111 protein-coding genes, 1 pseudogene and 1 riboswitch (1 of these 113 running past the window's edge) are annotated in these 109,132 nt (G+C 74.8%); of the genes and pseudogenes, 51 read left to right on the top strand and 61 right to left on the bottom strand.

The annotated features are described in order from the left end of the window. On the top strand, window positions 1-112 hold the end of the coding sequence (locus ACIP4O_RS16375; RefSeq protein ID WP_401575115.1) for an NAD-dependent epimerase/dehydratase family protein. The gene continues 713 nt to the left of window position 1, outside the view; only the last 112 of its 825 coding nucleotides appear in the window; the start codon falls outside the window, past its left edge; its stop codon occupies window positions 110-112. Window positions 113-177: 65 nt separating this feature from the next. On the opposite strand, the gene ACIP4O_RS16370 is transcribed toward ACIP4O_RS16375, so the two are convergent. The 8 genes from ACIP4O_RS16370 to ACIP4O_RS16335 all read right to left on the bottom strand — a co-directional run bounded on the left by ACIP4O_RS16370 (window position 178) and on the right by ACIP4O_RS16335 (window position 6,623). Continuing rightward, the gene (locus tag ACIP4O_RS16370) at window positions 178-627 is read right to left on the bottom strand and encodes a response regulator (protein ID WP_164283376.1); all 450 of its coding nucleotides are present in this window, start codon (window positions 625-627) and stop codon (window positions 178-180) included. Beyond that, window positions 624-2,309: a CHASE3 domain-containing protein gene (locus ACIP4O_RS16365; RefSeq protein ID WP_401575114.1), complete on the bottom strand. Its 1,686-nt coding sequence runs from the start codon at window positions 2,307-2,309 to the stop codon at window positions 624-626. Before ACIP4O_RS16365 ends, ACIP4O_RS16370 begins: the two co-directional genes overlap by 4 nt. Further along, a complete protein-coding gene (locus tag ACIP4O_RS16360; RefSeq protein WP_401575113.1) occupies window positions 2,306-3,616 on the bottom strand; it encodes a PP2C family protein-serine/threonine phosphatase in 1,311 nt (436 codons plus the stop codon). Before ACIP4O_RS16360 ends, ACIP4O_RS16365 begins: the two co-directional genes overlap by 4 nt. A 42-nt stretch (window positions 3,617-3,658) precedes the next feature. Next, window positions 3,659-4,084 (bottom strand): ATP-binding protein, encoded by a 426-nt coding sequence (locus tag ACIP4O_RS16355; protein WP_401575112.1) that lies wholly within the window; start codon window positions 4,082-4,084, stop codon window positions 3,659-3,661. A 307-nt stretch (window positions 4,085-4,391) separates the two neighbouring features. After that, complete coding sequence (locus ACIP4O_RS16350; protein ID WP_401575111.1) at window positions 4,392-4,811, bottom strand: hypothetical protein; 420 nt, start codon at window positions 4,809-4,811, stop codon at window positions 4,392-4,394. A gap of 86 nt (window positions 4,812-4,897) precedes the next feature. Then, window positions 4,898-5,188: a DUF5133 domain-containing protein gene (locus ACIP4O_RS16345; RefSeq protein WP_361333890.1), complete on the bottom strand. Its 291-nt coding sequence runs from the start codon at window positions 5,186-5,188 to the stop codon at window positions 4,898-4,900. Window positions 5,189-5,365: 177 nt separating this feature from the next. Continuing rightward, on the bottom strand, window positions 5,366-6,085 hold the full coding sequence (locus tag ACIP4O_RS16340) for a siderophore-interacting protein (RefSeq protein ID WP_401575110.1): 720 nt from the start codon (window positions 6,083-6,085) through the stop codon (window positions 5,366-5,368). Between the two features lie 181 nt (window positions 6,086-6,266). After that, window positions 6,267-6,623 carry a PRC-barrel domain-containing protein gene (locus ACIP4O_RS16335; RefSeq protein WP_164290248.1) on the bottom strand — a complete coding sequence of 119 codons (357 nt, stop codon included), beginning with the start codon at window positions 6,621-6,623 and terminating at the stop codon, window positions 6,267-6,269. A 188-nt stretch (window positions 6,624-6,811) separates the two neighbouring features. Here ACIP4O_RS16335 and ACIP4O_RS16330 point away from each other — a divergent pair, with 188 nt between their 5' ends. Both ACIP4O_RS16330 and ACIP4O_RS16325 read left to right on the top strand, forming a co-directional pair. Further along, window positions 6,812-8,881 (top strand): ATP-binding protein, encoded by a 2,070-nt coding sequence (locus tag ACIP4O_RS16330; RefSeq protein ID WP_401575109.1) that lies wholly within the window; start codon window positions 6,812-6,814, stop codon window positions 8,879-8,881. 202 nt (window positions 8,882-9,083) lie between these two features. Next, the gene (locus ACIP4O_RS16325) at window positions 9,084-9,608 is read left to right on the top strand and encodes a GNAT family N-acetyltransferase (protein WP_401575107.1); all 525 of its coding nucleotides are present in this window, start codon (window positions 9,084-9,086) and stop codon (window positions 9,606-9,608) included. Here ACIP4O_RS16325 and ACIP4O_RS16320 read toward each other — a convergent pair. The 3 genes from ACIP4O_RS16320 to ACIP4O_RS16310 are packed head-to-tail and all read right to left on the bottom strand — an operon-like array spanning window position 9,593 to window position 11,879. Continuing rightward, window positions 9,593-10,120, bottom strand: a complete 528-nt coding sequence (locus ACIP4O_RS16320) for a GNAT family N-acetyltransferase (protein ID WP_401575106.1) — start codon at window positions 10,118-10,120, stop codon at window positions 9,593-9,595. The two genes, ACIP4O_RS16325 and ACIP4O_RS16320, sit on opposite strands and share 16 nt — an antisense overlap. Before the next feature lie 17 nt (window positions 10,121-10,137). Then, complete coding sequence (gene lysA, locus ACIP4O_RS16315) at window positions 10,138-11,457, bottom strand: diaminopimelate decarboxylase (RefSeq protein ID WP_401575105.1); 1,320 nt, start codon at window positions 11,455-11,457, stop codon at window positions 10,138-10,140. Continuing rightward, window positions 11,454-11,879, bottom strand: a complete 426-nt coding sequence (locus ACIP4O_RS16310; RefSeq protein WP_401575104.1) for an SAV_915 family protein — start codon at window positions 11,877-11,879, stop codon at window positions 11,454-11,456. The genes lysA and ACIP4O_RS16310 overlap by 4 nt, the downstream gene beginning before the upstream one ends. A gap of 270 nt (window positions 11,880-12,149) precedes the next feature. Here ACIP4O_RS16310 and ACIP4O_RS16305 point away from each other — a divergent pair, with 270 nt between their 5' ends. Continuing rightward, complete coding sequence (locus ACIP4O_RS16305; protein WP_401575103.1) at window positions 12,150-12,605, top strand: two-component system response regulator; 456 nt, start codon at window positions 12,150-12,152, stop codon at window positions 12,603-12,605. A 92-nt stretch (window positions 12,606-12,697) separates the two neighbouring features. On the opposite strand, the gene ACIP4O_RS16300 is transcribed toward ACIP4O_RS16305, so the two are convergent. Beyond that, window positions 12,698-13,189 (bottom strand): glutathione peroxidase, encoded by a 492-nt coding sequence (locus tag ACIP4O_RS16300; protein ID WP_401575102.1) that lies wholly within the window; start codon window positions 13,187-13,189, stop codon window positions 12,698-12,700. Window positions 13,190-13,448: 259 nt separating this feature from the next. Here ACIP4O_RS16300 and ACIP4O_RS16295 point away from each other — a divergent pair, with 259 nt between their 5' ends. Further along, a complete protein-coding gene (locus ACIP4O_RS16295) occupies window positions 13,449-15,008 on the top strand; it encodes an SDR family oxidoreductase (protein ID WP_401575100.1) in 1,560 nt (519 codons plus the stop codon). A gap of 40 nt (window positions 15,009-15,048) precedes the next feature. On the opposite strand, the gene ACIP4O_RS16290 is transcribed toward ACIP4O_RS16295, so the two are convergent. Further along, window positions 15,049-15,687 carry a DUF1707 domain-containing protein gene (locus ACIP4O_RS16290; RefSeq protein ID WP_401575098.1) on the bottom strand — a complete coding sequence of 213 codons (639 nt, stop codon included), beginning with the start codon at window positions 15,685-15,687 and terminating at the stop codon, window positions 15,049-15,051. 136 nt (window positions 15,688-15,823) lie between these two features. Between ACIP4O_RS16290 and ACIP4O_RS16285 the strand changes: the two genes are divergently transcribed. Further along, window positions 15,824-16,933, top strand: a complete 1,110-nt coding sequence (locus tag ACIP4O_RS16285; RefSeq protein WP_401575097.1) for a hypothetical protein — start codon at window positions 15,824-15,826, stop codon at window positions 16,931-16,933. A gap of 90 nt (window positions 16,934-17,023) precedes the next feature. Here the strand turns inward: ACIP4O_RS16285 and ACIP4O_RS16280 are convergent, their stop codons facing one another. After that, window positions 17,024-17,197, bottom strand: coding sequence for a hypothetical protein (locus ACIP4O_RS16280; RefSeq protein ID WP_361333924.1), 174 nt, complete (start codon window positions 17,195-17,197; stop codon window positions 17,024-17,026). Window positions 17,198-17,357: 160 nt separating this feature from the next. On the opposite strand from ACIP4O_RS16280, the gene ACIP4O_RS16275 reads away from it, so the two are divergent. Further along, window positions 17,358-18,194, top strand: coding sequence for a DUF1206 domain-containing protein (locus ACIP4O_RS16275; RefSeq protein WP_401575096.1), 837 nt, complete (start codon window positions 17,358-17,360; stop codon window positions 18,192-18,194). A gap of 72 nt (window positions 18,195-18,266) precedes the next feature. On the opposite strand, the gene ACIP4O_RS16270 is transcribed toward ACIP4O_RS16275, so the two are convergent. From ACIP4O_RS16270 to ACIP4O_RS16245, 6 genes are all read right to left on the bottom strand, one after another. Then, entirely contained in the window at window positions 18,267-18,821 is a 555-nt protein-coding gene (locus ACIP4O_RS16270) for a DUF3291 domain-containing protein (RefSeq protein WP_401575095.1), read from the bottom strand. A 326-nt stretch (window positions 18,822-19,147) separates the two neighbouring features. Further along, a complete protein-coding gene (locus ACIP4O_RS16265) occupies window positions 19,148-20,008 on the bottom strand; it encodes a SigB/SigF/SigG family RNA polymerase sigma factor (RefSeq protein ID WP_401575094.1) in 861 nt (286 codons plus the stop codon). Between the two features lie 376 nt (window positions 20,009-20,384). After that, entirely contained in the window at window positions 20,385-21,659 is a 1,275-nt protein-coding gene (locus ACIP4O_RS16260) for an MFS transporter (RefSeq protein ID WP_401575093.1), read from the bottom strand. A 188-nt stretch (window positions 21,660-21,847) separates the two neighbouring features. Beyond that, on the bottom strand, window positions 21,848-22,348 hold the full coding sequence (locus ACIP4O_RS16255; RefSeq protein WP_401575092.1) for a MarR family winged helix-turn-helix transcriptional regulator: 501 nt from the start codon (window positions 22,346-22,348) through the stop codon (window positions 21,848-21,850). Window positions 22,349-22,463: 115 nt separating this feature from the next. Further along, entirely contained in the window at window positions 22,464-24,368 is a 1,905-nt protein-coding gene (locus ACIP4O_RS16250) for a potassium channel family protein (RefSeq protein WP_401575489.1), read from the bottom strand. A 237-nt stretch (window positions 24,369-24,605) separates the two neighbouring features. Further along, window positions 24,606-25,589, bottom strand: coding sequence for an MDR family oxidoreductase (locus ACIP4O_RS16245; protein WP_401575091.1), 984 nt, complete (start codon window positions 25,587-25,589; stop codon window positions 24,606-24,608). Between the two features lie 359 nt (window positions 25,590-25,948). Between ACIP4O_RS16245 and ACIP4O_RS16240 the strand changes: the two genes are divergently transcribed. From ACIP4O_RS16240 to ACIP4O_RS16205, 8 genes are all read left to right on the top strand, one after another. Further along, on the top strand, window positions 25,949-26,269 hold the full coding sequence (locus ACIP4O_RS16240) for a DUF3040 domain-containing protein (protein WP_401575090.1): 321 nt from the start codon (window positions 25,949-25,951) through the stop codon (window positions 26,267-26,269). An 850-nt stretch (window positions 26,270-27,119) separates the two neighbouring features. Beyond that, window positions 27,120-27,605, top strand: coding sequence for a cation:proton antiporter regulatory subunit (locus tag ACIP4O_RS16235; RefSeq protein ID WP_008749305.1), 486 nt, complete (start codon window positions 27,120-27,122; stop codon window positions 27,603-27,605). Window positions 27,606-27,611: 6 nt separating this feature from the next. Beyond that, the gene (locus ACIP4O_RS16230) at window positions 27,612-28,853 is read left to right on the top strand and encodes a cation:proton antiporter (RefSeq protein WP_401575089.1); all 1,242 of its coding nucleotides are present in this window, start codon (window positions 27,612-27,614) and stop codon (window positions 28,851-28,853) included. 13 nt (window positions 28,854-28,866) lie between these two features. Then, a complete protein-coding gene (locus tag ACIP4O_RS16225) occupies window positions 28,867-29,946 on the top strand; it encodes a PucR family transcriptional regulator (RefSeq protein WP_401575088.1) in 1,080 nt (359 codons plus the stop codon). 214 nt (window positions 29,947-30,160) lie between these two features. Further along, on the top strand, window positions 30,161-31,174 hold the full coding sequence (locus ACIP4O_RS16220) for a sporulation protein (RefSeq protein ID WP_401575086.1): 1,014 nt from the start codon (window positions 30,161-30,163) through the stop codon (window positions 31,172-31,174). A gap of 141 nt (window positions 31,175-31,315) precedes the next feature. Next, window positions 31,316-31,540, top strand: coding sequence for a twin-arginine translocase TatA/TatE family subunit (locus ACIP4O_RS16215; RefSeq protein ID WP_401575084.1), 225 nt, complete (start codon window positions 31,316-31,318; stop codon window positions 31,538-31,540). Window positions 31,541-31,616: 76 nt separating this feature from the next. Next, the gene (locus tag ACIP4O_RS16210) at window positions 31,617-31,964 is read left to right on the top strand and encodes a metalloregulator ArsR/SmtB family transcription factor (protein WP_361333952.1); all 348 of its coding nucleotides are present in this window, start codon (window positions 31,617-31,619) and stop codon (window positions 31,962-31,964) included. Continuing rightward, entirely contained in the window at window positions 31,957-34,479 is a 2,523-nt protein-coding gene (locus tag ACIP4O_RS16205; protein WP_401575082.1) for an HAD-IC family P-type ATPase, read from the top strand. Before ACIP4O_RS16210 ends, ACIP4O_RS16205 begins: the two co-directional genes overlap by 8 nt. A gap of 76 nt (window positions 34,480-34,555) precedes the next feature. Here the strand turns inward: ACIP4O_RS16205 and ACIP4O_RS16200 are convergent, their stop codons facing one another. After that, window positions 34,556-36,085, bottom strand: coding sequence for an LCP family protein (locus ACIP4O_RS16200; protein WP_401575081.1), 1,530 nt, complete (start codon window positions 36,083-36,085; stop codon window positions 34,556-34,558). A gap of 149 nt (window positions 36,086-36,234) precedes the next feature. On the opposite strand from ACIP4O_RS16200, the gene tatA reads away from it, so the two are divergent. After that, on the top strand, window positions 36,235-36,441 hold the full coding sequence (gene tatA / locus ACIP4O_RS16195; protein ID WP_401575080.1) for a Sec-independent protein translocase subunit TatA: 207 nt from the start codon (window positions 36,235-36,237) through the stop codon (window positions 36,439-36,441). 11 nt (window positions 36,442-36,452) lie between these two features. On the opposite strand, the gene ACIP4O_RS16190 is transcribed toward tatA, so the two are convergent. Both ACIP4O_RS16190 and ACIP4O_RS16185 read right to left on the bottom strand, forming a co-directional pair. Beyond that, entirely contained in the window at window positions 36,453-37,082 is a 630-nt protein-coding gene (locus ACIP4O_RS16190; RefSeq protein ID WP_361333963.1) for an MBL fold metallo-hydrolase, read from the bottom strand. Continuing rightward, the gene (locus ACIP4O_RS16185; RefSeq protein WP_361333966.1) at window positions 37,082-38,167 is read right to left on the bottom strand and encodes an S-(hydroxymethyl)mycothiol dehydrogenase; all 1,086 of its coding nucleotides are present in this window, start codon (window positions 38,165-38,167) and stop codon (window positions 37,082-37,084) included. The genes ACIP4O_RS16190 and ACIP4O_RS16185 overlap by 1 nt, the downstream gene beginning before the upstream one ends. 177 nt (window positions 38,168-38,344) lie before the next feature. Here ACIP4O_RS16185 and ACIP4O_RS16180 point away from each other — a divergent pair, with 177 nt between their 5' ends. The 3 genes from ACIP4O_RS16180 to ACIP4O_RS16170 all read left to right on the top strand — a co-directional run bounded on the left by ACIP4O_RS16180 (window position 38,345) and on the right by ACIP4O_RS16170 (window position 41,765). Continuing rightward, entirely contained in the window at window positions 38,345-39,406 is a 1,062-nt protein-coding gene (locus tag ACIP4O_RS16180) for a hypothetical protein (RefSeq protein WP_401575079.1), read from the top strand. Between the two features lie 69 nt (window positions 39,407-39,475). After that, on the top strand, window positions 39,476-41,494 hold the full coding sequence (locus ACIP4O_RS16175) for a hypothetical protein (RefSeq protein ID WP_401575078.1): 2,019 nt from the start codon (window positions 39,476-39,478) through the stop codon (window positions 41,492-41,494). A 79-nt stretch (window positions 41,495-41,573) separates the two neighbouring features. Continuing rightward, on the top strand, window positions 41,574-41,765 hold the full coding sequence (locus tag ACIP4O_RS16170; protein ID WP_361333975.1) for a hypothetical protein: 192 nt from the start codon (window positions 41,574-41,576) through the stop codon (window positions 41,763-41,765). Window positions 41,766-41,840: 75 nt separating this feature from the next. On the opposite strand, the gene ACIP4O_RS16165 is transcribed toward ACIP4O_RS16170, so the two are convergent. Then, complete coding sequence (locus ACIP4O_RS16165) at window positions 41,841-42,719, bottom strand: NAD(P)-dependent oxidoreductase (protein ID WP_401575077.1); 879 nt, start codon at window positions 42,717-42,719, stop codon at window positions 41,841-41,843. Window positions 42,720-42,995: 276 nt separating this feature from the next. Between ACIP4O_RS16165 and ACIP4O_RS16160 the strand changes: the two genes are divergently transcribed. The 3 genes from ACIP4O_RS16160 to ACIP4O_RS16150 all read left to right on the top strand — a co-directional run bounded on the left by ACIP4O_RS16160 (window position 42,996) and on the right by ACIP4O_RS16150 (window position 45,493). Further along, on the top strand, window positions 42,996-43,217 hold the full coding sequence (locus ACIP4O_RS16160; RefSeq protein WP_361333981.1) for a hypothetical protein: 222 nt from the start codon (window positions 42,996-42,998) through the stop codon (window positions 43,215-43,217). Then, window positions 43,190-43,792, top strand: a complete 603-nt coding sequence (locus tag ACIP4O_RS16155) for a DNA-3-methyladenine glycosylase I (RefSeq protein ID WP_401575076.1) — start codon at window positions 43,190-43,192, stop codon at window positions 43,790-43,792. The genes ACIP4O_RS16160 and ACIP4O_RS16155 overlap by 28 nt, the downstream gene beginning before the upstream one ends. Before the next feature lie 132 nt (window positions 43,793-43,924). Further along, window positions 43,925-45,493 (top strand): MFS transporter, encoded by a 1,569-nt coding sequence (locus ACIP4O_RS16150; RefSeq protein ID WP_361333984.1) that lies wholly within the window; start codon window positions 43,925-43,927, stop codon window positions 45,491-45,493. A gap of 80 nt (window positions 45,494-45,573) precedes the next feature. Here ACIP4O_RS16150 and ACIP4O_RS16145 read toward each other — a convergent pair whose 3' ends face one another. From ACIP4O_RS16145 to ACIP4O_RS16095, 11 genes are all read right to left on the bottom strand, one after another. Then, window positions 45,574-45,876, bottom strand: coding sequence for a YciI family protein (locus ACIP4O_RS16145; RefSeq protein WP_361333986.1), 303 nt, complete (start codon window positions 45,874-45,876; stop codon window positions 45,574-45,576). 181 nt (window positions 45,877-46,057) lie between these two features. Continuing rightward, entirely contained in the window at window positions 46,058-46,882 is an 825-nt protein-coding gene (locus ACIP4O_RS16140; RefSeq protein ID WP_401575075.1) for a class I SAM-dependent methyltransferase, read from the bottom strand. Further along, on the bottom strand, window positions 46,879-47,595 hold the full coding sequence (locus tag ACIP4O_RS16135; RefSeq protein WP_361333991.1) for a DUF2064 domain-containing protein: 717 nt from the start codon (window positions 47,593-47,595) through the stop codon (window positions 46,879-46,881). The genes ACIP4O_RS16140 and ACIP4O_RS16135 overlap by 4 nt, the downstream gene beginning before the upstream one ends. Next, entirely contained in the window at window positions 47,592-48,308 is a 717-nt protein-coding gene (locus ACIP4O_RS16130; protein WP_401575073.1) for a glycosyltransferase family 2 protein, read from the bottom strand. Before ACIP4O_RS16130 ends, ACIP4O_RS16135 begins: the two co-directional genes overlap by 4 nt. 114 nt (window positions 48,309-48,422) lie before the next feature. Further along, window positions 48,423-49,508 carry an NAD-dependent epimerase/dehydratase family protein gene (locus tag ACIP4O_RS16125; RefSeq protein WP_401575072.1) on the bottom strand — a complete coding sequence of 362 codons (1,086 nt, stop codon included), beginning with the start codon at window positions 49,506-49,508 and terminating at the stop codon, window positions 48,423-48,425. Between the two features lie 107 nt (window positions 49,509-49,615). Beyond that, window positions 49,616-50,518 (bottom strand): ABC transporter substrate-binding protein, encoded by a 903-nt coding sequence (locus ACIP4O_RS16120; protein WP_401575071.1) that lies wholly within the window; start codon window positions 50,516-50,518, stop codon window positions 49,616-49,618. A gap of 142 nt (window positions 50,519-50,660) precedes the next feature. Beyond that, a complete protein-coding gene (adhP, locus tag ACIP4O_RS16115; RefSeq protein ID WP_401575487.1) occupies window positions 50,661-51,674 on the bottom strand; it encodes an alcohol dehydrogenase AdhP in 1,014 nt (337 codons plus the stop codon). Window positions 51,675-51,928: 254 nt separating this feature from the next. Then, the gene (locus ACIP4O_RS16110) at window positions 51,929-52,189 is read right to left on the bottom strand and encodes a type B 50S ribosomal protein L31 (RefSeq protein ID WP_361334003.1); all 261 of its coding nucleotides are present in this window, start codon (window positions 52,187-52,189) and stop codon (window positions 51,929-51,931) included. An 84-nt stretch (window positions 52,190-52,273) separates the two neighbouring features. Next, entirely contained in the window at window positions 52,274-52,783 is a 510-nt protein-coding gene (locus tag ACIP4O_RS16105; RefSeq protein ID WP_401575070.1) for a DUF5709 domain-containing protein, read from the bottom strand. A gap of 512 nt (window positions 52,784-53,295) precedes the next feature. After that, window positions 53,296-53,853 (bottom strand): hypothetical protein, encoded by a 558-nt coding sequence (locus tag ACIP4O_RS16100; protein WP_401575069.1) that lies wholly within the window; start codon window positions 53,851-53,853, stop codon window positions 53,296-53,298. 156 nt (window positions 53,854-54,009) lie between these two features. Then, entirely contained in the window at window positions 54,010-55,239 is a 1,230-nt protein-coding gene (locus tag ACIP4O_RS16095) for an acyl-CoA dehydrogenase family protein (RefSeq protein WP_401575068.1), read from the bottom strand. 198 nt (window positions 55,240-55,437) lie between these two features. Here ACIP4O_RS16095 and ACIP4O_RS16090 point away from each other — a divergent pair, with 198 nt between their 5' ends. Continuing rightward, window positions 55,438-56,115, top strand: a complete 678-nt coding sequence (locus tag ACIP4O_RS16090) for a TetR family transcriptional regulator (RefSeq protein WP_361334030.1) — start codon at window positions 55,438-55,440, stop codon at window positions 56,113-56,115. Window positions 56,116-56,244: 129 nt separating this feature from the next. On the opposite strand, the gene def is transcribed toward ACIP4O_RS16090, so the two are convergent. Further along, window positions 56,245-56,796, bottom strand: a complete 552-nt coding sequence (def, locus tag ACIP4O_RS16085; RefSeq protein WP_361334033.1) for a peptide deformylase — start codon at window positions 56,794-56,796, stop codon at window positions 56,245-56,247. A gap of 212 nt (window positions 56,797-57,008) precedes the next feature. On the opposite strand from def, the gene ACIP4O_RS16080 reads away from it, so the two are divergent. From ACIP4O_RS16080 to ACIP4O_RS16060, 5 genes are all read left to right on the top strand, one after another. Beyond that, window positions 57,009-58,247 (top strand): MurT ligase domain-containing protein, encoded by a 1,239-nt coding sequence (locus ACIP4O_RS16080; protein ID WP_361334036.1) that lies wholly within the window; start codon window positions 57,009-57,011, stop codon window positions 58,245-58,247. Window positions 58,248-58,273: 26 nt separating this feature from the next. Next, the gene (locus ACIP4O_RS16075) at window positions 58,274-59,002 is read left to right on the top strand and encodes a type 1 glutamine amidotransferase (RefSeq protein WP_401575067.1); all 729 of its coding nucleotides are present in this window, start codon (window positions 58,274-58,276) and stop codon (window positions 59,000-59,002) included. Window positions 59,003-59,216: 214 nt separating this feature from the next. Then, window positions 59,217-60,239 carry a 6-phosphofructokinase gene (locus ACIP4O_RS16070; RefSeq protein WP_401575066.1) on the top strand — a complete coding sequence of 341 codons (1,023 nt, stop codon included), beginning with the start codon at window positions 59,217-59,219 and terminating at the stop codon, window positions 60,237-60,239. A 117-nt stretch (window positions 60,240-60,356) separates the two neighbouring features. After that, a complete protein-coding gene (locus tag ACIP4O_RS16065; RefSeq protein WP_401575064.1) occupies window positions 60,357-61,304 on the top strand; it encodes a cytochrome c oxidase assembly protein in 948 nt (315 codons plus the stop codon). A 168-nt stretch (window positions 61,305-61,472) separates the two neighbouring features. Next, complete coding sequence (locus ACIP4O_RS16060; protein WP_007829792.1) at window positions 61,473-61,628, top strand: hypothetical protein; 156 nt, start codon at window positions 61,473-61,475, stop codon at window positions 61,626-61,628. A 133-nt stretch (window positions 61,629-61,761) separates the two neighbouring features. On the opposite strand, the gene ACIP4O_RS16055 is transcribed toward ACIP4O_RS16060, so the two are convergent. Further along, window positions 61,762-62,274, bottom strand: a complete 513-nt coding sequence (locus tag ACIP4O_RS16055) for an SSI family serine proteinase inhibitor (protein WP_401575063.1) — start codon at window positions 62,272-62,274, stop codon at window positions 61,762-61,764. A 288-nt stretch (window positions 62,275-62,562) separates the two neighbouring features. On the opposite strand from ACIP4O_RS16055, the gene ACIP4O_RS16050 reads away from it, so the two are divergent. Beyond that, entirely contained in the window at window positions 62,563-63,006 is a 444-nt protein-coding gene (locus tag ACIP4O_RS16050) for a hypothetical protein (RefSeq protein WP_401575062.1), read from the top strand. A 159-nt stretch (window positions 63,007-63,165) separates the two neighbouring features. On the opposite strand, the gene ACIP4O_RS16045 is transcribed toward ACIP4O_RS16050, so the two are convergent. Together ACIP4O_RS16045 and ACIP4O_RS16040 are read right to left on the bottom strand one after the other, a co-directional pair. Then, entirely contained in the window at window positions 63,166-63,531 is a 366-nt protein-coding gene (locus ACIP4O_RS16045; RefSeq protein ID WP_361334052.1) for a hypothetical protein, read from the bottom strand. A gap of 38 nt (window positions 63,532-63,569) precedes the next feature. Continuing rightward, a complete protein-coding gene (locus ACIP4O_RS16040) occupies window positions 63,570-65,477 on the bottom strand; it encodes a hypothetical protein (protein WP_401575061.1) in 1,908 nt (635 codons plus the stop codon). Between the two features lie 231 nt (window positions 65,478-65,708). Between ACIP4O_RS16040 and ACIP4O_RS16035 the strand changes: the two genes are divergently transcribed. After that, complete coding sequence (locus tag ACIP4O_RS16035; protein WP_164291176.1) at window positions 65,709-65,966, top strand: DUF4190 domain-containing protein; 258 nt, start codon at window positions 65,709-65,711, stop codon at window positions 65,964-65,966. Between the two features lie 15 nt (window positions 65,967-65,981). On the opposite strand, the gene ACIP4O_RS16030 is transcribed toward ACIP4O_RS16035, so the two are convergent. From ACIP4O_RS16030 to ACIP4O_RS16000, 7 genes are all read right to left on the bottom strand, one after another. Next, window positions 65,982-66,758 (bottom strand): urease accessory protein UreD, encoded by a 777-nt coding sequence (locus tag ACIP4O_RS16030; RefSeq protein ID WP_401575060.1) that lies wholly within the window; start codon window positions 66,756-66,758, stop codon window positions 65,982-65,984. Then, window positions 66,755-67,438 carry an urease accessory protein UreG gene (ureG, locus tag ACIP4O_RS16025; RefSeq protein ID WP_401575059.1) on the bottom strand — a complete coding sequence of 228 codons (684 nt, stop codon included), beginning with the start codon at window positions 67,436-67,438 and terminating at the stop codon, window positions 66,755-66,757. The genes ACIP4O_RS16030 and ureG overlap by 4 nt, the downstream gene beginning before the upstream one ends. An 18-nt stretch (window positions 67,439-67,456) precedes the next feature. After that, the gene (locus tag ACIP4O_RS16020; RefSeq protein ID WP_401575057.1) at window positions 67,457-68,134 is read right to left on the bottom strand and encodes an urease accessory protein UreF; all 678 of its coding nucleotides are present in this window, start codon (window positions 68,132-68,134) and stop codon (window positions 67,457-67,459) included. A 116-nt stretch (window positions 68,135-68,250) separates the two neighbouring features. Continuing rightward, the gene (locus ACIP4O_RS16015; RefSeq protein ID WP_361334066.1) at window positions 68,251-69,999 is read right to left on the bottom strand and encodes an urease subunit alpha; all 1,749 of its coding nucleotides are present in this window, start codon (window positions 69,997-69,999) and stop codon (window positions 68,251-68,253) included. Continuing rightward, window positions 69,986-70,345 (bottom strand): urease subunit beta, encoded by a 360-nt coding sequence (locus ACIP4O_RS16010; protein ID WP_401575056.1) that lies wholly within the window; start codon window positions 70,343-70,345, stop codon window positions 69,986-69,988. Before ACIP4O_RS16010 ends, ACIP4O_RS16015 begins: the two co-directional genes overlap by 14 nt. Window positions 70,346-70,445: 100 nt before the next feature. After that, window positions 70,446-70,748, bottom strand: a complete 303-nt coding sequence (locus ACIP4O_RS16005; protein WP_361334072.1) for an urease subunit gamma — start codon at window positions 70,746-70,748, stop codon at window positions 70,446-70,448. A 563-nt stretch (window positions 70,749-71,311) separates the two neighbouring features. Next, window positions 71,312-71,608, bottom strand: a complete 297-nt coding sequence (locus ACIP4O_RS16000; protein ID WP_401575055.1) for a type II toxin-antitoxin system Phd/YefM family antitoxin — start codon at window positions 71,606-71,608, stop codon at window positions 71,312-71,314. A gap of 151 nt (window positions 71,609-71,759) precedes the next feature. Here ACIP4O_RS16000 and ACIP4O_RS15995 point away from each other — a divergent pair, with 151 nt between their 5' ends. From ACIP4O_RS15995 to ACIP4O_RS15985, 3 genes are all read left to right on the top strand, one after another. After that, window positions 71,760-72,398: a ClpP family protease gene (locus tag ACIP4O_RS15995; RefSeq protein WP_401575054.1), complete on the top strand. Its 639-nt coding sequence runs from the start codon at window positions 71,760-71,762 to the stop codon at window positions 72,396-72,398. 4 nt (window positions 72,399-72,402) lie between these two features. Further along, window positions 72,403-72,753, top strand: a complete 351-nt coding sequence (locus tag ACIP4O_RS15990) for a hypothetical protein (protein WP_401575053.1) — start codon at window positions 72,403-72,405, stop codon at window positions 72,751-72,753. A gap of 509 nt (window positions 72,754-73,262) precedes the next feature. Continuing rightward, window positions 73,263-73,463, top strand: a riboswitch (cyclic di-AMP (ydaO/yuaA leader). Between the two features lie 3 nt (window positions 73,464-73,466). Further along, window positions 73,467-73,943: a C40 family peptidase gene (locus ACIP4O_RS15985; protein WP_361334079.1), complete on the top strand. Its 477-nt coding sequence runs from the start codon at window positions 73,467-73,469 to the stop codon at window positions 73,941-73,943. Window positions 73,944-74,017: 74 nt separating this feature from the next. Here ACIP4O_RS15985 and ACIP4O_RS15980 read toward each other — a convergent pair whose 3' ends face one another. Then, complete coding sequence (locus ACIP4O_RS15980; RefSeq protein ID WP_401575052.1) at window positions 74,018-74,464, bottom strand: ATP-binding protein; 447 nt, start codon at window positions 74,462-74,464, stop codon at window positions 74,018-74,020. A gap of 330 nt (window positions 74,465-74,794) precedes the next feature. On the opposite strand from ACIP4O_RS15980, the gene ACIP4O_RS15975 reads away from it, so the two are divergent. Further along, window positions 74,795-75,223, top strand: a complete 429-nt coding sequence (locus ACIP4O_RS15975) for a GNAT family N-acetyltransferase (RefSeq protein ID WP_361334086.1) — start codon at window positions 74,795-74,797, stop codon at window positions 75,221-75,223. A 158-nt stretch (window positions 75,224-75,381) separates the two neighbouring features. Here the strand turns inward: ACIP4O_RS15975 and ACIP4O_RS15970 are convergent, their stop codons facing one another. Continuing rightward, on the bottom strand, window positions 75,382-75,639 hold the full coding sequence (locus tag ACIP4O_RS15970) for a hypothetical protein (protein WP_401575051.1): 258 nt from the start codon (window positions 75,637-75,639) through the stop codon (window positions 75,382-75,384). Window positions 75,640-75,997: 358 nt separating this feature from the next. Here ACIP4O_RS15970 and ACIP4O_RS15965 point away from each other — a divergent pair, with 358 nt between their 5' ends. From ACIP4O_RS15965 to mug, 5 genes are all read left to right on the top strand, one after another. Beyond that, window positions 75,998-77,332, top strand: a complete 1,335-nt coding sequence (locus ACIP4O_RS15965; protein ID WP_401575050.1) for a hemolysin family protein — start codon at window positions 75,998-76,000, stop codon at window positions 77,330-77,332. After that, entirely contained in the window at window positions 77,329-78,357 is a 1,029-nt protein-coding gene (locus ACIP4O_RS15960) for a hemolysin family protein (RefSeq protein WP_401575048.1), read from the top strand. The genes ACIP4O_RS15965 and ACIP4O_RS15960 overlap by 4 nt, the downstream gene beginning before the upstream one ends. Window positions 78,358-78,475: 118 nt before the next feature. Further along, on the top strand, window positions 78,476-79,312 hold the full coding sequence (locus ACIP4O_RS15955; protein WP_401575047.1) for an SGNH/GDSL hydrolase family protein: 837 nt from the start codon (window positions 78,476-78,478) through the stop codon (window positions 79,310-79,312). A gap of 109 nt (window positions 79,313-79,421) precedes the next feature. After that, window positions 79,422-80,855: an adenylosuccinate lyase gene (gene purB, locus ACIP4O_RS15950; RefSeq protein WP_401575046.1), complete on the top strand. Its 1,434-nt coding sequence runs from the start codon at window positions 79,422-79,424 to the stop codon at window positions 80,853-80,855. A gap of 52 nt (window positions 80,856-80,907) precedes the next feature. Further along, on the top strand, window positions 80,908-81,453 hold the full coding sequence (gene mug / locus ACIP4O_RS15945; RefSeq protein ID WP_401575045.1) for a G/U mismatch-specific DNA glycosylase: 546 nt from the start codon (window positions 80,908-80,910) through the stop codon (window positions 81,451-81,453). A gap of 38 nt (window positions 81,454-81,491) precedes the next feature. On the opposite strand, the gene ACIP4O_RS15940 is transcribed toward mug, so the two are convergent. The 3 genes from ACIP4O_RS15940 to ACIP4O_RS15930 all read right to left on the bottom strand — a co-directional run bounded on the left by ACIP4O_RS15940 (window position 81,492) and on the right by ACIP4O_RS15930 (window position 83,738). After that, window positions 81,492-81,929: a hypothetical protein gene (locus ACIP4O_RS15940; RefSeq protein ID WP_401575044.1), complete on the bottom strand. Its 438-nt coding sequence runs from the start codon at window positions 81,927-81,929 to the stop codon at window positions 81,492-81,494. A 57-nt stretch (window positions 81,930-81,986) separates the two neighbouring features. Continuing rightward, window positions 81,987-82,742: an ABC transporter permease gene (locus ACIP4O_RS15935; protein WP_401575043.1), complete on the bottom strand. Its 756-nt coding sequence runs from the start codon at window positions 82,740-82,742 to the stop codon at window positions 81,987-81,989. Between the two features lie 66 nt (window positions 82,743-82,808). Beyond that, complete coding sequence (locus ACIP4O_RS15930) at window positions 82,809-83,738, bottom strand: ATP-binding cassette domain-containing protein (RefSeq protein WP_401575042.1); 930 nt, start codon at window positions 83,736-83,738, stop codon at window positions 82,809-82,811. Between the two features lie 106 nt (window positions 83,739-83,844). Here ACIP4O_RS15930 and ACIP4O_RS15925 point away from each other — a divergent pair, with 106 nt between their 5' ends. From ACIP4O_RS15925 to ACIP4O_RS15915, 3 genes are all read left to right on the top strand, one after another. Further along, complete coding sequence (locus tag ACIP4O_RS15925; RefSeq protein WP_401575041.1) at window positions 83,845-85,074, top strand: sensor histidine kinase; 1,230 nt, start codon at window positions 83,845-83,847, stop codon at window positions 85,072-85,074. Further along, window positions 85,071-85,745: a response regulator gene (locus ACIP4O_RS15920; RefSeq protein ID WP_401575040.1), complete on the top strand. Its 675-nt coding sequence runs from the start codon at window positions 85,071-85,073 to the stop codon at window positions 85,743-85,745. Before ACIP4O_RS15925 ends, ACIP4O_RS15920 begins: the two co-directional genes overlap by 4 nt. A gap of 244 nt (window positions 85,746-85,989) precedes the next feature. After that, entirely contained in the window at window positions 85,990-87,144 is a 1,155-nt protein-coding gene (locus ACIP4O_RS15915; RefSeq protein ID WP_401575039.1) for an ROK family transcriptional regulator, read from the top strand. 172 nt (window positions 87,145-87,316) lie between these two features. Here the strand turns inward: ACIP4O_RS15915 and ACIP4O_RS15910 are convergent, their stop codons facing one another. After that, complete coding sequence (locus ACIP4O_RS15910; RefSeq protein WP_401575038.1) at window positions 87,317-88,069, bottom strand: GntR family transcriptional regulator; 753 nt, start codon at window positions 88,067-88,069, stop codon at window positions 87,317-87,319. A 325-nt stretch (window positions 88,070-88,394) separates the two neighbouring features. On the opposite strand from ACIP4O_RS15910, the gene ACIP4O_RS15905 reads away from it, so the two are divergent. Both ACIP4O_RS15905 and ACIP4O_RS15900 read left to right on the top strand, forming a co-directional pair. Next, entirely contained in the window at window positions 88,395-88,955 is a 561-nt protein-coding gene (locus tag ACIP4O_RS15905; protein WP_401575037.1) for an AAA family ATPase, read from the top strand. Between the two features lie 207 nt (window positions 88,956-89,162). Further along, entirely contained in the window at window positions 89,163-91,124 is a 1,962-nt protein-coding gene (locus ACIP4O_RS15900; RefSeq protein ID WP_401575036.1) for a sigma-70 family RNA polymerase sigma factor, read from the top strand. Between the two features lie 15 nt (window positions 91,125-91,139). Here ACIP4O_RS15900 and ACIP4O_RS15895 read toward each other — a convergent pair whose 3' ends face one another. Then, on the bottom strand, window positions 91,140-91,865 hold the full coding sequence (locus tag ACIP4O_RS15895; RefSeq protein ID WP_401575035.1) for a MerR family transcriptional regulator: 726 nt from the start codon (window positions 91,863-91,865) through the stop codon (window positions 91,140-91,142). Window positions 91,866-91,906: 41 nt separating this feature from the next. On the opposite strand from ACIP4O_RS15895, the gene ACIP4O_RS15890 reads away from it, so the two are divergent. The 3 genes from ACIP4O_RS15890 (at window position 91,907) to ACIP4O_RS15880 (ending at window position 94,157) form a co-directional block, all read left to right on the top strand. Next, window positions 91,907-92,356 (top strand): DUF6194 family protein, encoded by a 450-nt coding sequence (locus tag ACIP4O_RS15890; RefSeq protein WP_401575034.1) that lies wholly within the window; start codon window positions 91,907-91,909, stop codon window positions 92,354-92,356. Window positions 92,357-92,455: 99 nt separating this feature from the next. Further along, window positions 92,456-93,109 (top strand): TetR/AcrR family transcriptional regulator, encoded by a 654-nt coding sequence (locus ACIP4O_RS15885; protein ID WP_401575033.1) that lies wholly within the window; start codon window positions 92,456-92,458, stop codon window positions 93,107-93,109. Window positions 93,110-93,149: 40 nt separating this feature from the next. Continuing rightward, window positions 93,150-94,157: a zinc-binding dehydrogenase gene (locus ACIP4O_RS15880; protein ID WP_401575032.1), complete on the top strand. Its 1,008-nt coding sequence runs from the start codon at window positions 93,150-93,152 to the stop codon at window positions 94,155-94,157. Window positions 94,158-94,435: 278 nt separating this feature from the next. Here the strand turns inward: ACIP4O_RS15880 and ACIP4O_RS15875 are convergent, their stop codons facing one another. From ACIP4O_RS15875 to ACIP4O_RS15865, 3 genes are all read right to left on the bottom strand, one after another. Continuing rightward, complete coding sequence (locus tag ACIP4O_RS15875; RefSeq protein WP_401575031.1) at window positions 94,436-94,945, bottom strand: GNAT family N-acetyltransferase; 510 nt, start codon at window positions 94,943-94,945, stop codon at window positions 94,436-94,438. A 93-nt stretch (window positions 94,946-95,038) separates the two neighbouring features. Next, window positions 95,039-95,470, bottom strand: a complete 432-nt coding sequence (locus ACIP4O_RS15870; RefSeq protein ID WP_361334335.1) for a response regulator — start codon at window positions 95,468-95,470, stop codon at window positions 95,039-95,041. Then, window positions 95,454-95,843, bottom strand: a complete 390-nt coding sequence (locus tag ACIP4O_RS15865) for a hypothetical protein (protein WP_401575030.1) — start codon at window positions 95,841-95,843, stop codon at window positions 95,454-95,456. Before ACIP4O_RS15865 ends, ACIP4O_RS15870 begins: the two co-directional genes overlap by 17 nt. 115 nt (window positions 95,844-95,958) lie before the next feature. Between ACIP4O_RS15865 and ACIP4O_RS15860 the strand changes: the two genes are divergently transcribed. Together ACIP4O_RS15860 and ACIP4O_RS15855 are read left to right on the top strand one after the other, a co-directional pair. Further along, entirely contained in the window at window positions 95,959-97,608 is a 1,650-nt protein-coding gene (locus tag ACIP4O_RS15860) for an ATP-binding protein (protein WP_401575029.1), read from the top strand. Between the two features lie 210 nt (window positions 97,609-97,818). After that, window positions 97,819-98,439 carry a LuxR C-terminal-related transcriptional regulator gene (locus ACIP4O_RS15855; protein WP_401575028.1) on the top strand — a complete coding sequence of 207 codons (621 nt, stop codon included), beginning with the start codon at window positions 97,819-97,821 and terminating at the stop codon, window positions 98,437-98,439. 276 nt (window positions 98,440-98,715) lie between these two features. On the opposite strand, the pseudogene ACIP4O_RS15850 reads toward ACIP4O_RS15855, so the two are convergent. From ACIP4O_RS15850 to ACIP4O_RS15830, 5 genes and pseudogenes are all read right to left on the bottom strand, one after another. Next, window positions 98,716-99,261 (bottom strand): annotated as a pseudogene (locus tag ACIP4O_RS15850) (ATP-binding cassette domain-containing protein); the annotation flags it as partial. A gap of 896 nt (window positions 99,262-100,157) precedes the next feature. Then, a complete protein-coding gene (locus ACIP4O_RS15845; RefSeq protein WP_401575027.1) occupies window positions 100,158-101,930 on the bottom strand; it encodes an ATP-binding cassette domain-containing protein in 1,773 nt (590 codons plus the stop codon). A gap of 138 nt (window positions 101,931-102,068) precedes the next feature. Beyond that, window positions 102,069-102,200 (bottom strand): SapB/AmfS family lanthipeptide, encoded by a 132-nt coding sequence (locus tag ACIP4O_RS15840; protein WP_010272359.1) that lies wholly within the window; start codon window positions 102,198-102,200, stop codon window positions 102,069-102,071. 69 nt (window positions 102,201-102,269) lie between these two features. Next, window positions 102,270-104,906 (bottom strand): class III lanthionine synthetase LanKC, encoded by a 2,637-nt coding sequence (gene lanKC, locus ACIP4O_RS15835; RefSeq protein ID WP_401575026.1) that lies wholly within the window; start codon window positions 104,904-104,906, stop codon window positions 102,270-102,272. Between the two features lie 203 nt (window positions 104,907-105,109). Further along, window positions 105,110-105,556, bottom strand: a complete 447-nt coding sequence (locus tag ACIP4O_RS15830) for an SRPBCC family protein (RefSeq protein WP_401575025.1) — start codon at window positions 105,554-105,556, stop codon at window positions 105,110-105,112. Between the two features lie 127 nt (window positions 105,557-105,683). Between ACIP4O_RS15830 and ACIP4O_RS15825 the strand changes: the two genes are divergently transcribed. Beyond that, window positions 105,684-107,129, top strand: coding sequence for a GNAT family N-acetyltransferase (locus tag ACIP4O_RS15825; RefSeq protein ID WP_401575024.1), 1,446 nt, complete (start codon window positions 105,684-105,686; stop codon window positions 107,127-107,129). Window positions 107,130-107,294: 165 nt separating this feature from the next. Then, window positions 107,295-108,977 carry a DUF885 domain-containing protein gene (locus ACIP4O_RS15820; RefSeq protein ID WP_401575023.1) on the top strand — a complete coding sequence of 561 codons (1,683 nt, stop codon included), beginning with the start codon at window positions 107,295-107,297 and terminating at the stop codon, window positions 108,975-108,977. Window positions 108,978-109,132 lie beyond the last annotated feature (155 nt).

Below are 109,132 nucleotides of genomic sequence, written 5' to 3'. Positions count from 1 at the left end.
CGAGGCGTACGCGGACCTCCTGCGCGAGGCCCCCGAGCCCCCGCCCGAGGAGGCGGCCCACGTCGGCGGCGGCTTCTGCACGAACCCGCTGGGGGCACCGAATCCGCTGTGATGGCACCCGGCGGGGCGGCGGGCGGCCCCGGGTTCAGTCCCGCCGCACCTCCGCCTGTCCCCCGTTCAGGACGTCGCCGCGCGCGGCAGCCTGACCACCGTCACGAAGAAGTCGTCGATCTGCCGGACCGCGGCGATGAACTGGTCGAGGTCCACCGGCTTGGTGACGTAGGCGTTGGCGTGCAGGCGGTAGCTGCGCAGGATGTCCTCCTCGGCGGAGGACGTCGTGAGCACCACGACCGGGATGTGGGCCAGGTTGTCGTCGCCCTTGATGCGCTCCAGGACCTGCCGGCCGTCGTACTTGGGCAGGTTGAGGTCGAGGAGGATCAGGTCGGGGCGGGGGGCGTCGGCGTGCTCGCCCTGGCGGTAGAGGAAGTCGAGTGCCTCCTGCCCGTCGCGCACGACGTGCAGGGTGTTGCGGATCTTGTTGTCCTCGAACGCCTCGCGGGTCATCAGTTCGTCGCCCGGGTCGTCCTCGACGAGCAGGACCTCGATGGGCTGGGCTGGCGTGTTCACTGAGCGGCTCCAAGCGGGGCGGAGGACGAGGCTTGCGGGGACCGGGTTTCCGGCGACCGGGATTCCTGGGACTGGCCGGGGATCTCGGCGGCGGTCGCGTCCGCCGCGGGCGAATCGGGCAGGGCCGGCAGGGTGAAGCGTACTCGGGCGCCCTCGGTGACGGAGTGGTCGAGCCCGATCTGCCCGCCGTGGTGCTCGACGATCTTGCGGCAGAGCGCGAGCCCGATGCCGGTCCCGCCGTACTCCTCGCGGCTGTGCAGCCGCTGGAAGATGACGAAGACCTTCTCGCCGAACTCCTCCGGCACCCCGATGCCGTTGTCGGTCACCGAGAAGTGCCACATGCCGCCCTCGCGGGTGCTCGTGACGCGCACGTGCGGGGTGCGTTCGGGGTGGCGGAACTTGACGGCGTTGCCGAGCAGGTTCTGCCAGAGCATGGTGAGCGTCGTGCGGTCGCCGAGCACGCGGGGCAGCTCGCCCTCGGTCTCCACGACGGCCCCCGCCTCCTCGATGGGCACCTCCAGGTCGCTCAGCGCCCGCTCCAGCGTCTCGGCGAGCGGCATCTCGACGAGGTCGCCGCCCATGCGTCCCACCCGCGAGAAGGCGAGGAGGTCGTTGATGAGGACCTGCATGCGCTTGGCGCCGTCGACGGCGAAGTCGATGTACTGCTTGCCGCGCCCGTCGAGCTGCTCCCCGTACCGCTTCTCCAGGAGCTGGCAGAAGGAGGCGACCTTGCGCAGCGGCTCCTGGAGGTCGTGCGAGGCGACGTAGGCGAACTGCTCCAGCTCGGCGTTGGAGCGCTGGAGCTCGCCGGTCTGGGCGTCGAGTTCGGCGGTGCGCTCGGCGAGCAGCGCCTCGCGGGAGCGGGACTCGGACAGCTCCGCGACGATTCTGCGGCGCATGTCCTCGACGGCGAGGCCGAGGGCCCGTACGTCGGAGGGGCCGTCGATGGCGATGGGCCGCTCGAAGTCGCCCGCGCGCACGAGCTGGGCATCGCGTTCGAGGCTCGTGAGCGGGCGCCCGACGATGCGGCGCAGGAGGACTGCGAGGAAGCCGCCGCCCACGACGAGGACGAGGAGGATGCCGAGGAACGTGCCGTCGCGCAGCCGCTTCGCCGCGTCGAGTTCGTCGTTCGCCTTGTCGCGCACCGCGTCGAGGTGCGCGATCTGCACGCTGAAGAGCTCGCGGATGTGGTCGAACTCGGTCTTGCTGGAGTCCAGCGTGCCCGAGGGCACCGCGGCGCCGTCCCGGACGCGGTCGATGACCGGTGCGGCCGTGCCCGCGCGCCAGCGGGCGGCCGCCGCGCGCAGGTTCTTCAGGTCCTCGGTGGGCTTCGGGTACTCGGCGAGCAGGTCGGCGGCGGCGTCGCCGTAGCGCTTCTCGTCCTTCTGGCCCTGGGTGTAGGGGGCGAGGAAGGTCTTGTCGCCCGTGAGGGCGTAGCCGCGGACCGCCGTTTCCTGGTCGAGCAGCGCCTTCTGGAGGCGGAAGGAGGCCGAGCGCGCCGGCTGTATGCGGTCGACGAGGTCGGAGGTGCGGTCGTTGGTACGGGATATCTGCGCCGACACGAGGACGGCGGCGAGCACGAGGAGGACGCCGAGGATGCCGAGGACGAGGTTCATCCAGCCCTGGACCGAGAGGCGCCCGGTGCGGCCCGCGCGTGGGGGTGCGCTGTGGCCCTGTGTCATGACTTCTTCTCCCAGGCGAGGTGCAGGACGGCGAGGTCGTCGGAGAGTCCGCCCGCCGGTGCGGCGAGTGCGGAGACCTTCTCGACGACGGTGCGGACGAATTCGGGACCCGCCAGGTCGTTGTGGCGGCGGGCGAGGTCGAGGAGCCCGGACTCGCCGAGACGTGTTCCCGGTCCGGTGCGGCCTTCGAAGAGGCCGTCCGTGAACGAGACGACGGCGGTGTCCGGCTCGACGGCGAGCACCGCTTCGGGCCAGGCCGAGGTGGGCATGTCGGGGCCGAGCAGCCCGAGGGCCATACCGCCCTCCGGCTCGTACCACTCGATGCCGCCCGGCGTGCGGATGAGGCTGCCGTGGTGCCCGGCGCGCACGGTGTGCAGGGTGCGGCGGTCGGGGTCGAAGCGCAGGCTCACGTAGGTGGCGAAGACGTGCTCGCCCGCGCGCTCGGCGCACAGGATCTCGTTGAGCAACCGGGCCTGGTCGGAGCCGACGCAGCCGGTGAGCACCGCCGCGCGCCAGGCGACGCGCAGGCACACACCGAGCGCGGCCTCGGCCGCGCCGTGGCCGGAGACGTCGCCGACGACGGCGTGCACGGTGCCGTCGGCGGTCTGCACGACGTCGTAGAAGTCACCGCCCAGCAGCGCGTGGTCACGGCCGGGCTCGTAGCGCGAGACGACGGAGAAGTCGGCGGGCACGGTGCGCAGCAGCGGGGTGGGCAGGAGGCCGAGTTCGAGGCGGGCGTTCTCCTCGGCGCGCAGCCTGCTCACCTGGAGCGCGGCCGAGGCGCGCTCGACGACCTTGCGCTGGACGGCGTAGCGGACCGCGCGGCCGAGGGTCTCGGGGTCCACGCGGTTCTTGACGAGGTAGTCCTGCGCGCCGAGCGCGACCGCGTCGAGGCCGATGTCGCTCTCGGCGAGACCGGTGAGCACGATGATCGCCGCGTCCGGGGCGGCCGTCAGGACACGGCGGACGGCGTCGAGGCCGTGCACGTCGGGCAGGTGCAGGTCGAGCAGGACGCACAGCGGTCCCGCGGTGCGGGCGAGGACCGTCTGCGCCTCCGCGAGGGTCTTGCACCACGTGAGACCGAGATTGAGGGCGCTGTCGGCGAGGTACTCCTCGACGAGCAGCGCGTCACCGGCGTCGTCCTCGACCAGCACCAGGGTGACGTCGAGCTCCCACCCGGGATCAGCGTGCCCGGCACGCGGTCGCGGCAGCGAGGATTCGAGCCCCGTGGGCCGTTCGGCCACTTCACACCCCCACCTAAGAGCAGGCGTCCATGTGGCGGACCTCTGCGAGACAAGCAGAATCATACTGCTCGGTTCAGAAGGTGGAGGCGGCGTGGGGCGGAGGCCTCAGCGGGCCAGGACCGCCGTGACCGTCTTGCCGCCGTCCGGCTCGGACCGCACGGTCACGGACTCGGCGATCTCGCGGACCATCGGCCAGCCGAAGCCGCCCGTGGTGCCGTCCAGGCGCGGGGTCCGGGGGGTGGGGCGCTCGGCGCTCGGGTCGCGCACCTCGACGGTGAGCGTGCCCGGTGTCGCGCGCAGCCACAGCCCGCTGACCGCGCCCGCGTGCCGCAGCGCGTTGCTGACCAGCTCGGAGACGAGCAGCAGGAGGTGTTGCGCGGTACGGGCCGCGAGGGCGGGGTTCAGTCCGTCGAGGAAGACCCGTACGGCCTCGCGCGCCTCGGCGGCGTGCGTGGGCCGGCAGTGGTGCCCGGCGTGGGCGGTGGGGCCGGGCGGCGCGAGCGCCTGTCCGGTCTGGTTCAGGTGGTGCATGGTCTCACCCCGTCACTGGGAGCCCTTGGGGAACTCCCCATCGGTACGTGAAGTGGTGTACCCCGAGCGCGGGAGCTGAAAAGGGGGTGGTGAAAGGGGAGGTGCGGAAAGGGAGAGCGCGGGGCGCGGACGGCTTGGGGCGGCAGCGCGTAGGGCCGGGGGCAGCCCGGGTGAGGGCTGCCCCCGGCCCTACGTGCTGCCGTGGGTGGTGCGGGCCGAAGGCCCGGTCGTACGGGCCGGAGCGCGCGCGGGACGCGCGGGTCGCCCCGGACCCGTACGGGCGCGGTCGGCACCCGTACGGGCGGGGTCAGGACTCCGTCGTCGCGGGCTCCGGCCGCTCGGGGGCGGGCACCGGGGCCGCGGCCTGCGGCTGTGCCGGGGCCTGCTCCTGGGCCCCGGCGTTCGGCCGCGCGTCGGCGAGGGTGCGTGGGCGGGGGGCCGCGGGCGGGGCGGCCGGGCCGTTCGGGGACTGGTCCGGTGCGGCGGCACCCGGCCGCGTTGGCGGGGGGCTCGGGTGGGCGGACGTCGCCCCGGCGGGCGGCGCGGACGGTGCGCCGGGCGCCGGGGCGGCGACGGGCCGCGGTCGCGGCTCGGGGGCCGGGACGCTCGGCCTGCCGAGGGTCTGCTCCGCCTTCCTGCGAAGCGCGTCGGCGGTCTGCCGGGTGTCGTTCAGAACGTCACCCTGCTCCTCGACGAGCTGCTGGTAGATCGGGGTGGGGGAAGACACAATGAAGGACTCTCTGCCATCTCAGGGGCTGTGCATCGGCCCGCCACCGGCTGCGACGGGCTCACGCGGTGAGGATCGCAGACGTGTCACCCGGCGGGGACGAGGGGGGTCGGGCCGGAGCCGCTGATCCGGCGGGGCGCCGACTCCTTGGCACGGAGTGCCATGGATGCCGTGCGCTCCTCGACGGCGGCCCGGGCCAGCCGCTCGCGGGCGACGCCGAGTGCCGCGTCGATCGCGCGGGTGCCGGTGGAGACGCAGAGCGTGTACGTGACGTCGTCGAGGTCGCGGAGGGTCTCCGCGCCGGGGTCCTGAATGGCGCTCAGGGCTTCGTAACGGGCCAACAGCTTGCGCAGCACGACAGGGTGAGCAATCAGCACAATGATCCCTTCCACTTTTTCGCGTCGACATCGCCTCCCCCGGAAACGGGCTCAGCCGACATTGGCCGCAGGCGGTCTTCTGACCGCTTACCCGGCACTGGGTGCCCCAAGCGTCCGAAGTAAAAGGTTTTCAGTCATTGCGGGCGATGAATTCGGCCAGGAGGCGGCGTGGCGGGTTCAGGGGCGCCAGTAGCCCTGCGCGTGGACCTGGCGGCGCGGGGCGGGGAGGACGGCGCGGAGGTGAGTGGCGAGGGCGCGCGTCGTCGAGGTGTCGCAGGCGATCCAGGCCCAGGCGTCCGAGGGTGCGCCGAGGTGTGCGGGCAGGGTGGCCCGTACTTCCTCCACGAGGCGTTCGCCCGCGCGTTCGCGCGGGACGGGGAGCAGGGTGTGCGGCCCGGGACGGACGCGCACCGGCAGGTCCGCGTCCCCGAGGCCGCGGGTCTCGAACCACACCGTGGCCGACGTGTCGGGGTAGGCGTCGAGGAGCGAGTTGAGCGCGGGGAGCGCGGCCGTGTCGCCGATCAGGAGGAGCTGGGCGGGCTCGCGCGGCGGGGTGAGCGGGGTGCCGTGCACCGTGGCCTCGATGGTGTCCCCAGGACGCGCGGCGCGCGCCCAGTCGGCGGCCGTACCGGGGTGCAGGGCGAAGTCGAGCGAGAAGGTGCCGCTCGCCGGGTCGGGGTCGACGAGGGTGTAGGCGCGCTGATGGGGGCGGCCGTTGCGGCGGAACCAGAGCCGGACCCAGGTGGTGGGGAGCGTGCCGCTCGCGTCGAGCAGGCCGCCGTCGGTGACGCGCAGGCGCAGGTAGTCCGGGGCGAGGTGCTCGCTCGCGGTCACCGTGAGGGTGAAGTCCCTGGCGCGCAGCAGCCGCAGCACCGCGCCCTCCCAGCCGTGTCCCACGCCGCACCCCTCCGCCCCCGGGACCCCGGCCCCGGTCCGTACGCGCGCCCGGCCGCGGAAGTCACCGCCGGGCAGATAACTTAGGCAAGGCTAACCTCATCGCGCGCGAGGGGACAGTCCGGCGCCGGTACGGGTCGGACGGCCACCGCCCACCTCCCGTACCGGCGCCCGCCCCGGCGTCTCAGCGCCGCCCGAGCCGCCGCGCTCCCGAGGGCCCGAGCTGGTAACTGAGGTCGTAGTAAGCGAAGAGCTTCGGCTCCTCCTCCGCGACGAGTTCGCCGTCGGTGTCGATCGACGGCGCGTCCTTGACCCGCTTCTTGTCGTAACGCACCTTGAGCGCCCCGGGCTTGACCGTCGCACCGTCGAGCGGCACGAAGTTCAGCCTCCGCTTGGTGGGCAGCCCGGTCACGACGGTCGCGAAGGCGGGCAGATCGGTGGTGGTGTCGACGTAAACGGCCTCCAGGCTGCCGATCTTGTGCCCCTCGGCGTCCACCACGTCATGGCCGCGCCAGTCCCGGATGTCCTCGGCTTCGAACAATGCCCTGCCTCCTCGTACGGTCCGTCAGGCCCCCTCACCGGCCGCTTGCCCCCGCCCGGCCCGGCCACACGCGAGGCTACCGGCCGGTCGGGGCGCCGAGCCGCAACAACGCGGACGGACGCCGCGTCAGCGGGTGCGCCCCCGCGCCGGGTTGGAGCGCGGTACCGCCGATGCGCCAGACTGGACGCATGCCTGGGCAGACTCCGTACGCGCGCAGCACCTTCGTGGGCCGGGAGCGCGAGCGTTCCTCGCTGCTCGACGCGCTGCGCACGCGCCGCCTCGTGAGCCTCACCGGGCCCGGCGGCATCGGCAAGACGCGGCTCGCGCGGGAGGTGAGCGCCGAGGCCGCCGGCAAGTTCGCGCACGGGACGCACTGGGCGGACCTCGGTCCGGTGCGCGACGCGGAGCAGCTCCTCACGGAGGTGGCACGCGCGGTGGGGCTCGCCGACCAGTCCCCGCGCCCGCGGGCCGAGGCGCTCTGCGCCTACCTGGCCCGGCAGCGCTGCCTGCTCGTACTCGACTCCGGCGAGCAGGTGTGGGAGGCGGTGCGGGACCTGGCCGGGGACCTCCTGACGGCCTGTCCGGGGCTGACGGTGCTGCTCGGCTCGCGGCGTCCGCTCGAACTCGTGGAGGAGTACGTGTACCCGCTCGGGCCGCTGCCCGAGGACGGGCCCGAGGCGTTCGCCCTCTTCGCCGAGGGCGTGGCGGCGGTGCGGCCCGGCGGGCTCGGGCCCGGGGAGCGGGCGGTGGCCGCGCGGATCTGCGCGCGACTGGAAGGCATCCCGCTGGCCCTGGAGCTGGCCGCGGCACGGGCGGCGCGGCTGCCGCTCGACGAGCTGGCCGCGCGCCTGGAGTCACGGCTCGACACCCTCGTGGCCGAGCGGCACGACAGTCCCCCCGACGACGCCCTTTCCGCCGAGCGGCCCGGCGGCGCCCCCGACCGGCACCGCACCCTGCGGACCACGATCGGCTGGAGCCACGAGCTGTGCCTCCCGGCGGACCGGCTGCTCTGGGCGCGTCTCACGGTCTTCCGCGGACCCTTCGACCTCCAGGCCGCGCGCGAGGTGTGCGCCGGGGGGCCGCTCACGCGGGCGGACGTCACGGCGGGGCTCGACCGGCTCCTCGCCTGCTCGGTGCTGCGCGGGCACGGGCGCGGCTGGTCGATGCTCGACACGCTCGCCGAGTACGGCGGTCAGTGGCTGGAGCGGCTCGGCACGGACGAGCACGAGGCGCTGGCGGCGCGGCACGCCGCCTATTTCGCGCGCCTCGTGCGCCTCGCGGACGAGGAGTGGCTCGGGCCCCGGCAGATCACGTGGTTCCGCTGGGCGCGCGAGGCGTACGGCGAAGTGAGCGCGGCGCTCACGTACTTGACGGAGCACCGCCCCGACGAGGCGCTGGACGTCGCGGGGCGGCTCGTCTTCTTCTGGGCCTGCTGCGGGCGGCTGCACGAGATGCGCTCCCTTCTGGTGTCGGCGCTGAAGAACCCGTCCGCCACCGGGCCGCACCGCACGCGCGCGCTGTGGGCGCTCGGGGTCGCGTACGCCCTGCACGGCGAGTACACGGCGGCCGAGGAGGTGAGCGCGCGGGGCGCCGAGACGGCCGAACGGGAGCGGGACCGGGAGGGGATGCTGGGCGCGGCGTACGCGAGCGGCCTCACGGCGCTGCTCACGGGCGAGCCAGCGCGGGCGCTCGCGCTCGCCGAGGCCGGGCTCGACGCGGCGCCCGGGCCCGACGCGGGCTCCCCGGGCAGGCTGCGCTGTCTGCTCGTACGGGTCTTCGCGTACACGGCGCTCGGGGAGCGGGAGCGGGCGCGCGCGGAGGCGGAGCGGCTGCGGGCGCGCTGCCTGGCGCTCGGGGAGCGCTGGGCGCTGTCGTACTTCGACTACCAGCTCGCGCTCGTCCACCTCGGCGAGGGCAGGGCCCAGCCGGCGCTCCGGTACGCGCGGGCCGCGCTGGAGAGCAAGCGGGCGATCGAGGACTCCTTCGGCACGGCGCTCTGCCTCGATCTGCTCGCCGCGACGCTGAGCGCGGCGGGGCAGGCGCAGCGGGCGGCCCGGATGTCGGGGATCGCCGAGAGCTTCTGGGCGACGACGGGACACCCGCAGCGCGGCACCCCCGAGCTGGCCCCCGTGCGCGAGCGGTACGAGGCGCTCGCGCGGCGGACGCTCGGTGACGAGCGCTGGAAACTCGCGTACCGCGCCGGACGGCGGACGGACGCGCGGGAGGCGCTGTACTCGTGGCTGGACGGCCCGGGCTGAACGCACGGGAAGAGGAACGGGAAGGGGCGGTGGCCCGGTACGGGACGCATTCCCGTACCGGGCCACCGCCCTCGGACTCTGCACCGGCTCATCGCTCACCCCCGCGGGTACGGGTTCTTGGTGCTTCGTGGGACTCGCGTGCCCCCGCGCGTCCGGGGAAAACAGGTGTCGCCCGAATGGCCGGGAAATGGAGAATGCGCCCATGCGCTCCACGCCGCCCGGACACTCCCCCGCTCCCCCGTCCTTCGCCCTCGTCCCGCTCGCCGTCCGGCACGCCCCCGCGATGGCCGCCGTGCTCGCCGACCCGGCCCTGTACCGGTTCACGGGCGGGGAGCCGCCGCGGGCCGCCGAGTTGGAGCGCCGCTACGCGCGGCAGCTCGCCGGTCCCGGCGAGGCCGGGGTCACATGGGTCAACTTCCTTGTGCGGGTGGAGGAGTGCGGCGATTTCGCCGGCTACGTGCAGGCGACGGTGACGCGCGGCGCGGAGGCGGAGGTGGCGTGGGTCGTGGGCACGGCGTGGCAGGGGCGCGGGCTCGCGAAGGCGGCGGCGCGGGCTCTCGCCGTACGGCTCGCGGACGCGGGGGTGCGGCGGCTGGTGGCGTACGTCCACCCGGAGCACGCCGCGTCGGAGGCCGTCGCGCGGGCCCTCGGCCTGCGTCCGGACGGTCCCTGGCAGGACGGCGAACGGCGGTGGGCGGGCCCCGCCCCTGGTCAGTCCCGCACGTAGCGCAGCTCCCTGAGCACCGGCCCGCCCCACGGGCCGTAGTCGTCGGGCCGCGCGGTGCCCTCGGCGCGGTAGCCGAAGCGCTCGTAGAAGCGGCGGGCGCGGTGGTTTCCTTCGAGCACCCACAGCGCGACGGGCCCGGCGAGGCGCGCGTGCGCCTCCTCGACGAGGAGGCGTCCCACGCCCGTGCCGACACGCTCGGGGGCGGCGTAGAGCGTGAACAGCTCGCCCGCCGGGCCCCCTCCCGGCCGCGGCAGCCCGTAGGAGGCCCAGCCGAGCAGTGCGCCGTCGGTGCCGAGCGCGAGCAGGTCGGTGACCTGCCCCCGGCTCTCGCGGAACCGTCCCGCGCGGGCGCGGGCGTCGGCGGCCGGGTCCATCGCGTCGAGGTACGCGGCCGGTACGAGCCCCGCGTAGGCGGTGGCCCACGCGCGGGCGCGCAGGCGCATGACGCGCGGGAGATCGGCCTCGGTCATCTCGGTCACGTCCACGTGCATCGGCTCCCCCGCGCGCTTCACCGCCCCGCACGCTACCGCTAGCCGCCCATGTCCCGCAGCCACAGGTCGTCCGGTTCCTCGCGGCGGATCAGGAGGCGGGAGGCGCCCTCGCGGACGGCGATGAGCGGGGGGCGGCCGTGGAGGTTGTAGGCGGAGGCCATCGAGAGCTGGTAGGCGCCGGCGATGGGGGTGGCGACGAGGTCGCCCGGCCGGATGTCGGCGGGGAGCGGCACCTCGGGGGCGAGGACGTCGCCCGCCTCGCAGTGGCGCCCGACGAGGTCGACGGGCCGCGGGGCGGCAGTGGAGACGCGGCCGACGAGGCGGGGGACGCACGGGGCGCCGTACAGGGCCGGGCGCGGGTTGTCACCCATGCCGCCGTCGACGGCGACGAAGACGCGGTGCCCGGTCCGCTTGACCGCGAGGACGCGGTAGACGGCGACGCCCGCGCGCGCGACGAGCGCGCGGCCGGGTTCGAGGAGTAGCCGGGGCTCCGGCAGCCCGGCGGCCCGGCAGGATTCGGCCAGTTCGGCGCGGAGCCGCCGGGCGAGGTCCGTGAGGTCGAGGCCCCGCTCGCCTGGGCGCTGGGCGACCGCGTGGCCCCCGCCGAGGTCGATCTCGGGGAGCACGACCCCGTAGGTCTCGGCGATCCGCGCGCGCAGCCCGAGCAGCCGCCGCTGCGCCGCGAGGTACGGCTTCACCTCGGCGATCTGCGAGCCGAGGTGGCAGTGCAGCCCGGTGAGTTCGAGGCGCTCGGTGGCGAGGACGCGGGCGACGGCGTGCTGCGCGCTGCCGTCGGTGAGCGAGAGGCCGAACTTCTGGTCCTCGTCGCCGGTACGGACCTTGTCGTGGTGTCCCGCGCTGATGCCGGGGACGACGCGCACGAGGACGCGCTGGCGCTCGCCGGGGGGCACGAGCGCGGCGAGGCGGGTGATCTCGCCCGCGTTGTCGAGCACGATCCCGCCGACGCCGAGACGCAGCGCCGAGGCGAGGTCGCGGGGGCTCTTGGCGTTGCCGTGCAGGAGGACCCGGTCGGCGGGGAAGCCCGCGGCGACGGCGAGTTCGAGTTCTCCGGCCGAGCACGCGTCGAGGCCGAGGCCCTCCTCGGCGAGCCAGCGCACGAGGGCGCGGCACAGGAACGCCTTCGCGGCGTAGTGGACCCCGGCGTCGGGGAAGGCGGCGCGGTAGGCGCGGGCCTGGGCGCGTACCTGCTCCTCGTCGAGTACGTAGAGCGGCGTGCCGTACCGCTCGGCGGCGACGGTGAGCGGTACGCCGCCCACGCGGACGTCGCCGTGGGCCGCGAGGCGCGCGGAGGCGGGCCACAGCGCGAGGTCCGCCTCGGTGCTGGTGAGGAGGCTCACGCGGCACCCCCGGTGCGGCGCGCGGTGCCGGGGAGGAGGACGAGGCCCGGGTCGAGGGTGAGCGTGGTGATGCCGAGCGGGGCGACGAGGGCGCGCAGGGCGGCGGGGCTCAGGACGGTCCACGCCTGCGACGTGCCGAGGGCGGCGTGCAGCGCCCGTACGGTCGTGAAGGCCACGGCGGTACGGGTGCCGTGCGGGGTGCGGCACAGGCGTGGCGACTGCCCGTGCGGGCCCTGGGTGACGGGGACGTGGCAGCGGCGCGGGAGGCGATCGGGGTGGGGCGGGAGCGGCGGGACGAGGGCGAGGCCGCCCGCGCGCGGAACCGGTTCCCGTCCCACCGTGCGCGGGGCGGGTTCCGGTTCGGGGTCGGGTTCCTCGGGCGCGGGGGCGGGGCGTGCGGGGGCGGGACGGCGGGCGGGCATGGTGTGCTCCGGTGGTTCGGTGGTGCGGTTCCCGCGGGGCGCGGGGACGTCCTGCCGGGAACGTATGTCCCTACCGGACCGCGGTGGAGGGCCCTGACGGGGTCTTGATCCCGGTGGGGCGGGCGCTGACGGGACCTTGACGGCCCTTGACCGGTGCGGGTCGGCGGGGCCCTGGCCGGTTCTCGACCCCTGGCCAAAGGTGGCTGATCGCGTAGGGGTGCCGGTCTAGCCGCCGGGCATATGCTGGCACGCCACGAGGAGGGACGAGAGATGCCCGCGGAGACCGCGATCCTCCTGGTCGACGACCATCCGGACACGCTGTTCGCCCTGGAGAGCGTGCTCGCGCCGCTCGGGCGGCGTGTGCTGCGGGCCCACAGCGGCGAAGAGGCGCTGAAGTGCGTGCTGCGGGGCGGGATCGGCCTCGTCCTGCTCGACGTGGTGATGCCGGGGACCGGTGGCCTGGAGGTGGCCCGGTACATGCGGGGCGTGGACCGGGCGCAGGACATCCCGGTCGTCCTCGTCACCGGTCTGGGCCGGGAACGGGCCCTCGCCGAGCGGGCGCGCGAGCTGGGAGCGGCGGATCTGCTGACGAAGCCGGTCGACCCGTGGACGCTCTGCACGAAGGCGGAGTACCTGCTGGAGCGGTACGAGCGGGTGGTGGAACTCCGCGAGCGGGTCAGCGAGTTGCGGGCCGAACTGGAGAGGACGGCGGCGCGGGACGCCTGAGGCGAACCAGGACGGGCCGCCCGCCGGGGTCCCGCTGTGCCCCCTGTTCCGCCTCGCGGAAGGAGCGTCACAGCGGAACCGCGAGGCAGGTATCAGGCCGGGGTGATCGTCTTCTCGATCGCCGCGACGACCTCCGCGGACTCCGGCTCGGTGGGCGGGGCGAAGCGGGCGACGACGGCGCCGTCCGGGCCGATGAGGAACTTCTCGAAGTTCCAGCGGATGTCGCCGCTGTGGCCCTCCGCGTCGGCGACGTCGACGAGTTCGAGGTAGAGCGGGTGCCGGTCCTCGCCGTTCACCTCGATCTTCTCGGTCATCGGGAAGGTGACGCCGTAGGTGGCGGAGCAGAACTCGGCGATCTCGTCGGCGCTGCCGGGCTCCTGGCCCATGAACTGGTTGCAGGGCACGCCGAGCACCGTGAAGCCCCGGTCGCGGTACGTCTCGTGGAGCCGTTCGAGGCCCTCGTACTGCGGCGTCAGCCCGCAGCGCGAGGCGACGTTGACGACCAGGACGGTCTTGCCCCGGTACTGGTCGAGCTGGGCGGGTCCGCCCTGGAGGGCGCTGATTTCCACATCGTGCACAGTCATGCCCGCATCGTACGACCGGCCGCGCGGCAGTCGGCGGGCCCTGCCCGGCGCCTTGGCGCACCCCGCACGCGCCGCGGTTCCCGCGCGCCCGTTCCCGCGCCCCGTACGGCACCGCGCCGCCCGCTCCGCACGTTCGCCGGCTCACCCGAACGGGCGACCCCCGTGTCCACGTCCCGCGGCGACGCGCGGGCCGCGCGAGCGCGCGTGCCCGGCCCGCCGGTGCCATGGTGGGAAGAACGTCACTCCGAGGGAGGCCGCGGTGCGTTGTCTGGTGACCGGAGCGAGCGGGTACATCGGCGGCCGGCTCGTGCCGGAACTGCTCGAAGCGGGGCACAGCGTCCGCGCGCTGGCCCGTACACCCGAGAAACTGCGTGACTACCCCTGGACGGACCGGGTCGAGATCGTCAAGGGGGACGTCACGGACCCGGAGTCGCTGCGGGCCGCGATGGACGGCATGGAGGTCGGCTACTACCTCGTGCACGCCCTCGCGTCCGGGCCGGACTTCGAGGAGACGGACCGCGCGGCGGCGCGCAACTTCTCCGAGGCGGCGCACGCGGCGGGGCTGCGGCGCCTCGTCTATCTCGGCGGCCTCACCCCGGCCGGGGTTCCGGAGGAGGAGTTGTCCCCCCACCTGCGTTCGCGGGCCGAGGTGGGGCACATCCTGCGCGCGGGCCCGACGCCCACGGCGGTGCTGCGGGCGGCCGTCGTGATCGGTTCCGGTTCGGCTTCCTTCGAGATGCTGCGCTACCTGACCGAACGGCTGCCGGTCATGGTGACGCCGAGCTGGGTGAGCACCAGGATTCAGCCGATCGGGGTGCGGGACGTGCTGCGGTACCTCGTGGGCGCGGCCGAACTGCCCGAGGACGTCGACAGGGACTTCGACATCGGCGGGCCGGACATCATGACGTACCGGGACATGATGGAGCGGTACGCGGAGGTCGCGGGGCTGCGCAAGCGCGTCATCGTGCCGGTCCCCGTGCTCACGCCGCGCCTGTCCTCGCACTGGATCGGCCTCGTCACACCGGTGCCGCGCGGTCTCGCGCGGCCACTGGCCGAGTCGCTGCGGTACGAGGTGGTCTGCGCGGAGCACGACATCGCCCGGTACGTCCCCGACGGGCCGGGCCTGCCCGTGCCCTTCGACCAGACCCTGCGGCTCGCGCTCCAGCGGGTGCGCGAGGCCGACGTGGCGACGCGCTGGTCCTCCGCCTCCGTGCCGGGCGCCCCGAGCGATCCGCTGCCGACCGACCCGGCGTGGTCGGGCGGCTCGCTCTACACCGACGAGCGGCAGCGCGCGGCGGGCGCCCCCGAGTCCGCGTTGTGGCAGGTCATCGAGGGGATCGGTGGCGAGAACGGCTGGTACTCCTTCCCGCTCGCCTGGGCGGTACGGGGCTGGCTCGACCGGCTCCAGGGCGGCGTGGGGCTGCGCAGGGGGCGCCGGGACGCGCGGCGGCTGCGCGTCGGGGACTCGCTCGACTTCTGGCGGGTCGAGGAGATCGAGCCCGGGAAACTGCTGCGCCTGCGCGCCGAGATGCGGATGCCGGGGCTCGGCTGGCTGGAACTGCGCGCCGACCCGGCCGAGGACGGCGATCCGGACAGGTCCGTGTACCGGCAGCGGGCGGTCTTCCACCCGCGGGGGCTCGCGGGCCAGGTGTACTGGTGGAGCGTGTCGCCCTTCCACGCGGTGATCTTCGGCGGGATGGCGCGGAACATCGGGCGGGCGGCGGAGCGGATGACGCGCGGCGAGCCCGTGTCCGGGCAGGCCGGGAAGTCGGTGCGGGCGCTGCTGGGGATGCTACGGCCCCGGCAAGCGGGAGGCTGACGCCTCTCGGCCGCTCCGCGACGGGGTGCCGTGCCGTCGGTCAGGCCGGCGGCGGGTTCTTGCGGAGGCGGGCGCGCTCGACGCGGCCCGGGTTCCTGACCCGGAGGCCGCCCATGCCCGCCTCCCCCGTGAGCCGCAACAGGGGCGCGCCCCTCCCCTCGCCCGGTGTCGTACGGTCACGCACGCCGCCCATGCCCGGGTCGACCCCGCCCGCCTCGACCCGCCAGGCCTCCGGCACCACGATCCGGACGCCGGCCATCTCGCCGTGCACCTCGACGAGGATCTCGGCGAGCCGCGTCCGTACCCGCGTGAAGTCGAGGACCACCCCGCCCATGCCCCCGCGCACCACGAGCCGGGCGGGCACCGCCCACTCACCCGAACGGCGGACCCCGTGCATGCCGCCGCGCAGCTCCAGCGGTTCACCGGCGGGTGTCGCGGGCGGCGGGACGAGCCCCGAGGCGGCGGGCAGGTCCGCGAGCAACGGTCGCAGCTGCCCGTACGTCCGCGCGCTGAGCGCGGCGCCCAGGCGCTCGTCCAGCTCCTCGAAGTCGATCCGGCCCTCGGCCGCGGCCTCCCTGAGCCGCTCGGCGACCGCGTCCCGGTCCGCGTCGGAGGCGCGCTGCCCGTCCTCGTAGGGGAATTCCCCGGGGGAACGGCCGGGAAGCGGTGAAGAGCTCATGACCGGCGATCATAGGCGGCCGCCGATCGGGAACACCAGGGAGCGCGCACCCCGCCCTCCCGGCCCCTTCCGGGCTGCGTGGCAGGGCGGGCAGTGCCACCCTGGCCAACAAGGACCGACCACGTGGGAGCCCCTTGTGCGAGACACCTTCGAGCTGAACCCGGACACCCTGGCCGAGCTGCGCGCCCCGCGCCCGTACCCGGCGGTGTCACTGCTGCTGCCCACGCACCCCGCGTCGCCGGACGGCGCCGAGGACGCGATCCGGCTGCGCAACCTCGTGAGCGAGGCGAAGAAGCGGCTCGCGGACGACCCGGGTGTGGACAAGGCGGCGCTCCAGGCCGTCGAGGCGCGGATCGACGAGGCCGCGGCCTCGGTGGACTCCTCGGAGATCACCGACGGGACCCTCCTGCTCGCCTCGGCGAACGACTGGGAGGTGTGGAAGCTCCCCGTCACGCCGTCCGAGCGCGTCGTCGTCGCGGACACGTACCTGACCCGGAACCTCGTCTCCTCGTGGCTGCACGAGCGTCCGTACTGGGTCCTCGTCCTCTCCGAGGAGGGCAGCAGGCTGTGGCACGGGGCAGGCGAGTCGCTCACCGAGGTGACCGGTTTCGGTTTCCCCGCGAAGCCCGAGCTGCCCGACCACGAGGACGCCGAGCCGGGCGCGAACTTCGGCCTCCAGCCGTCCCCCTACCGCGAGGAGCGGCTGCGCCAGTACCTGCGCGACGTGGACGACAAGCTCGCCGAGGCGCTGCGCACGGGCAAGGGCCCCGTGCACCTCGTGGGCACGGCGAACCAGATCAACACGCTCGTCGAGCGAAGCCGCAGCAGGGAGCGCGTCGGTGAGCGCGTCGAGCGGGCCGGGGCGGACAAGCTGACCGGGCACGTCCTGCTCGACGTCATCCGCCCGGCGCGCGAGAAGTACACGGCCGAGCAGCAGCGCGCGGCGCTCGACCGGCTCGGTGAGGGGATCGGGCAGCGGCGGTTCGCCGCGGGCACGGACGAGATCTGGCAGAACGTGCAGGAGGGCCGCGTCCACCTGCTCCTCGTGGAGGACGGTTTCCAGGTCTCGGCGATCCCGGAGGCCACCCACCTGCGCCCCGCGGCCTCTGCCGAGGACCCGGACGTGGAGGACGACATCGTCGACACCCTCGTCGAGACGGCGCTCGGGACAGGTGCCGATGTCGTCTTCGTCCCGGACGACGCGCTCGCGGAGCACGGCAGGATCGCCGCGGTGCTGCGCTACTGAGACGGCGTTCGGGTACGAGAAGGGGCGCGCGGTCCTCGTGGCCGCGCGCCCCTTTCGGCCGTGCCCCTGTCGTTTCTCCCCCGCCGCCTCTCAGCGATGGCGGCGGGCGCCGAGGCGCGAGGAGGCGCCACCGAGGTGGGCGGCGAGGAGGGCGAGACCGACGAAGCCGAGCGCGGTCGGCGCGTACCACGTCTCGGTGTTCGTGTCGGTGGCGAGCAGCAGGTAGGCGACCACGAAGAAGGCCGCGGCGACGTAGGCGAGCACGGTGTCTCCCGGGGGAGTGCGGCGGGCCGCGCGGGCCCGTGGTCCCGGCGGGACCGGTGTGCGAGTGCCCCCTCGCGGGCGGCGCACGCCTGGACGCGGACGGTGTTCGCTGTGAGCGCGTCCCCCGTTTCCGCGCGGCCGGCGGGGGCAACCGGGCCGCATGACTAGCGAATCGACGACGCGGCGCGCGCACCAGAAGGCCGAGCGCGCGGCAGACAGCAAAGCGGTGGACCGCGCCGCACGTGCCGGGTTCGTCGCCCGGGGGATCATCTACCTGCTGATCGGCGTCATCGCGATCAGGCTGGCCTTCCACCCCGGGGACGGAAAGCAGGCGGACCGTTCCGGGGCGCTCGCGGAGATCGCCGAGAAGCCCTTCGGCCTCTTCCTGCTGTGGGCGCTCGGCATCGCCACGGCGGGCATGGCGCTGTGGCGGCTGTCGGAGGCCGTGTTCGGCCGCTCGGGCCCGGACGGCGACAAGGCCGGCAAGCGGCTCATATCCGCGGGGCGGGCGGTCTTCTACGGTTTCGTCTCCTACTCCGTCCTGTCGTTCGCGATGGGCAGCGGCGGCGGGGGCTCCTCCGACAAGAAGTCGAAGGACGTGACCGCGACCGCGCTCGGCTGGCCGGGCGGCCGGTGGATCGTGGCCGTGGCCGGGGCGGTCGTGGTCGGGATCGGCGTGGGCCTCGTCGTCCGTGCCGTCCTGCGGAAGTTCCGCAAGCACCTCAAGACGGGCGAGATGAGCCGTCGCACGGAGCGCGTCGTGGACGTGCTCGGGATCGCGGGGAACCTGTCGCGCGGCATCCTCTTCGGCACGGCGGGCGTCTTCGCCATCGTCGCGGCGATCCAGTTCGAGCCGAAGAAGGCGAAGGGCATGGACGACACGCTGCGCTCCTTCACGGAGACTCCGGCGGGTCCGTGGCTGCTCGTCGTGATCGCGATCGGGCTGCTCGGCTTCGGCGCCTTCTCGGTGGCGAGTGCCCGGTACCGGGAGACGTGAGCACCTGCCGGTGTGCGCTCCGCACACCGGTGTGAAGTGGCCCCGGCGGACCTGGGCCCGCGTGGAGCGGGCTCAGGCGCCGGGGCCTTTCGTCTGCCCGGTGGCCTCGCGCCCGGCCGGGGCTCCCTCCGGTGTGAACGGGTGGTGGAAGGTGAAGGCGTGCGGCGCGGGGCCGTGCGCGTCGAGGTGCTCCAGTCCGGCCACCCCGTCCCGCCAGCCGGGTATCGCGTCCTTCGCGACCCACCAGCACACGTGACCGGGGCGCCCCGTCCGCTCGAACCAGTCGGCGCGCCTGCTCAGCGCCTCGCGGTGCGCGCCGGTGTACACGGCCTCGAAGGCGGAGCGCGGATCGGTCCAGAGCGAGAGCGTGGCCGCCAGGGCGACGGTGTCCGCCGTCCGGCCCTTGTCGTACCAGGCCGGTACGGCGAACTCGCCCCAGGCGCCCCAGTCCGCGTCGAAGGGGTTGCCGTCGCCGCTCACCGGCTCGGCGCGTCCGAGGTACCCGGGGTGCCGGCCGACCGCGCCGTAGACGGGTTCCCCGCTGTCCTGGAAAGCCCGGGTGAGGGGCCCGGGATCGGCGAGTGGCGACTTCAGGACGCCGAAGGTGTACAACGCGGCACGGGGCATGCGTCTCTCCATGGTCGGGGGCGGCGCGGAGCCGGTGGCTCGGCCGGGGGGACTCCCGCGCGACGGTGGGCACTCGCACAGGGCCAGGTGAAGGTAGCCCCCTCCGCGAGCCCTGTCGACGTTGCGGTTTCCCCCTCCATGTGGCCTCGCGGCGCGGTCGTTCGCGGGGCGCGGGACGGACGGCTTTCCGTGCGGCGCGAGCTGCCGCATACGCGAAGCGCCCCCGCTGGTACGGCCGGTGAGGGGGCCGTACGAGCGGGGGCGCCGGGTTGCCACATGCCCCCGTGGTGGGGGGAACGGCTCGGTCGCCGCGGGGGCGGAAGGGCTCAGCGCTCCGACATCAGTCCGGCGCGCAGGGTGCCGAGGGTGCGGTTGAGCAGGCGCGAGACGTGCATCTGCGAGACGCCGAGGCGCTCGCCGATCTGGGCCTGCGTCAGCTCCTGGCCGAAGCGCAGTTCCAGGATCTGGCGGTCGCGCGGCTCCAGGCCGGCCAGGAGCGGGGCCAGCGCGTGGAGGTCCTCGACGAGCTCCATGCCCGGGTCCTCGGCGCCGATGAAGTCGGAGAGTACGGCCTCGCCCTCGCCGCTGTCCTCGCCGCCGATGGTCGCGTCGAGCGAGGAGGAGGAGTAGCCGTTGGACGCGATCTGGGCCTCGACGACCTGCTGCTCGCTGAGGTTCATGAGGGCCGCGAGCTCCGAGACCTTGGGGGCCCGGCCGAGGCGCGTGGAGAGTTCCTCATTGGCCTTCGCCAGCTCGACACGGGCCTCCTGGAGACGGCGCGGCACGTGCACGGCCCAGGTGGTGTCGCGGAAGAAACGCTTGATCTCGCCGACGATGTACGGCACCGCGAAGGTCGTGAACTCCACCTCGCGGCTCAGCTCGAAGCGGTCGATCGCCTTGATGAGGCCGATCGTGCCCACCTGCACGACGTCTTCCATGTCGTCGCCGCGGCTGCGGAAGCGGCGAGCCGCGAAGCGCACGAGGGACATGTTCATCTCGATGAGCGTGTTCCGCGCGTCCTGGAACTCCCGCGTCCCCTCCTCCAGCGCGTCGAGCCGGTCGAAGAAGAGCCGGGTCAGCTCCCGTGCGTCCCGGGGGGCCACCTTGTGCGGCTCCGCGATCTCGGGCAGGGCGGGGGCGGCTTCGGTCCGTTCTCCCGCTGTCGTGACGGTCCTTACCGCACCCATGAAAACCTCCTCGATCCTGCACCGCACCGCGCGGCGCGCTGCGGCCCGTGTACCCCGGCTTCCGGCCGTCATACTCAGCCGTTCGCGTAATTTTTTCGGGCGGCTTCCGCCGCCCCGCTCACGGGGCCCGGACTCCGGTGTCCACGACTCCTGTCTACCCGTACGGACCGGGCCGCGTACAGCCGGGGGCCCTTTCCGGCCGCCCAGCCCGCGGAGCGGCACCGCGCGGAACACCCGAAATGCCCGTACAAGAACGGAAATACCCGGACACCTTGCACTGATCGCGCGCGGTGTCCGGGTCCGGGTTCCCGGGTTTCCGGGTCGCCGGGTCTTCGGCTTTCCGGGTCTCCGGTTTCCGCTGTCTTGGCCGGTCGGCTCAGGTGGCCGAACCCAGGTCCTCGGCCTCGGCCTGGCGGACGAGCTCCTCCTCCTTGTTCGCACTCGCGCTGTGGTGCGCGGCGTCGGCGGCCTGGGCGCGCTCGGCGTCGGCGAGGAGGCGGTGGCCCGTGGAGAGGATCACGATGCCGAGGACGACGACCCCGGCGCCGACGTAGAAGGGGACGTGCAGGTTCCAGTGGTCGGCGAGCTTGCCGGCGAAGTACGGGGCGAGGCCGCCGCCGATGAAGCGGACGAAGCCGTACGAGGCGGAGGCCGTGGGCCGGTCGACCGGCGAGACGGTCATGACGGCCTGAGTCGTGACGGTGTTGTTGATGCCGATGAAGCAGCCGGTGACGATGACGGCCACGATGAGGGTCGTACGGTGCTCGGTGTTGAGGCCGATGACGAGGACGTCGGCGGCGAAGAGCGTCAGGTTGAGGTAGAGCGCCTTCGCGACGCCCAGCTTCGCCTGGAGCCAGGGCGCGCCGAAGACCGAGAAGAAGGCGACGAGCAGACCCCAGCCGGTGAAGACGTACCCGAGCTGGTGGGTGTCCAGCTCCATGGGGTAGGGCGCGTAGCCGAGGACGGTGAAGAAGCCCCAGTTGTAGCAGAGCGCCATGAGGCCCATCGTGAGCAGGCCGCGGTGGCGCAGGGCCTTCAGCGGGTCGAGGACGGACGCCTTGCGCGCGGGCTTGGGTGTGGGCTGGACGAGGACGATCGTCGCGATGAGCGCGATGGCCATGAGCACGGCGACACCGAAGAAGGGGCCGCGCCAGCTGATGGCGCCGAGTTCGCCGCCGAGGAGGGGGCCTATCGCGATGCCGATGCCGAGAGCGGTCTCGTACAGGATGATGGCGCCCGCGAATCCGCCGCTCGCGGAGCCGACGATGACGGCGAGCGAGGTCGCGATGAAGAGCGCGTTCCCGAGGCCCCAGCCGGCCCGGAAGCCGACGATGCCGTTGATGCTGCCGCTCGCGCCCGCGAGGGCGCTGAAGACGACGATGACGACGAGTCCGGCGACGAGGGTCCGCTTGGCCCCGATCCGGCTGGAGACGAAGCCGGAGAAGAGCATCGCGACGGCCGTCACCACGAGGTAGCTCGTGAAGAGCAGCGAGACCTGGCTCGGCGTCGCTTTGAGGCTGGTGGAGAGGGCGGGGAGGATCGGGTCGACGAGACCGATCCCCATGAAGGAGATGACGCAGGCGAACGCGACGGCCCAGACGGCCTTCGGTTGCTTGAACGGGCTTGCCGGCTTCGGTCCTGATGCGGACAAGGTGTGCTCCAGGTAGGGACGTTCGGCCGCTCCGGCGCGGGCGGGTCCCGGCGGGGCGGCGGGGCGGAGCGCACGGCCACGGGCAGGGCGTGGCCGTGCGGTGGTGCGACCGCGCCGGCCTGGGGAGCCGGGCGGTGTGGTGCGACCGCGCGGCACGGCGGCCGGGCGGAAGTCGGGGTGGGCGCGGGTCAGTCGGTGGGGGGAGCGGCACGCCCCGCGCCGCGTCCGGGCGGGGTGGGCCACTGGGTGCGGACGGCGGTGTCGAGCAGCGTCTCCAGGGCGGGTCTGGCGTCCCTGGCGGCCCGCAGGAGCGTGAGGCGCTCCTCGGCCGGGAGGGTGGCGAGGAGCTGGTGGAGGCGTTCGGCGCGGGCCTCCCGCCGTTCCCGTACGACGTCGCGCCCCGCGTCCGTGATGGAGACGAGGACGGCGCGGCCGTCGTCGGGGCAGCGCACGCGGCGTACCAGCCCCTGTTTCTCCAGGCGCTGGACGAGCTGGGTCATGGAGGGCTGGGAGACACCGCCGTCGCTCGCGAGCACGGTGAGCCGCGTCGGTCCCGTACGGGAGAGCCGGCCCAGCGTCATCGCGGCCGTGAAGCTGATGTCATGCACCGTCAGGTGCCGTACGGACAGCGCCGTGAGCCCTTCCAGGAGGGCGGTGACATCGTCCTGACCGAGGGGGATCTCATCCACGAGGCCATATGTATCACGCACCTATATACGGGTCCATGAATTATGCAACCATCCGGGAAAGAGTGAGGCACCTCACAGGGGTGCGGGGAATGCGGGCGCGGGGGAAACGCGGGCGCTACGCACCGCTCGCGCGCGTGCCGTCCTCGCGGCGCCTGCGCCCGAGGAGGGAGCCGAGGCCGTGCCGGGTGGCGGCGAGGACGACGCGGTCCTCCGGGCGCAGTACGTAGCCGGGGTGCAGGTCCCAGACGAGGCCGCCGCCGCCCTGACCCCCGGGCGAGGCGAGGTCGGCGGCGCGTTCGGCCGGACCGCTCGTGTCCAGCGCGATGACGCGCCAGGAGCCCGGGCGGAACGCCTCCGCGACCGTACGGCCCTCCAGTTCGGCCCGCCCTTCCACGTCGAGCGCGGCGAAGAGCAGGACCCGGCGCTCGACGGGGATCGCGCCGAGCACCTGGCGCCCCATCATCGCCCCGGCGAAGGCGGGCGCGGCGAGCGAGGAGACGCTGCGGCTGCGGGTGAGGGCACCGGGGTGCGCGGCGCGCAGGGTGCGGTAGACGGCGGTCGCGAAGTCGTCGTCGAAGAGCCGCAGCGAGACGCGCAGGAGCGGGTGGAGGGAGCGCGCGTACAGCGCCGCCTCCAGGTTCGTCGCGTCCACGCTCGTCACGGCGAGCAGTGCCGAGGCGCGGCCGATCTTCGCGGCCTCCAGGACGCCCTCGTCGGTGACGTCGCCGATGACGCACGGCACCTTGAGCCGGCGGGCGAGCGGGATGCCGCGCGCCTCGGGGTCCTCCTCGACGCACACGACGGGCACGTTCATCTCGTGCAGCCTGGCGAGCACCCGCGTACCGATCTTGCCGAGCCCGAGGAGCACGACGTGCCCCGCGAGACCGCGCGGCGGGCGGCGCAGTGTGGAGGCGGAGCGGAAGGTGCCGAAGGCTTCGAGGGTCGCGGCGACGAGCACGGGCAGGATGAGCAGGCCGATGAGCCCGTTGAGGAGTTGCAGGAGCTGGCGGGCCTTGCCCTGCTCGATGGGGTCGTTGATCGCGAAGAGGTCGAGGAGCGTCACGTACGCGGCGTGCAGGGGGTGTTCGCCCGTGACCACCATCGAGGCGCCGGTCAGGACGAGCACGGCGAGCCCGAGGCCCGCGATCGACCAGCGCAGCCGCGCCGAGAAGAGCGAGCCGAGCGGTACCCGCCAGCCGGTGAAGCGGCCCGCCGCCGCGGTGATGCCGGGGCGGCCGATCTGTTCCAGGACGACCGTCTCGCGACCGGCGGCGGCGGCCACCTCGCGATCGTCGGGCAGCAGGCGCGGTGCGTCGGCGCTGCTGTCCGAGCCCTCGGCGCCGCCCGGGTCGCCGACCGTCGCGGAGAGCAGCGCGAGGGTGGCGAGGCCGGGGGCCGCGACCTCGCCCCGGCCGGGCGGGCGGCGTTCGACCGCGCGCAGCAGGATGCCGTCGGCCTCGATGACCTTGCTGGTCCCTGCGACGGCGGAGGCGGCGAGCGCGGGCGCGGCAGTCGCCGCGTCGGAGAGCACGGTGACGCTCGCGACGCCCTCGTCGAGCCCGGCGAGCACGGCCGCCTGGTCGAGCAGGTGCTCCAGTTGCTGGCCCAGGCGCCGGTTGTAGAGCCGGATGACGAGGCGCAGTCGCGGGTTCAGCCGCCGGGCGCGCAGCGCGGCGTGGATGTTGACCTCGTCCTCCTCGTGGACGAGCGCGAGCGCCGTCGCGGTCGCGACGCCCGCGGCCGTGAGCGCCGCGTCGTCGAGCCGCGCCGCCTCGACGACCTCCACTCCTCCGCCGCGCGGCGGCGCGGGCTCGTGCGGTGTGTCGGCGGCGCGTCCCCGTACGAACCCGAAGCGGTCGAAGAACGCGGAGGCGCGCCCCAGCGCCCGCCCCGAGAACGCCGCCCCCGTCGCGAGTCCCTCGGGCGCGGGCGGCTCGATGAGCGTGACCCGCTCCTGGTACACCTCGGCGAGTTCGGCGGCGATCCGGGGCGCGAGCGCGTCGTCCCCGGCCACCACCATGCCGGGCTCGGGCGGCGGCGCGGAGGCGGACTGGGACGGGAAGGTGAGAGCGGGCACGGGCACAGCCTGCCGTACGGGGGCGGGCGGCCCAAGAGGTGAGGGGAGGTCAGGACCCCTCTGCCCTGACGGTCTGCGGGATTCTGACGGCCCGCGGGGTTCTGGCGGCCCGCGGGGTTCTGACGGCCCGCGGGATTCTGACGGCCCGCGGAGTTCTGACGGCCCGCGGAGTCCGGCGGTTCAGGCCCGGACGTCCACCAGGGTGCGGCCCCTGACCTGGCCCGCGAGGATTCGGGGCGCCAGGGGGATCACGTCGGCGAGCGGCACCGTTTCGGTGATGGTGTCGAGGTGGGCCGGGTCGAGTTCGGTGGCGAGTGCCGTCCAGGCGCGGCGGCGGGACTCCATCGGGGCGTACACCGAGTCGATGCCCTGGAGGCGGACCCCGCGCAGGATGAAGGGGGCCACCGAGCCGGGCAGGTCGAGTCCCTGGGCGAGGCCGCAGGCGGTGACCGTGCCGCCGTACCGGGTCGCGGCGAGCACGTTGGCGAGGGTGTGGCTGCCGACGCTGTCGACGGCGGCCGCCCAGCGCTCGGAGGCGAGCGGCTTGCCGGGCGCGGAGAGCGTGGCGCGGTCGATCAGCTCGGCGGCGCCGAGCCCGCGCAGGTAGTCGCCGTGCTCGGGGCGGCCCGTCGAGGCGAGGACGCGGTAGCCGCGTGCGGCGAGGAGGCTGATCGCGACGGAGCCGACACCACCGGCCGCACCCGTGACGAGCACGTCGCCGTCGCCGGGCGCGACCCCCGCGTCCGCCAGCGCGAGGACGCTGAGCATCGCGGTGTACCCGGCCGTGCCGATCGCGGCGGCCTGGCGGGTGCTCAGCTCCTCGGGCAGGAGGACGAGTTCGTCGGCGCCGACGCGGGCCCGCTCGGCGAAACCGCCGTCCTTGCTCTCGCCCCGGCCGAAGCCGTTGAGGACGACCCGGTCGCCCGGCGCGAACCGCGGGTCGGCGGAGTCCGTGACCGTACCCGCCAGGTCGATGCCGGGTGTGAGCGGGAAGGTGCGCACGATGCCCTTGCCCGCGAGCGCGAGGCCGTCCTTGTAGTTGACCGTCGAGTACTCGACGTCGACGGTCACCTCGCCCGGCGGCAACCGCTCGTCCTCCAGGATCTCCACGGCGGCGCGGCGGCCCTGCTCGTCCTCGGTGACACGGATGGCGCGGAACGACATGTGCGCTGCTCCCTGCTGGTCGCGGTACGGATGTTGCCTGTACGGGCCAGTCTGCTCCCTCGTGCCGCGGAACTCCCGTCAGGGCTCCACGAGGAGTGCCCCCCCCCGGCGACGAGCCTGAGGATCTCCTCCTCGCGCGGCGTGAGCGTGCTGCCCCCGGCGGGGTCCCGGATGGCGCGAGCTCCCGGCCATGGGAGAGGCTTCCGGGGAGGGGCGGCCAGTGCTCGCGGCGGAAGGGCCGCGTCAGGTGTGGGCGCGGCCCGGGGACGGAATCCCATGGGTACGTGCCGCCGAGGGGTGCGGGCCGCAGGGGCCCGACGAAAGCGGGGACCCGGGCGGCACGGAGGGAGAGACGGGCGATGGATCGTCAGGACGAGACACTGCGGACGCTGGAGCGCGGGCTGCGCGCGCAGGACCCGCGCCTGGAGCGGGCGCTGCGCACCGGACGGCTGCCCCGGGCCTCGCGCCCCTGGGCGGTACTGCTGCTCGTCCTCGCCCTCGCAACCCTGTGCGGCGGCCTGATCGCCGGGCACGGGGTGGTGCTCGCCTCCGGGCTCGTCGCCGCGGGCGTCGCCGCGCAACTGCTCGACCCGCACCCGGGCGCTCGTGGCCGCCGGGACGGGGGCGCCTTCACCCGCCCCCGCCTCACGCCGGGCCGCGCCCCCCACTCCCGGCCCTGAGCGCGCGGCCTCCCGTACCGGGGACAGGCTTCCGCCTCGCGCGAGTCCCTCCGGAGCGGCAAAATTCCCATCAGCCGATATGCGAACTTCGAGACGTTATACACCGATCCTTCCCCTTTGCCGTACGTTAAAGTACTGGTCAAATAAGCATGCCGGTCACGCCTTTCGAGCGTTCCGGCGCGTCGAGCGGCCTGCTCACCGGGCCGCCTTCGCAGGTCTGGGAGGGGGTGGTCCCGTGGAGCACGACCGGCACACCCGCCCTCGCGCACTGCCGCTTCAACCCGGCCCCGGCGCGGCGCTCCGCCCTCCCTCTCGCGGCAGGGCCATCGGAGTGCGCCCCCGCGAAGCCGTCCCGCATAGCGCCTGACCCGGCACCCCCGCGCGGTACGGCACGTGCGCCCGCGGGCTCCGGCCCGCACGCGGACGCACCCCGCACGTGGACGCACCCCTCACCCCTCCCGCGAGACCCCGTCCAGCCCCGCGAAGCCCACGGGCGAACCGCCGTCCGGTCCGCCCCGGAGCTCCCGTACCGCTGGACCTCGGCCTCGCACGACCTCACCCCGCACGACAACCGCCCGCTCCACCCCGCACGATCCCCAACCGGCCGGGGGAGACCGCTCCCCCGCCTCCCCACCGTCCTCTCCGGGCTCCCCGCCCCGTGCGGCCGCTCGCTCCGGCGCACCTCCGCACACCTGACGGGGCCCGGTTCCGTCCCCTACCCACGCACGGGTGTTCTGCGCGCGCAGCAGGGATGACACGGTATGGGCTGTCACGGTCCCCCGTGGCGCCCGTCCCCCCGCACACACCTGCACGCAGCCGCGCGCAAGCGACACGCCGTACGGAGTCCTCGATGGAGCCCACCGCTCACTTCACCAAGACCGCTCTCCCCGGGATCGGGGCGCGCTACGACCTGGACACGCAGTCCGGCCGCCACCTGTCGGTCGTCGTGCACCAGGACGGCCGCCGTGTCCTCGGCCTCCACGACCCGGAGGACGAGGACAGCTGCCGCGACGCCGCCCAGCTCGACCCCGGCGAGTCGCTCGCGCTCGCCGGGCTGCTCAAGCCCGACCCGGTGCGCTATCTGCGCCAGCACGTGGAGATCGACCTCGTCACCGAGCACATCCCGGTGACGAAGCGCTCCCCCTTCGCCGGACGGGTGCTCGGCGCGACGCAGGCACGTACGAAGACCGGGGCCTCGATCGTCGCCGTCCTGCGGCGCACCGACGCGGTTCCTTCCCCGACCCCGGATTTCCGCTTCGCGATCGGCGACGTACTGGTCGTCGTCGGGACCCGTGAGGGAGTGGACGCCGTGGCCGAACTGATCGCTGGAGGATGACCCCTCGTGCACGACACGACGACTGAACTGCTGATAGAGCTGGGCGCGATCATTCTCGGCCTCGGCATACTCGGCCGCCTGGCCGGGCGGATCGGCTTCTCCCCCATCCCTCTCTATCTCCTCGCGGGCCTGGCCTTCGGCAAGGGAGGTTTCCTGCCGCTCAACGCCAGTGAGGAGTTCGTCGCCACCGGTGCCGAGATCGGGGTGATCCTGCTGCTGCTCCTGCTCGGCCTGGAGTACAGCGCCTCCGAACTCGTCACCAATCTCAAGAAGCAGTACCCCTCGGGCATCGTGGACTTCGTCCTGAACGCCCTGCCGGGGTTCCTGTGCGCGCTGGTCCTCGGCTGGGGCCTCGTGGCCGCCGTGGCCCTGGCCGGGGTCACCTGGATCTCGTCCTCGGGGGTCATCGCGAAGGTCCTCGGGGACCTGGGCCGGCTCGGCAACCGCGAGACGCCCGTGATCCTCGGCGTGCTCGTCATCGAGGACCTCGCGATGGCGGTCTACCTGCCGATTCTCACCGCGCTGCTCGCCGGGCTGAGCCTCGGCGGCGCGAGCCTGACGCTCGTCATCTCGCTGGGCACCGTGGGCCTCGTGCTCTACCTCGCGCTGCGCCACGGCCGTCTCATCAGCCGGGCCGTCTCCTCGGACAACCCCGAGATGCTGCTCCTGGTCGTGCTCGGCCTCACCGTCCTCGTCGCGGGCGTCGCCGCCGAGCTCCAGGTCTCCGCCGCCGTCGGCGCCTTCCTCGTCGGCATCGCGCTCTCGGGCGAGGTCGCCGAGGGCGCGCACAACCTGCTCGCTCCGCTGCGCGACCTGTTCGCCGCCGTCTTCTTCGTCTTCTTCGGCCTCTCCACCAACCCGGCGGACATCCCGCCGGTCTTCCTCACCGCGCTGCTCCTCGCGGTCGTCACCGTCCTCACCAAGATCGCCACGGGCTGGTACGCGGCCCGGCGCGCCGGGGTGCAGCGGGCCGGGCGCTGGCGGGCGGGCGGCACGCTCGTGGCGCGCGGCGAGTTCTCCATCGTCATCGCGGGCCTCGCGGTCGGCACGGCGCCGGAGATCGGGCCGCTGGCGACCGCGTACGTGCTGATTCTCGTCATCCTCGGACCGCTCACCGCGCGCTGGACCGAGCCGCTCGCGCGCCGCTTCCTGTACCGGGACGACGCCGCCAAGGACCGTCCCGTGCCGGTCGAGCCGCCCGGGGCGCGGGCCGTCGACAATCCGGGCAGTACCGCGGCCGCGAGCTGAGGGGCGGGTGAACATGCAGCCCAGAGAGATCCCGGAGTTGTACACGGAGGGCTTCCGCGAGACGCTCACCGAGGTCGCGAAGACCGGGCGGAAGCTGCGGCGCGAGGAGATCGAGGCGCGGCGCACACTCGGCGAGCAGGCCGCGGAGGCCGGGTACGGCCTGCGTTCGCTCGTCAACGGGCTCCTCGCCGCCGCGCGCAGCAACTGGCCGGCTCCGCCGGGGGCCTCGGCGCCCGAGGTGCTCGCCGCCGTGGAACAGGCGGTGGACGCGAGCGCCGAGGGCTACGAGCGGGCCCAGCGGCTCGCGGTGCGCCACGAGGAGGCGGCGCGCCGGGAGTTCATCGACGACCTGCTGCACGGGCGCGGCAACCCGGGCCGCATGGCCGAGCGCGCCGAGCGCTTCGGGCTGCGGCTCGCACACGCGCACGTCGTCGCCGTGGCACGCGGCGCGGAGGCGTACGACGACGGGCATCCCGTCACCCGCGAGGTGCAGGACGCGGTCTTCGCGCGTTTCGGGGACCGCAGGACGCTCCTCACCACGAAGGACGAGCTGCTGATCTGCGTCGCGCCGAGCGGGCAGGAGGAGATCGCGCGGTTCTTCGCGAAGCAGGCGTACGTACGGGGCAAGGAGTGCCGCGCGGCGGTCGGCCGCCCGCACACCGGTCCCGGCGGGGTCGTGCGCAGTTACGAGGAGGCGCTCGAAGTGCTGCGGGTCGGCGAGCGGATGGAGCTGCCGGAACCGGTGCTGCACGCGGAGGACCTGCTCGTCTTCCCCGTGCTCACGCGCGACCGGCAGGCGATGTACGACCTCATGGACACCGTGCTCGGGCCGCTGGAGGAGGCGCGCGGCGGTGCGGGGCCGCTCCTCGCGACGCTGCGCGAGTACTTCGAGGCCGGGTGCGTCTCGGCGGAGGCGGCCCGGCGCCTCAACCTGAGCGTCCGGGCCCTCACGTACCGCCTGGAGCGCATCCGCACCCTCACCGGGCTCGACCTCTCCGACTCCCTGGACCGCTACTCGCTGCACACGGCGGTCATCGGCGCGCGCCTCTTCGGCTGGCCGCGCGGCGCGCGGACGGAGCAGGCGACCGGCTGAGGACCGGAGGCACCCCGAGGGAGCGGCCGGGCGGCACGGAGCGGGGGACGCCACGCCGTACCGAGCTGGGACGCGCGGCCGTCCCTGACGGCCCCTCAACCCCCGCCTTCGGGGCGGTCGAAGGGGCCTGCCTGCGCCTTTATGCTCTACGGGACCGCAGCGGCGTCACACGGAGTGCGCGCCGCGTCCCGGAAGTCCCAGGAGGATGTGCGCGATGGTGTTCAAGCGGCTGCTCGGTGCGCTCGGCGCGGGCGGGCCCTCGGTCGACACGGTGCTCGCGGGCGAGCCCGTGCTGCCGGGCGGCACGCTCACGGGAGAGGTGCGGCTCGGCGGCGGCGAGACGCGGGCGCGGGTCGAGGACATCACCCTGGAACTCCTCGCGCGCGTCGAGGCGGAGAGCGAGGAGGGCGAGCACGAGGGCGGGATCGTCTTCGGGCGCCACCGCGTCGGCGGGAACTTCACACTCGAGGCGGGCGAGCAGCGGGTCCTGCCCTTCGCGCTCGGGGTGCCGTGGGAGACGCCCACGACGGAGCTGTACGGGCAGTCGCTCGGCATCGTCCTCGGGGTGCGTACCGAGGTGGCGCTGGGCGGGGCGCGCGACAAGGGCGATCTCGATCCCCTCGTGGTGACCGCGCTCCCGGTGCAGGAGGCGGTGCTCGACGCCTTCGGGCGGCTCGGCTGGGGCTTCCGCTCGGCGGACCTGGAGCTGGGCCGGATCGGCGGTACGGGGCAGCGGCTGCCCTTCTACCAGGAGATCGAGCTGACCCCGCCGCCCGCGCTCGCGCACGCCGTCAACGAGGTCGAGGTCACCTTCCTCGCCTCGGAGACCGGCGCCGAAGTGGTCCTGGAGGCGGACAAGCGGGGCGGTCTGCTCGGCGGCGGCCACGACGCGCTGACCCGGTTCACCATCGCGCACGCGGACGTGCCGGGCCTCGACTGGACGAGCGAGGTCGACGGCTGGGTCACCCACCTGCTGGAGCACAGCTCGGCGTACGGCGACCACGGCTCGTACTACAACCACACGGACCCCTACGGCGGCGGTCGCACGAGCCACCACGAGAGCCACGGGAGCCACGGGGCCGGGGGCGCGGTGCTCGCGGGGGCCGCCGGCCTCGCGGTGGGCGCGGCGGGCGGTTTCGCCGCGGCCGAGGTGATCGACGAGGTGGGCGACTGGTTCGAGGGGGACGACGAGGGCGGGAGCGAGGACGAGGACGGCGGCGAGGAGTGAACGCGGCCCGGCGGCGCGGACCGGAGGCGGGCGCACGGCCCTCCTCCTCTGGTTCCACACTGCTGTAGATTCTGGCCCGGGCGCCGTTCCACGCAGGTCCGGCGTACCGCCCGAAGCCCCCTTCCCCGAGGAGCGCACCCGGTGTTCGGACTCAGTGAGCTGGCGATCCTCCTCCTCGTCGTGATCGTGGTACTCGGTGTGAAGCGGCTCCCGGGGCTCGTGCGCTCGGCGGGCCGGGCCGGCCGCATCCTCAGGAGCGAGGCACGGGCGACCACGGACGCGCCCCTCACCGACCCCGCCGACCCCAGGGTCATCAAGGCCCGGCCCGGGGACTGGACCCGCGAGCGCGACGAGCCCGCCGCCTGAGGGAGCCCCCCGGCGCTGCCTACACTTGTGCGGCCGGAGGGGAGCCCGGCGCGGGACCGGCGGAACGGAGAGCGGTGTGAGCGGGGACCGGAGCGGCTTCGCGGACGATCCGCCGGCGGAGGCACTCGACACGGCGGCGACGGTCTTCGGACTGCTCGCCTCCCCGGCCCGGCTGCACCTGGTCTGGGCCCTCGCGGGCGGCGAGAGCGACGTGACGCGGCTCGCGCAGCGGCTCGGCGGAGCCCTGCCCGCCATCAGTCAGCACCTGACGAAGCTCAAGCTCGGCGGTCTCGTCGGCTCGCGCCGCGAGGGCCGCCGCCAGGTGTACTACCTGCGCGATCCGCGGATCGTCGAGCTGGTCGCCGCGCTGCTCGCCCCCGGGAGCGAGGCCCCCGCCGTACCCGAGCGGTCCCTCGGTGCCTGAGACCGCCACGCCCCTGCACGTCCTGCGCCGCCTGGACTCCTCGCCGCGCGGCCTCACCGAGGAACAGGCGGCGCTGCGCGCGGCGCGGTGCGGGCCGAACCTGCCGCCCTCGCCCGCGCTCACGCCGTGGTGGCGGCTCGCGCGGGAGGGACTCGCCGATCCCTTCACGGCGGTGCTCCTCGCCCTCTCACCGGTCTCGGCGCTCGTCGGCGCGTGGGGCACCGCGGCCGTCACCGCGCTGCTCGTCGGCCTCAGCCTCTTCCTGCGCGCCCTCGGGCGGCGCAGGGCCGAGCGCGCCTCGGCGGCGCTCGGCGCGCTCCTCGGGGACACGGCGGCGGTACGGCGCAGGGCGCGCGCGGACGCGGAGCCGCGGGTGCGGGACGTGCCGGTGGCGGAGCTCGTGCCGGGGGACGTCGTGCTGCTCGGTCCGGGCGACCGCGTCCCGGCGGACCTGTGGCTGCTGCGGACGCGGGGACTGCGGCTGCGTCAGGCGGCGCTGAGCGGTGAGTCCGACGCGGTCACGCGGCGGGCCGGGGACCCCGGCGGCGCGCTGCTGGGCTCGACGGTCGCGAGCGGCACGGCGACCGGGCTCGTGACGGCGACAGGGACGCGGACACGCCTGCTCGGTGCCTGGGACGGGCCGCCGCGTCCCGCGAGCGCGTTCGCCGCCTCGGTGCGCGGCGTCGCCTGGACGCTCGTACGGTTCATGCTCCTCGTCCCGCCGCTCGTGCTGTGCGCGGACGCGGTGGCGCAGGGGCAGGAAGCGCAGACGCTGCCGTTCGCCGTCGCCGTCGCCGTGGGCCTGACGCCGGAGATGCTGCCGGTGGTGGCGACGCTCGCGCCCGCGCGGGCGGCGCTGCGGCTCGCGGCGGAGCACGGCGTGATCGTCAGCCGGCCCTCGGCGCTGCACGACCTGGGCGCGGTGGAGGTGCTGTGCGTCGACAAGACGGGGACGCTGACGGCCGACGAGCCGTGCGCGCACGCGAGTCTCGACGCGCGCGGGGCGCCCGACCCGGAGCCCTTGCGGCTCGCGGCGGTCGCGGCGGCGTGGACGCTGGAGCTGGGCGAGGTGCCGCGTCCCGCGCCGCTCGACGAGGCGCTGCTCGCCGCCGCGGACGCGGTGGGGATCGATCCGCTCGGGCCCGAGGGGCTCGCCGCGCTGCCCTTCGACGCGGAACGGCGCCGGGCGAGCGTGCTCCTGGCCGAGCCGGGGCTGCCGGGCGCGTGCGTGCTGGTGGTGAAGGGCGCGGTGGACGCCGTCCTCGAACGGTGCGCGTTCGGGCCCGGGGAACGGACGCGGGCCGAGGCGCTCGCGGGGCGGCTCGCGGCGGACGGGCTGCGGGTGCTCGCGGTGGCGAGCGCGCGGCGCGCCGCGCGGCTCGGGCGGAGGTACACGCACGCCGACGAGCGGGGCCTCTCGCTCGCCGGGTTCGTGACGTTCAGGGACCCCCCGGTGCCCGGGGTGGCGCGGGCGCTGCGCGAGCTGACCGCGCTCGGTGTCGAGGTACGGGTCCTCACGGGCGACCAGCCGGGCACGGCGGCGCGGGCCTGCCGGGACCTGGGACTCGACCCGGGCGAGGTCGTCGACATGCGCGCGCTCGCCGCACTGCCGGAACCGGAGCGGGCGGCACGCGCGGCACGCGGACGGGTCTTCGCGCGGTGCGCGCCGCAGGACAAGGCGTGGCTCGTGGCGCGGGCGCGGACGGCGGGCCGGGTCACGGGTTTCCTCGGCGACGGCTGGAACGACGTGCCCGCGCTGCGCGCCGCCGACGTGGGACTGTGCCCGCCGGGCGCGGTGGCGCTCGCGCGCGAGCACGCCGACCTCGTCCTCGGCGGCAAGGACCTGGGCGCGGCGGCGCACGCGGTACGGGCCGGGCGGAGCGGTACGGCGACGGTCCTCGCGTACCTGCGCGCCGCGCTCTCGTCGAACCTCGGCAACGTCGTGGCGATGCTCGTCGCGGGGCTGCTCCTGCCGTTCCTGCCGATGCTGCCCGCGCAGGTCCTGGTGCAGAACCTGTGCTTCGACGTGGCACAGACCGCGTACGTACGGCGCGGGGCCGCCGCGCGCCCATCGGCAGGGCCGCTGACCCTGCGCACCCGGGCGCTCGTGCGGCAGATCCTCGGGTACGGGGTGCTCAACGCGGGGGTCGACGTGCTGACCTTCGCGGTGCTCGCGTGGGGCGCGGGAGGCTCCGGGGGTCTGACGGGGGCACGGTGGGAGGCGCTGTTCCACGCGGGGTGGTTCACCGAGAACCTGCTGACGCAGGCGCTCGTGCTCCTCATGCTGCGGCCGGGGGCGGGGCGGGTGCCGAAGGCGTTGGGGGCGGCGGTGGCGGGCCTCGTCGCGGTGGCGGTGGCGCTGCCGGCGAGCCCGGCGGGCGCCGCTCTGGGAATGGTGGCGCTGCCGTGGCGGGTGTGGGCGGGGGTGGCGGTGCTGATGCTCGCGTACGGGGGCGCGCTGCGGTGGGTACGGGGACGGGTCGAGGCCGGGCGGGAGCCTGCCCCGTCCGCGTGAGGCCCCTCCACGTAAGGCCGCGTCCCCGTAAGGCGTCCCGTCCGCGTAAGGCCCGTCCGCGCCGGGCGGCCCGCGGTCAGCCGTACGAGAGGTCCTCGCAGGGGTTCTCGTCGGCCGAGCGGGCGTCGGAGCCGACGGGTTTCGTGGGAGCGGAGGACTGGGGCGCCGTGGGGGCCGAGGCGGGATCGTCGGCGTAGGTGCGGCCGAGGGTGACGGTGATGCCGGGCGTGTCGCTCTCGGTGAGGCTCGCGCCGGGGAACCAGCGGGCGGTGGTCGTGGCCGACTTCTCCTCCCCCGGTCCGTAGCCGATGGTCGTGGTGGTGGCGGTGAGGTCGTCGGCGTTGCCCGTCGAAGCGACCGTGAAGCCGCCGGTGCCGAGGATGCCCGCGGCCTTCGCGGCGAGTCCCGGCACGGTGGTGCCGTTGCGGATCGCGACGGTGATCCCGGCGCCCGTGACGGGCTCGCCGCTCTTGTCCGCGCCCTTCTCGCCGTTCTTCGTCTCGGCGGACTTCGGCTTCTTCTCCGCGCCGGCGAGCGGCTTGTCGGCCTTGAGCGCGGCCCAGAGCCGGTCGGTGTCGGGCTGGACGATCGCGACGCGCTCGCCCTCGTACCGCCAGGGGACGGTGACGAACTTGGTGTTGTGCAGGTCGACGTTCTTGAGCGAGAGGGCGAAGGAGAGCATCTTGTCGGCGGAACCGAGGCCGTGGTCGACGGTCATCGAGCCGGTCGCCGCCTCGGCGAGGGGCAGGAGCTTGGTGGGCGTGAGGCCCTTCTCCTTCACCTTCTTCAGGAGCGCCGACACGAAGGCCTGCTGGCGCTTGATGCGGCCGATGTCGGAGCCGTCGCCGACCCCGTGCCGCAGCCGCACGTAGTCGAGTGCGCGCTGCCCCGAGACCTTCTGGAGCCCTTCGTGGAAGACGAGGTCGCCGCGCGTGGGCCGCTTGGGGCTCAGGTCGCGCTGGTAGATGTCGTTGGGCAGGCAGACGGGGACGCCGCCGACGACCGAGGTCAGCTCCGAGAACCCGTTGAAGTCGACGACGACGGTGTGGTCGACGCGGAGCCCGGTGAGCTTCTCCACGGTGTTCTGCGTGCAGGCGGGGTTGCCCTTCTCGGTCTGGCCCACGGTGAACGCCGCGTTGAACATCGTGTTGGGCTGGGGCTCGCTCCAGCTTCCGTCGGGCAGGCGGCAGCGGGGGATCTCGACGAGCGTGTCCCGGGGGACGGAGACGGCGACGGCGTGCCGGTGGTCGGCGTAGACGTGGAGCAGGAAGGCGGTGTCGGAGCGGCCGATGTCGCCCTCGCCGCCGCCGAGTTCCTTGTTCTTGCCGGAGCGTGTGTCGGAGCCGATGACGAGGATGTTCTCGCCGGGCCCGGTGTCGTCGGGCCGTTCCTTGGCCACCCCGTCCTGGCTGAACGTGCCGATGTCACCGCTGAGTTTGAGCCACACCCAGCCGAAGCCGCCGCAGGCGAGGACGGCGAAGGCGGCGAGCACGCCGAGCCCCTTGAGGAGCCGCGAGCGGCCCTTCGCGCGGGACCGCCGGGCCTCGGACCGCCGTCCTCCCGGCCGGGGGGACGCTCCGCCCTGCGCCGGTTCCTTGCGAGTCATGCACGTACCCCTCAGTGGCTCGTTCCCCACGGTCGGCCGGCCCCCTGACCGGCTCCACCCACGGCTGTACAGTTGCGCAATGTAGCAAGTTTCCCGGGGGGCCCGCGCTGCCCGGCCCCCGGCTCTCCCCGACCCCGAACGAGGCGATCATGATCCGCAACGGACTCGAACCCTGGCACCTCCTCATTCTTCTTGTCGTGGTCGTCGTGCTCTTCGGTTCCCGCAAACTGCCCGACACCGCGAGAGCGCTGGGCAGGTCACTGCGCATCCTGAAGAGCGAGACGAGGGCGCTGCGCGCGGAGCACGGGTCCCCCGAGGCGGAAGGAGACCCGCACCCCGCGCGCGAGGCCGGCTGACGCTCCGGATCTCAATAGCCGCGCGTGACCCACTCGTCCAGGTGCGGGGCCTCGGCGCCGATCGTCGTACTCTCCCCGTGCCCGGGGCGCACCTCGGTCCCCGACGGCAGTCCGAGGAGCTTCCAGCGGATCGACTCGATGATGGTCGGGAAGTCGCTGAAGGAACGGCCCGTGGCGCCGGGGCCGCCCGCGAAGAGCGTGTCCCCGGTGAAGACCGTGCCGAGCGCGGGAGCGTACAGGCACACCGCGCCGGGCGAGTGGCCCGGCGTGTGCAGCACCGTCAGCTCCGTACCGGCGACACCGAGGACCTGACCGTCCGCCAGTTCGCCGTCCGGCAGTATCCCCGGGTGCGTGAGCTTCCAGAGCGGCACGTCCTCCGGGTGCAGCAGCACGGAGGCGTCGGTGACCTCGGCGAGCGCGGGCGCCGCGTCGATGTGGTCGTCGTGCGCGTGGGTGCACACGATCGCGACGACGTGCCGGTCCCCGACCGCGCGGACGATCGCCTCGGCGTCGTGCGCCGCGTCGATGACGAGGACCTCGTTGTCGTCGCCGACGAGCCAGACGTTGTTGTCGACGTCCCAGGTGTCCCCGTCGAGCGAGAAGGTGCCCGAGGTGACGACGTGTTCGATCCGTACGGCCATCAGAGGATCACCACCGAGCGGAGCACGTCGCCGTCGTGCATCCTTGTGAACGCCTGCTCGACCTGGTCCAGCGCGATCGTCTCGGTGACGAAGGCGTCGAGGTCGAGACGGCCCTGGCGGTAGAGGTCGATGAGCATCGGGAAGTCCCGCGAGGGCAGGCAGTCGCCGTACCACGAGGACTTGAGCGCGCCGCCGCGCCCGAAGACGTCGATGAGCGGCAGGTCGATGCGCATCTCGGGGGTCGGGACGCCCACGAGGACGACGGTGCCCGCGAGGTCGCGGGCGTAGAAGGCCTGCTCGTACGTCTCGGGACGGCCGACCGCCTCGATGACGACGTCGGCGCCGAAGCCGCCGGTCAGCTCCCGGATCGCCTCGACCGGGTCGGTCGTGCGCGAGTTGACCGTGTGGGTCGCGCCGAGCTTGCGGGCGGTCTCCAGCTTGCGGTCCTCGACGTCCACGGCGATGATCTTCGACGCCCCGGCGAGACGGGCCCCCATCACGGCCGCGTCGCCGACGCCGCCGCAGCCGATCACGGCGACCGAGTCGCCGCGCGTGACCCCGCCCGTGTTGATGGCCGCGCCGATGCCCGCCATGACACCGCAGCCCAGGAGCCCGGCGGCGGCCGGGGACGCCTCGGGGTCGACCTTGGTGCACTGCCCGGCGGCGACGAGGGTCTTCTCGGCGAAGGCCCCGATGCCGAGCGCCGGGGTCAGCTCGGTGCCGTCCTCCAGCGTCATGCGCTGCTTCGCGTTGTGCGTGTCGAAGCAGTACTGCGGCTCGCCGCGCTCGCAGGCCCGGCACTCGCCGCACACCGCACGCCAGTTGAGGATCACGAAGTCGCCGGGGGCGACCTCGGTGACGCCCTCGCCGACCGATTCGACGATCCCGGACGCCTCGTGGCCGAGCAGGAAGGGGAACTCGTCGTTGACCCCGCCCTCCCGGTAGTGGAGGTCGGTATGACAGACCCCGCACGCCTGGACGCGTACGACCGCCTCGCCGGGCCCGGGGTCGGGGACGGTGATCGTGGCGATCTCGACCGCAGCCCCCTTCGCCCGCGCGATGACGCCCTGAACCTGCTGTGGCATGAATGCCGCCTCTCTCGTTCTGACCTGTCCGACCCGCTCGGTGCCCGCATGGAATGCGGAAGGTCCGCGACAGGGGCGATTCTCCCCCAGCAGTCCCTGCCCACCGCCGAGGGGGAGACTCCCGGCGGGTCCGCGCCGCGCCCGCTACCCTGTGGATTTTCGCCGGAAGGGGGAGCCGTGCGCGTCGGCAGGGCGAGGGAAGCGGCCCACGACTGGGTGGCACGGCACGGGCGCGCGCTGCCCGGCTTCGCGGGGGCGTACTTCAGCGGCTCGACGGTGGGGCTCGACGCGGCGGCGGAGCTCTCGCCCTACGCGGACATCGACCTCGTCCTCGTACTCGACACGCCGCGCCCGCCGCCGAAGCCGGGCAAGTTCCGGCACCTGGGGGCACTCCTGGAGGTCACGTACGAGCCGTGGGCGGCGCTCGCCTCGGCGCACACGGTGCTCGGCGACTACCACCTGGCGCCGCCGCTGGCCCGTCCGGACACCCTGATCGCCGACCCGGACGGACGGCTCGCGGCGCTCGTCGCCGACGTCGCCCGCGGCTTCGCCCGCCCGGAGCACGTCCTGCGCCGCTGCGCGCACGCGGCGGGGAGGGTGCGGGGCGGGCTCGCGGCGATTGCGGCGGACGCGCCCTGGCACGAACAGGTCACGGCGTGGCTCTTCCCGAGTGGGGTCACCGCGCACGTGCCGCTCGTCGCCGCGCTGCGCAACCCGACGATCCGGCTGCGCTACCCGGCCGTCCGCGAAGTCCTCGTCCCCGGCCCGGACGAGGGGCTGTACGAGGACCTGCTCGGCGCGCTCGGCTGCGCCCACCTGGACCGGGCCCGCGTCACCGCGCACCTGGCCGTGCTCACGGAGACGTTCGACGCGACGTCCGCGGTCCCGGTGCGCACGCCGTTCCCCTACGCGGCCGACCTACGGCCCGAGGCCAGGCCCGTCGCCGTGGACGGGAGCGCGGATCTCGTGGCGCGGGGGCTGCACCGCGAGGCGGTGTTCTGGATCGTCGCGACGCTCGCGCGCTGCCACACCGTCCTGGCCGCGGACGCCCCGGCGACCCACCGCCGCCTGCTGCCCGGCTTCCGCGACGTGCTCGCCGACCTGGGCCTGCACGGGTACGCGGACCTGCGGGCACGCGGGGAGCGGACGGCCACCGCGCTCCTTTCGCGCGTGGAGAAGACGGCGGCCCGGCTCGTGCGCGAGGGGGCGCCAACGCCCCGTAGCGCACGTGAGATGTGACTGTCACACACATCACTCGTTTGACGGAGTGCACCACGCCCCATGCCCCGTCACTCGAAAGGCGCCCCCATGCCGACGCGTTCGCGGCCCTCCCCCACCGCCGGGGAACGGATCGACCTCGACCTCGCCGAAGCCGCCCTCGTCGAGCGGTACGCACGTCTGGTACGGCTCACCTACCTCGTCCTGCCCACCTCGCTCACCCGGCACCGCAGGGTCCTCACCGCGCACGGCATCGTGCAGCGGGCCCTGCCGGGCACGGGGACGCGGCTGCTGCGCCCCGCGCCGCGCCGGGTCCCCGCCCCGCGCGGGGCCCACGAACGGCCCGGGTACGCCTGGGTGCGCGAGCAGGTCCTGCGGGAGGCGCTGCGCCACGAGCGGCGCCCCTCCTGGTGGCCGCACCGTCTGCCCCCGCCGCGCGCGCTGCGCCCCGGGCTGCCCACCGTGATCGGGCTGCGGCTCTTCCCGCGCGCGGGCGGCACGGAGGAGGTCGCGCTCGACCAGGCGCTCGGGCAGGCGGACGGCGCGACGCGCGCGGCCTTCGTCCTCGCCACGCTCGACGAACTGCCCTCCGAGGGAGTCGACGACGTCCTCGTGCGCCTCGGGGTCCCCGACCCCGCACGGGCCCGGGAGCGCGCCGCTCGGCTCGCCGACGCGGCGCGGGGCGCGGCCGAGACCCTGGTGCGCTCCGACGAGTTCGACCCCTCCTCCGTACGGACGCGCCCGACCGACCTGCTCCGCCGCAGGCACCGGGTGCGGCTCGGGCTGCTCGCGGGGACCGCCGCCGTCGTCACGGGCACGGTCCTCGGGCTCGTCGGCTCGGGGGCCACGCCCCTGACGGGGCCGGCGCCCGTGCCGCACGGCAGCGGGGCGCTCGATCCGGAGCGGGTCGTGGCCCGGACCCGTACCGCCTGGGACGACACCTCGCGCGTCGACTTCACCGCGTGGCCCACGCGCGGTGCCCGCGCCAAGGACACCGAGTTGCTCGCGAAGGCCCTCAACGCCTGGGCGCGCGCGGGCGGCGCGCTCGGCGAGGACGGGCGGACCGGTCGCGCGGCGGGCATCGCCTTCGCCCGGACCCCGGGGACGCCCGCGGGCGCGCCGACCGGCTCGCCGAAGCTGCTGTTCGCGGGGGACGTGGAGGGCGACGCGGTCGTCCTCTTCCACGACGGCGACCGTGTCGCGCGCTACACGGAGCCCGCCGCGGGGAACGGCGCGGGGAATGGCACCGCGTTCGAGGTGGCGCGGGTGGACGACGCGGACGTGACGACGGCCGCCGCGCTCGTCCTGCACCGCTCGAAGGCGGGCGCGCGCTGGCTCACGGCGCCCTGGATCGATGAGTCCGCGACCCGGGATTTGCTGCGCCCCGACACCCCGGCCCGCGCCCTGGGCGTGTCGAAGGACGGAATCACCTCTCCCCTGCCGGAGCCGCCCGCCGGGGGCGGCTGCGGCAGCTGGCCGGTCGCGCAGTTCCGTTCCTCGGCGCGGATCGTCGAGAAGCACTCCTTCCTCCTCACCGACCTCGGCGCCCTCTCCCCCGTGCACCTCACCTACACGCCGCCGCCCGGCGCTGGTGCCCCGGCCAGGCAGCCGCGCGAGGCCACGGGCTCCGAGGCGCTCGTGACGTGGGCGCGGCTCGGCTGCCGCCTCGCAGGCCTGCGCGGTCAGGGCGTACGGGCCGTCAACACGTGGGACTTCGCGGCGCAGCGGCTCCCCGAGGGCGGCGGCGAGGCGGTGTGGGCGTGCACGCGCGCCGACACGTGGGCGGGGCGCGGCGAGGTGTTCCTCTCGCTGCGCACCCCGGCGGCGCGCCCGGCGGCCCCCGTCGACGTCGTGGCTCGCGCCGCGGACACGGCGGCGTGCAGCCGTTTCGGGCAGCACGTCGTGGCCGGCGCGCGCTGGAAGTCCCCGCGGGGCCACTGGTACGCGCTCGGCGCGGGCAGCCGCCGGGTCTCCGCGCTCACGACGAGCGGCGCCGTCTCGGGCACCCACGCGGGGACGACGTTCGCCGTGCGGGCGCCGGAGGACGGGGCCGTACGGGTGCGGGCGCGGCTGGAGAACGGGGAGTCCCTGGACGAGGTGGGGCGCTGAAGGGGCCCGGCCTCGAAGGGCTCCCCGGTCGGCCCCGCTTCGGGGGGCGAGGCCGAGGCGGGGCGGGGACACTGTGGCGATGAGCCACGACGAGCGTGACAGGGACCGTCTGGAGCGGCACGAGGCCGAGACGCTGGGCGCCGCCCTCGCGGCGGAGCGGCGCAGGGCGCGCGGGGCGCTCGCGGCGCGGGCCAGGGACGCCGACGACCTGGCCCGGCTGCTCGACGCGCTGGGGCTGCGCCCCGAGGAGGGGCGCCGAGAGCCGGAGTGAGGGTGCCCGCGAGGTGCGGGGCGAGCGCTCGGTGGTGCGGCTCTCGCCTCGCGGGCGCCCCGGCCTCCCGGAAGGTCAGGAGTCCCCGTCGGGCCGCCCGGCGAAGTACGTCGCGATCATGTCCTGGCCGCCGTGCCCCTCGTCGCGGGCGCGGGCGAAGCGGGCCGCCGTGGCGTCGAGGAGGTCGAGACGGGCGCCGCTCGACCGGGTGGCCTCCAGGATGAGACGGGTGTCCTTCAGCGCCGTGGAGAGCGCGAAGCTGGGGTCGAGTTCGCCCTTCAGGAGCGCGTCCGCCTTCATCTGGAGGTAGGGGCTGTCGAGCGCTCCGCCCGTGACCGTGTCGAGGAAGAGGCGGGGGTCCACGCCGAGCGCGTCGGCCACGTTGAGGGACTCGGCGACGGAGCTGACGAGGTTGACGAGCCAGGAGTTCACGACGAGCTTGAGGCGGGTCGCGTCGCCCGGCTCGCTCCCCGCCCACACCGTGCGCTGCCCGATGGCGTCGAGTACGGGCGCGACGGCGGGCCGTGCCGCCTCGTCACCCGAGACGAGGACGATCAGCGTGCCCTGTTCGGCGGGCTCCCTCGTGCCCGACACGGGGCTGTCGAGGTAGACGAGGCCGTGTGCCGCGGCCTTCTCGGCGAGCGTCGCCGTGGCCGCGAGGCCCACCGTGGACGCCTGGAGCCAGGGCTGTCCGGCACGCAGTCCCTCCGCCGCCTGCTCCATGACGGAGGCGACCGCCGTGCCGTCGTTGAGGGAGGTGAGGACGACATCGGCGCCGCGCACGGCGGCGGCGGGATCGGCGGCGAGTTCCGCCCCTTCCTCGGCGAGCGGTCGCGCCTTGTTCGCGCTGCGGTTCCACACGCGCACGGTGAGACCCTCGCGGAGCAGGCTGCGGGCCATTCCCGTGCCCATGATGCCGGTGCCGAGGACGGCGACGAGGGGTGAATCGGACATGAGGGGTTCCTCCCTGGCTCGGAGCGGTGCGGGCCCGCGGGGCGGGCCGGACGCGTGGGGCGGTCCGGGCAGCCCGCTGACCGGGACGGAGCCGTTGCCGCCTCCGTCCCCCTCCACCCTGGCACCACCCGGCCGGTTCCGCCCCGCCGGACGGGTGCCCGGGGTGGCGCCGCCGGTGCGCGCGACGGCTGATCAGGGGGCGTTGTCAGTGGGGTGGTGCACGCTGGGGGCGGGCGTGCGGCACGGGGCCGGCGCCGTGAGAACGGGGAGCGTGTCGTGACGGTACGGGACAGGGCGGACGAGCGCCGGGTGCGGGCGGCGCGGGCCTGCCTGCGGCTGCGGCAGGCGACGCGGGCGGTCCTCGCCGACCCGCGTACGGCGCCCGCCGCCGCGGCGCTGCTCGCGGGACCGATGGCGGAGGCGGACGCCGCGCTGCGGGCCGCCGGGCTCGCGGGGAACGAGGCCGAGCTGTGCGCGCTGCTCGGGGTGCGGGTGTGAGTGCGGTGCGGCGCTGTGCCTGGGCTCAGGGCACTTCGGAGGCGATGACGGAGTACCACGACCGCGAGTGGGGCCGTCCGGCCCACGACGACGGCTATCTCTTCGAGATGCTGGTCCTGGAGGGCGCGCAGGCCGGGCTCTCCTGGTCGACGGTGCTCGCGAAGCGGGAGAACTACCGGCGGCTGCTCGACGGTTTCGACGTCAAGGCGGTCGCGGAGTACGGGCCGGGGAAGCTGGAGGCGCTGCTCGGGGACGCCGGGATCGTGCGGCACCGGCTCAAGGTGGCCTCGCTGCCGCGCAACGCGCGGGCGTTCCTCGCGGTGGCCGAGGAGTTCGGCTCCTTCGACGCGTACCTGTGGTCGTGGGTGGACGGACGGCCCGTGGTGCGGCACCGGGCGCGCGGCGCCCTGCCACCGGCCCGTACGGACCTCTCCGACCGGCTCGCGAAGGACCTCAGGAAGCGGGGCTTCTCCTTCGTCGGGACGACGATCACGTACGCGTTCCTCCAGGCGACCGGGGTCGTGGACGACCACGCGGGAGACTGCTTCGTGGTGCGGGAGCCGAGCGGGGACTGAGCGCGTCGGGCGCGTCGGCGTATCCCTGCGACTCACCGTTGACCGGTCCCCTCCTCGTACGGCCCACCCCGCTCGCTACCGGTGAATATCGCACCTAACGTGATATTTCGGAGCGTCGAAGGGCTGAAGACCATGAAACACCGATCCGATGGCCCGGCCGACCAAGGCGGCGGGGATTCGAGCGGAGGGCGGGGCGGAGGGGCCGGGGGGCAGGGGAACGGGGGGCGGCGCGCGCAGCGCGAGGCGAAGCACGAGGTCGTCAGGAACCGGGCCCAGCAGCATCGCTGGTGGGTGCTCGCGGTCATCGGGACCGCTCAGCTCATGGTGGTCCTGGACGCGACCATCGTGAACATCGCGCTGCCTTCCGCGCAGAAGGACCTCGGCTTCAGCAACGGCAACCGGCAGTGGATCATCACCGCCTACGCCCTCGCCTTCGGTTCACTGCTGCTGCTCGGCGGGCGGTTCGCCGACCTCATCGGACGCAAGATCGTCTTCCTGACGGGGCTCATCGGTTTCGCCGCCGCCTCGGCCGTGGGGGGTGCCGCGCAGAGCTTCGAGATGCTGGTCGTCGCGCGCGCCGCGCAGGGCGTCTTCGGCGCGATGCTCGCGCCCGCCGCGCTCTCACTGCTGACCACGACGTTCACCGACGCGAAGGAGCGGGCGAAGGCGTTCGGCATCTACGGGGCCATCGCGGGCGCGGGCGGCGCGGTGGGGCTGCTCCTCGGGGGAATCCTCACCGAGTACCTGGACTGGCGCTGGTGCCTGTACGTGAACCTGCTCTTCGCGGTGCTCGCGCTCGTGGGCGCGGCGCGGCTGATCTCGGGCGGGCGCCCCGCGGAGCAGCCCGGCCTCGACCTGCCGGGCGCGGTGCTCGCGACCGGTGGCCTCTTCTGCATCGTCTACGGCTTCTCGAACGCGGAGCGGCACCACTGGGGCTCGTCCCAGACCTGGGGCTTCCTCGTGGGCGGCGCCGTGCTCCTGCTGCTTTTCGTCCTGCGCGAGCGGCGCACCGCGCACCCGCTGCTGCCGCTGCGCGTGGTCATGCACCGGCAGCGCGGGGCCTCGTACCTGGCGATCTTCCTCGCGGGCGCGGGCCTCTTCGGGGTGTTCCTCTTCCTGACGTACTACCTGCAGCAGATCCTCGGCTACTCGCCCATCAAGACGGGGCTCGCCTTCCTCCCGATGGTCGGCGTGATGATCGTGATGTCCGTCGTGGTGACGAACGCGGTGCTGCCGCGGACGGGGCCGAAACCGCTCGTCCCGCCGGGGATGCTCTTCGCGGCCGGGGGCATGGCGTGGCTCACGGGGCTCGATCTGCACAGTTCGTACGCGGCCCACATCCTGGCGCCGCTGCTGCTCACCGGTTTCGGCGTGGGCCTCATCTTCGCCCCGGCGTTCAACATGGCGACGGCGGGCGTGCGCCCGCAGGACGCGGGGGTCGCCTCCGCGATGGTCAACACGTGCCAGCAGGTGGGCGGCTCGGTGGGGACCTCGCTGCTCAACACGCTCGCGACGACGGCGGCGACGAACTACGTGGTGGGCAAGCGGCCCACGAAGCTCGTGCTCGCGCAGGCGCAGTTGCACAGCTTCACGGTGGCGTTCTGGTGGTCGTCGGCGATCTTCGCGCTCGGCGTGGTCCTGACGGGGCTGATCTACCGCTGGGGCCGCCCGGCGACGGGCGATCAGTCGATCGCCACCTGAGGCGCCCTACGGGTACGGGGCCGACGGCGAAGGTGCCGAGCGGCCCCGTACCCCTACCTGCGCGGAGGGGACCCTCGGCTTCAGGCCCCGAAGCTCTCCGCGAGCGGCCCGACGGCCGCCTTCCACTCGTGCACGGTGATGTTCTCGACGAGGCCCTGGAGCCGGAAGGGGTCCTGCTCCGTGTGGGCGAGGGCCTCTTCGGCCGAGTCGGCGCGGAGGATGAGCAGTCCGCCCTCGCCCGCCGGGTTGCTGAGCGGCCCCGAGACGAGGAGGAGCCCGCGGTCGGCGAGCGCGCCCAGGTAGGCGCGGTGGGCGGGGCGGTGGGTGTCGCGGGGGGCCTCGCTGCCCGCGGGGTAGGCGTAGACGACGGCGAAGAGTGCCATCGGGGCACGTCCTTTCGGGGTTCAGGTGCGCCGGGCGGCGGCCGGCGCCTCGCGGCGGTGGTGCCGCGCCATGATTTCAGCCCCGCGCGTTCGCCCTGCGCGCGGGGCGAGCACGGGTACGGGCGCGACGCCGTGCGGCGCGGCGCGGGCCCGTACCCGTCTCAACCGAACGGGGTGCCGCTCAGTTCCGGCGCAGCGCCACGAAGCGGCGGCCACCGGCCTCCCACTGCCCGGCGCCCGTCCACGCGCCCGTCTCCTCCGCGTGGCGCAGCAGCGCGGTGCTGCCGAGGCGGGCCCAGGGGAAGGGCGTGCCGTGGGCGCCGCGGCCGTCGCCGACGCGGACGCTGAGGCGTTCGTCGAGCGCGTGCGCCGCGGTCTCGACGAGGAGGGTGCCACCGGGGCGGACGAGTTCGGCGATGCGGCGCAGGAGCCGGGGCGGGTCGCCCCCGATGCCGATGTTGCCGTCCACGAGGAGTGCGGTGTGCCAGCCGCCGGTGCCGGGCAGCGGCGCGAAGACGGAGCGGCACAGCGCGCTCCCGCCCGCCCGCACGGCGCGGGCGACGGCGTGCGGGTTCGCGTCGATGCCGAGGGCGGTGAGGCGGCGTTCGGCGAGTGCGACGAGGAAGCGTCCGGGGCCGCAGCCGATGTCGAGGACGCTGTCGCGGCAGCGGTCGATGACGGTGCGGTCTGCCGCGTCGGGAGCGGCGCACCAGCGCTCGATGTCGAGCGGGTGCCGGGTGCCGTCCTCGCGGTGCAGGTAGAGCGGGCCGCGCCCGGAGCGCAGCGCCGCGCTCCAGGGGTCGCAGCGGCTCCAGGCGTGCTCCTCGCGAAAGTCCTGCGCCTCCGTCGCGACGGACTCGGGCGCGACGGGGTCGGGCGCGACAGGCTCGGGCGCGATCGGCTTGGGCTCGGAGGCGGTGGGCGCGGGCGCGGTGGACTGGATCGCGGCGGGCTGGGGTGCGGCGGGCTCGGGGCGGGTGTGCGGGACGCGCGGCGGGGCGCTCATGAGTGACTCCCCGTGGTCGTACAGGACGTCAGGAGGCCCTCGGGCAGGGCATCGACGGCGGCGGCGAAGCGCGAGTGCGGGGCGAGGGCCGCGACGCTCAGCGCGTCGGGGGCGGTGTCGACGTCGGTGAGGGTGGGAAGGGTGCCGGTGCGCAGTCCGGCGGCGTGCAGGCGCGCGTGCTGGCGGGCGCCGGTGTCGGGGCGGGACATGGGAACGCCCCGCAGGAGTGCGGCGCGTGGGACGGGGAGCGCGGACGGGGCGGCGAGCCCGAGCGCCCAGAAACCGCCGTCGCTCGCGGGCCCGAGCCACGCCTCGTGGTGCGCGAAGGCGTCCGGGGCGAGGACGGGGGCGAGCGCGGCGGCGTCCACCTGGGGGGTGTCCATGCCGAGCAGGAGCACGGGTCCCTCGCAGGCGCCGAAGACGGCGGCGAGGCGGACGTCGAGCGTGCCGGGCACCTGCGGGATCACCTCGAAGCCGGGCGGGAGCCACGGTCCCGGCCGGCCTTCGAGGGCGAGGACGCGGCGGCACGCGGGAAGCGCGGCGAGGGTCGCGAGCGTGTCGTGCAGCGCGGCGCGCGCGAGGCCGGCCGCCTGGGCGGGCGTGCAGGGCGGGCACAGTCGCGTCTTGACGCGCCCCGCCAGCGGTTCCTTCGCGATGACGGCGAGTGTGAGGTCCGAGGGGACGGGGCGGGCGGCGGGTACGGCGGCGTTCACCGGGCCTCCGTTCCGGCGGCGGCGAGCACGCGGCGCATGTCGTGCACGGCCTGCCACGTACCGCGCCACGTCCCCGTGACCTTCGACGCGCCGGTACGCGGCAGGTACGGGACGTCGCGCTCCTCGACCCGCCAGCCGGCCTCGGCCGCGCGCACGACCATCTGGAGCGGGTAGCCGCTGCGCCGGTCGCTCAGCGCGAGTTCGCGCAGGGCGGTGCGGCGGGCGAGGCGCAGGGGCCCGAGGTCGTGGAGGTCGAGTCCCGTGCGGCGGCGCAGGCTGTGGGCGAGCGCGGCGTTGCCGAGCCTGGCGTGCAGGGGCCAGCTGCCGCGCGCGGGCCTGCGGCGGCCCAGGACGAGATCGGCGGCTCCCGAGGAGACGCGTGCGGCGAAGGCGGGCAGGAGGCCGGGGTCGAGGGAGGCGTCGCAGTCGCAGAAGGCGACGAGGTCCGCGGTCGCCGCTTCGAGTCCGGCGTGGCAGGCGGCGCCGAAGCCGCGCCGCGACTCGGTGACGACGTGCGCGCCGTGCGCGGCGGCGATCTCGGCGGAGCCGTCGTCGGAGCCGTTGTCGACGACGACGGCGCGCCAGCCCTCGGGGACGCGGCCGAGCACCCAGGGCAGCGCGGCGGCCTCGTTGAGGCAGGGCAGGACGAGATCGACGGGGGCGGGCGGGGTGGCCCGGGGAGCGGCGAGCGGAGTGGGGGTGGGGTGGTTCATGGGCACACCGTACGAAGACAATTGCCACGAATCAGGCAGCGCGGCCCTGCGAAACGCGGAGCGGAGGAAGGTGGGGCGGCGTCGGGGGCAGCCCCACCCGCCTTGCGCGACGCCTCAGCCCCCGGCCGCCGCGCTCGTCGGCTCGCGCATCGGTTCCCTGGCGAACTCCGCGATTCCCTCTGCGAAGGGGACTTCGGCGCGCCAGCCCAGCTCGCGCGTCAGGCGCGCGGAGTCGGCGGTGATGTGCCGTACGTCGCCGAGGCGGTACTCGCCCGTGACGAGCGGCGCGGGTCCGCCGCAGGCGGTGGCGAGGGTGCGGGCCATGGCGAGCAGGGTGCGCGGGGTGCCGCTGCCCGTGTTGTACGCGGTGAGGCCGCCCGGGGGCGTGGCGGACGCGGTGAGCGCTTCGAGCGCGCGGACGTTGGCCGCCGCGACGTCCCGTACGTGCACGAAGTCCCGCCGCTGCGCCCCGTCCTCGAAGACGCGGGGTGCCTCGCCGCGCGCGAGCGCGGAGCGGAAGAAGGAGGCGACACCCGCGTACGGGGTGTCGCGGGGCATCCCGGGACCGTAGACGTTGTGGTAGCGCAGGGCGACCGCGCTGCCGCCGGTGGCACGGGCCCACGCGGCGGTGAGGTGTTCCTGCGCGAGCTTCGTCGCCGCGTAGACGTTGCGGGGGTCGGCGGGCGCGTCCTCGGGGACGAGGCCGGGCGCGAGGGCCGCGCCGCACGTGGGGCAGCGGGGCTCGAAGAGGCCGGCGCGCAGGTCTGCCTCGGCGCGCGGTCCGGGGCGTACGAGTCCGTGCGCCGCGCAGGTGTAGCGGCCCTCGCCGTAGACGACCATCGAGCCCGCGAGCACGAGCGCGCGGATGCCCGCGCGGGCGGCGGCGGCGAGGAGGACGGCGGTGCCGAGGTCGTTGCAGCCGACGTAGTCGGCGGCGTCGGCGACGCCGTTGCCGAGGCCGACCATGGCGGCCTGGTGGCTGATCGCGTCGATGCCGCGCAGGGCCTCGGCGACGGCGGCGGCATCGCGCACGTCGGCGTGGACGAGCCCGGCGGCGCGGGGTGGCGGGACGGTACGGCCGTGGGGGTGGACGGCGGGGAGCAGGGCGTCGAGGACGAGGGCCTCGTGGCCGCGGTCCGCGAGAGCGGCCACGAGGTGACGTCCGATGAAACCGGCTCCGCCGGTGACGAGTACGCGCATGTGCGGGGACCCTAGGGGCCACCCGGCGGGGGCGGGACGGGACGCGCCGGAGGGATACGGACGAGGTACTCGGGTGCGGGAGCCCCCGGCGGCCCCGGCCCGGCCCCTCAGCCCGTCAGGGCCGCCGCGATGTCCCGCAGGAAGTGGGCGGTGGCTCGCGGGGCGGGGGCCAGTTCCGGGTTCCAGGGGGTGACCGGGCGGCCGCTCGTCAAACGGGTCCAGCCGGGGACGCCGGCGAGGTCCCCCGGGGGGACGGCGTTGCCGCGCGCGTCGGCGAGGACGAGGTCGGCACCGAGTCCCGCCGCGTACTCCCAGTCGGTGGTGAGCCAGTTGAGGCCGGGCCCGGGCCCTGGATCGACGAGGTCGACGCCCAGTTCGGCGAGTTGGCGCAGTTCGGGCCAGGTGCCGGGGCGCGCGAGGTGCACCTGTGCGGTCCCCGCGGCCGACAGGACGAGGACGCGCGGGGCGCCGGTGCGGGCGGCGGCGGTACGTACCGCCGCACGGGCCTGCGCCAGGTCGTCCCCCGCCGCCGGGTCCGCCGGGGCGCCGAGCGCCTCGGCCAGGGCGGCGAAGCGGGCGACGAGACTCGTGAGCGGGGTGCCGCCCGCGACCGAGAGCGCGAGGACGGGCACGCCGAGGCCCGAGGCGACGCCCTCGTCGACGGCGTAGGCGAAGTGGTCGTCGTAGGTGACGTCGACGACGAGTTCGGGCGCGACGGCGCCGAGGGCCTCCTCGTCGAGCGTCTTGCCCGCACCGAGGTAGGGCACGTCCGAGGGGAGGCCGCCCGCCTTGACGGGATCGACCTGCTCGCCGTCATGGCCCGAGCCGAAGATGCCGGCCGGGGTGAGCCCGTACTCGTGGAGCGCGGCTCCGGCACGTACGTAGGCGACGACGCGTTCGGGCCGCCGCGCCGCGCGGACCACGCTCCCGCGGTCGTCCGTGAACTCCCACGCGGTCGATGACATCCGCTCCACCCCCTCCAGGGCCCGCTCGGGCCTGGGACCGTCCATCGGTCCCGGGTCCCAGCCTGAGCCTCCGAAGGGGTGCCGGACAAGGGCGCACCGGTCCCGGAGAAAGAAAACCGGGGCCGGATGGTTGTCCGGAACTCGCCTGTTGCCAGCGGCAGTTGACACGATCTTCAGGACACCGCGCTCACCGCAGGTCGAAGACGAGTCGTGCCGTGACCTTCCCGGAGAGCACCTCGTCGATCGCGAGGTTGACGTCCTCCAGGCGGCGCGTCTCGCGGATGACGCGGGTGCGGCCGAGCCGGTGGAGGCGGAAGACCTCGGCGAGGTCCTGACGGGTGCCGACGATCGAGCCGACGACGCTCTTGCCGCTCAGCACGGTCTCGAAGACGGGCAGTTCGAGACTCCCCTCGGCGGGGAGTGCGACCAGGACGAGGGTGCCGCCGCGCCGCAGAGCGGTGTAGGCGGCGCGGAAGGAGTCGTTGTCGACGGCGGTGGAGATCGCGACATCGGCGCCGCCGAGCCGTGCGACCTCCTCGGCGACGTCCTGGCCGCGGGCGTCGATGACGTGGTCGGCGCCGAGTTCGCGGGCGAGGGCGAGCTTCTCGTCGGTGATGTCGACGGCGATGGTCTCGCCGCCGAAGATCCGCGCGTACTGGAGCGCGAGGTGTCCGAGGCCGCCGATCCCGGAGACGAGAACGCGCTGTCCGGGCCGGGTCCCGCCGACCTTGACGGCCTTGTACGTGGTGACTCCGGCACAGGTCAGGGGCGCGGCGTCGAGCGGGTCGATGCCCTCGGGGACCGCGACCACGTAGTCGGCGTCGGCGATCGCGTACTCGCTGTGCGTGCCGTCGACCGAGTAGCCGGTGTTCTGCTGCTGGAGGCACAGCGTCTCCCAGCCCGAGACGCAGTGGTCGCAGTGGCCGCAGGCGGTGCCGAGCCACGGCACCGCGACGCGGTCGCCGACCGAGAGGTGCCCCGCCTCGGGGCCGGTGGCCTCGACGATGCCGATGCCCTCGTGTCCCGGGACGAAAGGCGGCGAGGGCTTGACGGGCCAGTCGCCGCGCGCCGCGTGGATGTCGGTGTGGCAGAGCCCGGAGGTCTCCATGCGCACGAGTGCCTGACGGCCGGTGGGCTCGGGGATCGCGCGGTCCTCGATGGCGAGGGGCTCGGTGAAGCCGGGGACGACGACTGCCTTCATGCGGACCTCCGTGGGCTGCGGCGGGAGCGGGTCGCCGCCGAGGTGGGGGCCGGGGGCCGCGCCCTCGCGGGCGGCACCCGCGAGGGCGTGCGGCAGGTGCGGCAGGTGCGGGGTGTGCGGCGCGTGCCGCACGGCGAGCCGGGCGAGCGCGAGGGCGCGCAGGGCCAGGGCGAGGGCGCGGGCGCCGCGCGGGACGACGCGGCGTGCCGCGCGGCGCCTGCCGGGGCCCGCGCGCGGTGCCGCCCGGCCGGTGCTCAGCGGGCGCCGCCGCCCTCGCCGCCGTACCGCTTCTCGAACTTGGCGACCTGGCCCTCGCTGTCGACGACCCGCGCCTTGCCGGTGTAGAAGGGGTGGCTCTCGGAGGAGATCTCGACGTCGACGACGGGGTAGGTCTCGCCGTCGTCCCACTCGACCGTCTCGCCGCTGGTCGCGGTGGAGCGGGTGAGGAAGGCGTACCCCGCGGCCCGGTCGCGGAAGACGACGGGGTGGTAGTCGGGCTGCTTGTCCTTCTGCATCGCTGGGCTCCTTACGGGGAAGGCCGTCGGGGTTCGGGGGCGGGAGGGTGGCCCGGGACGCGCGGGCCGCCCGCAACGGCCGCCTCAGGGAAGGTTGTTGATGTCCTCGTCGATGGGGAGGTCGTTCTCGTCGTCCTCCACGACGTGCACGGCGGCCTCCTCGGCGGAGGCGGCGGCACCGTCGATGCCGACGTCCGAGGCGACCAGGTCCTTCTCGGTGTCGGGCCCGAGGCCCTCGTCCGGCGCGACGAGACGCCCGGAGCGGTCCTCGCCCACCTCGTCGTCGCGCAGTTCCCCGTCCGTGTCGAGCGCGTCGCCGAGGCCGTCGCCCTGCGGGTCGCCGATATCGGGCACTTCCTCGGACAGGCGCTGGTCGAGCGACTCGCCCTCCTCGCTCTCGGCGAGCGTGGTGCCGTCGTTGTCGGCGGCAAGGGGACGTTCGGGGGGTGAGTAGCCCTCGTCGAGCGGGTCCTTCACGTCCGGGTCGAGGAGGGTGTCGTCGTAGTCGAGCTGGGCGAAGTCGTCGTCGTCCCGCTCCTCGGAGCCGTCCGGCTGGTAGACGTCGTCGCCACGGCCCGTGTCATCGCTGTCCACGAGTGATTCCTCCCGGTCATCGGTGCACGCCGAGCGGCGCCTCCCGGCCCAGCGTGGGGCGCCGCGTGGACGCGGGCCACCGCGCGTGGGCCGAACGGGTGAGGCCGCGCAGCGCTCGTACGGGAGCCCCCGTACCCCGCCCACGGCCGCGCACGCACGCCGGCCGTGGTGTGCGTGCGCGGGTACGGAGCGTCACGCACGACACTCCGCCCGCCGGGCGGGAAAGCGCGGCCGGTGACGGCGGGGCGGTGTGCGCGAGAAGAGGCTCGCGCGCCCGGCCCGGCCGTCCCGTACGCCGTTGATCCACCCGCTCGGCCAAGGGGGCGCTCCCGTGGCAAAAGCGGACGGCGCGCGGCGTGCGGAGCCGGAAAGAGCGCGGGAACACGAGCCGATGCTCTAGCGTTCACCTCTGTGGGAGGCGAGGCGCGAATCCCCCCCTCGCTGCCCCTCCCACCGCGGCCCCTGCCGGTCCCCCCGTCCGGCAGGGGTCGCCCTCTGCCCGCGGCCGCCGCTCAGGCCCCGAAGTCACGGACCTTGAGTTTCGCCCTCCGGCCGTCGGGGTGGTGCCACACGATGCCCTCGTACGGGCGTGCCGTGACCCACGCCCGCAGACCGGCGAAGTCGCGGGGCGCGCCCGCGAAGTCGGCCGCGACCTCCGGGGCCGCCCAGCCGTGCCGCAGCAGTGTGTGGCGCGCGACACCCTCGGGGTTCCCGTTGATCCTGGGCCCGACCAGCTCGTACGTACCCGGGACGAAGTCCTCGTCGCTCGCGAGCGCCTCCGTGTGGAAGCGCAGGAACGTCGAGCCGCCCATGGGCTCCCAGCCCATCGCCTTGCCCGTGACGGGGTCGGTGCTGATCGCGAGGTAACCGGGCGGCGTGGCCCGCTCGGGCCGCACCTCCCTGCGGGCCCACCACTCCCCCGCCTCGTCGCGCAGGACGCAGGTGCCGTCGTACTTGCGGGTGGCGACGCCCTCGCCCGCCATGACCCACGCGCACTCCGGCGCGACCTCGGGCAGCAGCCGCTTGCGGTCCTCCGGATCACGGAGGAAGAGGGTCGGGATCTTGCGCACGAGGGACTCCCGCGGGACGGTCGGGCGCACGGTATCGCCCCGGCACGGGCCCATCCCGTGCCGGGGCGATGCTGTCAGCCGGGGCGCGCGCCCCGCCACGGAGTTTCCGGGGCCGGGCCGGGGCCGACGCCCGGTGAGCGTGCGCGCGACGGCGCGTCAGCGGATCGGCACCCCCGCGAGCGTGCGCGCGATGACGAGCCGCTGGATCTCGCTCGTGCCTTCGAAGATGGTGTAGATCGCGCTGTCCCGGTGCATCCGCTCCACCGGGTACTCGCGCGTGTAGCCGTTGCCGCCGAAGATCTGGATCGCCTGCGCCGTGACCTGCTTCGCCGTCTCGCTCGCGAAGAGCTTGGACATCGAGCCCTCCGCCGACGTGAAGGGCTTGCCCGTCGTGGCCATCCAGGAGGCACGCCAGACGAGGAGCCGCGCGGCGTCGATACGGGTGCGCATGTCGGCGAGCTGGAAGGCGACGCCCTGGTTGTCGATGATGGGGCGGCCGAACTGGGTGCGGGTCTTCGCGTACTCCAGCGCCTCCTCGTACGCGGCGCGGGCGGTGCCCACCGCCATCGCGCCGACCGCCGGGCGGGAGGCCTCGAAGGTCGCCATCGCCGCGTTCTTGATCCGCTCGCCGCCCTGCGCCTTCGCCCGCTCGCGGGCGCGGGCGAGGCGCTGGTCGAGCTTCTCCTTGCCGCCGAGCAGGCAGTGCCCGGGCACGCGCACGTCTTCGAGGACGACCTCGGCGGTGTGCGAGGCGCGGATGCCGTGCTTCTTGAACTTCTGGCCCTGGGAGAGGCCCTTCGTGCCGGGCGGGACGATGAAGGAGGCGTGCCCCTTGGAGCCCAGCCCGGGGTCGACGACCGCGACGACGACGTGCACGTTGGCTATCCCGCCGTTGGTCGCCCACGTCTTGGTGCCGTTCAGCACCCACTCGTCCTTCGCCTCGTCGTAGACCGCGCGGGTGCGCATCCCCGCGACGTCCGAGCCCGCGTCGGGCTCCGAGGAACAGAAGGCCGCGACCTTGACGTCGTCGGGGGTCCCGTACATCTGCGGCACCCACGTGCCGATCTGCTCCTCGGTGCCGTTGGCGAGCACGCCGACCGCGGCGAGGCCCGTACCGACGATCGAGAGGCCGATGCCCGCGTCGCCCCAGAACAGCTCCTCCATCGTCATCGGGATGCCGAGCCCGGTCGGGTCGAAGAACTGCTGGGCGTAGAAGTCCAGCGAGTAGATGCCGAGTTTGGCCGCCTCCTGGATGACCGGCCAGGGCGTCTCCTCGCGCTCGTCCCACTCGGCGGCCGCGGGCCGGACGACATCGGCGGCGAAGCCGTGCAGCCAGTCGCGGATCTCCCGCTGTTCCTCGTTGAGATCCATCGTGAACTCGGCCATGACCGGCCCCTCCCGCGTGGCGAATGCTGTTACCTCAAGTAACCCGAGTCTGTTACCGGCTGGTAGAGCATGTCAACCGCCTCCCTCGCCCCCGACGGGCCGCACGCGCGGGTGTTACGTTGCGCGGTGCGCGGGGCCGTCACGCCTGGTCCGGCGCGCGAAGACGGCACGCAGAAGGCACGGGCGGGGAGATTCGTTGTGGAGAGCACGGGCACGAAGGGCCGTGCCGCGCGGCAGCGTACGGCACAGCAGCGGACGGCGGCGCTGCGCCGGCGCGAACTCCTGGAGGCGGCCGACCGCGTGGTGCTGCGCGAGGGGCCCGGCGCCTCGATGAACGCGATCGCCGCCGAGGCGGGGATCACCAAGCCGATCCTCTACCGGCACTTCGGCGACAAGGGCGGCCTGTACCGCGCGCTCGCGACCCGGCACACCGACGCCCTGCTCGCCTCGCTGCGCCAGGCGCTCGACGCACCGGCCGCGACCCGCAGGGAGCGGGTGCGCCGCACGCTCGACACCTACCTCACGGCGATCGAGGCCAGGCCGCAGGTCTACCGCTTCCTCATGCACCCCGCCGAGGACGCCCCCACGCCCGAGGGCGCGGGCTTCGACGTCGGCCGCCACTCCGCTCCCCTCCTGCGCCGCCTCGGCGAGGAACTGGCCGAGGTCATCGCCGAACGCGTCGACCCGGGTCCCGGCGGCACCCGCAGGGCCCGCGCCTGGGGCCACGGCATCGTCGGCATGATGCACGCGGCGGGCGACTGGTGGCTCGCCGAACGCCCCTGCGCGCGCGAGGAACTGGTGGAGGACCTGACGGAGCTGCTGTGGGGCATGCTGGGCGAGGTCCCCGACCGGGGCGAGGACGGCGCGCGCTTCTGAATCCCCCCGCACGACGCACGCGCACGGGGCGCGTGGGCACGGGGCGCGTAGGCACGGGGCGCGCGGGCACGGGTGACCCGCCGTCGGCGTCCGCGCTCCGCGGCCACTCGGGCGCCGGACCCTGCGGCGCTACAGCCCCGCCGCCTTCCCCCACCCCGTGCGGCCCGCCTCGCGCAGGACCTTGCGGTGGCGGCGCGCGTCGAGGCGGTCGACGTAGAGGCCGCCCTCCAGGTGGTCGTACTCGTGCTGGAGGCAGCGGGCGAAGAAGCCCGTGCCCTCGACGCGGCGGCGCGCCCCGTCCGCCGTACGGCCCTCGACGACCGCGCGGTCGAAGCGCGGGGTCCCCGCTTCGAGGCCCGGCAGCGACAGGCAGCCCTCCGGGCCGCGCACCACAGGGCCGTCGACCTCGACGAGGCGCGGGTTGACGAGGTGTCCGAGGTGGCGGCGGTCCTCGTCGTCGGGGCAGTCGTAGACGAAGACCCGTACGTCCTCGCCGATCTGCGGGGCCGCCAGCCCCACCCCCCGAGCGGCGTACATCGTCGCGAAGAGGTCCTCGACGAGCTTTTCCAGCCACGGACCGAAGTCTCCCGTCTCGCGCGCGGGAGTGGTGAGCACAGGGGCGCCGTAGAGGCTGAGGGGCCGGACCTGTCCGGAACTGCCCGGGATGGGACGTCGTCGCATGACCGGACAGCCTACGGCTCCGCGCTTTTCCCCAGGCAAGGCGCGGTGTGCGGTTCTGGCCGCGCGGGGGATCTCGGTAGGCTGCACCCGATGAATGCCTCCCCGCCAGTGTGCGGCGCGCGGGAGGAGCACCGCACCACAGCGCGGGCCGGAGTGGCCCGGGGACGGTCGCGGGCGCCGGACGCGGCGGAAGCGAAGGAGGAGCGAGGACGATGACAGCCAACTCGGAGCCGCTGTCGGCACGGGCCAAACTGGCCGTGACGGCGGGCAAGGCCGCCGCGGCGGTGTCCCGAGCGGCGGGGCGCGGCAGCGGGTCGGTGATCGGCGGCAAGGTGGCTCTCCGGCTTGAGCCGGACCTGCTCGCGCGGCTCGCGACGCACCTCGATGTCGTACTGGTCTCCGCGACCAACGGCAAGACCACCACGACCCGGCTCATCGCCGAGGCCCTGCGCGCCGCGGGCCCCGTGGTCTCCAACGCGCTCGGTGCCAACATGCCCGCCGGCATCACCTCCGCGCTCGCCGGGGGTTCCGACGCGCGCTACGGCGTGATCGAGGTCGACGAGAAGTACCTCGCCGGCGTCGCGCGGGACGTCGAGCCCAAGGCGATCGCGCTGCTCAACCTCTCGCGCGACCAGCTCGACCGCGCCGCCGAGACCCGCATGCTCGCCGAGCGCTGGCGCGAGGGGCTCGCGGGCAGCAAGGCCGTCGTCGTCGCCAACGCGGACGACCCGCTCGTCGTGTGGGCGGCCTCCTCGTCGCCGCACGTCATCTGGGTGGCGGCCGGGCAGGAGTGGAAGGACGACGCCTGGTCGTGCCCCTCCTGCGGCGGCGTCATGCAGCGCCCAGGCGACGACTGGTTCTGCGGCGAGTGCGGTTTCCGCCGCCCCGCAGCGAGCTGGGCGCTCTCCGGGGAGCACGTCCTCGACCCGCACGGCTCGGCCTGGCCGATCCACCTCCAGCTCCCGGGGCGCGCCAACCGCGCCAACGCCGCGACCTCCGCCGCCGTCGCCGCGGTCTTCGGGGTGCCGCCGCAGGTCGCCCTGGAGCGCATGTGGCAGGTGCAGGCGGTCGCCGGTCGCTACGACACGGTGCAGTTCGAGGGCCGTGACCTGCGACTGCTGCTCGCGAAGAACCCGGCCGGCTGGCTGGAGACCTTCTCGCTCATCGATCCGCCTCCCACCCCCGTGCTCCTGTCGGTCAACGCGCGCGGCGCGGACGGCACCGACACCTCCTGGCTCTGGGACGTGGACTACACACGGCTCGCCGGGCATCCCATCTTCGTCATCGGGGACCGCAAGCTCGACCTCGCGGTCCGCCTCGAAGTGGCCAATCTCGACTTCCGGGTCTGCGAATCCGTGGACGAGGCGGTGCGCATGGCCCCGCCGGGGCGTATCGAGGCGATCGCCAACTACACGGCGTTCCAGGACTTGCGCCGACGCGTGGGGAATTGACCGGACCAGTGAGAAGGGACAGGGATATGAGCGACAACAGTCTTCGTCTGGTCTGGATCTACCCGGACCTGCTGAGCACGTACGGGGACCAGGGCAACGCCCTCGTCGTCGAGCGGCGGGCGCGGCAGCGCGGTCTCGGCGTCACGCGCGTCGACGTGCGCAGTGACCAGCCGGTGCCGACCTCGGGCGACATCTACCTCATCGGCGGCGGCGAGGACCGGCCGCAGCGGCTCGCGGCCGAGCGGCTGCGCCGCGACGGCGGGCTCCAGCGCGCGGTGGGCAACGGGGCGATCGTCTTCTCGGTGTGCGCCGGGTACCAGATCCTCGGGCACGAGTTCGTCAACGACCTCGGGCAGCGGGAGCCGGGTCTCGGGCTGCTCGACGTGGTCTCGGTACGGGGCGAGGGCGAGCGGTGTGTGGGCGACGTGCTCGCCGACATCGACCCGCGGCTCGGTCTTCCGCCGCTGACCGGCTTCGAGAACCACCAGGGTGTGACCCACCTCGGCCCGACCGCGCGGCCCTTCGCGCGGACCCGGCTCGGCAAGGGCAACGGGACCGGGGACGGGACCGAGGGCGCCTTCAACGACACGGTGTTCGGGACGTACATGCACGGGCCCGTGATGGCGCGGAACCCGCAGATCGCGGACCTGCTGCTGAAGCTGGCGCTGGACGTCAACGCGCTGCCTCCGGTGGACGACCGGTGGTATGACGCGTTGCGGGACGAGCGGATCGCGGCGGCGACACGGCCGGAGTAGCGCACGTGCGTGCGGGGTTTCTGGGGCTCCGCCCCAGACCCCGCTCCTCAAACGCCGGAGGGGCTTGATGTGGTGCGCCTGGAGGGGGCCCGCCGGGGTCTGTCCACCACGCGGACCGGAGTGGGCCGTCTGATCCACCGCGATTAGGGTGCTGAGCACCGACCGGACGTCGTGGTCCGGTGTCGAATCCAGGTTGCGAAGGTGTTTCAGGCCCATGCGCATTGGCGTGCTGACGTCCGGTGGGGACTGCCCGGGGCTCAATGCGGTCATCCGCTCCGTCGTCCACCGGGCGGGCTCCCTCGGTGACGAGGTGATCGGATTCCACGACGGCTGGCGCGGGCTCCTGGAGTGCGACTGGCGGCCCCTCGACCACGACGCCGTCGCCGGCATCCTCGCGCAGGGCGGGACCGTGCTCGGTTCCTCGCGGGTGCGGCCCGCGCACCTGCGCGACGGCGTGGAACGGGCGCGGGCGCACCTCGCGGACCTCGGCCTCGACGCGGTCGTGCCGATCGGCGGCGAGGGCACCCTCAAGGCCGCGAAACTGCTCTCGGACGCCGGGCTGCCCATCGTCGGCGTGCCCAAGACGATCGACAACGACATCGCGGCGACGGACGTCACCTTCGGTTTCGACACGGCGGTCGGGGTCGCGACGGACGCGCTCGACCGGCTCAAGACGACCGCCGAATCGCACCAGCGGGTCCTCATCGTGGAGGTCATGGGCCGGCACACCGGCTGGATAGCGCTGCACTCCGGGATGGCGGCGGGCGCGCACGCGGTGCTCGTGCCCGAGCGGCCCTTCGACGTCGCCGAGGTCGCCGAGCGGGTCGGGGCGCGCTTCGACGCGGGCAAGCGCTTCGCGATCGTCGTCGTCGCGGAGGGCGCGAAGCCGCTGCCGGGCACGATGAAGTACGAGGACGGCGAGCGCGACGTCTACGGGCACGAGCGCTTCTCGGGCGTCGCCCGTCAGCTGTCCCTGGAGCTGGAGGACCGGCTCGGCAAGGAGGCCCGCCCCGTGATCCTCGGGCACGTGCAGCGCGGCGGGACCCCGACCGCGTACGACAGGGTCCTCGCCACGCGCTTCGGGCGCGAGGCGGTCGAGGCCGTGCACCGGGGCGAGTTCGGGCGGATGACGGCGCTGCGCGGCACGGAGATCACCATGGTGCCGCTCGCCGACGCGGTCGCGACGCTCAAGACGGTGCCCGCGGCGCGGTACGAGGAGTGCGAGACCGTGGTCTGAGCGCGGCCTGAGCCGTACCGGCGCGCCGGCGACCGGGCTGGGCGACCCGCGCGCGGGAGCGTGGGTCGCCCGTCCTAGTCTGGTGCGGACAACCGGTACGAAATCAGGAGTCTGCGGATGGATCACAGCGGGCACGGCATGATGTCCGATCTGCCGCCGTTCACGCTGGGGCGAGGACTCGAACCCTCCCTGGACGTGTTCTTCCTCGTCGCCTGCCTGCTGGGGCTCGTGCTCTACGGCTGGGGCGTGGCGCGGCTGCGGCGGCGCGGCGATTCCTGGTCCTGGGGGCGGACGATCCCGTTCGTGCTCGGGGTGCTGACGGTCATGCTCGTGATGTGTACGAAGCTGAACGACTACGGCATGGTCATGTTCAGCGTGCACATGGTGCAGCACATGGTGATCAGCATGCTGTCGCCGATCCTGATCCTGATGGGCGCCCCCACGACGCTCGCGCTGCGCGCGCTGCCGGTCGCGGGGCGGGGTCGCAAGGGACCGCGCGAGTGGCTGCTGTGGCTCCTGCACAGCCGGTACATGCGGGTCGTCACGCATCCGCTCTTCACCATCCCGCTGTTCATCGCGAGCCTCTACGCGCTGTACTTCACGCCGCTCTTCGACTTCCTCATGGAGTCGAGCGTCGGGCACCTGGCGATGATGGTGCACTTCCTCGCGGTCGGCATCGTGTTCTTCTGGCCGATCATGGGCGTGGACCCGGGGCCGCACCGCCCCGGCTACCTCATGCGGATGCTGGAGCTCTTCGCGGGCATGCCCTTCCACGCCTTCTTCGGGATCGCGCTCATGATGGCGTCCACGACGATGGTCGACACCTTCGACAACCCGCCCGCCTCGCTAGGCCTCGATCCGCTCTCCGACCAGACCGCGGCGGGCGGCATCGCCTGGGCGTTCAGCGAGGTCCCCTCGGTCGTCGTCCTCCTCGTCCTCCTCGTGCAGTGGTACGGCTCCGAACAGCGCCAGGCCCGCCGCAAGGACCGTGCGGCGGACCGCGACGGGGACGCGGAGCTGAACGCGTACAACGACTACCTGGCGTCGCTGCGCACCAGGGGCTGACGAGGCCCGCAGGGCCGATCAGCGTCGGCTGAGCCGAAGGGACCGGCTCGGGCGCTCCCGGAGGCGAAGCCGACGCAATAGAGAGGTGGCGTGAGTGCGGCCGTTCGGGTGAGGATGGTGGGACGGGTCTCGTCCCCGGGGCCCGGTGGCCGGAGAGGCGGACTCGGTATGCCTGGCACCACGAAGACCATGGGCGTGTTCACCATCGGCGGGCTGGTGGTGGTCACCGCGTACACCGTGGCCCTCGGCAGCAACGGCTGGCTGTGGTTCGGCTGGGTCGTCCTCGGTCTTCTCACGCTCGCGATGACGATGACCCAGGACTGAGACTCGGCGGACTCGACGCGTACGGCGCTTCACGACAGGTGAGGGGCGGCTCCCGGACCGGGGCCGCCCCTCGCTCGTGTACGAGCCCTTCTCCTGTGCGGGCCGCGTCGGCGTCCCGTACCGCGATCCCCGTTCAGAAACGGAAGACGTCCCCCGTCTCCTCGCCGAGCACGCACGTGTTCGCGTACGTGCGGTGCCAGGCCGTGGAGCGGCCGAGGTAGCTGCCCGTGACGCTCACCGTGACCGGCTGGTACCGCTTGACGCAGTTGCGGGGCTCGCCGCGGAGCTGGTCGAGGCGGCCGCCGACGGTGGCGAGCGCGGCGCAGGCCCCGGCGGCGTGCGGGTGGGTGCCGCTCGCGGGGCGTGTGGCGCAGTCCAGCGTGACGCCCTTGATCCACGTGGCGTCCTCGGCGGAGACGCTCAGGAAGAGGCCGCGTGCGGACCCGTCCTCGGTGAGCCGGGCCCCGGGGTCGCCGGGCGCCGGTGTGTCGCGGGGCGTGTCGCGCTCGGTGGACTCGGCGCTGCCGGGGGCGGGGCGTTGCAGGGTGGGGCGGTCGGCCGGGGGCGGGGGCGGCGCGGCCTGAGCGGTCGGCAGCAGCGCCGTACCGGCCAGGAGCGCCACCGCGAGGGTGGTGACGAGACGCATGAAGGACTCCTCGTGCGGACGGTGGTTCCGCGCCCGCACGGGCGGGCGCCCGCGCTCACCCCTCCCCGGCCGCCGGGCACGGGCGACGGGGCTCCCGGTGCGGGCACGCGCACGGGTGAGGGCGCGCGGCCGTACGGCGGAGCGTGCGCAGGCGTGCCGGGCGACCCCGGCGCGCTCCGTCCGCCGGGCAACCCGGTGGCCCTCCAGCCCCTCTGTACGGGTGGAAGAACAGCGTGCGGTGGCGGAGCTGTACGCGGGCAGCGCTCGAAGCGGCGAGGAAGGCACGTCATGGACGACAGCGGGTTCTGGCCGCTGCGCGCGGTCACGGGGGTGCTGCTGCTGAGCGGGGGGCTGCTCGGCACCGCGGCGGCGGTGCGCGCGGCGGTGCGGCAGCGGCGGCTGCCCGGGGGCCGGGCGCTCGCCCGGGTCGTGGACACGCTGCTCGTCGGGCCCCCGGCGGGGTCCTGGCACCACGGCCCCGAGCGGCAGGCGCTCCTGGAGTTCCGTACGCCCGAGGGACGGCTCGTCCGGCTGCGGGACACCTCGGGCGAGGTGCGGCTGAGGGGTGATCTCGTGGTGGTGCGGCATCCTCCGGGCGAGCCGGAGCGCGCGGTGTGCCCGCCGCCCGGCGAGAGCGCGGACCCGGTGCCCGTCGTGCTCGGGCTGGTGGTGTGCGCGGTGTGCACGGGGGTGGGCGCGCTGCTCGTGGGCCGGGCGCTCCTCGCGGGGTGAGCGGGGCGGCGGGCCGGGGGCGTGCGGACGCGAGGGCGTGCGGGCGCGGGGGCGTGCGGGCGCGGGGCCGGTCCGTACGGGTCGGGCCGGCGGGACGCGTACCGGCTCGTGCCCCCACACGTACCGGGCCTGCCGCTTCTCCCGTCGCCCCCGTCCGCGTCAGCCTCCCGTCACCCTGGCCTCTCCCCCGCCGCCCTCCGGGTCCCAGCCGAGGGCGACGAGGCCGCGGTGGATGGCCTCTCGGCGGGCCTCGTCGATGGCGTCCATCTTGAGGTCGGCGCGGGCGCGCTGGTCGACGGCGAGGGCGAGGTCGGCGTCGAGGTGGCCGGTCTCGCGCCAGGCACGCAGCCGCGTGTCCTCGGCGTTGCGGTAGCCGAGCGTCTCCTCGTACTCGTGCGTGCCCTCGGTGGCGGCGCTCAGCTGGCCCTCCCACTCCGAGAGCCTGCGCGAGAGATGGACGTCGACGGCCTCGCGGGCGAGGTCGGCATCGGAGGAACCGCGTCCCCCCTGTGGCGTTTCGCTCATTCTCGTACCGTATTACGCCCCCACCGAGGCGCAAACGGTCAGCTGTCGACGCCGCTCGATCCGAATCCCTTCGCTGTGTAGGCGCACTCGGTGTAGGTGTACCCGCCCCGCACCTTCACCGTGTCGGTGGCGGGGGAACCGCTGAGGGTGCTGCCGCTCCTCGGCTTGTGCAGGAAGTACGTCGTGCCCGCGGGGAGCCTCAGGGTCTTGCTCGGGTACTTCTTGCCGGACGGGCAGGGCTTGAAGGAGGGGCTGAGGGTGTCGGCCCACTCGTAGCGCTCGCAGCCCCCGCAGGCGTCGAGGCGGAAGCTGCCGGTGACCGGGCCGGTGTAGAGCACTTCGACGGCCTCGGGGCTGTCGTTGCGGACGGTCACGCTGATGGAGCCGCCGGACGAGGTCGTCGGCTTGACCTTTCCCGCGGCGGGGAGTTCGTCGGCGACCTGCGCGGCGATGACGTACTTGCGGGCGAGCGGGGCCCGGCCGTCCTTGCCGTAGTGGGCCGTGAAGTCGCGCATGCGCGTCTGCGTGGCCGCGTAGTCCTTGTCGTGGTAGGCGGCGAGCGCGCAGTTCCACGTCTTCGTGGGCAGGCCTCCCTTCGCCCGGTCCGCCTGGCGGCCGAGGGCGGTCACCGTGGCGGCGGGCGCGCCGTCGGCCTTGGCGACGGAGGTGGCCTGGCCGGCGAGCGTCTTGAGGGACTCGGTGGCCTCGCACGGCGACGCGCCGCCCTTGTCCCGCAGCGAGAAGCTGACGTGTTTCTCCACCTCGGGCGCGACCTTGCCCGCCTCGGGGCTGTCGGGGTAGTCCTCCAGGAGGGCGGTGAGGTGGTACTCGGCGGTGGAGGAGTCAGCGGTGCCGAGCCCTGTGATGCCGCAGCCGTAGAGCGAGGTCGCCAGCCGCGGTTCGGGCCAGGCCACGAGCTCCTTCGGGACGCGGCCGGTGCCCATCGTGTCCGGCACGGTGAGCAGGTGGCGCAGGGGATCGACGGCCGCGCAGTAGTCGCGCTTGTCGAAGGGCGCGCCGACCGTGCGGTAGTACGTGCGCAGCCGGGCCGGGACCTTGTGCGCCGCCGCCGAGTCGGGGTGGTCACGGCTCAGGTCGCGGTACGTCGTGAGCGCCGTGGAGAACGCCGACTCGTGGCCCGCGTAGCCGGAGGTCCTGTAGCGGGCCACGGTGCGGTCGGCCTCGCCGAGCCGGTCGAGCAGTTGCTTCTCCAGGCGCGCGTGCTGGGCGCGGTCGCGGGCCGCGTCGTACTGGGAGCCCGCGAGGACGGGCGCGGCGAGCAGGACGAGGGCGAGACCGAGGACGGGCACGGTCGGCACGCGGCGCGCGGTGCGCAGTCCGCGCGCCGCCGCGTGGGCGGCGAGCAGCACGAGGACCACGAGCCAGCCGACGACGAGGGCGGGCGGCACGCCGTCGGGGTCGGCGGGCAGGGCCACGAAGGCGAGGACGCCCGTGCTCGCGAGGGCCACGGCGAAGCCGCCCCAGGAGCGCAACAGGGCGTGCCCGAGGCCGAGTCCGCTCAGGTCGAGCAGGGCGAGGCCGAGGGCGCGCGGGATATCGCGCGGACCCTGCGGGGCGGCGGGCCCGCCGGGGGGTGGGGCCGGCGCGGTGGGCGGACCGGGCGGGTGGAGGGGCGGCGGGGGGAAGTGGGCGGGGCCGCCGGACTGGGCGGGGATCGCGGCTTGGGTGGGGTCGCCGGAGCGGGGTGGGGTCCCGGGCTGGGTGGGGAATCCGGGCTCGGTCGGGCTGTAGGGGGCGCCGAAGCCGGTGGCCGGCCGTGGGTCCCGCGACGGGCGCGGCGGTGTGTCTCGCTCAGTCTCCCGGGGCGGGCCGAAGCCTTCGGGCGGTGGGCCGAACGCGCCGTCCGGCCCGGGCGCGAAGCCTCCGCCGCCCGAGGTTCTCGCGTCCTCCGGCTCTCCGGGCGCGCCCTGCTGAGGACCTGTCATGTACTCCCCCTGTCGTGCGTGCGGCACCCGTGTCCCGACCCCCCGGGTCAACGCCGGGCGCCTACGCATGGTTTACCACCGCGCACCCGTCCGTGAACATCGGGGCCCGTGCCGCTCGCGCGCCTTCGCGGCGGCCCCGCGCGAACGGCCAGGCATGACCGGCCCGTTCCGGGAAACCCGTCCGCTGACGGCGACCGCACACGGCGGGGCCTCCTACGAGAAGGGGTACGCATGAGCGGGTACGGAGCGGGACGGACGCGCGGGACGACGAGCGGTCTGGCGATAGCGTCGCTCGTCCTCGGCATCGTGGGACTCTTCTTCTTCTCCATCCTCTTGGGCCTGCTGGCCCTCGTCTTCGGTTACGTCGCGCTGCGCGGCACGGGCCGCCCCGGCATGGCCAAGGCGGGTCTCGTCCTCGGGGCGGTGGACCTGGTCCTCGGCATCATCCTCATGGCGACCAACGGTTTCGGTCTCTACGTGGGGGCCTGACCTCGGGGCGTGTGCTCACGCGTCCCGCCGACCCAGCGCCTGCGCCGCCTCGTCCAGGAGGCGGCGCAGGCGCAGTGCGTCGGGGGCGAGCGCGCTGACGAGGACGGCCGGCCCGTCGAGCGGCAGCAGCGCGGAGCCGTGCGCGAGGGGGCGCGCGTCCCGCTCTCGCTCCTCGAATTCCGGAGCAACGAGGAGGAGTTGACCGATCGCGCGGAGTCCCGCCGTGCCCGCGGGGCCGTCCCAGCCCGGCGGTGCGCCCGTACCGAGACAGGTCTCCTGGTCCAGGAGCGGGCGTCCGGCGAGGCAGACGGTGAGGCGCGAGGTGATCCGGCCCGGCGACTCGCCGCTGCGGCCCAGTACCTGTTCCTCGCGCAGGGTGAGCCGCGCGCCTTCGGCGAGCGTGACGCGGGTGTGCTGCGCGAGGTCGCTCCCCGCGACGGCGACGACGGGTTCGGGCAGCCACTCCAGGTGTCCGTCCCCCGCCGCCTCCAGGTCCACGGTGTACGTGGAACGGGGCGTGGACTGCCCCGGCAGGGCGAGCGTCGCCGCGACGGAGCCGACGCGCAGCCGCGCCCCGTGGCCCGCGTGCGCCCGTACCTCGTACGCGTCCCCGCCGAGCGGGCCGCCCATCGCGCCGACGAGCACGACGTGCGCGGCTCCCGGGGCGCCCCGCGTGCGGCGCACCGCGAGCGGGCCCTCGCCGCTCAGCACCGGCAGCGCGGTGCCGCCCCGCCCGTCCGCGCGCGCCTCGATCTGTACCCGGGCACGGGCCCCGGCCGCGGCCGTCGTCATCCGCGCGCCCGCCACGCGCGGTGCCGCGCCCGCACCCACTCCGCGACCGGGCCCACGCCCTCGGGCCCGCGCAAGGACTGGAGGAGGACGGGGAGTTCGCCGCGCGCGTGCGCCGCGTCCTTCGCCATCCGGCCGAGGTCGGAGCCGACGTAGGGGGCCAGGTCCGTCTTGTTGACGATCAGGAGGTCCGCCGTCGTGACGCCCGGGCCGCCCTTGCGCGGGATGTCGTCGCCGCCCGCGACATCGATGACGAAGATCTGCGCGTCCACGAGGCCGCGCGAGAAGGTCGCCGTGAGGTTGTCGCCGCCGGACTCGACGAGGATGACGTCGAGCGGTCCCGTCGCCGCCTCCAGTTCCTCGACCGCCTCCAGGTTCGCCGAGATGTCGTCCCTGATCGCGGTGTGCGGGCAGGCGCCCGTCTCGACGGCGGTGATGCGCTCGGGCGGCAACACTCCTTCCTTCAGCAGGAATTCGGCGTCCTCGCGGGTGTAGATGTCGTTGGTGACGACGGCGAGGGACAGTTCGGCGCGCAGGGTGCGGCACAGCGCGGCGACGGTCGCGGTCTTGCCCGAGCCGACCGGGCCGCCGAGGCCGAGCCGCAGCGCGCGGCGGCGGCCGTCGGGCAGGTGGGCGTCGGCGCTGAGCGCGGGCGGTGCGTCGTGGGAGTGGTCGAGGTGCACGGGGCGGCTCCAGCGGTCCTAGGTGGTGAACAGCTTGTGCGGGCGGCGGGCGTGGTGTTCGGCGGCGAGGTCGAGCAGCGGGGCCGCGCGGGCGGGGAGTGTGTCGGGGCCCTCGGTGCGGGCGCGGGCCGCGTGCGCGAGGGCCTCGGCGGCCAGCGTGTCGAGTACGGGGGCGAGTCGGGCGAGGACGCGGGTGGCGTCGAGCGGGTCGAGGCTGAGCAGGCGGACGGTCGCGCTCGCGGGAGCCCCGACGCTCTCGTAGAGGCTCGCGGCGGCGGCTTCGGCGGGGCCGAGCCCGGCGGCGCGCGCGGTGAGGCCGAGCACGACGGGCTGGTGGAGGCCGCGCGGGTGGTGCGCGGCGACGGCGTCGAGTACGGGGTCGGGCCAGGCGGCGCGGGCGGCGCGCAGGAGCTGGCGGCCGAGCCTGCGGGCCGCCGCGCGCAGGGCCGGGGAGGGGGTGCGGGCGTCGGCGGCGCGGTCGAGTGCGAGCGGGTCGAGCCCGGCGGCAGCGGCGGCGGCGAGCGAGGCGGCGACGAGGCCGGTGGTGTGCGCGCGGCCGAGGCAGTACGCGTACAGGTCCTCCGGGCCCTTGATCCGCCCGGCGGCGACGGCCTCCTCGGCGCCGCCGGAGTGCGCGTGGCCCCCGGCGGGGAGCCTGCCGTCGGCGAGGACGAGCAGCGCGGAGGGGACGGGCACGGACGGCACCTTTCTCGCGGGGGATCGTGCGGGCGGGGCTGGCGTGCGGGGCGCGGGGCCCGCGTCCGGGGCAGGGCTGGCGGGTGCGGGGCGGGCTCGCGTGCGGGGCGGGGCGATCAGAACAGGAAGTACCGCTGTGCCATGGGCAGTTCAGAGACCGGTTCCGGTTCGACGAGTTCCCCGTCGATCGTCACGGCGAAGCTGTCGGGCGCGACCTCGACGCGGGGCAGCGCGTCGTTGAGCCGCATGTCCGCCTTGCCGAGGCCGCGGGTCGAGCGGATAGCGGTGAATTTCCGTCGCAGACCGAGGCGTTCGGGAAGAGCGTCGTCAAGTGCGGCCTGGGTGACGAAGTTGAGTGAGAGCCCGGCGGGTGCGGCGCCCATGGCACCGAACATGGGGCGGGGCAGGACGGGTTGGGGCGTGGGGATGGAGGCGTTGGCGTCGCCCATCTGGGCCCAGGCGATCTGCCCGCCCTTGAGGACGAGTTGGGGTTTCACGCCGAAGAACGCCGGGTCCCACAGCACGAGATCGGCGAGCTTGCCCGGCTCGACGGAGCCGACCTCGGCGTCGAGGCCCTGCGCGAGCGCCGCGTTGATCGTGTACTTCGCCACGTACCGCCGCGCGCGCAGGTTGTCGGCGCGCCCGTCGCCCGGGAGGCTGCCGCGCCGCCGCTTCATGACGTGCGCGGTCTGCCACGTCCGCAGGACGACCTCGCCGACGCGGCCCATGGCCTGGGAGTCCGAGGACATGATCGAGATGGCGCCGAGGTCGTGGAGGATGTCCTCGGCGGCGATCGTCGAGGGGCGGATGCGGGACTCGGCGAAGGCGAGGTCCTCGGGGACCGCCGGGTTGAGGTGGTGGCACACCATGAGCATGTCGAGGTGTTCCTCGACGGTGTTGACGGTGTGCGGGCGGGTCGGGTTGGTGGAGCTGGGCAGGATGTGCGGGAGCGAGACGGCCGTGATCATGTCGGGCGCGTGGCCGCCGCCCGCCCCCTCGACGTGGAAGGCGTGCAGGGTGCGCCCGCGTACGGCGGCGAAGGTGTCACCGACGAAACCGGCCTCGTTGAGCGTGTCGGTGTGGATGGCGAGCTGCGCGCCGGACTCCTCGCACACGTCGAGGCAGGCGTCGATGACGGCGGGGGTCGCGCCCCAGTCCTCGTGGATCTTGAACCCGACGGCTCCCGCGCGCAGTTGGTCGCGCATCGAGGCGTACGAGGTGGTGTTGCCCTTGCCGAGGAAGCCGAGGTTGACCGGACTGTGCTCCAGGGCCTCGAACATGCGGGCCAGGTGCCAGGAACCCGGTGTGATGGTGGTGGCCTTCGTGCCCTCGGCCGGGCCCGTACCGCCGCCGACCATCGTGGTGATGCCCGAGCCGATCGCCTCGTCCACGAGCCCCGGCGAGATGAAGTGCACGTGGGTGTCGATGCCGCCGGCGGTGAGGATCTTCCCGTTGCCCGCGATGATCTCCGTCTCGGGGCCGATGACGAGGTCCGGGTGCACGCCGTCCATCGTGTCGGGGTTCCCGGCCTTGCCGAGCGCGACGACACGGCCGTCCCTGATCCCCACGTCGGCCTTGACGACGCCCCAGTGGTCGAGGACGACGGCGCCCGTGACGACGGTGTCGGGGGTGCCGTCCGCGCGGCTCGCGCGGGACTGGCCCATCGACTCGCGGATGACCTTGCCGCCGCCGAAGACCGCCTCCTCGCCCGCGCGCCCGGGGCCGCCGCAGCGGTCCTCCTCGATCTCGACGAGGAGGTCGGTGTCGGCGAGACGGATACGGTCCCCGGTCGTGGGCCCGTAGAGGTCGGCGTACGCGGGCCGCGCGAGCGCGTGGGCGCGGGGGCTCGGCTCAGGTGTCGTCACGGATGGCTCCCTCGTCCTGGACGGCGGTGGGGGTACGGGCGTCGAGCGGGCCCGCCGTCTCGCCGCGCAGGCCCGCGACGAAGCGGGCGCCCGCGAGCGGGACGAGCGCGACCTCGGCGGGGATGCCGGGCTCGAAGCGGACGGCCGTCCCGGCGGGGATGTGCAGCCGCTTGCCGTGCGCGGCCGCACGGTCGAAATCGAGGCCCGGGTTCGCCTCGGCGAAGTGGTAGTGCGAGCCGACCTGGACGGGCCGGTCGGCGCGGTTGAGGACGGTCACCACGGTGACCTCACGGCCCTCGTTGTAGGCGACGGGCTCCTCGGCGTACAGGATCTCTCCGGGAATCACGCGGGGCCTCCCCCTGGGGACGACGGGCTCGGACGACGGACTCGGGCGACCGGCTCGGGCGACCGGCTCGGACGGCCGGCTCGGACGGCCGCCCGGTGGTTCAGACGATCGGCTCGTGGACGGTGACGAGCTTGGTGCCGTCGGGGAAGGTCGCCTCGACCTGCACCTCGCGGATCAGCTCGGGGATGCCGTCCATGACATCGGCGCGCGTGAGCACTTCGCGTCCCGAGACCATGAGTTCGGCGACCGTACGGCCGTCGCGCGCCCCTTCGAGCAGGTGCGAGGTGATGAGGGCGACGGCTTCGGGGTGGTTGAGCCTGAGCCCCCGCTCCCGCCGCCTGCGCGCCACGTCGGCGGCCACATGGATCAGCAGCCGTTCCTGCTCGTGCGGGGTGAGTTGCACGCGCGTTCCACCTTCCACTCGTCCTGCCGGGGCTTGCCCCGGCGTGGCGAAGCCGAGGCTAACCGCGAACGGTTTCAGGCGCGTTAAGCGAGGCGACGGGCGCGGGGGCCGGGAGGTGCGCGGTCGCGGCGGGGGCGGTCGGGTCCGTATACGGGCGGGGTGCTCGGCCTGCCTTCGGTGGCGTTCACGTCGAGCGGTGCCGGTCGCGGTTTCCGGGGCCGCGTCCTGACCAGGGCCAAGCTGAGCGAACCGCCCTGGCACGCGGTCCGGGCGACGGGCCTGCTCCTCGCGGGCGTTTTCGCGCGCGTCCTCGCCTCCGTGCACTCCGCGCCCACCGCCGAGGGCTTCACCAAGGTCTCGGCACGGTACGCGGATCAGCCCGCCCGTACTCGGCTGGTGGCGCCAGGAGGGCGGGCGCGCCCTCGCCTTCGCGAGCGACGCGCACGAACCGGCGCACCTCGCGCGTCGCTTCGGGGAGGCCGTACGCGTGGCGGGCCGGGCGCGCTTCCGACTCGGGCGGAACCCGTACGGCTTCTGGGTGCGCAGCGGAGGGGGCGCGGGCGTCAGTGCGGCTGCCCCGGTGGGCGGTGTTCGGCCGCGATGCCGAAGCGGAAGGGGTCCGCGGGGGGTGGGGGTTCGGGCAGTGAGGTGACGCTGCCGAGGGAGGCGGCGGGCCGCGCCACTTCGGCGGCCTCCTGGGCGTCGAGGGCCGCGAGGCGGTCGAGGTCGGCCGCCGAGACGAGGGCGGCGAGGGGTTTGCCGTGGCGGGTGACGACGACGCGTTCCTCGCCGTAGACGACCCGGTTGATCAGGTCGGCCAGCTCGGCGCGGGCTCGCGTCACCGGGATCTCGTAAACCATGGCATCCACCTTAAATCGCGCGACCGCTCTCGCTGTCGGCGTAATCCGTGCGTCCTTGTTGCGCGAGGCCCCGCAGCTGACACAGACTCACGTACGTTCTGTACAGAATTTACAGGACGTACATTTTGAACGCAGCCCAGGAGGCACTGCCTTGCCGTCCATCGACCGGTCCCCCTTCGCCCGCCACGTCCTCCCCGAGTTCACCGAGCTCACCAGCTACGGGACCCGCACTCTTGACCCGTACTCCCGGCTCCTGGAAGGTCGGATCGTGTTCCTCGGCACGCCGCTCGACGACACGGCGGCGGCGGATCTGGTGGTACAGCTCATGCACCTGGAGTACACGGCCCCCGACCAGGACATCTCCCTCTATCTCAACTGCCCGGGCGGCAGCTTCACCGCGCTGACCGCCGTGTACGACACCATGCGGCACCTGGCGTGCGACGTCGCGACGTACTGCCTCGGGCAGGCCGTCTCCGTGGGCGCGGTCCTGCTCGCCTCCGGGGCTCCCGGCAAACGTGCGGCCCTGCCGGGGGCGCGGATCGTGCTGCGACAGCCCGAGCTGCCCGAGGCGATGCGAGGGCAGCCGAGCGATCTGGCGGTGTGGGCCGAGGAGTTGGCGCGCGAACGCCGCACGACGGAACGGCTCCTCGCGCAGCACACCGGACGAACGCGGGAGCGGGTGCACGAGGACATGGAACGCGATCTCGTCCTGACGGCGGCGGAGGCACAGGCGTACGGGATCGTCGACGCCCTCGCCGACCGGCGCGCCCCGCACTCCGGGACCAGGTGAGCGCGTGCTGCCGCCCGAACTCCCGCCGCTGCCCGCGCTGACCCGCGCCGAGGGCGAACTCGTCGACCACTACCTCGCCACCGCCGAGCTGCTCGGGCGGGTCAATCCCGCGCGCGGCGACGACACGTACGCCGCCCTGCGCGCCGCCCAGGCGCTCGTCACCGAGGTGACGCGACTGCGGGACGCGCTGGCGCTGATGCACGCGCGCGGCGAGACCGAGCTGCACCGGGCCACGCTGGAGCGGGCCTTGCGCGTCCTGGACGGCGAACGCCGGGCGGGGCGCGTCGCGGTGCCGCCCGCCGGGGCGGCCGACGCGGGCAACGGGAGCGCGGGAGACGGCGGGCGGGAACGCTGAGCGGGGCCGGAACGCTGAGCGGACGGGCACACTGAGCAGCCGCGCGCCCGCTGGGCGGCCGGTAGCGCCGCGCGGCCGTTGGCGCCGCGCGGCCGTTGGCGCCGCGCGGGCGCGCCCGCGCGGGCCGTTCGCGGTGCACGCGGGGCGTGAAGTCCGCGCCGGACGGCGCATAACCCTTCGTAACCCTTCACATGCATGCGCTCCGCGACCATTCGTGTCCGTAGCGCGACGCGCGACGGCCGAACGGAGGACCCCCCAATGACGTACGCCCGAGTCGGCGCCACGTCGCCCGCGGTTGCCCCCGCGGTCCGCGATCCGCCCCGCGCGCAGGGCGTCAGCGCTGGTCGACGGCTCGTCCCGCCCAAATGGCCCCGCACCTGACGGACTTTCGCCACCCAATCGCCATACGGGTGACTAAGCTCACATAAGCCGGTTTTCATTCGGTATCCGGCGGTGTCGTGCGTCAAGATCGCTCCCGACGACAAGCCCCCGCCGCCGCGGCGGGGCGGTCCGGGCGGACGCCGAGTCCCGTCCGCCGCCCGGACGCCAGGTCGACACGGAGTGGATCGGCGGGAGTGGAGGACCCGAGCACGGCGGTCCGGGCCCGGAAACGGGCGCCGGTCCTTGGGGTGAAGCCGCGTGAGCGGCCGGGCATCTTCGCCAGTCCGAACCCGACAGGTCATCCTTCACAGGCGGTTGACGAAGGGTTACGCATGCTGGTGCGCAATCGAGTTCCCGTCCTGCTCTCCCGGACCGGCGCGGTATCGGTCCTCACCCTCGCCGCCGTGGGCGGCACCGTCCTCGTCCCCGGCGCCTCCGGAGAGGCCTCGGCGGCGGTCCGGATCTCCGCGAAGGCGCTCAAGGTCGCGGCGTCCAAGAAGGGCGCCCCCTACCGCTGGGGCGCGACGGGCCCGCATCGCTTCGACTGCTCGGGCCTGACGCTCTATTCGTTCAAGAAGGCGGGCAAGTCCCTGCCCCGTACCGCGCAGGCGCAGTACAACCGGACCCGGCACGTCTCGGCCGGGAAGCGCACCAAGGGCGACCTGGTGTTCTTCCGCTCCGGCGGCGGCGTCTACCACGTGGGCATCTACGCCGGGAAGAACAAGATCTGGCACGCCCCCAAGACGGGAGACGTGGTCAAGCTCGAAAAGATCTGGTCGAAGCGGGTCTCGTACGGACGCGTGCGGTAAGCGGCGGGCGCGCGCGGGTTCATGAGCCTGAGGCCTTGAGCCCCCGGCTCGTGGGGCGGGCTCGTGGCGGGGGCTCAGCCCTCCGGCACGGCAGCCGCGCGCGCCGGTCGCCAGGGCAGCGCGACCAGGACCGTCTTGCCGCCCTGCGGCGTCGGGACCACCGAGAGCCTGCCGCCGTTCTCCGCCGCGAGGAAGCGGATGATCGCGAGACCGCGCCCGTTGTCCTGCTGGACGGCGGCGGGGAGGCGGCGCGGGGGGCGCGGGTGGGAGTCGGTCACGCCGACGCGCAGGAGTTCGTCACGGTCGAGCGAGACGGTGACGGTGAAGAACGGGGATCGTCCGCCCGTGTGCAGGACGGCGTTGGTGACGAGTTCGGAGACGATCAGGCGCACCGCGTCGGCCAAGTCGTCCCGCGCGGGCAGTCCCCACTCCGCGAGGAGCGTGCCGACGAACGCGCGCGCCTCGGGGACCGAGGCGGCGTCGCTCGGCAGCGTGACGGAGGCTTCCTGGTGATCGGCCATGACAACCTGCCCCTTTCCACCGGGCGTCCGCACGGCGCACCGGGTCGGTGGTTCGCGACAGCCTGCCACCAGCACGGGGCGCGTTCCGGAGACTGTGCGCCACTGTCGCCCGAAGCGGTGAAGCCTGCTACGGCAGAGCGGATTCCACGGCGCGGGGAGGCGCGCCCGAAGTACGAGGAGGGGCGTCCGAGTACGGGACGGAGCGGCCCGGAGCACGGAAGCCGGAGCGGCCCGGAGCGCGGGACGGGAGCGGCGCGGGGGGCGGGGCGGAGCCGTCCGCATCGCGAAACCCCGGTGCCCCGCGCACGTACCGCCTGGTTGGCTCCGCGCATGACCTCACCTGCCGAGCCGCGCATACGTCACGCCGTGCCCGCCGACATCGCCCCTGTCCTCGCCTTCTGGCGCGAGGCCGCCGAGGGGACGAGCATCAGCGACGACCCCGCCGGGGTCCGCCGCCTCCTCGACCGCGACCCCGAGGCGCTGCTGCTCGCCGAGCGCGACGGCACACTCGTCGGCACGGTGATCGCGGGCTTCGACGGCTGGCGCTGCTCCGCGTACCGCCTCGCCGTCCATCCCGCCTACCGCCGCCAGGGCATCGCGACGGCCCTCCTCGACGCGATGGAGGAGCGTTTCGCCGCGCTGGGCGGTCGCCGCGTCGACGCGATGGTCCTGGAGGAGAACACGCGCGCGCACGGTGCGTGGGGCGCGGCGGGGTACGTACGCGAGGAGCGGTGGCGACGCTGGGTGAAGCCGGTGTGACGGGACCGTCGGACCGGGTGTGACGGGCCGACGTGACGGGGTACCGGGACCGGGCCGGCGTGACGGGTGGTGGCCTCAGCCGCGGGCCCGCCGCCCCCGCTCCGCCCGCCCACTGCGCAGCCGCATCGCCCGCCACAGCGCTGCCGCACCCGGGCTGCTCACCGGAGGCCGCTCGTGCGGGGCGAGGCAGCAGGCGTCGTGCGCGATCCACGCCTCGCCGTAGTCCCCGGTGGTGTCCTCCCGGCCAGGCGCCCCCCTGCGAGGTGGAAGACCTCGGTGTCGGCGAAGTGCCAGGCGGGGAGGGGCTTGGGCACGAGGGCGATCCAGCCCTGTTCGGGCGGCTCCTCGCCCGGCGCGAGTACCCGTACGGGATCAGACGTGGCGTGTGCGCGGTAGACGTCGCCCTCGTCGCGCACGACGCGGCGCACCGTACGGAACGCGCAGCCGGGACACCGCACCAGGACCCCGTAGCCCCACGCCGGCAGCGGCCCTGCGCCATCAGGTCCACGCCCTGCCCCCTCCCCGCGGCCCCCGGGCGCGAGCCGCGCGTGGTTCCGGGCGGAGGAACGCGCGGAGCCGGAAGAGGACACGCCCCTCCCCTCCCCTCCCCTTTGCTCATCCTTTACTCTTGCGTGACCGGCCCTTTTCGATCCGCGAATCGTGGCCCTCCACCACTTCCGAAAGGTGTGAGCGTCCGCCCATGGGCGAGCCTCCCAGTCCGCGCCCCCGCGCGATCCCCGTCTCCGTCTCCGTCCTCGTCTCCGGAGGAATGCGGTGACGGAACTCCTCCTTCTCGGCCTCGCCGTTCTCCTCGCTCTCGTCTGCGGCGTCTTCGTGGCTGCCGAGTTCTCCCTCACGACCGTCGAGCGCGGGGCGCTGGAGGCCGCCGTGCGGCGGGGCGAGCGCGGGGCCCGGCACGCGCTCGCGGCCGTGCGACGGCTCACCTTCCAGCTCTCCGGCGCGCAGCTCGGGATCACCGTGACCAACCTGGTCATCGGGATGCTCGCCGAGCCCTCCGTCGCCGCCCTGCTCGCCGCGCCGCTCGGCGCGCTCGGGCTGCCCGCCGGAGCCGTCACGGCGCTCGCGCTCGTGCTCGGCACGGTGCTCTCGACCGCGTTGCTCATGGTCGTCGGCGAACTCGTGCCGAAGAACTGGGCGATCTCCGCGCCGGAGCGCGTCGCGCGCGCCGTCGCCGGTCCGCTGCGGCTCTTCTCCTTCCTGCTCCGCCCGTTGATCAAGCACCTCGACACGACCGCGAACCGCGCCGTGCGCCGCCTCGGGCTGGAGCCGGCCGAGGAGATCGCGTCGGCGCGCGGGCCGGGGGAACTCGCGGCCCTCGCCCGGCACTCGGCCCGCGCGGGCACGCTCCCCGCGGGGACCGCCGAGCTGTTCGTGCGCACGCTCGGCCTCGGCGCGCTCACGGCGGGCGCCGTCATGACGCCCCGCGTCGACGTCGTCGCCGTCGCGGCCGGCGAGCCCGCCGAGCGCGTCCTCACGGCGGCCCGCCGCACCGGCCTCTCGCGCTTCCCCGTGCACCGGGGCGACGGGCTCGACGAGGTGTGCGGCACCGTGCACGTCAAGGACGTCCTGGCGCTCCCGGCCGCCGCGCGCGCGACGACACCGGTCCGCGCCCTGCTCGCGGCGCCCGTCCTCGTCCCCGCGACCCTGCCGGTCGACCGGCTGCTCGACCGGCTCAGCGGTGCCGGGGCGATGGCCCTCGTGATCGACGAGTACGGCGGCACGGCCGGGCTCGTCACCCTGGAGGACGTCGTCGAGGAGGTCGTCGGCGACGTGCGCGACGAGCACGACCCGCGCGAACGGCCCGCGCTCGTACGGGCCGGGAGCGAGGACGGGCGCGCGGTGTGGGCCGCCGAGGGCTCGCTGCGCCTCGACCGGCTCGCGGGGCTCGGTCCCGTCCTCCCCGAGGGTCCGTACGAGACCCTGGGCGGCCTCGTCGCCGCCGAGTTGGGGCGCGTCCCGCGCGCCGGGGACACCGTGCGCGTCGCCGGGTGGGAGCTGCGGGTCGACAGCGCCGACGGGCGTCGCGCCGGGCGCGTACGTCTCCTCGCACAGGGCCCGGACGCGCGGACGAAGGAGCTGAGCCGGTGATCGCGTCGCAACTGCTCATCGCTCTCGCCACGCTCCTGGCGAACGCCTTCTTCGTGGGCGCCGAGTTCGCGCTCATCTCCGTGCGGCGCGCGCAGGTGGAGCCGCGCGCGGAGGCCGGGGACAGGCGGGCGCGCCGTGTGCTGTGGGGCCTGGAGCACGTCTCCGGGCTCATGGCGGCGGCGCAGCTCGGCATCACACTGTGCACGCTGGTGCTCGGAATCGTCGCCGAACCGGCGATCGCACACCTCCTGGAACCGGGCTTCGACGCCGTGGGCCTGCCGCACGGGCTCGTACACCCGGCCGCGTTCCTCGTGGCGCTCGCGCTCGCGACGTACCTGCACATGCTGCTCGGCGAGATGATCCCGAAGAACGTGGCGCTCGCCGACCCCGTGCGCGCGGCGCTGTGGCTCGGTCCGCCGCTCGTGGCCCTCACGCGGGCGCTCGGACCGGTGATCGCCGGGGTGAACGCGGTGGCGAACGGGGTGCTGCGGCTGCTGCGCGTCGAGCCGAGGGACGAGGTGACGGCGGCGTTCTCGGACGAGGAGCTGGCGCGTCTCGTGGGCGACGCGCACGCGGCGGGGCTGCTCGACGCGCGCTCCGGGCGGCGGCTGCGGGACGCGCTGGCGCTCGGCCGCAGGCCCGTACGGGACGTGGCGATCCCGCCGGACCGCCTCGTGACGGCCCCGCTCGGGACGACCCCCGACGGGCTCGTGGCGCTCGCCGCCGTATCCGGGTACTCGCGCTTCCCCGTCGCGGACGCGGACGGGCGGCCCCTGGGCTACCTGCACGTCAAGGACGCGCTCGGCCCGCGCCCCGCCGACCTCCCCTTCGCCCCGCGCGAGCTGCGGCCCCTCCCCCGCCTCGCGGCCAAGACCCCGCTCGACGAGGCGCTGACCGCGCTGCGCGCCGAGGGCGCCCACCTCGCGGCGGTCACCGCCCCGGGCGAGGGGCTCGTGGGCCTCGTCACGCTGGAGGACGTCCTGCGGGAGCTGATCGGCGGGGGGACGGAGGCGGTGGCGATGTGAGCGGCGCGCGGAGGCGGCCGGTACGGGCGGTAGCGGCCCGAGCGGCGGAACGGGGGGTGAGCCCTGCCGCCGCCGGGCTCGCCCCGTCCCCGTACCGGCCGGTACGATCGCACTCGCCATGTCGATCAATGCCACCTACACCAGCCTGGTCGCCGTCGGGGACAGCTTCACCGAGGGCATGTCGGACCAGTTGCCCGACGGGTCCTACCGGGGGTGGGCGGACCTGCTCGCCGCCCGCCTCGCGACCCGTACACCCGGATTCCGGTACGCCAACCTCGCCGTGCGCGGCAAGCTCATCGAGCAGATCGTGCGCGAACAGGTCGGTCCCGCCGCGAAGATGGGCGCCGACGTCGTGACCCTCGTCGGCGGGCTCAACGACACCCTGCGCCCCAAGTGCGACATGGGCAGGGTGCGGGGGCTGCTCGAAGAGGCCGTCGAGACCCTGGCGCCGAGCTGCGAGCAACTCGTGCTCATGCGCAGCCCGGGCCGGCAGGGCCCGGTCTTCGACCGCTTCCGGCCGCGCATGGAGGCCCTGTTCACGTGCATCGACGAACTGGCCGCCCGGCACGGGGCGTTGGTCATCGATCTCTACGGCTCGGCGGCGCTCGGCGACCAGCGGATGTGGGGCGTCGACCGCCTGCACCTGACCGACGAGGGGCACCGCAGGGTCGCGGAGGCGGTCTGGCAGGGGCTCGGCCTGGCGGCCGAGGACGACTGGACCAGCCCGCTGCCCGCCCCCGTACCTCCCTCGTGGTTCCGGCGCCGGGTCGCGGACGCGAGCTTCACGCGGGCGCACCTGCTCCCCTGGATCGGCCGCCGCCTGACCGGCCGCTCCTCGGGCGACGGCCGCTCGGGGGCGCACTTCAGCCTCGAACACGGCGAGGGCTTCTGGATCACTCCCTCCGACTCCACGGACCCCGGCCCCGTGACGGGCTGGCGCCGCACGGACTCCTGACCGGTCGGCGGGCCGCGGAGGCGGAGAGCGGCGCGCCCCGCGTTTGGAGCTTCCTCCGAAGACGACCGGCGCGCCTACCTGCGGGAACCGCCAAGTAGACTGCGACCTCGTGACTGCGAAGCCCCGTATCCCCAACGTCCTGGCAGGCCGCTACGCCTCCCCCGAGCTGGCCGAGCTCTGGTCGCCCGAGCAGAAGGTGAAGCTGGAGCGCCGGCTGTGGATCGCCGTGCTGCGCGCCCAGCGCGACCTCGGCATCGAGGTGCCCGAGGGGGTGGTCGAGGACTACGAGCGCGTCCTCGACACCGTGGACCTCACCTCGATCGCGGAGCGCGAGAAAGTCACCCGGCACGACGTGAAGGCCCGCATCGAGGAGTTCAACGCCCTCGCCGGGCACGAGCACGTGCACAAGGGCATGACCTCGCGCGATCTCACCGAGAACGTCGAGCAGCTCCAGACGCGGCTCTCGCTCGAACTCATCAGGGACCGCGCGGTCGCTGTCCTCGCGCGGCTCGGCAAGCTCGCCGGTGAGTACGGCGAGCTGGTCATGGCCGGGCGCTCGCACAACGTCGCCGCGCAGGCCACGACGCTCGGCAAGCGCTTCGCCACGGGCGCCGACGAGCTCTTCGTCGCCTACGGGCGGGTCGAGGAACTGCTGCGCCGCTACCCGCTGCGCGGCATCAAGGGCCCGGTCGGCACCGCGCAGGACATGCTCGACCTGCTCGGCGGCGACGGCGAGAAGCTCGCGGAGCTGGAGCGCCGGATCGCCGCACACCTCGGCTTCGGCGAGGTCTTCACCTCGGTCGGCCAGGTCTACCCCCGCTCGCTCGACTACGAGGTCGTCACGAGCCTCGTGCAGCTCGCCGCCGCGCCCTCCTCGCTCGCCAAGACGATCCGTCTCATGGCGGGCAACGAGCTGGTCACCGAGGGCTTCAAGCCCGGGCAGGTCGGCTCCTCCGCGATGCCGCACAAGATGAACACCCGCTCCTGCGAGCGCGTCAACGGCCTCATGGTGATCCTGCGCGGCTACGCCTCGATGACGGGTGAGCTGGCGGGCGACCAGTGGAACGAGGGCGACGTCTCGTGCTCGGTGGTACGGCGCGTCGCGCTGCCCGACGCGTTCTTCGCGCTCGACGGCCTCCTGGAGACCTTCCTCACCGTGCTCGACGAGTTCGGCGCCTTCCCCGCCGTCGTCGCGCGCGAACTCGACCGCTACCTGCCCTTCCTCGCCACGACCAAGGTCCTCATGGGCGCGGTGCGCGGCGGCGTCGGGCGCGAGGTGGCGCACGAGGCGATCAAGGAGAACGCGGTCGCGACGGCCCTGGAGATGCGCGAGAAGGGCGCCGCGCGCAACGACCTGCTCGACAAGCTCGCGGCCGACGAGCGCCTGCCGCTCGACCGTGACCAGCTCGCGGCCCTCATGGGCGACCCGCTCTCCTTCACGGGCGCGGCCCGCGACCAGGTCGCCGCCGTCGTCGCGCGCGTCGAGGCCGTCGTCGCCGAGCGGCCCGAGGCCGCCGGCTACGCCCCGGGCGCGATCCTCTGAACCGCCCTGCCCCACGCTCACCGTCCGCCCTCCGGGCCGGGCGGTGAGCGCCGTGCGTTTCACCCCCGAAGAGCTGGAGGCGGCGCGGGACAAGCTGCTCCCCGATGTCGTGGCCCCCGGCCTGCGCGTGCTCTTCTGCGGGATCAACCCCGGTCTCCTGTCGGCCGCGAGCGGCCACCACTTCGCCCGCCCGGGCAACCGCTTCTGGCCCGCGCTGCACCTCTCCGGGTTCACGCCGCGTCGCCTGCGCCCGGACGAACAGGGCGAGTTGCTGTCGTACGGGCTCGGGATCAGCAATGTCGTCCAGCGGGCTACGGCGCGGGCGGGGGAGCTGAGTGCGCAGGAGTTCCGCGCGGGCGGTGCGGCGCTCGCCGCGAAGGTGGCCGGGCTCGGGCCCGCGTGGCTCGCTGTCGTCGGGATCACCGCGTACCGCGCGGCCTTCGACGCGCCGAAGGCCGTGATCGGGCCGCAGCAGGAGCGGGTGGGCGGGGCGCGGGTGTGGGCGCTGCCCAACCCGAGCGGGCTCAACGCGCACTGGTCGCTCGCGGCGATGGCGGAGGAGTTCGGTCGGCTGCGGGAGGCGGCGGAGCTGGCGTAGGCCCTGTCGTCGAATTCCCGTCTGCCGAACGCTCTCCCTCAGGGCGGGTCCTCCGTCGTCGTGAAGGCGATGAGGGCGAGGGGGAGTCCGGGGCCGTGGTGGGCGGTGCCGATTCCCGTCCAGCGGTCCGCGCGGCGCCACAGGTGGAGGTCGGGGACGGTGCGGACGAGGAGGTCCCAGGGGGCGGGGAGCCTTTCGTCCGCCGCCCTGAGCGCGGCGCCGGTGAGGGCGAAGCGGTCGGGCGGGCCCCAGCCCCGCACCGTCAGGAGCAGCGACAGGGCCTCACGTTCAGATTCGAACTGGTCTTCGAACTCCGCCGTCGCGGTGTCCGCCGCGTTCCCCGCCGGCGCGAGGAGCAGCGTGATGAGGTGGTGGTTCGGGCCCGAACTCTCGTACCCCGCAAGTGAGTCGGCGTCCGGGAACGGCAGGGCGCACAGGGACTCGATGGTGTCCAGGTGCTGGGCCGTACCGCTCATGCGTTCCAGTAAACCGGGCCGCCGCCCGCCCCCGTACGGCGCCCCCCGGCGACGGCCTCAGACGTCGCGCGCACGCAGCCGCCACCAGCCCGCGCCGACCGCGAGCGCCGTCCACAGCGCGAGTACCCCGAGTCCCGTCCAGGGGCCGAGCGGCCCGTCCGCCGGTGCGGCGCGCAGGACGAGTTGCCCCGCCGTCGCGGGCAGGAAGCGGGCGGCACCGCCCGCCGTGACACCGACGACGAACGGCACGAGGAAGAGCACCGCGATGGTGAGCGACAGCGTCGCGACGCCGTGCCGCAGCCACGTCGCGACGCCGGTCGCGAGCAGGCCCACGAGCGTGAGGTAGAGGGCGCAGCCGATGACGGCGCGCCAGGCGGTGGCGTCCGCGGGACCGACCTCGGGGTCGCCCGTGGCGAGCCGCGCGCAGAGGATGGTGAGGACGCCGGCGAGAAGACCGGCGAGCAGCAGGTGCGCGGCGGTGGCGAGGAGTCGCGCGGCGTAGGCGCGGCCTCGCCGGGGCACGGCGAGGAGCACGTGGGCCCCGCCGTCGCCCGCGAGTTGTCCCGTCACCACGAGGGTGCCGAGGACGAGCGCGGTGAGCTGGCCGAACATCACCCCGAAGAACGCGTTGTACAACGGGTCCGCGTCGCTGCCGCCGTTCGCGAAGGCGAAAGTCGTCACGGCGGTCAGGAGGGGCACGAGGGCGAGCGTGAGGACGAGCGAGCGCAGCGTACGGATGCGCAGCCGCTCGGCGCGCACGGCGGCGGCGAGGGGCGAAAGGGCGGGCGGGGCCGCGGTCGGCGGGGTCGTCATGAGGGGCTCCTGGGTGGTGGGTGGTACGGGGACGGGGCGGGCGAGCCGCGGGCGGATGCGCGGGCGTCAGCCCTTGGCCGGGGTGGCCGGGCGGCCGCGGTGCGCGCCGGTGCCCTCGGTGAGCGCGAGGTAGGCGTCCTCCAGCCCGGCGTCCTCCGCGCGCAGTTCCAGGACGCCGAGCCCCTCGGCCGCCGCGACCGCGCCGACGTCGTCGGGCCGCGCTCCCGGCACGCTCCACACCCCTTCCTCACCGGGCAGCACCTGGTGGCCGCGCGTGCGCAGCGCTTCGGCGAGGCGTTCGCCGTCGGTGCTGCGGAAGCGGACGACGCGAGCGGTGCGGTCCGCGAGGAAGGCGCCGAGGGGCTGGTCGGCCAGCAGCACACCACCGCCGATGACGAGGAGGTGGTCGGCGTACCGCGCGGTCTCGTGCATGAGGTGGCTGGAGACGAGCGCGGTGCCGCCCGCGTCGGCGTGCGCGCGGAGCAGTCCGCGCAGCCACGTCATGCCCTCGGCGTCGAGGCCGTTGGCGGGTTCGTCGAGGACGAGCACCTCGGGGTCGCCGAGGAGCGCCGCGGCGATGCCGAGGCGCTGGCGCATACCGAGCGAGTACGTGCCGACGCGCCGCCCGGCGACGTCGGTGAGGCCGACCCGGTCGAGCACCTCGTCCGCGCGGGCCGCGGGGATGCCGTTGCTCGCGGCCTGGACCCGCAGGTGGTCGCGTGCGGAGCGGCGGGGGTGGGCGGCGTCGGCGTCCAGGAGGGCGCCGACGCGGCGGAGCGGCGTCGTGAGCGCGGGGTACGGGCGGCCGTCGACGAGAGCGGTGCCGGAGGTGGGGCGGGCGAGGCCGAGCAGCAGCCGCAGCGTGGTGGACTTGCCGGAGCCGTTGGGGCCGAGGAAGCCGGTGACCCGGCCGGGGGCGAGGGAGAAAGTGAGACCGTCCAGGACGCGGCTCCCGCCGTACTCCTTGGTGAGTTCGTGCACGTCGATCGCTGTCATGCCCCGAGCCTCGCGCCCGGCTCCCGTCGCCGCCTCCCCCGCCGAGGGGGACCCTCTCCCCCGTACGGGGGAGCCCTCCGGCGGGTGCGCGGGCGATGATGGCCGGGTGAACGCCACCGCCGTCCTCCTCGCGCCCCGGCGGCGCGCGCGCCCCGCCCGCGGGCTGCGCACCGCCGTGCGTCCGCTGGCGCGCTCCCTCACGTACACGAGGCTGCTGCACCTGCTGATCGTGAACGCGCTGCCGGCGCTGCTCATCTTCGTCGCGGGCGGTTTCGCCCCGGCGATGGCGGCGACGGCGCTGTGCCTGCTCGTGGCGGGTGCCGTGCCGGGCATGCGCGTGGTGGAGGGTGTGCAGGCACGCTTGCTCTTCCCGCGCGGCGAAGGGGCGGGGCACGTGGGCGAGCGGCCCTCGGCGGGGTGGGGGGAGCGGCTGCGCCTGATGGTGTGGCTGGAGGTGCGCCTGGTCCTCGGCTCCGGCGTGACGATGCTGTGCGTGTGGTTGCCGACGCTGGCGGAGATCTCGTGGGGCGGCGAGGTGCCCCCGGGCCTCGGCTTCCTGCCGCAGACGCGGGACTGGTGGGCGTGGCTCTCGCCGCTCCCCTTGCTCGCCTTGTACGGCGCGGTGCTGGGCGCCGGGGCGGTCATGGCGCGGCTCGCCGTGCCGCTCCTGGGCCCCTCACCGGCCGAGCGGCTCGCGGCCCTTGAGGCCCGTACCGAGGAACTTCTCGAACGCACCCGCCTGGCACGCGAGTTGCACGACTCGATCGGGCACGCGCTGACCGTCGCGGTGCTCCAGGCGGGGGCGGCACGCGCGGCGGGCGACGCGGCGTTCACGCAGCGGGCGCTCGGGGCGATCGAGGAGACGGGGCGGGCGGCGCTGGAGGATCTGGAGCGGGTGCTCGGGGTGCTGCGCGAGCCGGGCAGCGCGGCGCGCGGGCGACCGGGGCTCGACCGGGCGGAGCGGTTGTTCGCCTCGGCGCGGGCCGCGGGCGCGGAGGTGACGGTACGGGTCGACGGCGCGCTCGACGCGCTGCCGGGACCGGTCTCGCGCGAGGCGTACCGCATGACGCAGGAGGCCCTCACGAACGCGCTGCGGCACGCGGGCCCGGTCCCTGTCGAGGTGGTGTTCACCGTGGACACGCGGGCCCTGACCCTGGACTTCACCAATCCCCTGCCGCCGGACGCCAGGCCCTTCCCCGGCGGCGGTACCGGTCTGCGCGGCCTGCGCGAACGCGCGGCTGTCCTCGGCGGCTCGGCGACGGCGGGCGCGCGGGACGGGCGCTGGCGGCTCCGCGTGCGGCTGCCACTGGAAGCCCTCCGGGAGACGGGCAAATGACGCTGCGGGTGCTTCTCGTCGACGACGAACCACTGGTCCGCGCCGGGTTGCGGGCCGTGATCGGGGCGCAGCCGGACCTGGAGGTGTGCGGGGAGGCGGCGGACGGCGCGGCTGTCGTACCGCTCGTGCGCGCGCTGCGGCCCGATGTGGTGGCGATGGACGTGCGGATGCCGCTCATGGACGGGATCGAGGCGACGCGCGCGGTGCTCGCGATGGCGGGTCCGCCGCCGAAGATCCTCGTCGTGACGACCTTCGAGAACGACGCGTACGTGTACGAGGCGCTCCGGGCGGGCGCGGACGGCTTCCTGCTCAAACGGGCCCGCCCGGAGGAGATCGTGCACGCGGTACGGGTCGTCGCCGCCGGTGACTCGCTGCTCTTCCCCGCCGCCGTACGGCGGCTCGCGGGGCAGCACGGCGGGCGGCACGGCGGGCCCGCCCCCGTGCCGCTCGCGGGGGCCTCGCTCACGGGGCGCGAGGGCGAGGTCCTGCGGCTCATGGCGCGCGGCCTCTCGAACGCGGAGATCGCGGCGCGGCTCGTCGTCGGTACGGAGACGGTGAAGACGCATGTCAGCGCGGTTCTCGCGAAGCTCGGGGCGCGGGACCGCACGCAGGCGGTCGTTCTCGCGTACGACTCGGGGTTCGTGGCGCCGGGGAGCGCGGAGGAGGGCTGAAGGGGAGGGCCGGGGGCGGGCTCGCGGGCGGGCTCGCGGGCGGGCTCGCGGGCGGGCGGATACGTGGGATGAGCAGGCGGTTTCGGACAACGACGCCCGCATTGGTCCGTACCTTTACCGTCCTGGTACGGACCTTCCCCTCCCCCAGGTCACAAGGCCCGCACGGTCCTGCCTCCCCCGTCCCCGAGCGGGGCGCCGCCTTGTACGATCCGGCCACACAGGGTGCGAGCTGGAAGGACGTGACGTGGGGCGGCTGACCGGTGGCGATCCCTCTCTGCTGCGGCGGATCAACTCCGCCGTGGTACTCGACACGCTGCGCGGCGGGCAGCCTCGCACCCTCACCGAGATCGCGCGCCTCACCGGTCTGTCCCGGCCCACCGTCGAGGGCTCGGTGGACGACCTCACCGCGGCCGGGCTCGTGGTCGAGACGGCCGCCGACGCGGGCGCGCGCAAGCAGGGCCGCCCGGCCCGCCTGTACCGCTTCCGGGCCGAGGCGGGGCACCTCCTCGGCCTGGAGATCGGCCCGCACCGCGTCGCGGCGACCGTCTCCGACCTGGAGGGCCGCGAACTGGGCACGGCGGCGCGCGAGGTCGAGGAGTCGGCGGGCGCCGACGACCGGATCGAACGACTGCGCGTGACGGTGGGCGAGTTGCTGCGGCGGACGGGGGTCGCGCGCGACTCGCTGCGCGCCGTGGGGGTCGGGAGCCCGGGGATCGTCGAGGCGGACGGCACGATCCGCCTGGGGACCGCGCTGCCGCAGTGGACGGGGCTCAGGCTCGGGGAGCGGCTGCGGAGGTCGTTCCGCTGTCCCGTACTCGTCGAGAACGACGCGAACGCCGCAGCGCTCGCCGAGCACTGGAAGGGAGTCGCGCGCGGCAGCGACGACATCGTCGTGGTCCTGGCGGGGCTGAGCCCGGGCGCGGGCTCGCTCATCGGGGGGCGGCTGCACCGGGGCTTCGGCGGGGCCGCCGGGGAGATCGGCGCGCTGCACCTGCTCGGTCAGGAGGAGACACCGGAGACGCTGCTCTCGACGACGGGGCGCCCGCTCCACCCGCTCGACGAGCGGGCGGTGACCGAGGTGTTCGCGCTCGCCCGCGAGGGCGACGACCAGGCGAGAGCGGCGGTGGACCGGTTCCTCGCGAGGCTCGTGCACGACGTCGCGGCGCTCGTCCTCGCGCTCGATCCCGAACTCGTCGTGATCGGCGGCTGGGCGTCGGGGCTCGACGGCGTACTGGAGCCGCTGCGACAGCGGTTGGAGAAGTACTGCCTGCGGACACCGCGCGTCGAGCTCTCCGCGCTCGGCGAGGCGGCGATCACGACGGGGGCGCTGCGGCTCGCGCTCGACCACGTCGAGAAGGAACTCTTCGCCGTGGAGAGCACGGTGTCGGCGCGGGGATGAGCGGCCGGAGGGCGCGGTGGTACGGCTACGGGGCCGCGCCCGGTGTGCGCGGCCCCGTACCCGGACTGGCCGGAAGCGAGACCCGTACCGGCCGGAGGTGTGACCCGGACCGGCCGGAAGTGCGCCCCGTACCGCCCGCGGGCGAGTCCTGCCGCCGTGAAACTCCCGGAGCTCAGGAGGCGCGGCGCTCGGTGGCGATCTCGACGCCCGCTCCGTCGCTGCCGAAGGTGAGGCGGCAGGTGTCCGCGCGGTAGGTCGCGACGGAGACGGCGGCGGTGGCGCCCTCGGTGAAGAAGCGGGTCGTGACGAGGAGGACGGGGGAACCGGGGAGACGGTCGAGGCGACGGGCGTCCTCGGCCCCGGCGGAGCCGAGTTCCACGGCGCGGTCCTCGCCCCCGGAATCCAGGTGGCCCAGCTCGCGCAGCACGGCGCGGGCCCGCGCGGCGCCGCCGGGGGCGTCGATGGCGCTGAGCCCGGGCACGGAGGCGGCGGGAACGTAGAGGAGTTCGGTCGCGACGGGCAGGGCCTCGTCGAGGCGGACGCGGGTGAGGACGTGGACGGGCTCCTCGCCGCTGCCGAGGAGTTCGGCGACGGCGGCCGGCGGCAGGGCGCGGTGCGCGTCGCGGGCCTGCCAGGGGTCGCACGGGCCACCCGGCCAGTTCTCGCGGCTGCTGCCGACCTCGACGCCGACGCGCGGCGGGGCGACCGTGGTGCCGACGCCGCGGCGGCGCTGGAGGCGGCCCTCCAGCTCCAGTTGTTCGAGCGCCTGGCGGAGCGTGGCGCGGGCCACGCCGAAACGGGCGGCGAGTTCACGCTCGTTGGGCAGCACCTCGCCGACCGTGAACTCGTGGTCGAGCGCTTCCCCGATGACCGTCTTGAGATGCCGGTACTTGGGCTCCGGCACCGTGTGCAGCCTGGTCCCCACCCTGTCCTCCGCCTTCGCCGTGTGTCTCGTGCCGTGTGCCGTGCCCGTGCCGTGTCCCGCTCGGCCCACGCGCTTCGCCCGGTTCGCGGGCCGGGAGCTTTACGCGGGCTTCTTTATTAAAGGTTGTTGCACTATCCGACTCTGGCGAGAGTAGGCCCGCCCCCACCCTTGGTCAAGACCAATCATCGACGGCTCTCCCATGGGCGGGTCAGATCCCGGCAAAGGGTTCATCAGGTGTTCGCGAATGGCTCGTTCCGGGGGTTTCCGCGCCTCAGGAGAGCGGGAGTTCGCCCGTCTGAGAGAGTTCGGCGCGGGAGGTGGCGCGATGACGGAACCGGTCCTCGTGACGGCGCGGGGAAACAGCGCGAGCGGGAAGAGCACGCTCGCCGCGGGACTGCGGGAGCGGTACGGGCGGGGACTCGCCCTCGTGGCGCAGGACGTGCTGCGGCGCGAGGTGCTGCGGGAGCGGGACGTGCCGGGCGGGGCGAACATCGAACTCCTCGCGCTCACCGCGCGGCACGCCCTCGCGCACGGCTTCCACGTCGTGGTCGAGGGCATCATGGCGAGCGCGCGCTACGGCGCGATGCTGACCGAACTCCTCGCCGGGCACGGTGGCCCGACGGCGAGTTACTACCTGGACGTGCCCTTCGACGAGACGCTGCGCCGCCACGCGGGCAAGGCGATCGCGGACGTCGTCACGGAGGCGGACCTGCGGAGTTGGTACCTGCCGCGCGACCTGCTCCCGGGCGGCGTCGAGACGGTGCTCCCGGCCACGTGCGGGGCGGCGGAGGCGGCGGACCTGGTCTTCCGCGACTCGGGCCTCGCGGCGGCGCGGGAGGTGGCGCGGGGCGGCCCGAGTCGCGAGGGAGGGCGCGCGTCATCCTGACGGCTCCCGCGCCCGACGGCCGGACAGGGGCCCGGCGATCGGGGTGTCCCGCCGGGCCGCCCGTGCCCTTCCCGTGCTGGCTTTTCCGGGCGGGTTACGGGATTTTCCTTCTCCCGGGCTTTTTCCGTTGTCCCGGGGTCCGGCCTTCCGTCTCCCAGTCGGGGCGGCACGGCCGGAGTGCCGCACAGCGCGTGAAGGAGCAGCCAGATGCGGGAGACCGGTCACAGCGGGCCCGGGGCCGGGACGGTGCGTGCCGCCAGGGCCGGGGACGCGGCGGCACTCGACCGACTGCTCGCCGAGAGCCTGCCCCTCGTCTACAACGTCGTGGGCCGCGCGCTCAACGGGCACAGCGACGTCGACGACGTCGTGCAGGAGACGTTGCTCCGCGTCGTGCGCGCGCTGCCCCAGCTCCGGGACGAACACGCCTACCGCTCCTGGCTCATGGCGATCGCGGTACGGCGCATACGCGACCGCGAGCGGGCACTGCGCGCGGCCGGGCAGCACCTCGCCGACTGGGAGAGCGCCGCCGAAGTGCCCGACCCCGCCGCCGACTTCGTGGGTCTGACGGTGCTGCGGCTCGGACTGACCGACCAGCGCAGGGAGATCGCCGAGGCGACCCGCTGGCTCGACGGCGACGACCGCGCGCTGCTCGCGCTGTGGTGGCTGGAGGAGACCGGCGAGCTGGAACGCGCCGAACTGGCCGAGGCACTCGGCGTCTCGCGGCGCCACGCGGCGGTGCGCGTGCAGCGCATGAAGGAGCAGATGGAGACGGCCCGCACCGTCGTGCACGCGCTCGCGCTGCGCGGCGAGTGCGCGGAACTCGACGCGGTGCTCGGCGGCTGGGACGGGACGCCCTCGCCGCTGTGGCGCAAGCGGATCGCGCGCCACGTGCGCGGCTGCGCGCGCTGCGGCGACGGGCGGCGGCTCCTGCCGATGGACCGGCTCCTCGCGGGGCTGCCCCTGCTCCCGCTGCCCGCCGCGCACGCGCCGCACCTGCTCGGGTACGGGGCCACCGCCTCCGCTCCCCCGCACCTCCCCACCGGCCACCCCTCCCCCGCCGCCTCCGCGGCGGGCCCGCGCACCGCTCCGCTCTCCCCCCGGCGGGGCGGTGCGCACCGGGGCCCGCGGACGGCCGCGCGGCTGTTCCACAACCCGGTGGGGATCGGCGCCGCCGCCGCGGCCGTGGCCGCCGCCGTCGCGACGCCCTTCCTCCTGAGCGGCGGCGCGGAACCCGCGGGCGAGTCCGTCCGCGCGGCCCCCGCGCCACGCTCCGCGCCCGACACCCCCGTACCGTCGACGACTTCGCCCAGCCCCACGCCCACCCCCTCCCCCTCGGCGAAGCCCGCGCCCTCGCCCCGCACCACCGCGAAGAAGAGCCCTGCCCCCGCGAAGCGGGCGCTGCCGTCCCGCGCTCCCGAGACCGCCGTCGTCGCCTCGGCGCGCAAGGGGGTCGGGGTGTGGGACGCGCCCGGCGACGAGCGGGGGCTCGCCGCCTCGGGGGCGCGCTGGTACTACACGTGGTCGGCGAGCCCGCGCGGGATCGTGGACTCGGGCGCGCCCGGCTTCGTCCCGATGATCTGGGGCGAGAGGAACACGGACGACGCGACCCTCGCGACCGCGCGCGCGAACGGCCCGTACCTGCTCGGCTTCAACGAGCCGGACATGGGCGGCCAGGCGAACCTGTCCGTCGAACGGGCCCTCGACCTGTGGCCCGAGCTCATGGCCCACGGCAAGATCCTCGGCAGCCCGGCCGTGGCCTACGGCGGGGACACGCCCGGGGGCTGGCTCGACCGGTTCATGACGGGGGCGCGGGAGCGCGGCTACCGCGTCGACTTCGTCGCGGTGCACTGGTACGGGGGCGACTTCCGTACCGAGGCGGCGGTCCAGCAGCTGAGGACGTATCTGGAGGCGGTGCACCGCAGGTACGGAAAGCCGGTGTGGCTCACCGAGTTCGCGCTCACGGACTTCTCGCGGGGCGTCCGCTTCCCCTCCCCCGCCGACCAGGCGGCGTTCCTCACCGCCGCGACGAAGATGCTCGACACCCTGCCCTGGCTCCAGCGCTACGCCTGGTTCGGGCTCCCCTCCGCCGCCGGGGAGGCGAACACGGGGCTCTACCGCCCGGACGGCTCCTGGACGGAGGCGGGACAGGCGTTCCGCACGGCCAGGTGAGGAGGCGGCGCGCGCTCAGGCGGGCGGACCCGTCGCCTCGTCCGCCCGTGTCACCACCTCCGCCACGTCCGATCCCGCCCGCAGCAGTGCCAGCATGCGCGTGCCCAGGTGGTCGAGGCGGGCGGACAGGAGGCGGGCGGCCTCCTCGGTCCCGTCGAAACGGTCCAGGGCCGCGAGGAGTTCACGCACGCGCGGGATGCCGTGGCCCGCGGCGCGCAGGACGGCGACGACGCGGGCGGCCCGGATCGCGGGCTGGGGGTAGCGGCGGGCGCCGTGGGAGGTGACGCGGTCGGGGGTGAGCAGTCCCTCCTGTTCCCAGAAGCGGAGCGTGGAGGGGCGCACGCCGAGGGCGGCGGCGAGCTGGGTGATCGTCATGGCGTCGTCGTCAGGGTCCGTGCCCTCCGCGCGGAGGGCACGGACCGCTTCCAGGGCGCGCAGCGTCGCCTCGCGGGCGCGGGCGAGATCCGCGTGTGCCGCGCCGACGGCCGCCGCCGCCTCGGCGAACGGCGCGGTGCGGGCCTCGGTGAGGAGACGGCGGGCCGCGACGGGGCCGAGGGCGTGGGCGAGGTTCCGGTAGGCGCGCAGGGCGTGGATGTGGACCTCGGACCACTCGCGGTAGCCGTTCGCGGAGCGCGGCGCGGGCGGCAGCACACCGAGTCGTTCCAGGTCACGGACCTGCTGGAACGAGTAGCCGGAGCGGCGGACCAGTTCGGCGGTGCGCAGCGGCGCCGCGTCCTTCATCGGTGAACCCCACAGAAGCACTCGAAGGTCATGCTCGAACCATGAGTATCGAGCACATCCTCGCGGCCGTGCGCCTCCTCGACGGCGCCCTCGTCGTCGTACCGGGCCCCGACAGCGGCTTCCCGCCGCTCGCCCACGGCGACGCCTTCTTCTTCCACGCGCCGGACGGCCACGTCCCCGCCCACACCCAGCCCTACGGCACGGTCATCACCAAGGACTACCCGGGCGACACCTCCTCGCGCCTCGACGCCCCCGGGCGCCACCGCGTCAACGTGCACGCGGGCCGCCTCGCGACGCGCCGTCACGCTCCCGGCGACACCGCCGACCCCGCCGCCACCGACGTCTTCTTCCCGCACCCGCTCTACGGGGCGCAGGGCTGGCTCAGCGTCGTGAACCCCGGCCCCCGCACCACGGACACCCTCCTCGGGCTCCTCCGCACGGCCCACGAAGCGGCACGCGCCCGGCACGAGCGCCGCCCCGGACCGCGCTAGCCGACGCCTCACCCGGCCGCCGTGAACCGCCCGCGCCAGGAGAGCGGGGTCACGTCCGCCTCTTATTGAGTCCGACTCACTAAGCGGTACGGTGGTCGTATGAACGCCAAGGAGGACACTCCGGACCCGGACCGTACCGTCCGGCCGGTACGGCGTCGGCTCGGTGCGGACGAGCGCCGCGCCGCGCTCCTCGAAGCGGCCCACGCCGCCTTCCGCAGCCGGGCGTACACCGAGGTCTCGGTCGCCGAGATCGCGCACGCGGCCGGGGCCTCGGAAGCACTCGCGCACCGCTATTTCGGCAGCAAGTCCGGGCTGTACGCCGCGATGGTCACCGACGGACTGCGCGAACTGCTCGCGCGGGACGCGGCGTGCGACGCGGACCTCGGCCCGGGCACGGACGGCTGGGCCCGGCTGCGCGCGAGCCTGCGGGTCTACCTCGGCTTCATCGCCGAGGGCGCCAACGGCTGGGCCACGCTCCTGCGCGCCCCCGGCTCCGTACCGCCCGAAGCGCTCGCCGAGCGCGACCGGGGCAGGGCCGCCTTCCACGAGCGCGTGACCACGCGGCTCGGCCTCGACGCCGAGGACGCCGCCGTGCGCCTCGTCGTGGACGGCTACCTCGCCTACGTGGACAACGCCTGTCTGCGCTGGTGGGAGGCCGGCGGCCCGCAGGAGCTGCGGAGTCCGCTGGTCGAGAGCGCCGTCGGCGCGCTCGCCGGGGCACTGGCCGCGCTCGACGCCGTACCGCGTTCGTAGCACCACATTTCTTTCGCACACGTCAGGACAGGTGATCGGCATGCTCGCCGGACGACTTCACATCCCTTCCCGCACCTTCGCCGTCAAGGAGGTGCCCACGCCCGAGCCCGCCGCGGGTGAGGTGCTCGTCAAGGTCGAGGCCGCGGGGGTCTGCCTCTCGGACGCGCACCTCGTCGACGGCACGCTCACGCCGCTCTACCTCCCGGGCGACGAGGTCACGCTCGGGCACGAGGTGTCCGGGACCGTCGCCAAGCCCGGCGCGGGCGTGACCGGCTGGGAGCCGGGGCAGCGCGTGCTGCTCCAGGCCGGTGAGCACCGGGACGGCGCCGTGTGGACGCGCGGGGTCGACTACGACGGCGGCTGGGCCGAGTACGCGGTGGCCACCGCCGGGACGCTCCTCGCGATCCCCGACAACGTCTCCTTCGAACAGGCGGCGATCATCCCCGACGCGGTCTCCACCCCGTGGGCCGCGATCACGACGACCGGCGACGTGCGGCCCGCGCAGCCCGTGGGCGTGTGGGGCGTCGGCGGCCTCGGCGCGCACGGCGTCCAGCTCCTGCGCGCGATCGGCGCGGCACCCGTCATCGCCGTGGACCCCTCTGCCGAGGCCCGCGAGCGGGCGCTCGCCTTCGGCGCGGACCTCGCGCTCGACGCGGCCGACCCGGAGCTGCGGCAGAAGGTCCGCACCGCGACGCGGGGCGCCGGTCTCGCCGCCGCCTTCGACTTCGCGGGTGTCCCCGCCGTGCGCGAGCAGGCCATCACGTGCCTCGCGCCGGGCGGCCGCCTCGTCCTCGTGGGCCTCACCAACAAGCCCCTGACGATCCCGGACGGCACCGCCTTCAGCTACTTCCAGCAGCAGATCCTGGGCCACTACGGCTCCTCGGACGCCCACGTCGACCAGCTCGTGCGGCTCGCCGCGCTCGGCCGTCTCGACTTCGCGCGCTCGATCAGCGAGGTCCTGCCGCTGAGCGAGGCCCCGAAGGCTGTCGACCGCCTCCTCCACAAGACGGGCGGCCCGGCCCCGGTACGGCTGATCCTGAAGCCGTGACCCGCGCGGCGGTACGGGGGTGACGCGTGGGCCGGGCCGGTACGGAGTGCGGCGGGGCCCGGTGCGCGGGTGACGGCACGCACCGGGGGCGCCGGCTCACCGGAAGCGGGGACTGGGGAAGCGGCGTTCGGGGGGACGGCATCGCGCATCGCTTGCTCTCCTCGGGGCGGCCTGTCGGTAAGGGCCGCAGTGTGCCCGCCGCCGCCCCCATGGGCGCCGGGGCGTGCGGGGGAACGGCGGGTGAACTTCTTCCGGAGGGCTGCGCGGAGCGGTGGGTGTCAGGCCGTCAGGTGCCGTACGTGCACGTGCCCGTCGCGAGGGAAGGCGGGCGGGAAGGCCGGCAGGACGTGGCTGAAGGCGTAGCCGCTCTTCTCCGCGACGCGGCACGAGGCGGTGTTGTCCTCCTGGTGGAGCAGGCGCACTTCGGGCACGTCCGTCTCTTCGCGGAGGTGGGTGGTCAGCGCGCGCAGCGCCCGCGTCGCCACTCCGGCGCCCCGTGCGGCCGCGGCCGTCCAGTAGCCGACCTCGCAGGGGCCCGAGGCGGGGGTCTTGAGCACGAGGTGGCCGACCAGGCGCGGCGCCCTCCCCCGCCCCCGGGCCCGGATCGCGAAGCCCTGTCTCTCCCCCGCCGCGCGACCGCGCGTCTCGGTTGCCAGCCACTCCCCGGGCGTGCCCGGCAGCGGGAAGACGCGGGCCAGTTCGGTGAGATCGGCCCCGGTCCAGGGGCGCAGGCGGAGGGCTGTCGCGGTGGCGGTCGGGGGCACGTCGAACGGGGGCAGGAGGTCCATTCCCCGCAGGTTAACGGCGACCCCGCCCGAGGGGACCCCGGCCGAGGACCCCCCCGCCCGTCGGGGGGCGGTCCCTCGGCCACGGTGGCTGGTTCAGGGCCGGGGCAGACGGACGACCGTCTCCAGGTAGAAGGCGTCGATGCTCTGCACGGCGCGCTCGAAGTCGTCCAGGTTGACGGGCTTGGTGACGTAGGCGTTGGCGTGCTGGCGGTAGGCGCCGCTCACGTCGTCGGGCGCCGAGGAGGTGGTGAGCACCACGACCGGGATCGTGCGCAGTTCCTCGTCCTGCTTGATGACGGCGAGCAGTTCACGGCCGTTCATGCGCGGCATGTTGAGGTCGAGCACGATCAGGTCAGGACGCGTGTTGCCGCGATCGCGGAGGTAGTCGAGACCGGCGACGCCGTCGTGCACCTGTGTCAGGTTCCGGGCACCGCGGGCGAGGAGGGCGTCTTCGATCAGGAGTGCGTCGGCCTCGTCGTCCTCGACCAGCAGCACGTCATAAGGGCGGTCAGGGGCGATCATCATCGGGGTCTCCGGTGCTCGGGTCGGGGTCGGCGGTCGGGGTGGAGAGGCCGGGCCAGCGGCGCCGTGCCCCCTGCCGGGTGAGTCCGGAAGCCCGGCCGATCTGCGGGTATCCGGCTCCGGCGCGGGCGGCCTCGTGCGCCGTACCGGCCTCCAGGCGGAGGGCGGCCTGCTGGATGTGGGTGAGGAGGTGCAGGTGTGCCAGGGCGCGTGCCCGCTCCGGTGTCCGCTCCGCCTCGGGGGGTTCGTCCTCCGGCACGGGCACGAAGGCGAAGACCTCGGGCACGAGGTGTTCGACGAGGGCCGCGAGTTCCTCGGTGACCCGCGTTTCCAGTTCCGGTTCGGACATGCGCAAGGAGAAGTGAACGCCTGGCATGACCGCCACTCTACGGAAAGGGAACCGGGCGTGACAACAAGAGTTGTCGTGGCGCTACAGTACCTGCGCCGCGTTCGTTCCGAGCGGCCACACGGATGCCCGAGGAGTTTCCGCGATGACCGCACCCCCGCACCACGACGCCCCGTCCACCGGGCGGCCGTCGAGATGGACGACCCGGCAGTGGGTCCGGGTGGGCGGGGCGGTGGCGCTGGTCGTCCTGGCGCTCCTCGGCGGCGTCGGTGTCTGGGCCATGGGGCGGGCGTCCTCGCTCACCGGCACGCTGGTCGACGGGCACTCCCCCGCGCTGACGAACGCGGTCCGCCTGGAGGCCGCGCTCGTCAACCAGGAGACGGGCGTGCGCGGGTACGGCCTCACGGGCGAGCGCCGCTTCCTGGAGCCGTACGAGCGCGGCCTCGCGGACGAGAAGACCGCCGCCGCCCGGCTCCGCTCGCTGGTCGAGGGCGACGGGCGCAACCGCGCCGACCTCGACCGTGTCCTCGCCCGCACCCGCGCGTGGCAGGAGCGGATCGCCCGCCCCGTGGCCGCCGCTCCCGGCGGGGACCCGGTGCCGCTCGCCGCGGCGCGCGCCGCCGAGGGCAAGTCCGCCTTCGACGCGGTGCGCCGGGCGCTCACGACCCAGCAGGACCACCTGCGGGCGGCGCGCGCCGACGCGGTCGAGGAGCTGCGGGCCGCCGAGCGGCTGCGCGACGGCGTCTTCCTCGCGATCGGGGTGCTCCTCGTGCTGCTCGCCCTCGCCGTGTTCGAGGGGCTGCGGCGCGGTGTGACGGACCCGCTCGACCGGCTCAGCGCGGACACCGGGCGGGTCACACGGGGCGATTTCGCCCACCGCATCAGGGTCTCGGGCCCCGCCGACCTGCGTCGCCTCGGCTCGGACGTCGAGTCGATGCGCCACCGGCTGGCCGCCGAGCTGGCCACGAGCGAACAGCGGCGCCTGCTCCTGGACGAGCAGACCGCCGATCTCAGGCGCTCCAACGAGGAGCTGGAGCAGTTCGCCTACATCGCCTCGCACGACCTCCAGGAACCGCTCCGGAAGGTCTCCAGCTTCACGCAGTTGCTCCAGCGCCGTTACGCGGGCGAACTCGACGCCCGCGCCGATCAGTACATCGCCTTCGCGGTGGACGGCGCCAACCGGATGCAGGTCCTCATCAACGACCTGCTCGCCTTCTCGCGTATCGGGCGCCTGACCGACAAGCACGAGCCCGTCGACCTCGACGCCCTGGTCGGCCGGACCCTCGACACGCTCGGGATGGCGATCGACGAGGCCGGGGCCCGGGTCACGCGAGACGCGCTGCCCGCCGTCACGGGGGACCCGACGCAACTCGGGATGCTCTGGCAGAACCTGCTCTCGAACGCCGTGAAGTTCCGCTCCCCCGACCGCACGCCCGAGATCCGCGTGGGCGTCGCGCCCGAGGGGGACGCGTGGCGGTTCACCGTCGCTGACAACGGGATCGGCATCGAACCGGAGTACGCGGAACGCGTCTTCGTCATCTTCCAGCGTCTGCACACCAAGGACACCTATCCGGGCAGCGGCATCGGTCTCGCGATCTGCAAGAAGGTCGTGGAGTACCACGGCGGGACCATCGCCCTCGCCCCGGCCGAGGGACCCGGGACCCGGATCACGTTCACGCTGCCGCGCCGGGCCGTGGACGGCACGGACGCGGCCGCCGCGGAGGCCGTCCCCGGCGCCGCCGTGCCCGGCCCCGCCCGGCCCGCGGCGCCGGTCCCGGACGGCTCCGCCTCCTGACGGCGGGCGGGCCCGTCCCGGACCCCGTCCGCCGCACCAGGCTCCTCAGGGGGCGCACGGGGCGCGCGTTCCGCGCATTCACGCGCCGCCCCCGCCTCGTCCCGTTCCGGCCAATGCGTGGCTATCGCGCACGCGCGGGCACCCGCTCCGGTGAACTGATCGGTACCGGGCGGGAGCCGCCCCGGTCACACGAAGCCAGGGGAGTTCCGGGTGCCGCTTCGCACGAAGATATTGCTGGTGCACGAGATCCCGCTCTGGCGGGTCGCGCTGCGGGCCCTGCTCACGGCCGACACGGATCTGCACGTGGAGACGGCGGGTCCCGGCGAGGTGGGACGGGCGGCCGATACCTGCCCTCCCGACGTCTACGTCCTCGACCTCGACTGTCCGGGTTCCCTGGGCCTGCTCACCGAGATAGAGACCCTCCGCTCCTCCCGCGCGGCGGAGGACGCGGGCTCGCTCGTCATCCTGACGAAGGGCGAGCGGCCCGGCGACCTGCGCCGCGCCTTCCACGCGGGCGCGGGCGGGTACGTGGACAAGTACGGCGAGACGGGGGACCTCGCCGCCGTGGTGCGCAAGGTCGCCGCCGGGGGGCGGCACCTGGACGAGACGCTGGCCTTCGGCCTGCTCCGGGTCGCCGAGTCCCCCTTGTCGGACCGGGAGCTACGCGTCCTCGGGCTCGCCGCCGAGGGCGAGTCGGTGGCCGGGATAGCGGGGCGCCTGCACCTCGCGGCCGGCACGGTCCGCAACTACCTCGCGGCGGCGATCCGCAAGACCGGCGCGCGCAACCGGCTGGACGCCATCCGGCTCGCCAAGGAGGCCGGCTGGCTGTGAGGCGGGGGGTGCGGTCGCGCCCGTCAGCTCACGGAAGAGGGCCGAGCGGGCGGCCAGTTCCCCCGGCGTGCCGCAGTCGGTGCGGGCGCCGTCGAGGAGCAGTACCCGGGTGGCGCGCGCGGCGGTCGCCGGGCGGTGCGCGACCAGCACGAGGGTCGTACGGGGTCTCGCGGCGAGCGCGCGCTCGGCGCGCAGTTCGGCCAGAGGGTCCAGGTGGCTCGTGGCCTCGTCGAGCACGAGGAGCGGGGCGGGCGAGAGCCAGGCGCGGGCGAGCGCGACGAGCTGGCGCTCACCGGGCGAGAGCCGGCCCGCCCGCACCGGTACGTCCCAGCCCCCCACGGCCCGCAGCACCGCTTCGAGCCCGACGGCCCGCGCCGCGGCCGCGAGCGCCGAGTCGTCCGCGTCCGGGCGCAGGTAGGCGACGGCCTCGCGGAGCGTGCCCTCGGGCAGGTACGCCTGCTGGGGGGCGAGGGTGCGGAAGAGCCCGGGATCGGTGTCGCCGGGCGGGCGACCGTGCCAGAGGACCTGTCCGGCGGTGGGGACGCGGACCCCCGCGGCGAGCGCGGCGAGCGTCGACTTGCCCGCTCCGCTCGGGCCGATGACGGCGAGCCGTTCCCCGGGGCCGAGGGCGAGGTCGAGGCGGTCGAGCACCGGGCGGGCGCCCGGCCCGTACGCGTACGAGACCCCGCGCAGTTCGAGGAGGGGCCCCGGGCGGGGGCGGGCGGGCGCGCGGCGCTGTGGGGCGGGCAGCGGCGGGGGCGGGACCGCGAAGCGGTCGAGGACGACGAGGAGACGCCCCCCGGCGGTGCCGAGCGCCGTCATGAGCGACTGGAGCGCGGGGAGCAGGGCTTGCGAAAGGTACGCGAGCGCCCCGACCAGTTCCCCCGGGGTGAGGCCGCGGCGCAGCAGCCAGGGGGCTGTCACGAGGAGCAGCAGGGGAGGTACGCGACCGGCGAGCGCGAGCGCGAGGACGCGTACCGCCGACCAGCGGGCGAGGGAGCGTGCGGCCGCCGCCTGGACGGCGGCGACGCGCGCGGCGTGCGCGGCGACGAGGTGGCCGCCGCCCGTCGCGGCGAGATCGCGCAGTCCGGAGGCGGCGTGCCCGGCGAGCGCCGCGTACTCCTCGTCCGCGCCCAGGAGGGCACGCTGCCGGGCCGCGGTGGGCACGAGGGTGAGGAGGAAGAGCACGAGCCCGAGGACGAGGGGCGGGAGCAGGACGAGGAGCAACGGCGGGGCGAGCGCGGCGAGTCCGGCGAGTGCCCCGGCCGTCGTGAAGACGAAGGACCGCAGGGACAGGACGAGACCGGCCCAGCCGTCCCTGGCGATCTCGCTCTGATGGGTCACGCGCGAGACGGCGGCGGTACGGGCGCGCTCGGGCAGCTCTCCGCGCAGCGCCGCGCCGAGGGCTCCGGAGACCGCGCGCCGCACGAGTCCGTCGCGCAGCGGCTCCACGAGTGCGGCGAGCCCGCGGAAGACGCCGCTCTGCGCGGGTCCCGCCGGGAGGGCGGCGAGGGCGGCGCACCCCAGCCACGCGAGTCCGGTCCCCGTACGCCCGGCGAGGAACCCGGCGTCGAGCGCGCGGGCGAGGGCGTACCCGCTCGCGAAGGTCTGGGCGGACTCGACGAGCGACCAGCCCGCGAGGTGGAGGAGGTCCCGGCGCCGTTGCTTGAGGTAGGGACGCGCGGCGCGGCCGACGCGGGCCCACGGGCCCCCGGGCCTCAGCACGCGGGTCCGCCGTGGTCGCCGGTCCGCGCGGGCGGTGCACCCGTATCCGGGTCGCCGGTCCGTGCGGGCGGTCCGCCCGCGAAGACCTCGCGGTAGGCGGGGTCGTGCCACAGCTCGGCGTGCGGGCCGCAGCCGCGGACCCGTCCGGCGTCGAGCCACAGGACGCGGTCGGCGCGGGCCGCGACGGCGGCGCGGTGGGTGACGTGCAGCCGCGTGACGGGGAGGCGGGCCACGTACCGGTGGACCTCGCGCTCGGTCAGCGTGTCGAGTGCCGAGGTCGCGTCGTCCAGGACGAGAAGACGGCCCTGGTGGGCGAAGGCGCGGGCGAGGCCGAGGCGTTGGTGTTCGCCTCCGCTGAGCGGAGCCGCGTCGACGGGGGTCGCGTACCCGTGGGGCAGGGCCTGGACGAAAGCGTGGGCCGCGGCGGCCCGGGCACCGGCGCGCACCGTGTCGCCGTCGGCTCGTGCGGCGCCGAAGGCGAGCGCGTCCGCGATCGTGTCGCCGAAGAGCACGGGCCGTTCGAAGGCGTACGCGGCGGCGCGACGCAGGGCTTCGGGGGCGAGGTCGCGCAGGTCGGCGCCGTCGAGGAGCACCCGTCCCGCGCTGGGGGCGACGAGTCCCCCGGCGAGCGCCACCAACTGCGACTTGCCCGTGCCCGAGCGCCCCACGACCGCGAGGTACTCGCCCGCGGCGACGTCGAGATCGATGCCGCGCAGCACGTCGGCGTCCTCGCGGCGCAGGCCCACGCCGCGCAGCGCGAGGGCCCCGCCGCCGGGCGGCAGCGGCGCGCTCCCGGAGGGCGGGGCGGGGAGGGCGAGCAGCGGTGCGAGCCGTCCGGCGGCCGCCCGGCCCCGCGCGAGGGCGCCGAGAGCGCCCGTGACCGTGCCGATGCCCACGGCGAGGGCCGTGTAACGGGTGACGGTGACGAGCGCGCCGATGTCGAGTGCCCCGGCGGCGAGCCGCAGCCCGGCCACGGTGAGGACGAGAACGGTGAGCAGTGGGAGCAGGACGCCCGCGCGCCCGGCGGCCCGCCCGTACAGCAGCCAGGTGGTGCGCCCGTGCGCGGCGAGCTCGGCGAGCGGCGCGGTGACGCGGGCGAACTCGCGGCGCGCGGTGCCCGCGGCCCGTACCGTCTCGGCACCCTCCAGGACCTCGGTGAGGCGTGAGGCGAGGACCGCCTGCGTGTGCTGGTAGCGGGCGCCCGCTTCCGCGGTGCCGGTCGTGAAGACCCGCAGCAGCGCGGCGACGGCGGGGAACCCGGCGAGGAGGGCCAGCCCGGTCCACGGATCTGTGAGGAGGACGCCCGCGAGGCCGCCGAGCGGCAGCAGGACCGCGGGGACGGCGCTCGCGAGGGTGACGGGCACGGTCGCGGCTTCGGCGGTGTTCGCGGTGAGGCGGGTCGCGAGGTCACCGGGGCGCGGCAGGTCCGGGTCGTCGGGCGCGGCCATGAGAACGCGGCCCAGGAGAAGGGCGCGCAGGCCGGTGGTGCGGGTGGCGCTCGCCGCGCCGCCGAGCGCGGCGACGGCCGCGTCGAGCAGGACCTCGGCGGCGGTGAGCGCGAGGCACCACCGGATGCCGGTCCACGGCACGGGGCCGCCGGCGACGAGCCGTGACAGCGTCGAGCCGAGCAGCGCGGGCAGGGCGAGGGCGGCGAGTGCCGCGCCGAGGGAGCAGAGCAGGACGGCGACGGGGGCGGCGGCGCGGAGTGTGAGCGGGAGCGCGGTGGGCGGGCCGGGCGACCGTTCGCCGGGTCGGGTGGGTGACACGCGGTGTCCCTCCTGGACGGTGGGCGGCGCGCGGGAAAACGGGCGGAGTTCCCCCGGAGGGTCCGCGGCGCGGTACGGCGACGGGGCACCGGCCGCCAGGCGGCCGGTGCCCCGTGCCTCACTCCGGGCGGGGCTGCGTCACGGGGTGCAGAGGGTGACGCTCAGGGAGCTGTACTCGCAGATGAGGAGGCTCACCTGGCTGCCGGTGGCGATGTCCTGGAAGCCCTCTTCCTCGGGGGTCTCCATCACCTGAAGGTCGAGCAGTGCCATGGCACGGTTCCTTTCGGAACGGGGTCGGGCGACGGCAAGGAGCGGTCCGCCGTCCGGCCGGTGGAGTGATCACCTGGTGGTGGCTCCGGCCCCCGGGCGGGGGCCGTCTGTGGGCCGCGGTGGCGGCAGGTAGGGCAGCGTGAACCGGGCGGGTTCCGGTGCGTACGCGCTGCCGAGGGCGAGCAGGCAGCCCGCTGTCCCGGTGGCGAGGTCCATCGAGAGCCGAAGGAGTTGTTCGCCGGGGAAGGCGAGGCCGTCCGCGTAGGGCAGGGCCTGGTGGGTCAGGAGCGCGCGGTGCCGCTCGATGACGCGGCGCCGCTCGGGCGGATCGCCCGCCGGGGTGCGGGCGAGGTGCAGGACGAGCCCCGCGACGCCGCGGAAGAGACCGGGCTGGATGTAGAAGCGGGAGGTCGCCGCGCGGCGCAGCGGTGCGCGGTGGGCGGCGAGCGGGTCGCCCGGCCGGTGGACGAGGTAGTCGTCGAGGACCATCGCGAGGCCCGCGCTGCCCCCGCCGAGGTACGGCATGGTGCGTTTGCCCTCGACCACGAGCAGGGCGTCGTCGGCCCCGGGCCGACAGTGCGCGAGGTCCAGGCGCAGTGCGGTGGCGGCGAGGTCGAGAGCCGCGGTGTCGCCCGTCTCCTCGTACCGGCGGATGAGCAGGAGCGCGGCTCCGGAGGCGCCGTGGAGCAGTCCGGCCCGGCTGCCCGCCGGTCTCTTCTCCCGGGCCGCCGCCTCGCGCACCGAGTGGGCGACGGCTTCGGCGCAGCGCGCGGCGGCGGCGCGCAGCGGCGCTGCCTGCGCGCTGTCCGCGCGGGCGGCGAGAGTGCCGAGGACGAGGGCGATGCCGGCCTGTCCGCCGTGCAGTGTGGGAGGCAGGGCGTGCAGGGGTTCCCGGGCGACGAGGGCGGCGAGGTCGAGGGCTTCCTGGGGGTGGCCGAGGCGGTCGAGGGTCCAGGCGATCCCGGCCAGTCCGTCGTAGAGGCCGCAGGGGGTGCCCGAGGCGGGTGCCTTCGTCCGCGCGAGCAGCCACTCCTCCGCCTCCGGACATCGCTCGCCCGCCGCGTCGAGGGCGTGCAGCACGCCCGCCGTGCCGTGGCCGAGGCTCGCGCCACCGGCGGGGGAGGCGAACTGCGCGATGTCCCCGGGGAAGCAGCGGTCGCCGCGTTCGGGGGTGCGGGAGGCGAGCAGCGCGCGGACGAGGAGGTCGCGGGCACGCGGCCAGGAGGTGAGGGACACCGCGTCCGGCGACGGCGCGGGCTCCCGGTCGCCGGGGTCCGGCGCTCCCTCGATCTCCCGTACGGCCGTGTCGAGCGAGGCGCGCGGTACGGGGAAGGTCTCCGCGACCGCGTCGGCGAGGCGCGTGGCGTGGCCGCGGTCCAGGCCGAAGAGCGTCGTGAGGGGGAGGTGGAGGGCGAGGCGCAGGCAGGCGAGGGCGTAGGTGTCCACGGCCTGTCCGGTGCGGTCCCGGGGGGCGGCGAAGGCGGGGTTGGCGACGGTGGGCCGGACCGCGTCGGCCGCGCGGGAGGCTGCCTCGAAGTCGAGCAGAACGACGCGCTGTTCGTCCTCGCTCACCATGACGTTGCTCATGTGCAGATCGCCCATGACCACCCCGCGCCCGTGGACGGCGGCGACGGCTTCGGTGACCAGGCGGTGCATCCGCTCGGCCCACGCGGCGTGTTCGGCGAGCGCCGCCTCGCCGGGTGCGGAGCGCGAGAGCGGGAAACGGCGGGCGAAGAGCGTGTTGAGCGTCGTACCGGGCACGAAGTCCATGACGAGGAAGCGGTGTTCGCCCACGGCCAGGTGCTCGTGCACGGCGGGCACGCAGTCGAGCCCGGCGAGGGCGCGCAGCATGTCCTCCTCGTGCGCCAGGCGGGTCACGGCGTCGGTGCCGTCGGCGGCGAGCCCGGCGTGGGGGCGCGCCTCCTTGAGGACGAGGCGCCGGCCCGTGCGCGGGTCCTTGGCGCGGTACACGCCGCCGCCGTTGGAGAAGTGCAGCGCGCCCTCGATGTCGTACGGGATGCCGTCGGCGCCCGCCGCGGTACGCGCCGCGAGGTGCGGGGCGAGGAAGGGGGGCGGGGTGACCCAGGCGGGCACGGTGAAGACGGGGCCGCGCGGATCGGGGACGAGGGTGCCTTCGGGGTCGGCGACGGCGGGCACGGGGAGCCCGTCGGGTCCGGGGCAGAAGCGCGGCGCGAAGGCCCCGTAGCGCACGTGCACGGGTCCCGGGCCGATTCTCAGGTCGCTCAGGATGTACGGCCCGGGCTCGCCGTCGAGCGCGGCGGCGAGGTCCCGGCACAGGGGCTCGAAGTCCTCGGGTGACGGCGGGTAGAGGGTGAGGAACTTGCCGCTGCCCGCGCGGTCCGCGTACTTCCCGTTGCGCAGGAGCAGCAGCGTGGGGGTGGGCACGAACTTGAACGGGACGCGGCGGGCGAAGCAGAGCCGGGCCGTTCTCGCGAGGACTCGGGGCGCCGCCTCCAGGCTCGCGGAGACGTGGATCTTCCAGCCCTGCGGCGGCACGTGCGCACCGGCGGGGGCCAGCGAGCGCCAGTCACCACGCCGCGCCTCCTCCCAGCCGGGCGGTACGGTGCCGAGCGCGGCGGCGTAGTCCTCGGCGCCCTGCTGTGCCGGGGGACCGGCCTGCGCGTGGTGCGTCGCGTCGTAGAAGAGAGGATGCGCGGCGGCGTACGCGGCGTACTCGGGGTTCACGCGGCCTCCCTCGGTGCGGTGCGGGACCACCGGAAGCGGCGGCGCGATCGAGATTCGCACGCCGGGCCCCCGCTGAGGCAGTGCCCGTTGTCACCACTGCGGGCCCGGTCCCGCACGGCCGCGACGTGCGCCCCGCACCTGCCTCGCGAGCGCGGCGGCGGGCGGCGGGCGCGCGAAAAGCACGTGCCGCGCGGACCGTGCGCTCACTCCTCGTCCGCCACCAGCAGCCGGTCCACCGCCCGCCCGAAGACCGCCGCCGCGGCGCGCCGGGTCAGGGGGTCGGCCGCGCGCGGGAGTCCGCGCAGGCTGATGTCCTCCGTCCAGCGGACGCGGCAGCCCGCCGCGTGGGGCAGGACCTCGACGAGGGCCCAGCCCGTGAAGACGCGGCCGCGCTTGTCGAGACGGCACGTGCCGGGGGTGTCCGCCGCCGGGGGCCGCCACACGGTGACCTCCATGGGGTCGTCGAAGCCGAGGCGGCCGATACGGGTCCTGGCGACGAAGACCGTGCCGAGCCCGCCGCCGGGCGGCCCGCTCCCTACCCGTACCGCCGTGAGCGGGGCGACGCGCCCGTGCCGGCGCCAGTCGGTGAGCAGGTCCCAGGCGCGGGCCGCCGGGAGCGTACTGCCGCGCTCGATCACGAAGAGAGCCAAGGGATTCCTTTCCCGTCATTACCGGATGCAACGGACCAGATCCGCGCGTTCCGGATCGGAACGATACTTAACCGATCAGTCACAAAGCGTTCGTTGTCGCGCAACACCCGTGCCCAAGGCTGAGCGCATGAATGCTGAGACCTCTGTGCACAAGGCGGCCCCGCGCCCCCGCCACTGGCGCCGCGAACTCGTCGAGCTGGCCGCGCTCTTCACCGCCGTCGCCGTCGCCGACGCGGTCGCCAACACCGTCGCGCACGGACCCGGGGGGCCCGAGCTGCTGATCACCTCGGCGGTACTGCTCGCCGCGACGGCCGGTTTCCACGTGTGGTGGTCACGGCGCCATGGACACGCTCCTCCCCCGCTCGATACCGGTAGCGGTGCGGATACAGGCACCGGTACGGATACAGGCACCGGTGCGGATACCGGTGCCGCCGCTGAGCCGGTCGCCCGGGAGCACGGTGGAGGGACCGTCCTGTGGCGGATGCGCACCACCGTGCGCGACGAGCCCGGCTCGCTCGCCGCGCTGTGCGGGGCGCTCGCGCGGCACCGCGTCGACATCCTCAGTCTCCAGACCCACCCGCTCGCCGAGGGCACCGTCGACGAGTTCTCGCTGCGCGCCCCCGCGAGCCTGGAGGCGAGCGCGCTGACCCGCGCCGTCGCCGCGGCGGGCGGCAGCGGCACGTGGATCGAGCGGGCCGACGCCCACGACCTCGTGGACCCGCCCGCGCGCATCCTCCACCTCGCCACGCGCACCGCGCTCGACCCGGCCGAACTCCCCCTCGCGCTGCGCGAGCTGCTCGGCCGCTGCGCGATCCGCTCGTTGCCCGCCGGGAAGGCGGCGCAGGGGGCGGAGGGCATTCACGACGGCGAGGGCGGTCCCGGCACCGTCCTGCGGCTGCACACCCCCGAAGGAGACGTCGTCACCGCCGAACGGGCCTACCTGCCCTTCACGCCGACCGAGTTCGCGCGCGCCCGCGCGCTCCTCGCCCTCGACGCGCGGCTCGGCCCCCGGCTCCCCGGCGGCGCCGAGGTGTACACGCTGCCGCGTGGCGAGGCCGTCACGGTCGAACGGGCCGGCCAGGGGGACCTGGACGAGGCGAAGGAGCTCCACGCCCGCTGCTCCCCCGCGACTCTCGCCCGCCGCTACCACGGCCCGGTGCGCGACGCGGACCGCTACCTCGCGCACCTGCTCAGCCCCCGGCACGGCCGCACCCTCGCGGCGCGGACCGCCTCCGGGCGGCTCGTCGCGCTCGGGCACCTGCTGTGGGACGGCGAGGAGACGGAGGTCGCGCTGCTCGTGGAGGACGCCTGGCAGCGCAAGGGCGTCGGCTCGCGGCTCCTCGAACGGCTCGTCGCGATGGCCGCCGAAGCGGAGGCCGACAGCGTGTACGCGGTGACGCAGGCCTCCAACACCGGCATGGTCGCGGCGATGCGCGGCCTCGGGCTGCCGCTGGACTACCAGATCGAGGAGGGCACCCTCGTGATCACGGCACGCCTCGCCGGGTACGTACCAGACGCGGTGAAGTACGAACGGGCACGGGGCTCGGTGGGCGAGCGGCGCGGGAACGCCTGAGCCGCGCGCGTACGAATCGGGCCCGGGGCACCTGCGCCCCGGGCCCGATTGCGCCCGGGAAGGGCCGCTTTCGCCCCGCACCTTTCGGCAACCCGTCCGGAAAGCGGACGCCCCGGGGCCGCCACCCGGATGACACCGCCCGCCGTCAGGTACCAAGATGAGCGCATGCCAGAGACGAAGACCCCGCTCCCCCGCGAGGTCGCCGACGCGTACGTCGACGACCTCGTCGCACTCGACCCGATCACCGGTACGTACCTCGGTGTCGCCGAGAGCGCCACGCGGCTGCCCGACTTCTCCCCCACCGGGGCCGAGGCGTTCGCCGCGCTCGCCCGTACCACCCTGGACCGGCTCGCCGAGGCCGAGCGGGCGCCGGGCGCCGACAGCGACATCGAGCGGCGCTGCGCCCGCCTGCTCCGCGAGCGCCTCACCGCCGAACTCGCCGTCCACGAGGCGGGCGAGCACCTGCGCACCGTCGGCAACATGAACACCCCCGCCCACCCCGTACGGGACATCTTCACGCTGATGCCGACCGCGACCGAGGAGGACTGGCGCGCGATCGCCGCGCGCCTGCGCGCCGTCCCCGCGGCGCTGGAGGGCTATCAGGAGTCGCTCGCACTCGGCCTGGAGCGCGACCTGCCCGCGCAGCCCGAGCCGACCGCGACCTTCGTCGAGCAGCTCACCGAGTGGGCGGGCGAGGGCCGCGGCTGGTTCGAGGACTTCGCCGCCGCCGGGCCCGAGGCGCTGCGCGCCGAGCTGGACGAGGCCGCGCGCGGCGCCACGGCCGCCGTCGTCGCGCTGCGGGACTGGGTCCGCGACGAGTACGCGCCCGAAATCGCCGACGCCCCGGCCGTCGTGGGCCGCGAGCGCTACGCGCGCTGGGCCCGGAGCTTCAACGGCGCCGACCTGGACCTCGACGAGGCGTACGCCTACGGCTGGTCCGAGTTCCACCGGCTGCTCGCCGAGATGCGCACCGAGGCCGAGAAGGTGCTGGCAGGGGCGGAGACGCCGTGGGTCGCGCTCGCGCACCTCGACGAGCACGGCACCCGTATCGAGGGCGTCGAAGAGGCCCGTCAGTGGCTCCAGGGCCTCATGGACGAGGCGATCGAGCAGCTGGACGGCACGCACTTCGAGCTGGCCGACCGGGTCCGCAAGGTCGAGGCGTGCATCGCCCCCGCCGGGAGCGCGGCGGCCCCGTACTACACGGAACCCTCCGAGGACTTCTCGCGCCCGGGGCGCACGTGGCTGCCCACGATGGGCGAGACGAGCTTCCCCGTCTACGACCTGACGTCGACCTGGTACCACGAGGGCGTCCCCGGCCACCACCTCCAGCTCGCGCAGTGGACACACGTCGCCGACAGCCTCTCGCGCTACCAGGCGGGCATCGGCATGGTCTCCGCGAACGTCGAGGGCTGGGCGCTGTACGCCGAGCGCCTCATGGACGAGCTGGGCTACCTCGACACGCCCGAGAAGCGCCTCGGCTACCTCGACGCGCAGATGATGCGCGCGGTCCGCGTCATCATCGACATCGGCATGCACCTGGAGCTGGAGATCCCGGCCGACTCGCCCTTCCACCCGGGCGAGCGCTGGACCCCGGCCCTCGCGCACGAGTTCTTCGCCGCGCACAGCAGCCGCCCGGCAGCCTTCGTCGCGAGCGAGATGATCCGCTACCTCTCGATGCCGGGCCAGGCCATCGGCTACAAGCTCGGCGAGCGCGCCTGGCTGACGGGCCGCGCCAACGCGCAGAAGGCGCACGGCGATTCCTTCGACGCGAAGAAGTGGCACATGGCCGCGCTCTCGCAGGGCTCGCTGGGTCTCGACGACTTGGTGGAGGAGCTTTCGCGGCTCTGATCGGCCGACGGGGGCGGGGAGGGGGGGGGGACCCGCCCGGTGCCCCCCCCCCCCCCCCACACCAACACCCCCCCGACCCACCCCCACACCAACCCCCCCCCGCCGGGCCGCACACGCTGCCCCCCCTCCGCCCCCCGCACCACGCGGGACGCGGC

Source organism: Streptomyces sp. NPDC088923, assembly GCF_044749745.1.
GTDB lineage: Bacteria > Actinomycetota > Actinomycetes > Streptomycetales > Streptomycetaceae > Streptomyces.
This window is presented reverse-complemented; position numbering and strand designations above follow the sequence as displayed.

Excerpts from the sequence above, each read along its gene's own strand:
- ACIP4O_RS16265 (WP_401575094.1), bottom strand. The coding sequence starts at position 20,008 with ATGGGTGCGGTAAGGACCGTCACGACAGCGGGAGAACGGACCGAAGCC.
- ACIP4O_RS16310 (WP_401575104.1), bottom strand. The coding sequence starts at position 11,879 with ATGCCCGCCCGCCGTCCCGCCCCCGCACGCCCCGCCCCCGCGCCCGAG.
- ACIP4O_RS15975 (WP_361334086.1), top strand. The coding sequence starts at position 74,795 with ATGACCTCACCTGCCGAGCCGCGCATACGTCACGCCGTGCCCGCCGAC.
- ACIP4O_RS16075 (WP_401575067.1), top strand. The coding sequence starts at position 58,274 with ATGAGCGACAACAGTCTTCGTCTGGTCTGGATCTACCCGGACCTGCTG.
- adhP (WP_401575487.1), bottom strand. The coding sequence starts at position 51,674 with ATGAAGGCAGTCGTCGTCCCCGGCTTCACCGAGCCCCTCGCCATCGAG.
- ACIP4O_RS16290 (WP_401575098.1), bottom strand. The coding sequence starts at position 15,687 with ATGAGCTCTTCACCGCTTCCCGGCCGTTCCCCCGGGGAATTCCCCTAC.
- ACIP4O_RS16070 (WP_401575066.1), top strand. The coding sequence starts at position 59,217 with ATGCGCATTGGCGTGCTGACGTCCGGTGGGGACTGCCCGGGGCTCAAT.
- ACIP4O_RS16110 (WP_361334003.1), bottom strand. The coding sequence starts at position 52,189 with ATGCAGAAGGACAAGCAGCCCGACTACCACCCCGTCGTCTTCCGCGAC.
- ACIP4O_RS15820 (WP_401575023.1), top strand. The coding sequence starts at position 107,295 with ATGCCAGAGACGAAGACCCCGCTCCCCCGCGAGGTCGCCGACGCGTAC.
- ACIP4O_RS15890 (WP_401575034.1), top strand. The coding sequence starts at position 91,907 with ATGAGTATCGAGCACATCCTCGCGGCCGTGCGCCTCCTCGACGGCGCC.
- ACIP4O_RS16270 (WP_401575095.1), bottom strand. The coding sequence starts at position 18,821 with ATGCCCCGTGCCGCGTTGTACACCTTCGGCGTCCTGAAGTCGCCACTC.
- ACIP4O_RS16080 (WP_361334036.1), top strand. The coding sequence starts at position 57,009 with ATGACAGCCAACTCGGAGCCGCTGTCGGCACGGGCCAAACTGGCCGTG.
- ACIP4O_RS16065 (WP_401575064.1), top strand. The coding sequence starts at position 60,357 with ATGGATCACAGCGGGCACGGCATGATGTCCGATCTGCCGCCGTTCACG.
- ACIP4O_RS16305 (WP_401575103.1), top strand. The coding sequence starts at position 12,150 with ATGCCCGCGGAGACCGCGATCCTCCTGGTCGACGACCATCCGGACACG.
- ACIP4O_RS15905 (WP_401575037.1), top strand. The coding sequence starts at position 88,395 with ATGACGGAACCGGTCCTCGTGACGGCGCGGGGAAACAGCGCGAGCGGG.
- ACIP4O_RS16045 (WP_361334052.1), bottom strand. The coding sequence starts at position 63,531 with ATGAGCGAAACGCCACAGGGGGGACGCGGTTCCTCCGATGCCGACCTC.
- ACIP4O_RS16000 (WP_401575055.1), bottom strand. The coding sequence starts at position 71,608 with ATGGTTTACGAGATCCCGGTGACGCGAGCCCGCGCCGAGCTGGCCGAC.
- ACIP4O_RS15870 (WP_361334335.1), bottom strand. The coding sequence starts at position 95,470 with ATGATGATCGCCCCTGACCGCCCTTATGACGTGCTGCTGGTCGAGGAC.
- ACIP4O_RS16055 (WP_401575063.1), bottom strand. The coding sequence starts at position 62,274 with ATGCGTCTCGTCACCACCCTCGCGGTGGCGCTCCTGGCCGGTACGGCG.
- ACIP4O_RS16060 (WP_007829792.1), top strand. The coding sequence starts at position 61,473 with ATGCCTGGCACCACGAAGACCATGGGCGTGTTCACCATCGGCGGGCTG.
- ACIP4O_RS16225 (WP_401575088.1), top strand. The coding sequence starts at position 28,867 with ATGCAGCCCAGAGAGATCCCGGAGTTGTACACGGAGGGCTTCCGCGAG.
- ACIP4O_RS15885 (WP_401575033.1), top strand. The coding sequence starts at position 92,456 with ATGAACGCCAAGGAGGACACTCCGGACCCGGACCGTACCGTCCGGCCG.
- ACIP4O_RS16245 (WP_401575091.1), bottom strand. The coding sequence starts at position 25,589 with ATGTCGTTCCGCGCCATCCGTGTCACCGAGGACGAGCAGGGCCGCCGC.
- ACIP4O_RS16165 (WP_401575077.1), bottom strand. The coding sequence starts at position 42,719 with ATGTCCGATTCACCCCTCGTCGCCGTCCTCGGCACCGGCATCATGGGC.
- ACIP4O_RS16235 (WP_008749305.1), top strand. The coding sequence starts at position 27,120 with ATGGAGCCCACCGCTCACTTCACCAAGACCGCTCTCCCCGGGATCGGG.
- ACIP4O_RS16360 (WP_401575113.1), bottom strand. The coding sequence starts at position 3,616 with ATGATTCTGCTTGTCTCGCAGAGGTCCGCCACATGGACGCCTGCTCTT.
- ACIP4O_RS15825 (WP_401575024.1), top strand. The coding sequence starts at position 105,684 with ATGAATGCTGAGACCTCTGTGCACAAGGCGGCCCCGCGCCCCCGCCAC.
- ACIP4O_RS16300 (WP_401575102.1), bottom strand. The coding sequence starts at position 13,189 with ATGACTGTGCACGATGTGGAAATCAGCGCCCTCCAGGGCGGACCCGCC.
- ACIP4O_RS16250 (WP_401575489.1), bottom strand. The coding sequence starts at position 24,368 with ATGGTGGTGGCCGGGGACGACGCGCTCGCGCCCCGGATCGCCGCCGAA.
- ACIP4O_RS15900 (WP_401575036.1), top strand. The coding sequence starts at position 89,163 with ATGCGGGAGACCGGTCACAGCGGGCCCGGGGCCGGGACGGTGCGTGCC.
- ACIP4O_RS16170 (WP_361333975.1), top strand. The coding sequence starts at position 41,574 with ATGAGCCACGACGAGCGTGACAGGGACCGTCTGGAGCGGCACGAGGCC.
- ACIP4O_RS15985 (WP_361334079.1), top strand. The coding sequence starts at position 73,467 with ATGCTGGTGCGCAATCGAGTTCCCGTCCTGCTCTCCCGGACCGGCGCG.
- ACIP4O_RS16145 (WP_361333986.1), bottom strand. The coding sequence starts at position 45,876 with ATGGCACTCTTCGCCGTCGTCTACGCCTACCCCGCGGGCAGCGAGGCC.
- ACIP4O_RS16130 (WP_401575073.1), bottom strand. The coding sequence starts at position 48,308 with ATGAACCACCCCACCCCCACTCCGCTCGCCGCTCCCCGGGCCACCCCG.
- ACIP4O_RS16140 (WP_401575075.1), bottom strand. The coding sequence starts at position 46,882 with ATGAGCGCCCCGCCGCGCGTCCCGCACACCCGCCCCGAGCCCGCCGCA.
- ACIP4O_RS16175 (WP_401575078.1), top strand. The coding sequence starts at position 39,476 with ATGCCGACGCGTTCGCGGCCCTCCCCCACCGCCGGGGAACGGATCGAC.
- tatA (WP_401575080.1), top strand. The coding sequence starts at position 36,235 with ATGATCCGCAACGGACTCGAACCCTGGCACCTCCTCATTCTTCTTGTC.
- ACIP4O_RS16325 (WP_401575107.1), top strand. The coding sequence starts at position 9,084 with ATGCGCTCCACGCCGCCCGGACACTCCCCCGCTCCCCCGTCCTTCGCC.
- ACIP4O_RS16185 (WP_361333966.1), bottom strand. The coding sequence starts at position 38,167 with ATGCCACAGCAGGTTCAGGGCGTCATCGCGCGGGCGAAGGGGGCTGCG.
- ACIP4O_RS15935 (WP_401575043.1), bottom strand. The coding sequence starts at position 82,742 with ATGACGACCCCGCCGACCGCGGCCCCGCCCGCCCTTTCGCCCCTCGCC.
- ACIP4O_RS16150 (WP_361333984.1), top strand. The coding sequence starts at position 43,925 with ATGAAACACCGATCCGATGGCCCGGCCGACCAAGGCGGCGGGGATTCG.
- ACIP4O_RS16330 (WP_401575109.1), top strand. The coding sequence starts at position 6,812 with ATGCCTGGGCAGACTCCGTACGCGCGCAGCACCTTCGTGGGCCGGGAG.
- ACIP4O_RS16040 (WP_401575061.1), bottom strand. The coding sequence starts at position 65,477 with ATGACAGGTCCTCAGCAGGGCGCGCCCGGAGAGCCGGAGGACGCGAGA.
- ACIP4O_RS16125 (WP_401575072.1), bottom strand. The coding sequence starts at position 49,508 with ATGCGCGTACTCGTCACCGGCGGAGCCGGTTTCATCGGACGTCACCTC.
- ACIP4O_RS16240 (WP_401575090.1), top strand. The coding sequence starts at position 25,949 with ATGGATCGTCAGGACGAGACACTGCGGACGCTGGAGCGCGGGCTGCGC.
- ACIP4O_RS15865 (WP_401575030.1), bottom strand. The coding sequence starts at position 95,843 with ATGCCAGGCGTTCACTTCTCCTTGCGCATGTCCGAACCGGAACTGGAA.
- ACIP4O_RS16275 (WP_401575096.1), top strand. The coding sequence starts at position 17,358 with ATGACTAGCGAATCGACGACGCGGCGCGCGCACCAGAAGGCCGAGCGC.
- def (WP_361334033.1), bottom strand. The coding sequence starts at position 56,796 with ATGCGACGACGTCCCATCCCGGGCAGTTCCGGACAGGTCCGGCCCCTC.
- ACIP4O_RS16120 (WP_401575071.1), bottom strand. The coding sequence starts at position 50,518 with ATGGACGGTCCCAGGCCCGAGCGGGCCCTGGAGGGGGTGGAGCGGATG.
- ACIP4O_RS15940 (WP_401575044.1), bottom strand. The coding sequence starts at position 81,929 with ATGAGCGGTACGGCCCAGCACCTGGACACCATCGAGTCCCTGTGCGCC.
- ACIP4O_RS16365 (WP_401575114.1), bottom strand. The coding sequence starts at position 2,309 with ATGACACAGGGCCACAGCGCACCCCCACGCGCGGGCCGCACCGGGCGC.
- ACIP4O_RS15895 (WP_401575035.1), bottom strand. The coding sequence starts at position 91,865 with ATGAAGGACGCGGCGCCGCTGCGCACCGCCGAACTGGTCCGCCGCTCC.
- ACIP4O_RS16355 (WP_401575112.1), bottom strand. The coding sequence starts at position 4,084 with ATGCACCACCTGAACCAGACCGGACAGGCGCTCGCGCCGCCCGGCCCC.
- ACIP4O_RS15860 (WP_401575029.1), top strand. The coding sequence starts at position 95,959 with ATGACCGCACCCCCGCACCACGACGCCCCGTCCACCGGGCGGCCGTCG.
- ACIP4O_RS15955 (WP_401575047.1), top strand. The coding sequence starts at position 78,476 with ATGTCGATCAATGCCACCTACACCAGCCTGGTCGCCGTCGGGGACAGC.
- ACIP4O_RS16200 (WP_401575081.1), bottom strand. The coding sequence starts at position 36,085 with ATGACTCGCAAGGAACCGGCGCAGGGCGGAGCGTCCCCCCGGCCGGGA.
- ACIP4O_RS15840 (WP_010272359.1), bottom strand. The coding sequence starts at position 102,200 with ATGGCACTGCTCGACCTTCAGGTGATGGAGACCCCCGAGGAAGAGGGC.
- ACIP4O_RS16035 (WP_164291176.1), top strand. The coding sequence starts at position 65,709 with ATGAGCGGGTACGGAGCGGGACGGACGCGCGGGACGACGAGCGGTCTG.
- ACIP4O_RS16030 (WP_401575060.1), bottom strand. The coding sequence starts at position 66,758 with ATGACGACGGCCGCGGCCGGGGCCCGTGCCCGGGTACAGATCGAGGCG.
- ACIP4O_RS15980 (WP_401575052.1), bottom strand. The coding sequence starts at position 74,464 with ATGGCCGATCACCAGGAAGCCTCCGTCACGCTGCCGAGCGACGCCGCC.
- ACIP4O_RS16050 (WP_401575062.1), top strand. The coding sequence starts at position 62,563 with ATGGACGACAGCGGGTTCTGGCCGCTGCGCGCGGTCACGGGGGTGCTG.
- ACIP4O_RS15930 (WP_401575042.1), bottom strand. The coding sequence starts at position 83,738 with ATGACAGCGATCGACGTGCACGAACTCACCAAGGAGTACGGCGGGAGC.
- ACIP4O_RS16220 (WP_401575086.1), top strand. The coding sequence starts at position 30,161 with ATGGTGTTCAAGCGGCTGCTCGGTGCGCTCGGCGCGGGCGGGCCCTCG.
- ACIP4O_RS15880 (WP_401575032.1), top strand. The coding sequence starts at position 93,150 with ATGCTCGCCGGACGACTTCACATCCCTTCCCGCACCTTCGCCGTCAAG.
- ACIP4O_RS16190 (WP_361333963.1), bottom strand. The coding sequence starts at position 37,082 with ATGGCCGTACGGATCGAACACGTCGTCACCTCGGGCACCTTCTCGCTC.
- ACIP4O_RS16095 (WP_401575068.1), bottom strand. The coding sequence starts at position 55,239 with ATGGCCGAGTTCACGATGGATCTCAACGAGGAACAGCGGGAGATCCGC.
- ACIP4O_RS15920 (WP_401575040.1), top strand. The coding sequence starts at position 85,071 with ATGACGCTGCGGGTGCTTCTCGTCGACGACGAACCACTGGTCCGCGCC.
- ACIP4O_RS15875 (WP_401575031.1), bottom strand. The coding sequence starts at position 94,945 with ATGGACCTCCTGCCCCCGTTCGACGTGCCCCCGACCGCCACCGCGACA.